81 protein-coding genes, 9 tRNA genes, 1 rRNA gene, 1 other RNA gene, 1 pseudogene and 1 riboswitch are annotated in these 96359 nt (G+C 47.1%); of the genes and pseudogenes, 82 read left to right on the forward strand and 11 right to left on the reverse strand.

Going from position 1 to position 96359, the window contains the following annotated elements; all coding sequences use genetic code 11:
* The 42 genes from C558_RS0125095 to C558_RS0125300 form a co-directional block, all read left to right on the forward strand.
* A 23S ribosomal RNA gene (locus C558_RS0125095) occupies window positions 1-287 on the forward strand; the annotation flags it as partial.
* A 93-nt stretch (window positions 288-380) separates the two neighbouring features.
* Window positions 381-472: transfer RNA gene (locus C558_RS0125100), tRNA-Ser, on the forward strand.
* A 41-nt stretch (window positions 473-513) separates the two neighbouring features.
* Window positions 514-590: transfer RNA gene (locus C558_RS0125105), tRNA-Met, on the forward strand.
* A 9-nt stretch (window positions 591-599) separates the two neighbouring features.
* Window positions 600-675 (forward strand) — tRNA-Val (locus C558_RS0125110).
* Window positions 676-684: 9 nt separating this feature from the next.
* Window positions 685-760 (forward strand) — tRNA-Thr (locus C558_RS0125115).
* Window positions 761-777: 17 nt separating this feature from the next.
* A tRNA-Asp gene (locus C558_RS0125120) sits at window positions 778-854 on the forward strand.
* A 68-nt stretch (window positions 855-922) separates the two neighbouring features.
* A tRNA-Phe gene (locus C558_RS0125125) sits at window positions 923-998 on the forward strand.
* A 52-nt stretch (window positions 999-1050) separates the two neighbouring features.
* Window positions 1051-1135: transfer RNA gene (locus C558_RS0125130), tRNA-Tyr, on the forward strand.
* A gap of 18 nt (window positions 1136-1153) precedes the next feature.
* Window positions 1154-1229: transfer RNA gene (locus C558_RS0125135), tRNA-Lys, on the forward strand.
* Window positions 1230-1291: 62 nt separating this feature from the next.
* A complete protein-coding gene (locus C558_RS0125140; RefSeq protein WP_018759060.1) occupies window positions 1292-2302 on the forward strand; it encodes a hypothetical protein in 1011 nt (336 codons plus the stop codon).
* A gap of 36 nt (window positions 2303-2338) precedes the next feature.
* Entirely contained in the window at window positions 2339-3226 is an 888-nt protein-coding gene (locus C558_RS32850; protein ID WP_018759061.1) for a C40 family peptidase, read from the forward strand.
* Window positions 3227-3293: 67 nt separating this feature from the next.
* Window positions 3294-4415: a PucR family transcriptional regulator gene (locus C558_RS0125150; protein WP_018759062.1), complete on the forward strand. Its 1122-nt coding sequence runs from the start codon at window positions 3294-3296 to the stop codon at window positions 4413-4415.
* A gap of 89 nt (window positions 4416-4504) precedes the next feature.
* Complete coding sequence (locus tag C558_RS0125155) at window positions 4505-5632, forward strand: ABC transporter ATP-binding protein (RefSeq protein WP_018759063.1); 1128 nt, start codon at window positions 4505-4507, stop codon at window positions 5630-5632.
* A gap of 132 nt (window positions 5633-5764) precedes the next feature.
* A complete protein-coding gene (gene hprK / locus C558_RS0125160) occupies window positions 5765-6703 on the forward strand; it encodes an HPr(Ser) kinase/phosphatase (RefSeq protein WP_018759064.1) in 939 nt (312 codons plus the stop codon).
* A gap of 35 nt (window positions 6704-6738) precedes the next feature.
* A complete protein-coding gene (gene lgt / locus C558_RS0125165; RefSeq protein WP_018759065.1) occupies window positions 6739-7791 on the forward strand; it encodes a prolipoprotein diacylglyceryl transferase in 1053 nt (350 codons plus the stop codon).
* Window positions 7788-8441: a pyrophosphatase PpaX gene (gene ppaX / locus C558_RS0125170; protein WP_018759066.1), complete on the forward strand. Its 654-nt coding sequence runs from the start codon at window positions 7788-7790 to the stop codon at window positions 8439-8441. The genes lgt and ppaX overlap by 4 nt, the downstream gene beginning before the upstream one ends.
* The gene (locus tag C558_RS0125175) at window positions 8438-8920 is read left to right on the forward strand and encodes an acyltransferase (protein ID WP_018759067.1); all 483 of its coding nucleotides are present in this window, start codon (window positions 8438-8440) and stop codon (window positions 8918-8920) included. The genes ppaX and C558_RS0125175 overlap by 4 nt, the downstream gene beginning before the upstream one ends.
* Window positions 8921-9071: 151 nt before the next feature.
* Window positions 9072-9995, forward strand: a complete 924-nt coding sequence (locus C558_RS31860) for a polysaccharide deacetylase family protein (protein ID WP_018759068.1) — start codon at window positions 9072-9074, stop codon at window positions 9993-9995.
* A gap of 308 nt (window positions 9996-10303) precedes the next feature.
* Complete coding sequence (locus C558_RS31865; RefSeq protein WP_018759069.1) at window positions 10304-11419, forward strand: ATP phosphoribosyltransferase regulatory subunit; 1116 nt, start codon at window positions 10304-10306, stop codon at window positions 11417-11419.
* On the forward strand, window positions 11419-12054 hold the full coding sequence (gene hisG, locus C558_RS0125190) for an ATP phosphoribosyltransferase (protein WP_018759070.1): 636 nt from the start codon (window positions 11419-11421) through the stop codon (window positions 12052-12054). Before C558_RS31865 ends, hisG begins: the two co-directional genes overlap by 1 nt.
* A gap of 64 nt (window positions 12055-12118) precedes the next feature.
* Complete coding sequence (gene hisD, locus C558_RS0125195) at window positions 12119-13411, forward strand: histidinol dehydrogenase (protein WP_018759071.1); 1293 nt, start codon at window positions 12119-12121, stop codon at window positions 13409-13411.
* On the forward strand, window positions 13408-14022 hold the full coding sequence (gene hisB / locus C558_RS0125200; protein WP_018759072.1) for an imidazoleglycerol-phosphate dehydratase HisB: 615 nt from the start codon (window positions 13408-13410) through the stop codon (window positions 14020-14022). Before hisD ends, hisB begins: the two co-directional genes overlap by 4 nt.
* A 2-nt stretch (window positions 14023-14024) precedes the next feature.
* Entirely contained in the window at window positions 14025-14660 is a 636-nt protein-coding gene (hisH, locus tag C558_RS0125205) for an imidazole glycerol phosphate synthase subunit HisH (RefSeq protein WP_018759073.1), read from the forward strand.
* Between the two features lie 357 nt (window positions 14661-15017).
* Complete coding sequence (gene hisA / locus C558_RS0125210) at window positions 15018-15767, forward strand: 1-(5-phosphoribosyl)-5-[(5-phosphoribosylamino)methylideneamino]imidazole-4-carboxamide isomerase (RefSeq protein WP_018759074.1); 750 nt, start codon at window positions 15018-15020, stop codon at window positions 15765-15767.
* Window positions 15768-15780: 13 nt separating this feature from the next.
* On the forward strand, window positions 15781-16539 hold the full coding sequence (gene hisF, locus C558_RS0125215) for an imidazole glycerol phosphate synthase subunit HisF (protein WP_018759075.1): 759 nt from the start codon (window positions 15781-15783) through the stop codon (window positions 16537-16539).
* Entirely contained in the window at window positions 16536-17255 is a 720-nt protein-coding gene (gene hisIE / locus C558_RS0125220) for a bifunctional phosphoribosyl-AMP cyclohydrolase/phosphoribosyl-ATP diphosphatase HisIE (RefSeq protein WP_018759076.1), read from the forward strand. The genes hisF and hisIE overlap by 4 nt, the downstream gene beginning before the upstream one ends.
* Before the next feature lie 17 nt (window positions 17256-17272).
* Window positions 17273-18097, forward strand: a complete 825-nt coding sequence (gene hisJ, locus C558_RS0125225; protein WP_018759077.1) for a histidinol-phosphatase HisJ — start codon at window positions 17273-17275, stop codon at window positions 18095-18097.
* 112 nt (window positions 18098-18209) lie between these two features.
* The gene (locus tag C558_RS0125230) at window positions 18210-19160 is read left to right on the forward strand and encodes a ribose-phosphate diphosphokinase (RefSeq protein ID WP_018759078.1); all 951 of its coding nucleotides are present in this window, start codon (window positions 18210-18212) and stop codon (window positions 19158-19160) included.
* 113 nt (window positions 19161-19273) lie between these two features.
* Complete coding sequence (locus C558_RS0125235; protein ID WP_018759079.1) at window positions 19274-21031, forward strand: tetratricopeptide repeat protein; 1758 nt, start codon at window positions 19274-19276, stop codon at window positions 21029-21031.
* Between the two features lie 50 nt (window positions 21032-21081).
* Window positions 21082-22008 carry a thioredoxin-disulfide reductase gene (gene trxB, locus C558_RS0125240; RefSeq protein WP_018759080.1) on the forward strand — a complete coding sequence of 309 codons (927 nt, stop codon included), beginning with the start codon at window positions 21082-21084 and terminating at the stop codon, window positions 22006-22008.
* Window positions 22009-22258: 250 nt separating this feature from the next.
* Window positions 22259-22633 (forward strand): cupredoxin domain-containing protein, encoded by a 375-nt coding sequence (locus C558_RS0125245; RefSeq protein ID WP_245583873.1) that lies wholly within the window; start codon window positions 22259-22261, stop codon window positions 22631-22633.
* Between the two features lie 186 nt (window positions 22634-22819).
* Complete coding sequence (locus C558_RS0125250; protein ID WP_018759082.1) at window positions 22820-23770, forward strand: ROK family glucokinase; 951 nt, start codon at window positions 22820-22822, stop codon at window positions 23768-23770.
* A 34-nt stretch (window positions 23771-23804) separates the two neighbouring features.
* Window positions 23805-24695, forward strand: coding sequence for an RNase adapter RapZ (rapZ, locus tag C558_RS0125255; RefSeq protein WP_018759083.1), 891 nt, complete (start codon window positions 23805-23807; stop codon window positions 24693-24695).
* A gap of 33 nt (window positions 24696-24728) precedes the next feature.
* Complete coding sequence (locus tag C558_RS0125260) at window positions 24729-25715, forward strand: gluconeogenesis factor YvcK family protein (protein ID WP_018759084.1); 987 nt, start codon at window positions 24729-24731, stop codon at window positions 25713-25715.
* Window positions 25716-25720: 5 nt separating this feature from the next.
* Window positions 25721-26650, forward strand: coding sequence for a DNA-binding protein WhiA (gene whiA / locus C558_RS0125265; RefSeq protein WP_018759085.1), 930 nt, complete (start codon window positions 25721-25723; stop codon window positions 26648-26650).
* A gap of 109 nt (window positions 26651-26759) precedes the next feature.
* Window positions 26760-27029, forward strand: a complete 270-nt coding sequence (locus C558_RS0125270; RefSeq protein WP_018759086.1) for an HPr family phosphocarrier protein — start codon at window positions 26760-26762, stop codon at window positions 27027-27029.
* A 173-nt stretch (window positions 27030-27202) separates the two neighbouring features.
* On the forward strand, window positions 27203-27976 hold the full coding sequence (locus C558_RS0125275) for an SIMPL domain-containing protein (protein WP_018759087.1): 774 nt from the start codon (window positions 27203-27205) through the stop codon (window positions 27974-27976).
* 238 nt (window positions 27977-28214) lie between these two features.
* The gene (locus C558_RS0125280) at window positions 28215-29192 is read left to right on the forward strand and encodes an ABC transporter ATP-binding protein (RefSeq protein ID WP_018759088.1); all 978 of its coding nucleotides are present in this window, start codon (window positions 28215-28217) and stop codon (window positions 29190-29192) included.
* Window positions 29189-30040, forward strand: a complete 852-nt coding sequence (locus C558_RS0125285) for an ABC transporter permease (RefSeq protein WP_018759089.1) — start codon at window positions 29189-29191, stop codon at window positions 30038-30040. The genes C558_RS0125280 and C558_RS0125285 overlap by 4 nt, the downstream gene beginning before the upstream one ends.
* Entirely contained in the window at window positions 30037-30840 is an 804-nt protein-coding gene (locus C558_RS0125290; RefSeq protein ID WP_018759090.1) for an ABC transporter permease, read from the forward strand. The genes C558_RS0125285 and C558_RS0125290 overlap by 4 nt, the downstream gene beginning before the upstream one ends.
* A gap of 36 nt (window positions 30841-30876) precedes the next feature.
* Entirely contained in the window at window positions 30877-31929 is a 1053-nt protein-coding gene (locus C558_RS0125295; RefSeq protein ID WP_018759091.1) for an ABC transporter substrate-binding protein, read from the forward strand.
* Between the two features lie 32 nt (window positions 31930-31961).
* A complete protein-coding gene (locus C558_RS0125300; protein ID WP_018759092.1) occupies window positions 31962-33032 on the forward strand; it encodes a PdaC/SigV domain-containing protein in 1071 nt (356 codons plus the stop codon).
* A 76-nt stretch (window positions 33033-33108) separates the two neighbouring features.
* Here C558_RS0125300 and clpP read toward each other — a convergent pair whose 3' ends face one another.
* Complete coding sequence (gene clpP, locus C558_RS0125305) at window positions 33109-33690, reverse strand: ATP-dependent Clp endopeptidase proteolytic subunit ClpP (protein ID WP_018759093.1); 582 nt, start codon at window positions 33688-33690, stop codon at window positions 33109-33111.
* Window positions 33691-33818: 128 nt separating this feature from the next.
* Window positions 33819-33893, reverse strand: a tRNA-Arg gene (locus C558_RS0125310).
* 270 nt (window positions 33894-34163) lie between these two features.
* Here C558_RS0125310 and C558_RS0125315 point away from each other — a divergent pair.
* The 8 genes from C558_RS0125315 (at window position 34164) to rnr (ending at window position 44561) form a co-directional block, all read left to right on the forward strand.
* A complete protein-coding gene (locus C558_RS0125315) occupies window positions 34164-35210 on the forward strand; it encodes a sugar-binding transcriptional regulator (protein ID WP_018759094.1) in 1047 nt (348 codons plus the stop codon).
* A gap of 72 nt (window positions 35211-35282) precedes the next feature.
* Window positions 35283-36293 carry a type I glyceraldehyde-3-phosphate dehydrogenase gene (gene gap, locus C558_RS0125320; RefSeq protein WP_018759095.1) on the forward strand — a complete coding sequence of 337 codons (1011 nt, stop codon included), beginning with the start codon at window positions 35283-35285 and terminating at the stop codon, window positions 36291-36293.
* 85 nt (window positions 36294-36378) lie between these two features.
* On the forward strand, window positions 36379-37560 hold the full coding sequence (locus C558_RS0125325) for a phosphoglycerate kinase (RefSeq protein WP_018759096.1): 1182 nt from the start codon (window positions 36379-36381) through the stop codon (window positions 37558-37560).
* 44 nt (window positions 37561-37604) lie between these two features.
* On the forward strand, window positions 37605-38360 hold the full coding sequence (tpiA, locus tag C558_RS0125330) for a triose-phosphate isomerase (protein ID WP_018759097.1): 756 nt from the start codon (window positions 37605-37607) through the stop codon (window positions 38358-38360).
* Entirely contained in the window at window positions 38361-39899 is a 1539-nt protein-coding gene (gene gpmI / locus C558_RS0125335; RefSeq protein ID WP_018759098.1) for a 2,3-bisphosphoglycerate-independent phosphoglycerate mutase, read from the forward strand.
* 41 nt (window positions 39900-39940) lie between these two features.
* Window positions 39941-41227 (forward strand): phosphopyruvate hydratase, encoded by a 1287-nt coding sequence (eno, locus tag C558_RS0125340; RefSeq protein WP_018759099.1) that lies wholly within the window; start codon window positions 39941-39943, stop codon window positions 41225-41227.
* A 218-nt stretch (window positions 41228-41445) separates the two neighbouring features.
* Window positions 41446-41685 carry a preprotein translocase subunit SecG gene (secG, locus tag C558_RS0125345; RefSeq protein ID WP_018759100.1) on the forward strand — a complete coding sequence of 80 codons (240 nt, stop codon included), beginning with the start codon at window positions 41446-41448 and terminating at the stop codon, window positions 41683-41685.
* 161 nt (window positions 41686-41846) lie between these two features.
* Window positions 41847-44561 (forward strand): ribonuclease R, encoded by a 2715-nt coding sequence (gene rnr / locus C558_RS0125350; RefSeq protein WP_018759101.1) that lies wholly within the window; start codon window positions 41847-41849, stop codon window positions 44559-44561.
* Window positions 44562-44639: 78 nt separating this feature from the next.
* On the opposite strand, the gene C558_RS0125355 is transcribed toward rnr, so the two are convergent.
* Window positions 44640-45740, reverse strand: coding sequence for a class I SAM-dependent methyltransferase (locus C558_RS0125355; RefSeq protein ID WP_018759102.1), 1101 nt, complete (start codon window positions 45738-45740; stop codon window positions 44640-44642).
* 224 nt (window positions 45741-45964) lie between these two features.
* Here C558_RS0125355 and smpB point away from each other — a divergent pair, with 224 nt between their 5' ends.
* The 3 genes from smpB to C558_RS32855 all read left to right on the forward strand — a co-directional run bounded on the left by smpB (window position 45965) and on the right by C558_RS32855 (window position 50358).
* A complete protein-coding gene (gene smpB, locus C558_RS0125360) occupies window positions 45965-46444 on the forward strand; it encodes an SsrA-binding protein SmpB (RefSeq protein WP_018759103.1) in 480 nt (159 codons plus the stop codon).
* A 255-nt stretch (window positions 46445-46699) separates the two neighbouring features.
* Window positions 46700-47063, forward strand: a transfer-messenger RNA (tmRNA) gene (gene ssrA, locus C558_RS33365).
* Window positions 47064-47577: 514 nt separating this feature from the next.
* Entirely contained in the window at window positions 47578-50358 is a 2781-nt protein-coding gene (locus tag C558_RS32855) for an S-layer homology domain-containing protein (protein ID WP_018759104.1), read from the forward strand.
* 109 nt (window positions 50359-50467) lie between these two features.
* On the opposite strand, the pseudogene C558_RS33370 reads toward C558_RS32855, so the two are convergent.
* A pseudogene (locus C558_RS33370) lies at window positions 50468-50689 on the reverse strand (VOC family protein); the annotation flags it as partial.
* Window positions 50690-51163: 474 nt separating this feature from the next.
* Between C558_RS33370 and C558_RS0125375 the strand changes: the two are divergent.
* Entirely contained in the window at window positions 51164-51955 is a 792-nt protein-coding gene (locus C558_RS0125375; protein WP_018759106.1) for a sensor domain-containing protein, read from the forward strand.
* A 122-nt stretch (window positions 51956-52077) separates the two neighbouring features.
* Here the strand turns inward: C558_RS0125375 and C558_RS0125380 are convergent, their stop codons facing one another.
* Window positions 52078-52473: a VOC family protein gene (locus tag C558_RS0125380; RefSeq protein ID WP_018759107.1), complete on the reverse strand. Its 396-nt coding sequence runs from the start codon at window positions 52471-52473 to the stop codon at window positions 52078-52080.
* A gap of 115 nt (window positions 52474-52588) precedes the next feature.
* Here C558_RS0125380 and C558_RS31875 point away from each other — a divergent pair, with 115 nt between their 5' ends.
* The 4 genes from C558_RS31875 to C558_RS34000 all read left to right on the forward strand — a co-directional run bounded on the left by C558_RS31875 (window position 52589) and on the right by C558_RS34000 (window position 54860).
* On the forward strand, window positions 52589-53149 hold the full coding sequence (locus tag C558_RS31875) for a MarR family winged helix-turn-helix transcriptional regulator (RefSeq protein ID WP_018759108.1): 561 nt from the start codon (window positions 52589-52591) through the stop codon (window positions 53147-53149).
* Between the two features lie 269 nt (window positions 53150-53418).
* On the forward strand, window positions 53419-54171 hold the full coding sequence (locus C558_RS0125390) for an SDR family NAD(P)-dependent oxidoreductase (RefSeq protein WP_018759109.1): 753 nt from the start codon (window positions 53419-53421) through the stop codon (window positions 54169-54171).
* Window positions 54149-54625, forward strand: a complete 477-nt coding sequence (locus C558_RS0125395) for a steroid Delta-isomerase (RefSeq protein WP_245583874.1) — start codon at window positions 54149-54151, stop codon at window positions 54623-54625. The genes C558_RS0125390 and C558_RS0125395 overlap by 23 nt, the downstream gene beginning before the upstream one ends.
* Before the next feature lie 76 nt (window positions 54626-54701).
* On the forward strand, window positions 54702-54860 hold the full coding sequence (locus C558_RS34000; RefSeq protein ID WP_156826258.1) for a hypothetical protein: 159 nt from the start codon (window positions 54702-54704) through the stop codon (window positions 54858-54860).
* A 76-nt stretch (window positions 54861-54936) separates the two neighbouring features.
* Here the strand turns inward: C558_RS34000 and C558_RS0125400 are convergent, their stop codons facing one another.
* Complete coding sequence (locus tag C558_RS0125400; RefSeq protein WP_018759111.1) at window positions 54937-55581, reverse strand: SGNH/GDSL hydrolase family protein; 645 nt, start codon at window positions 55579-55581, stop codon at window positions 54937-54939.
* A gap of 431 nt (window positions 55582-56012) precedes the next feature.
* Between C558_RS0125400 and C558_RS0125405 the strand changes: the two genes are divergently transcribed.
* A complete protein-coding gene (locus C558_RS0125405) occupies window positions 56013-56915 on the forward strand; it encodes an AraC family transcriptional regulator (RefSeq protein WP_018759112.1) in 903 nt (300 codons plus the stop codon).
* 299 nt (window positions 56916-57214) lie between these two features.
* Here C558_RS0125405 and C558_RS0125410 read toward each other — a convergent pair whose 3' ends face one another.
* On the reverse strand, window positions 57215-57844 hold the full coding sequence (locus C558_RS0125410) for an HD domain-containing protein (RefSeq protein ID WP_018759114.1): 630 nt from the start codon (window positions 57842-57844) through the stop codon (window positions 57215-57217).
* A 189-nt stretch (window positions 57845-58033) separates the two neighbouring features.
* Between C558_RS0125410 and C558_RS0125415 the strand changes: the two genes are divergently transcribed.
* Together C558_RS0125415 and C558_RS0125420 are read left to right on the forward strand one after the other, a co-directional pair.
* Window positions 58034-59083, forward strand: coding sequence for a hypothetical protein (locus C558_RS0125415; protein WP_018759115.1), 1050 nt, complete (start codon window positions 58034-58036; stop codon window positions 59081-59083).
* Window positions 59084-59516: 433 nt separating this feature from the next.
* Window positions 59517-62297 carry a glycoside hydrolase family 3 C-terminal domain-containing protein gene (locus C558_RS0125420; protein ID WP_018759116.1) on the forward strand — a complete coding sequence of 927 codons (2781 nt, stop codon included), beginning with the start codon at window positions 59517-59519 and terminating at the stop codon, window positions 62295-62297.
* Between the two features lie 75 nt (window positions 62298-62372).
* Here C558_RS0125420 and C558_RS0125425 read toward each other — a convergent pair whose 3' ends face one another.
* On the reverse strand, window positions 62373-62510 hold the full coding sequence (locus C558_RS0125425; protein ID WP_156826259.1) for a hypothetical protein: 138 nt from the start codon (window positions 62508-62510) through the stop codon (window positions 62373-62375).
* Between the two features lie 441 nt (window positions 62511-62951).
* On the opposite strand from C558_RS0125425, the gene C558_RS34830 reads away from it, so the two are divergent.
* From C558_RS34830 to C558_RS0125485, 12 genes are all read left to right on the forward strand, one after another.
* On the forward strand, window positions 62952-69692 hold the full coding sequence (locus C558_RS34830; RefSeq protein WP_245583875.1) for a DUF4855 domain-containing protein: 6741 nt from the start codon (window positions 62952-62954) through the stop codon (window positions 69690-69692).
* Between the two features lie 377 nt (window positions 69693-70069).
* Window positions 70070-71101, forward strand: coding sequence for a LacI family DNA-binding transcriptional regulator (locus C558_RS0125435; protein ID WP_018759119.1), 1032 nt, complete (start codon window positions 70070-70072; stop codon window positions 71099-71101).
* 80 nt (window positions 71102-71181) lie between these two features.
* On the forward strand, window positions 71182-72417 hold the full coding sequence (locus C558_RS31890) for an MDR family MFS transporter (protein WP_018759120.1): 1236 nt from the start codon (window positions 71182-71184) through the stop codon (window positions 72415-72417).
* 256 nt (window positions 72418-72673) lie between these two features.
* Complete coding sequence (locus tag C558_RS0125445; protein WP_018759121.1) at window positions 72674-74350, forward strand: type 2 periplasmic-binding domain-containing protein; 1677 nt, start codon at window positions 72674-72676, stop codon at window positions 74348-74350.
* 68 nt (window positions 74351-74418) lie between these two features.
* The gene (locus tag C558_RS0125450; protein WP_018759122.1) at window positions 74419-75372 is read left to right on the forward strand and encodes an ABC transporter permease; all 954 of its coding nucleotides are present in this window, start codon (window positions 74419-74421) and stop codon (window positions 75370-75372) included.
* 13 nt (window positions 75373-75385) lie between these two features.
* Window positions 75386-76288 carry a carbohydrate ABC transporter permease gene (locus C558_RS0125455; protein ID WP_018759123.1) on the forward strand — a complete coding sequence of 301 codons (903 nt, stop codon included), beginning with the start codon at window positions 75386-75388 and terminating at the stop codon, window positions 76286-76288.
* A 46-nt stretch (window positions 76289-76334) separates the two neighbouring features.
* Complete coding sequence (locus C558_RS31895; protein ID WP_018759124.1) at window positions 76335-78137, forward strand: glycoside hydrolase family 36 protein; 1803 nt, start codon at window positions 76335-76337, stop codon at window positions 78135-78137.
* Window positions 78138-79493: a hypothetical protein gene (locus tag C558_RS32865; RefSeq protein WP_018759125.1), complete on the forward strand. Its 1356-nt coding sequence runs from the start codon at window positions 78138-78140 to the stop codon at window positions 79491-79493.
* Window positions 79494-79517: 24 nt separating this feature from the next.
* Window positions 79518-80537 carry a LacI family DNA-binding transcriptional regulator gene (locus C558_RS0125470; RefSeq protein WP_018759126.1) on the forward strand — a complete coding sequence of 340 codons (1020 nt, stop codon included), beginning with the start codon at window positions 79518-79520 and terminating at the stop codon, window positions 80535-80537.
* Window positions 80538-80710: 173 nt separating this feature from the next.
* Entirely contained in the window at window positions 80711-81091 is a 381-nt protein-coding gene (locus C558_RS0125475) for a GntR family transcriptional regulator (protein WP_018759127.1), read from the forward strand.
* A gap of 36 nt (window positions 81092-81127) precedes the next feature.
* Window positions 81128-82510, forward strand: a complete 1383-nt coding sequence (locus tag C558_RS0125480) for a DUF5808 domain-containing protein (protein ID WP_018759128.1) — start codon at window positions 81128-81130, stop codon at window positions 82508-82510.
* A gap of 34 nt (window positions 82511-82544) precedes the next feature.
* Window positions 82545-82970, forward strand: a complete 426-nt coding sequence (locus tag C558_RS0125485; protein WP_018759129.1) for a DUF3995 domain-containing protein — start codon at window positions 82545-82547, stop codon at window positions 82968-82970.
* A gap of 50 nt (window positions 82971-83020) precedes the next feature.
* On the opposite strand, the gene C558_RS0125490 is transcribed toward C558_RS0125485, so the two are convergent.
* Complete coding sequence (locus C558_RS0125490; protein WP_026264137.1) at window positions 83021-83731, reverse strand: ArsR/SmtB family transcription factor; 711 nt, start codon at window positions 83729-83731, stop codon at window positions 83021-83023.
* Window positions 83732-83799: 68 nt separating this feature from the next.
* On the opposite strand from C558_RS0125490, the gene C558_RS0125495 reads away from it, so the two are divergent.
* The 7 genes from C558_RS0125495 to C558_RS0125525 all read left to right on the forward strand — a co-directional run bounded on the left by C558_RS0125495 (window position 83800) and on the right by C558_RS0125525 (window position 90692).
* On the forward strand, window positions 83800-84273 hold the full coding sequence (locus C558_RS0125495) for a DinB family protein (protein ID WP_018759131.1): 474 nt from the start codon (window positions 83800-83802) through the stop codon (window positions 84271-84273).
* Window positions 84274-84463: 190 nt separating this feature from the next.
* Entirely contained in the window at window positions 84464-85417 is a 954-nt protein-coding gene (locus C558_RS0125500; protein WP_018759132.1) for a cation diffusion facilitator family transporter, read from the forward strand.
* A gap of 134 nt (window positions 85418-85551) precedes the next feature.
* Complete coding sequence (locus tag C558_RS0125505) at window positions 85552-86643, forward strand: threonine aldolase family protein (RefSeq protein WP_018759133.1); 1092 nt, start codon at window positions 85552-85554, stop codon at window positions 86641-86643.
* Window positions 86644-86791: 148 nt separating this feature from the next.
* Window positions 86792-88048 carry a sensor histidine kinase gene (locus C558_RS0125510; RefSeq protein WP_018759134.1) on the forward strand — a complete coding sequence of 419 codons (1257 nt, stop codon included), beginning with the start codon at window positions 86792-86794 and terminating at the stop codon, window positions 88046-88048.
* Window positions 88049-88176: 128 nt separating this feature from the next.
* Window positions 88177-88650 (forward strand): CcdC protein domain-containing protein, encoded by a 474-nt coding sequence (locus tag C558_RS0125515; protein ID WP_018759135.1) that lies wholly within the window; start codon window positions 88177-88179, stop codon window positions 88648-88650.
* A gap of 164 nt (window positions 88651-88814) precedes the next feature.
* Window positions 88815-89681 (forward strand): hypothetical protein, encoded by an 867-nt coding sequence (locus tag C558_RS31905; RefSeq protein WP_018759136.1) that lies wholly within the window; start codon window positions 88815-88817, stop codon window positions 89679-89681.
* Window positions 89682-89774: 93 nt separating this feature from the next.
* Entirely contained in the window at window positions 89775-90692 is a 918-nt protein-coding gene (locus tag C558_RS0125525) for a DMT family transporter (RefSeq protein ID WP_040675871.1), read from the forward strand.
* An 11-nt stretch (window positions 90693-90703) separates the two neighbouring features.
* Here the strand turns inward: C558_RS0125525 and C558_RS0125530 are convergent, their stop codons facing one another.
* Window positions 90704-91510 (reverse strand): helix-turn-helix domain-containing protein, encoded by an 807-nt coding sequence (locus C558_RS0125530; RefSeq protein ID WP_018759138.1) that lies wholly within the window; start codon window positions 91508-91510, stop codon window positions 90704-90706.
* A 132-nt stretch (window positions 91511-91642) separates the two neighbouring features.
* Between C558_RS0125530 and C558_RS0125535 the strand changes: the two genes are divergently transcribed.
* Window positions 91643-92101 (forward strand): SRPBCC family protein, encoded by a 459-nt coding sequence (locus C558_RS0125535; RefSeq protein ID WP_018759139.1) that lies wholly within the window; start codon window positions 91643-91645, stop codon window positions 92099-92101.
* A gap of 100 nt (window positions 92102-92201) precedes the next feature.
* Here the strand turns inward: C558_RS0125535 and C558_RS0125540 are convergent, their stop codons facing one another.
* On the reverse strand, window positions 92202-93752 hold the full coding sequence (locus C558_RS0125540) for an ABC-F family ATP-binding cassette domain-containing protein (protein ID WP_018759140.1): 1551 nt from the start codon (window positions 93750-93752) through the stop codon (window positions 92202-92204).
* A 528-nt stretch (window positions 93753-94280) separates the two neighbouring features.
* Window positions 94281-94367, forward strand: a riboswitch (cyclic di-GMP riboswitch).
* A gap of 70 nt (window positions 94368-94437) precedes the next feature.
* Here C558_RS0125540 and C558_RS0125545 point away from each other — a divergent pair.
* The coding region (locus tag C558_RS0125545; protein ID WP_018759141.1) for a vWA domain-containing protein at window positions 94438-96359 on the forward strand (1922 nt) is incomplete at its 3' end.

Below are 96359 nucleotides of genomic sequence, written 5' to 3' on the forward strand. Positions count from 1 at the left end.
TCGGTCCCTATCTGTCGTGGGCGTAGGAAATTTGAGAGGAGCTGTCCTTAGTACGAGAGGACCGGGATGGACGTACCGCTGGTGTACCAGTTGTTCCGCCAGGAGCACCGCTGGGTAGCCAAGTACGGACGGGATAAGCGCTGAAAGCATCTAAGCGTGAAGCCCCCCTCAAGATGAGATTTCCCAATTAGTAAGACCCCTTGAAGACGACGAGGTTGATAGGTTGGAGGTGGAAGCACAGCAATGTGTGGAGCTGACCAATACTAATCGGTCGAGGGCTTATCCTAAACATTAAAACGCAAATTTATTTCGCATCCGGTTTTCAGGGAGCAAAAGGCTTAAGTGCTGGATATTCCTGATATCCTTACGATATCTCAGTTGGAGAGATACCCAAGTGGCTATAAGGGGACCCTCTGCTAAGGGGTTAGACTGCGTAAGTGGTGCGAGGGTTCGAATCCCTCTCTCTCCGCCATTGTACAAGCAACTCAAATGAGATATAATAAGTAATAATGTGGCGGTGTAGCTCAGCTGGCTAGAGCGTACGGTTCATACCCGTGAGGTCGGGGGTTCGATTCCCTTCGCCGCTACCAATTTTATACGGAGGCTTAGCTCAGCTGGGAGAGCATCTGCCTTACAAGCAGAGGGTCAGCGGTTCGATCCCGTTAGCCTCCACCATCTTAATACGCCGTTGTAGCTCAACTGGTAGAGCAACTGACTTGTAATCAGTAGGTTGGGGGTTCAAGTCCTCTCGACGGCACCATCAATATAATCGCATATGGAGCTGTGGTGTAGAGGCCTAACATGCCTGCCTGTCACGCAGGAGACCGCGGGTTCGAATCCCGTCAGCTCCGCCATTATATTACCTAAAAGTGGAGAGACTAACATCTCCTACACTTTATTTTTTTGCTCAAAATCTCATTATGGCTCGGTAGCTCAGTCGGTAGAGCAGAGGACTGAAAATCCTCGTGTCGGCGGTTCGATTCCGTCCCGAGCCACCATTTGATTCCTAGCATAAGGTTAACACTTATGGGAATCATAATTGAATAGTATGGAGGCTTAGTGAAGTGGCTAAACACGGCAGACTGTAAATCTGCTCTCTCCGAGTTCGGTGGTTCGAATCCATCAGCCTCCACCATTTCTTATTTTTTAATAAGAGCCATTAGCTCAGTTGGTAGAGCACCTGACTTTTAATCAGGGTGTCGAAGGTTCGAGTCCTTCATGGCTCACCAGTTTTTTATCTAAATCATGTACATTCAACGCTTCAGGTCATTTGACTTGAAGTGTTTTTTGCATGCTTTCGAAGGAATCGGGGGAGACTACCAGCACAAAGCACTGTCTTATCCTGGGGGGATCACCAATCCGATATATTCTTGCACTTGTCATTAGTTTTGGTATCGTTGCTGCTGTTGTGCCAATCGTACGTCTTATGGCGATCCGCATGAAATTTGTTGACCGACCTACGACGCGTAAAATTCATGATAATCCGATTCCACTGATGGGTGGAATCGCTATCTATATAGGATTTATGGTGACGATTCTCCTCATGCGAGGATTTGATGCGCTATCCTTATCGATTACAATCGGCGGGACATTATTAGTTATCATTGGTCTAGTCGATGATGGATTTAAGGCACTTGGGCGGGAATTCCCTGTGTGGCCGAGATTGATCATCTATTTGCTGACGGCCACCATTCCGCTATGGTTCCATATCCAGATTACCGGCATTCGTGATTTCCATGAAGGGATGCTGATGTTTCCTAGCTGGTTCGTCTATGTATCGACAGTGGTATGGGTATTTTCCATGACGAATATGATGAATTTCATCGATGGCGTAGATGGGTTAGCTGCGGGCGTAGCCTCGATTTCCTCATTGACGTTATGCGTCGTTGCACTTATCAAAGGCGATGCTGAGACTGCGATCGTCACGATTGCGCTGTGCGGCGTATGTTTAGGTTTTCTACTATATAATTTCTATCCGGCTAAAATTTTTATGGGTGATGCGGGAGCGACGTTCCTTGGGTATACACTGGCCGTCATTGCTGTGAACGGTTCATTTAAAAGTACAGCCTTCGTTACCATTCTCATTCCGATGCTTGCCTTAGGCTTTCCGATCTTGGACACCATTATCGTGTTCTCCAGACGTCTTAAGGAAGGTAAAGGACTACATCGTGCGGATAAATTACATACACATCATGCATTAATGCGCTGGGGGTTAACACAGCCGCAGGTTGTATCATTCATATACCTGGTTACAGTATTATTTGGCCTGCTGTCGATTGTCGTTATGCTCTCCATGCCTTAATGCAGCAGGCAAAATTGATAGGAGGAACAAGGTAACATGCATCGCATATTCCGGCTGTTATGGCTGGGTGTATTGCTTATATTAACGGTACCTTTAGGACTGGGGACCTCTCTTGCTCATGCAGAAGAGGGAGAAGTACACGGAAAGGATACAGATTCCTTCCCTTTCTCACAAATTGCATGGGCACAAAAAAACAATGCAGACCTATCTCTTTCACCAATACAACCATCGAGTCTTACTACTGCTGCGATGATGACGGATATTTTTCACAAGCTTGATGTTCAAATGCCCAGAGAAGTTGAAGGGCAATATCAAGTTGGAGTACCTGTAGCGCGAATTGCAGCAGCGTGGCTGCCTGGTGATTTATTGTACTATGGCGATTCGCATCCGAATAATCGTCAGCAGATGTGGGTCTCGGTGGTCGTTGACCAAGAGCACATTGCCTATGCTGGCCCTGAACAGTCAATTGTCTACCGCTCGATGAAGGAAGTGAATCGTCGGTACCCTCTGCTTGGCGTCCGACGCGTCTTATCCCAAACGGATCGCATGCGGTTCTCTCTCGTATTGCGTGCGGGGAACTATATTGGCGTACCCTATGTGCTTGGTGCTCGTTACGGGCAGACGAATACGTTCGACTGTTCATCTTTTATCAAAACCATCTACGCGAAGGAAGGCATTTCGCTGCCACGTGTATCCAGACAACAAGCGAAGGTGGGGGAGCGCATTTCCCAGCAGGAGCTTCGCGTTGGAGACTTGTTATTTTTCACCGGCAAACAGTCCCGTCGGCAAATTGCACACGTGGCCATGTATGCGGGTAGTGGCTTGATGATCCATACCTATGGAAAAGGCGGCGTTCAATATACAGCAATAAATCATCCGATCTGGAGGCAGCGATTCGTCATGGCTCGTCGCGTCGTGAAATAATTCTATTGGTTATGTTACAATAGTAGCGAACAAGCAGTGAATGATTCGGATAGAGGCGGTTGGGCTAATGACGGATATGGCAACAAAGAGCAGATTAGAGAAGCTGTTGGGCGTAACATGTTCTGTAGTAGCATGCTCAGAAACCGAATGGCGATCAATGCAAGAGTCAGCTGATGTGATGAATGAACAGGCGCTTAGCATTGAGCTGGGCGGTAAGGTTTATTTTCGCTGGCATCAGAAGGTCGGTTCGGACGTTGAACTGTTGACTGTCGAATCGGATAGGTTGACCGGGGCGGAACGTGCACTAATTGAGTGGATTCTACAATCTTCACAGTTATCGAATAAGGAAGGAAGTCATAAATCGGGAAGCAGTGAAGAACAACGAGCGAACCAGCTGGGTCAGTGGATCCATGGGAAACTTGGCGGGCAATACACAGGCGTGCAAGATGAGGAGCTTCCGGAGAGTATCGGATTAAAAAGCCGATTGCTGCCTTCGATGATTCCTTTCCTACTCGTCTCGGAGCATCCGCAATTGACGCACACGACTTATACGGAGCTCTATAAGCTGCTTAAGTCGTATTTTGGTGGTGAAGTGTACTTGATTCCGCTCGAAGAGAAAGAATGGCTCATTTTATGTGCGGAGGAACTCTTGGCATCAGCCGAAGATCGGGAAGAGGACGGTTCAGAGAAGCCGGAAGAAGCGTTGGCTTTATTCTGCGAAGGGCTGTACGAACTTTTGTCGAATGAATGGCTTGGAGAATGTCATCTAGCCATATCTAATCCGATGGTGCCTGCTCATACACTCCTATCGACGGTAGGATTATTACGAGAGACCATGTATCTCGGACGAGCTTTTCATGTCACATCGAACATTCATCTGCCGTGGATGCTGCATATGGAGCGGTTAATCAACAGTATCCCAGATGGGGTACGCAGACAATTTATCGATCGGGTGCTCTCTCGCAGCGATGTGTTCCTAGATCCAGAGACGCTGACAACGCTTGAAGCCTTCTTCTTACTGGATTGCAATGTGAGTGATACGGCCAAGAAATTATACATTCATCGGAATACGCTTTTATATCGACTGGATAAGATTAAACAAGAGACAGGGCTTGACGTAAGAACGTTTGGCGATGCGGTTCTTGTGAAGTTGATTCTCTTATTGTATAAAGTGACGAAAAGGAAGTAGTATTTTTGTGAAGTATGTGTATAGTCATCCGTTGGGACATGAGATAAGATAAATGTATAAAATAAATCTCTGTGTAGGGGGAATATTCAATGGCAGGCGTTAAATTAGAGCACATCTACAAAAAATATGCAGGTTCCGACAAAGCGACAGTAATCGATGTTAACTTAGACATTCAAGATAAAGAATTCTTAGTATTGGTTGGTCCATCCGGTTGCGGTAAATCAACAACACTTCGTATGATCGCAGGTTTGGAGGAAATCTCCGAAGGTAAATTGTATATTGGAGATCGTGTCGTAAATGATGTAGCGCCGAAAGATCGCGATATCGCGATGGTATTCCAATCCTATGCATTGTATCCACATATGAACGTATATCAAAACATGGCGTTTGGTTTGAAGCTTCGTAAGTTCAAAAAAGACGACATCGACAAACGTGTTCGTGAAGCAGCGAAAATCCTTGATATCGAGCACTTGCTAGATCGTAAACCAAAAGCACTTTCTGGTGGTCAACGTCAGCGTGTTGCCTTGGGCCGTGCAATCGTTCGTGAACCGCAAGTATTCTTGATGGATGAGCCGCTCTCCAACTTGGACGCGAAACTTCGTGGACAAATGCGTGCGGAAATCTCCAAATTGGCTAAGCGTCTAGAGACAACTGTTATCTACGTAACGCATGACCAAATCGAGGCAATGACGATGGGTGATCGTATCGTTGTTATGAAAGACGGTATCATCCAACAAGCAGCTTCCCCTGACATTCTGTACAACCACCCTACGAACATCTTCGTAGCTGGATTTATCGGCGCTCCTACAATGAACTTCATCGAAGGCGACTTGTCTGAGCAAGGCGGAGCAGTTCGTTTCAGAGCAACTGGACTTGATGTTGAAGTGCCAGCTGGTAAAGCACAAGCACTTAAAGATAAAGGCTACATTGGCAAAAAAGTTATTCTTGGTGTTCGTCCTGAGGATATGCATGAAGAGCCAGTATTCTTGGAAGCATCGCCTAACAGCATCTTCAGCGCACATGTTGAAGTATCCGAGAACTTGGGTCATGAAATGTTGCTATACTTGAACGGTGTAGGTAAAGACAGCGTAATCGCTCGTGTAGACGGACGTTCGAATACTAAAGAAGGTCAAAACATTAAGCTAGCAATCGACATGAACAAAATTCATGTATTCGATAAAGACAGCGAACTAAACGTATTCCAATACGAAGTGTAAGCACGTCATAACGTGTTATAATCAAAAACCGTCCTCTTGCAGGGCGGTTTTTGTGCTCATATGGAGCATAGAATTTGATTTCAATGGCAAGATCAGCTACGATAATGACATCGGTGATAAGGAGAGGAAGATATGTCTAAGAAGGTAAAAGTCTCAGAATTGGTCGAACAATTCAACTTAGAGGTTCTTGCAGGGGAAGCAGGATTAAAACACGTCATTAAGGTCGATGATCTATACCGTCCAGGTCTTGAAATGGCGGGTTACTTCGAATATCATCCCGTCGACCGCGTGCAAATTCTAGGGAAGACGGAACTGGCTTTCTTCCAGATGCTATCGCCTGAAGAGCGGAAGAGTCGGATTGAGCAATTTGGTTCAGAAGAGACACCATGTATCGTCGTCACAAGAAATTTGGATGTTCCGCAAGAGTTTGTTGATTTGGCGAATGAGAAGAATATTGCATTATTACGCAGCCCAGTTGCAACGACAACTCTTTCAAGCCGGATTACAGGATTCCTGGAGAGACGTCTCGCTCCTACGACAACGATTCACGGGGTACTCGTCGATGTATATGGTGTAGGGATGCTCATCACAGGAAGCAGCGGAATTGGTAAAAGTGAGACAGCACTAGAACTCGTGAAGCGCGGACATCGCCTTGTGGCGGATGATGCGGTGGAAATTCGCCAAACTTCCGATTTTCAGCTGCATGCAACAGCACCCGAATTGATTCGTCACTTGCTCGAAATCCGTGGGATCGGGATCATCAATGTGATGACATTGTTCGGTGCCGGTGCAGTACGGAACAATAAGCGTATTAGTGTTGTCATCAAGCTGGAGGCTTGGCAGCAGGACAAGCAATATGATCGTCTTGGGCTTGATGAAGAGAAAACACGGATTATTGATACGGATATTCCACTCGTTACGATCCCTGTTCGTCCGGGCCGAAACTTAGCCGTTATTATTGAGGTGGCTGCGATGAACTATCGCTTGAAACGGATGGGTTATAACGCTGCTTTGCAGTTTACGAATAAGCTGACAGAGACGATCTCCGAGGATACGGACGATTTGGATTAAGATTTACGAATTGGACAGAAGTAGGAGTGTGAGTTATGCAATATTTGTTGTTGAACCCTATCGCATTTTCCATCGGACCGATTGCTGTTCATTGGTATGGCATCATCCTCGGAACTGCGGCATTAGTGGGTTTATTAATTGCGATTCGCGAAGGTAATCGATTCGGCATTCCGCAAGATTTCTTCATGGATTTGTTATTGTTCGGTGTACCTTCAGCAATCATTGGTGCGCGGATTTATTATGTTGCGTTTAAATGGGATGAATATAAGGACAATCTCTTGGATGTGTTCAAAATATGGAACGGTGGGATCGCGATCTATGGCGCGCTCATCGGTGCGATTATCTGTGCAATCATCTTGGTCCGCAAGAAGGGATATTCATTCTGGCGAATTGCGGATATTTGTGCACCTGCCTTATTGGCAGGGCAGATGATTGGCCGTTGGGGGAACTTCGTAAACCAAGAGGCATACGGCGGTCCTGTGTCAGAGTCCTTCCTTCGCAATACGCTTCATTTACCGGATTTTATCGTCAATCAGATGTATGTGCAAGAAGCTGCAGGCATGGTCTATCATCATCCGACATTTTTGTATGAATCGGTATGGAATCTCATCGGGATGCTTATACTCTTCGTGCTGCGTCGTCAATCCTTCTTGCGCGCAGGGGAATTATTCATGTCTTATTTCATTTGGTATTCAGTAGGACGTTTCTTCGTGGAAGGTCTGCGGACGGATAGCCTTGCATTCCTCGGCCCCGATTGGCTCGCTTCCTTCGTCGGATTCTTCTGGGCGCCAATGGAAGTCGTGTTCGAACCAGGTCATTTGGATCCAGCTTACGGCAATGTACGTATCTCGCAATTGCTCGCGATTCTGATTGTTGTCGCAGCGATTATTATAATTATCGTGCGCCGCGTCAAAGGCTATGCTAACACACGTTACTTAGATCCAATTATCAATACGAAAACCTCTGCGGTACAAGAGATCGCTGCAGCAAGCCAGGCAACAAGCGTCGCAGAATCAGTTAACCGCACTCCGCAACATGAGGATGGCTCAGCCGGTGAGTCGTCAGACAAGAAGGAGCCTACATCGTGATTGAAACAGTTTTATTTGATTTAGATGGTACGATTATTGATACGAATGAATTAATTATTGAGACATTCCTCCATGTACTCAAAGAACATACACCGCCGACGTTCACACGCGAACAGATCATCCCGAGCATGGGGCAGACGTTAGAGAGTCAGATGCGTCTTTTTACGGGTCAAGAGGATGTTACGCCATTCGTAGATGCTTATCGGACATATAATCGTGAACGGCATGATGAATTGGTACGTGAGTTTCCCTATGTACTTGAAGTCATTGAGAATTTACATCGTCACGGGATTAAGCTCGGAGTGGTTACAACCAAGGTTCGTGAGACGACAGAACGCGCCTTGCAGATGTTCGGCTTATTCCCTTATCTGGGAACGGTTGTTACGATTCTAGATGTGGAGCATCCAAAGCCGCACCCGGAACCGGTATTAATGGCCATGAATCAGCTAGGCGCGAATCCTGCGACGACATTGATGGTGGGTGACAGCCCGGCAGATATTCAAGCTGCGAATGCGGCTGGTGCCATTTCCGTTGCTGTCGGTTGGTCATTGAAAGGTGAGGCTGCGTTAAGGCCATACGAGCCGAAGCATGTCATTCATGATATGCGGGATTTATACACCTTAGTCGGATTGGAGCAGGATGGCGTGTGAGAAATGTTGAGCGATATCCCGTAGAAGGATCGAATGCGCTCTGGCAAATTTACCGCACAGTCAGTCCATGGAAGGGCGTCAAAAACTTTATTTGCATCCAAATGGCAAGATATTGTCCTCATTTACCATTAAAGAATTGGATCTATCGCCATATGCTTGGCATGAAGATTGGCAAAGACACGGCGTTTGGCCTGATGGTCATGGTGGATGTATTCTTTCCTGAACGCATTATCATTGGCGATAACTCAATTATTGGCTACAATACGACGATTCTGGCCCATGAATATTTAATCAAGGAATATCGCCTAGGGGATGTGAAGATTGGTTCCAACGTCATGATCGGTGCGAACTCCACGATTTTACCTGGGGTGACGATTGGCGATCATGCGGTTGTGGCGGCAGGTTCCGTCGTACACAAAGATGTGGCAGCAGGACAATTCGTCGGTGGCAATCCGATGCAGATCATCTCCCCCAAATAACCTAACATAGAAGCAGAATACCTACGGCCTATGCTGTAGGTATTTTTTTTGTGAAAATAGAATGACGTATTCCAGAAAACATGGTAATTTAATGTAGCGAGTATATCATGGATTTTTGTTCCATGGGTTGTCTGGGGAGGCATTGAGGGGAATGAAGTGGAAAATAGGGCTGCTAGGGGCAGTCATGTTGATGATGATCGAATTGCTTGGTGGTGGCGGACAGAGAGCGGTGGCGGAACCTAATTCTGTTCCAAACGGAGTTTATTATAAAGATAAAGTCTTGGTCCTTATGTATCATGAGATTTCGGATAACCCGAAGATCAAATCGATCATTTCGCCGAAGCTATTCAATGATCAGCTGGAAGCCATCGTCAATCGTGGTTTTCGGGTGATCTCGATGGACGATTATGTTGCGTTTATGTTAGATCATAAACCCGTACCTAATAATGCTGTATTGCTCACTTTTGACGATGGATATGAGAGCTTCTACACAGAAGTCTATCCGATTCTGAAAAAGCGGCGGCTGACGGCGACCAACTTCGTCATCGTCTCATCGATTGATAACCCAAAGCATGTAGGACGTCCAAAGTTATCATGGGATCAAATGAAGGAAATGAAAGCAGGCGGGATGAGCTTCTTCAATCACACGTTTGATTCCCATCAATATGGTCCTTATAATGCGAAGGGTGATATGAAGCCTGTGCTGTCCAAACGTCTTTATTTGAAAGACTATAAGCGTATTGAGACAAAAGAGGAGTTCACGCTTCGCGTTACGAAGGATCTGACTTTATCGGAGCGGGTGTTGCGTCAAAAGCTTGGAAATACGTATGGTGTGTTGGCTTTCCCTTATGGTGCATATCGTCCTGAAGTCATACAAGTTGCTAAGAAGACGGATATCCCGCTCATGTTCACCGTAAATGCGGGTATCAATACACGTGCGGATCGTATCGGGTATCGGTTGAATGCAGGGAATCAGAAGATGAATCCGGATAAGCTGATTCAGTTGATGGAGCATCAGGGAAGACGGCAGGATATTCACCCACTGACACCTTATTCCATGCTGCCAACCGTATAGCATTTGCTCTACAGCATATAAAGCCCAGCGGCTTTCATGGTTGAACATGAAGGTCGCTGGGCTTTGTTGTGTTTCTCATGAAGAGTGATGAGATTCACGTTGTCACTATCCTTCCGTAAATAGCTGAAATTGTGACATGAATGGGACGAGTTCGGTTAATTCTGGTAAAATAAATAGGAAGTCGAATTAGGATGTTGGTGATTGACGTGGGGTATGGATCATGTTAACATGATCAATAATCTTTAATTTGGTAGCATGCTACCATGGTAGCACATTACTTTACTAAAGTATCATTCGAGGTGGATGGAATGTCAAAGCCTAAAGTATTCGAAAAACCTGTAGGTGTCAAAGATTATTTGCCGCATGCGGTATCCAAGCTGCGCACGATTGAGCGAAATGTACTAGATTGTATGGGACGCTGGGGATATCGGCAAATTTTGACGCCAACGATTGAATATTACGATACAGTCGGTGTTGCAAGTGCTACATCGGATCATAAGCTGTTCAAGCTGTTAAATAATCGGGGTACTGCACTCGTATTGCGTTCGGATATGACGGCCCCGATCGCGCGTGTTGTCTCATCTTTATTAAAGGATGAAGCTTTTCCGATTCGGTTGTCGTATCACTCCAATGTGTTCCGGACGATTGAAGAGGAAGCGGGACGAGAAGCGGAATTTTTCCAGACGGGTGTGGAGCTCGTCGGTGATGCATCTGCTGAGGCGGATGCGGAAGTCGTGGCGCTTGCTATCGCCTCACTACAGGCTGCAGGGGTCGCGCAGTTTAAATTTGCTATGGGACATGTCGGTTTCTTAAATGGCCTATTCGATGAAGTGCTGCATGGCCGCAGCGAGGATCAAGAAACATTGAAGTTCTGCTTGTTGAGCCGAGACTATGTCGGATATCGGGAACGTATTCGCGAGTGGGGGCTTGATGCAGCGGAACAACAGAAGCTGGAAGGGATTCTAAGACTCCGTGGAGGCAAAGAGATATGCGAACAGGCTCTGCAATTAACTGGAGACGAGCAGACACGGGCTTCGATTGAACATTTGTTGGAGGTTTGGGAAGCGCTGGAAGCTTATGGTGTAAGTCAACATGTCCTTTTGGATCTGACGATGATTGGGGATTTCTCTTATTATACGGGGATGACATTTGAAGGTTATGCACTGGAGTTAGGTTCACCTGTCTGCAGCGGCGGGCGCTACGACAATCTGTTGCAACAGTTCGGACGTCCTGCTCCGGCCACAGGGTTCGCATTAAAGACGACACGGATTCTTGATGTCGTGGGCGATGAGGATCAAGAGCAGATAGCAGTTATGACGCTAAATTATACCTCGCAGAATCGTGCGCAAATATTCCAAGAGGCACGTGCACTGCGGGAGGCGGGAAATTGTGTTGTTACGAGATACGTAGAGGAGGATGTCTGATGCGGGATACGTTAAAAGTAGCGATGCCCAAAGGGCGTATCTATAAGCAGGCTTCTGCCCTATTCCGTGAAGCGGGGTTGCCAATCTCGACGGATTTCGATGATACGCGCAAGCTGATTATTGAGCTGCCGGAAGCGAATATGGAGTTCATTATGGCCAAACCAGTCGATGTGCCGACCTACGTTGAATACGGGGTCGCGGATATCGGTATCGTTGGCAAAGACGTCCTCATGGAGGAGAACAAAGATGTCTACGAACTGCTTGATCTCGGGATTGCACCTTGCCGGATGTCTGTGATTGGACTACCTGATTGGAAACCGGTGATTCACCCGCGTGTCGCGACGAAGTATCCGAATGTTGCTTCGCAATATTTCCGTGAACTCGGGCAGCAGGTGGATGTGATTAAGCTGAACGGATCCATTGAGCTTGCGCCGCTGATCGGGCTTGCCGATCGCATTGTGGATATGGTCGAGACGGGGCAGACGCTTCGGGATAACGGACTGGTGGAGATGGAGCAAATCTTCAGTATTACAAGCCGATTGATTGCGAACCGAGTAAGTTATCGGATGAAGAATGATGCGATTCAGGGACTCTGTGATCAATTGCAGAAAGTGATTCCGGACGTATCGAAATGAAATCGTATCAGATGAATGGACAAATAGTTGAATCAGGTTAGAAATGTGGGGAGGGTTGATGTTCATGCGTATTGTACCTGCAAGTGAATTCTCGCTGCAGCGAGAAGTAGAGTATGGGTCGCCGGAACAGAATCAGAGTGTAAAGTCGATTGTGGAACGTGTGAAACGGGAAGGAGACGCAGCATTGCTGCGTTATACGGCGGAACATGACCGTGTGCAATTGCAATCATCGCAGCTTCGTGTGACAGAAGATGAGATTCAAGCTGCATATAGCCGAGTGGAAGCATCGTTTGTTACGGTGATTCGTAAAGCGGCTGATAATATTCGAGTCTATCACGAGAAACAAAAACGGACATCTTGGTTCGATCTGCAGCCAGATGGTACGATGCTCGGACAGATTATCAGACCGCTTCGTCGAGTCGGGGTGTACGTGCCGGGCGGGAAAGCGGCTTATCCTTCCTCCGTACTCATGAACGTCATCCCAGCGCAGGTCGCGGGTGTACCAGAGATTGTGATGGTAACACCGCCAGCTACAGGTGGCAAGGAAGGGATTGATCCATATATTCTGGTCGCAGCGGCTGAAGCGGGCGTGAAGGAGCTCTATCGGGTTGGCGGTGCACAGGCAATTGCTGCCCTGGCATATGGAACGGAGACGATTGCGCCGGTCGATAAAATTTGCGGGCCGGGAAATATTTACGTCGCACTCGCGAAACGTGAAGTGTATGGGGCTGTCGATATTGACAGTATGGCAGGACCCAGTGAAATCGCCGTGCTCGCAGATGAGTCGGCAGATGCGGCTTATGTCGCAGCTGATTTGCTATCCCAAGCGGAGCATGATGAGATGGCATCTGCCATTCTCGTGACGACCTCAATGGCGATGGCGGAAGCGGTGTCGCGTGAAGTAGCGCGGCAAGTGGCAGAGCTCCCGCGGCGCTCGATCGCACAGGCTTCCATCGATCAATATGGAGCCATAATCGTTGTGGGTTCCATTGAAGAGGGGATCCACGTGATCAACCGAATTGCACCGGAGCATTTGGAAGTGATGGTTGAAGAACCAATGCGATATCTGGGGCTGATCGAGAATGCCGGGGCTATCTTCCTCGGACCTTACAGCTCGGAACCTGTCGGCGATTATTTGGCGGGACCGAACCACATCATTCCGACGAATGGCACGGCTAGATACTCTTCTCCGGTTGATGTCGATGACTTTATCAAGAAATCGAGTCTCATTCATTATAGCAAGGAAGCGCTGCTCGCCAATGGTGCGACCATTATGGAGCTGGCGCGACATGAAGGTTTAGAAGGGCATGCGAGAGCGATACAAATTCGGCTAGAAAAGGAAGGGTATTCACAATGAAAGATGTAGTGAACGAACAACGTGAAGGGCGTGCATCTAGCGTCGCGCGCAAGACGAATGAGACGGACATTCAATTGGCCTTTAATGTAGACGGTACGGGGATTTCTGAAATTGAGACAGATGTGCCGTTCTTGAACCATATGCTTGATCTATTCACGAAGCATGGACAATTCGATCTGAACGTCGTTGCTCGCGGCGACGTGGATATCGATGATCACCATACGGTTGAGGATATCGGCATCTGTCTGGGACAGACCATTCAGGAAGCGCTCGGCGATAAGAAAGGGATCAAGCGTTACGCATCGGTCTTCGTTCCGATGGACGAAGCGCTCGCGCAAGTCGTAATTGATCTGAGCAACCGTCCGCATTTCGAATATCGTGCACAGTATCCATCGCAGCAAGTCGGCAGCTTCTCGACGGAGCTCGTACATGAGTTTTTGTGGAAGCTCGCGCTTGAAGCGCGCATGACGCTGCACGTTATCGTTCACTACGGTCAGAACACGCATCACATGATTGAAGCGATCTTCAAAGCGCTGGGACGTGCCCTTGATGAAGCGACAAGCATTGATCCGCGAGTGCAGGGGGTTCCTTCGACGAAAGGAGTGCTGTAAGCATGACGACGATCGCGATTGTAGACTATGGCATGGGCAACCTGCACAGCGTTGCCAAGGCCGTGGAGCGCCTCGGTGCTGAGGCGCTCATCACGAGCGACGCGGCCGCCATCCTCGCGGCGGACGCGGTGATCCTGCCCGGCGTCGGCGCGTTCGGCGACGCCATGGCTTGTCTGCGCGACACCGGCCTCGGCGCGGTGGTCGCGCAAGCAGCGGCGGCAAATGCCAAGCCATTGCTCGGCATTTGCCTGGGCATGCAGCTGCTCTTCGCGCGCAGCGAAGAGCACGGCGACCACGAGGGCCTCGGGCTGCTGCCCGGCCGCGTGGTGCGGTTCCAGGGCGGCACATACAAGGTGCCGCATATGGGGTGGAACCAGCTGCAGGTGCAGCAGCCGGACAGCCCGCTGTTCACAGGCCTCGAAGAAGGCCATGTGTACTTCGTGCACTCATATCACGTGCAGCCGGAGCGGGCGACGGACTTGCTTGCAACAACCTCGTACGGCGGCGGCCCTGTGACGGCGATTGTTGGCCGAGACAATGTGTACGGCATGCAGTTCCACCCCGAGAAGAGCGGAGAATTCGGTATGCAGCTGCTCAGTAACTTCTTGAAGCTTGCGGCAGGTACGGTACACGTATAGGACATTTTCCAATTCCATCCTTTTTGGGATGGTTGGAATAGGGTGCGCACGTTAGCGGAGTGCCTAGGTTGGAATCCATACATTATATAGCTCGAATTAGCTTATTTCTGTCGTCTATGTTGGATTCCATGCAGGATAGACGGCAGGAATCGCTCGATTTGAGCCATTACGCTCCAAAGTTAATGGATATATCCAGTATAGCGAGCTTCTTACGGCATTCGGGACAGAAGTTAATGCAAAAATCCATGATGGGTAATGCGTGGCGATAGCTGGTGCTATGACCATCGTTGGATGCAAAGGTTCGAGTGGATCTTACTGGGGTTTGGCATTCATCTCAATATGGAGGAGAACGAATTTATGTCATCGTTTATCATATATCCCGCGATTGATATCCGCGGCGGCAAGTGTGTACGCCTGGTACAGGGCGATTACAATCAAGAGACGATCTACAATGAAAATCCGGTTGAAGTCGCGCAGGAATGGGAAGCAGGCGGTGCCAGCTGGATTCACCTTGTCGATCTCGACGGGGCTAAGGCAGGTCACCCAGTCAATGACGAGCTCGTTGGCAATATTGCTCGCAGCGTCAATGTACCCGTACAAATCGGCGGCGGGATTCGTACCCTCGCAGATGTAGAACGCTACATGGAGCTTGGTGTGTCACGGGTTATTCTCGGCACGGCGGCTATTGAAGATCGTGCGTTCGTGGAAGATGTACTCGCGAAGTACGGCGATAAGGTCGCCATCGGCATCGATGCGCGTGACGGTCTGGTTGCGACCCGCGGATGGCTTGAGACGTCGGAAGTTCGTGCTGAGGATCTAGCGGTAGAGCTGGCAGCCAAAGGTGCGAAGACCTTCATCTTCACGGACATTTCCCGTGATGGCATGATGGGCGGACCGAATACGGAAGCGATCGCGAACCTCGCTCGCATCTCCGGTCAGACGGTGATTGCGTCTGGTGGCGTCAGCCAAATGAGCGATTTGACCCGTCTAGCGGGACATGTGAATGAAGGGGTCGGCGGAGCCATCGTAGGCAAAGCACTCTATATCGGCAATATCGACTTGGCGCAAGCGATTGAAGAAATTCGCAATGTAACCGCGCCGAACTAAGGAGGAGAGATCGATGCTAGCCAAACGAATTATTCCTTGCTTAGATGTGAAGGATGGACGCGTGGTCAAAGGCGTGAACTTCGTCAATCTGCGCGATGCAGGCGATCCCGTGGAACTCGCAGCACTGTATGATCGTGAAGGTGCGGATGAGGTCGTATTTCTGGACATCTCGGCATCTGTCGAAGGACGTGCGACGATGATCGAAGTCGTTCGTCAGACGGCTGGCGAAATCGCCATTCCATTCACCGTTGGTGGTGGGATTTCTGAAGTCGACGATATGAAACGGATCCTGCGCGCGGGTGCGGACAAGATTGGCATTAACACAGCGGCAGTGCGTAATCCGCAGTTAATCTCGGATGGGGCTCGCAAATTCGGCTCCCAATGCATCGTCGTCGCAGTGGATGCGAAGTTCAATGACGCATGGGGCGAGTGGGAAGTGTATACCCATGGCGGACGGACGCCAAGCGGCCTGAAGGCACTTGATTGGGTGCGTGAAGCGGAGCGGCTTGGTGCAGGCGAAATTCTGCTAACGAGTATGGATGCCGATGGTACGAAGGATGGGTTCGATATCCGCTTAACCCGAGCGGTATCCGAATCAATCGGAATCCCGGTGATCGCTTCTGGCGGTGCAGGGCGTAAGGAACATTTCTATGATGTATTTACCGAAGGGAAGGCGGATGCAGGACTTGCCGCAACCATTTTTCACTATAAAGAAATGACGATTCAGGAAGTAAAGGACGATTTGAAGGGGAAAGGGGTGGAGATTCGATGACACAATCACAGGCGCAAGCCGATAACCTACTTAATTTAGAAGAATTATCCGCCAAGCTCAAATGGGATGCATCCGGTTTGATCCCTGCAGTCGTACAGGATTACAGTAGCAAAGAAGTATTGATGCTGGCCTACATGAACCGCGAATCCCTGCAATTGTCGGCTGAGTCCGGCGAGACGTGGTTCTGGAGCCGATCCCGCCAGGAGCTGTGGCATAAAGGCGCAACCTCCGGTCATACGCAGCGTATCAAGTCGATGCACTATGATTGTGACGGCGATACATTGCTTGTACGTGTTGAACAACAGGGACCGGCTTGTCATACTGGGAAGTACAGCTGCTTCTTCAACGAAATCCCTACGGCAACGGTGCAGGATGATAGCCAAGTGCTAGAAGTCTCTGGGGCAGATCGATTCGCGGTCTTGTCGAAGCTCGATCAGACGATTGCAGAACGGTATGCGGAACGACCAGAGGGTGCCTATACGACGTATTTATTCGACAAGGGTCTGGATAAGATCCTGAAGAAGATCGGCGAAGAGTCTGCCGAAGTGCTCATTGCCGCGAAGAACAACGACAGGGAAGAGCTAAGCGCGGAAGCGGGCGATCTCATCTATCATCTCATGGTACTCCTCCGGGCGCAGAACATGCCGATCGATGATGTGCTGCACGTATTGGAGCAACGCCATTATTCATCCGACATCAAAAATAAAACCAAATAAAGAGAGGCCGATACCTTATGCGGATCGATTACCATACCCACCATGCCCGTTGCGGGCATGCTGTTGGCGAACTCGAAGATTACATTCTTCGCGGAATAGAAATCGGGATGCAGCAGATCGGCCTTTCCGATCATATGCCGCTCCTTCACGTGGACCCTGCCACGTATTATCCCGAAATGGCAATGCCGATGGAAGAGCTGCCTCGCTATGTTGAGGAATGCTTCCTATTAAGAGAGAAATATAAATCCCTGATCGATGTCCGGATCGGGATGGAAGCCGATTATATTGAAGGTTATGAGGAACAGATCGAGAAGATTATTCAGACGTACCCTTGGGATTATGTCATCGGCTCTGTTCATTTCCTTGGGGAATGGGATATCTCAGACCACCGTCAGACACACGGCTGGGAAGGCCGCGATCGTCTTGCCGTGTATGCTCAGTATTATGATGCGATTGAGAAAGCAATTCGTACAGGATTCTATGATTACATCGGACACATCGATGTCATTAAGCGGTTCGGCTTCGCCCCTCCTGCGGAGCAAGCCGCTGAAGTGAGAGCGATGGAAATGTCTGCGCTGAATACGGTTCAAGCCCATAATCTAGCGATCGAGCTGAATGCTTCCGGGCTGCGCATGCCATGTGCAGAGATGTTCCCTAGCCGACATATGCTCGAAATTTGCTATGACAAAGGCATTCCGCTCACGATCGGTTCGGATTGCCATCAGCCGGAACGGCTTGGCCAATATTTGGATCAGGCACGTGCTATGCTCTTTGATATCGGATATAGGGAACTCGCGACTTTTAAGGAACGAAGACGCAACCTAATCCCTTTTCAAACGTAAATCAATCCATGTATAATAATAGAACTAGCAATAAGTTACGTCGTTCGACAATGTTCTTGTGATGGTGTCGAGCTCGATTGATGCGTTTTTATTCATATTTCAGGAGGGTACCATGTCAAGCAATAAGTTACGTGTGTTTTCCGGATCTTCCAATCCGCAACTGGCAGCGAAGATCTGTGCAGATCTAGGCGTAGAGCTCGGAAATGTCAAGCTATCTCGATTTAAGAGCGGAGAAATCTATGTTCACTATGAAGAGACGATTCGGAATTGCGATGTGTTTATCGTTCAATCGCTCTCTCATCCGATTAACGATCATTTCGTAGAGTTACTCGTGATGATCGATGCTGCGAAGCGTGCTTCCGCACGGACGGTCAACATTGTGATGCCTTATTACGGTTATGCAAGACAAGAACGCAAGGCAGCTCCGCGTGAACCGATCTCTGCGAAGATGGTTGCAGACGTGCTAACGACCGTAGGAGCGAATCGTGTCATTACGATTGATCTGCATGCACCGGCGATTCAAGGATTCTTCAATATTCCAGTCGACCATTTGACGGCATTAGATCTGATCAGTGAATATCTCCGCAAAGAGAATATCGAGAACCCAATTATTGTATCCCCGGATGCAGGACGCGCATCGACAGCTGAGAAGCTTGCCAACCAACTGGACTCCCCTTTTGCCATCATGATTAAGAAACGCCCTAGCCATAATGAATCCGTCATTACACATGTCATTGGTGATGTGAAAGGCCGCACACCGATTATTATTGAAGATTTGATTGATACCGGAACGACCATCGTTAACGTTGTGGAAGGCTTGAAGGAGCGCGGTGCGCATGATGTGTACGTCTGTGCGACACACCCTGTTTTCTCGGGACCTGCCTTACAGCGCCTTGACCATCCGAATATCCGTGAAGTGGTCGTCACCGACTCCATTATGATCCCGGACAGCCACCCGGCAAGATTCAAAGTGATATCGGTCGCGCCAATGCTCGCTGAAGCGATGCGAATTATTACGAATGGCGGGTCCATTAGCACATTGTTCAGAGATGCAGGGATTTGATTTTTTACCAGATATAAGTAATTTTTGGAAAACGATTTAGGTAATCTCTTCGATCTATGGTATACTTAGTTGCGAATAAAGCATGGTTAGGAACCATAGGAGGTGCCTTGTTGATGAAAGAAAAAAAGATGCTACCTGAAAGCCATCGAAAGAAAATCATACCGATCCAAATGGATGCTACTTTTTTCTTTGAGCGGGCCGTTCGTTCCTTGGATCGCTATCATTATGACAAGGCATTAAAGTATTTCCGCAAAGCGGTGGAATATGAGCCGGAAAATCCTGTCAACCATTGTAATATGGCCGGGATTCTGTCGGAGATGGGCAAGTATGAGGATTCTAATGAGATTCTGCAGATGGTGCTCGATACCATAGAACCGAGTCTGTCAGAGTGTTATTTCTATATGGCTAACAATTACGCGAATATGGATCAGTTCGAAGAAGCTGAGGAAGCGTTGATTCGATATCTTGAGGAAGATGCGAGCGGACAATACTTGGGCGAAGCCGAGGAAATGATGGATTTGCTGCAATATGAATTGAACCGCCCAACGCGTCTGACCACCATTAAATCCCGTGAGGGTATGGTGGAGCATGATGAGGCTCGTTCGATGCTCGAAGAGGGTCGGTTCGGCGAGGCAGTTAAGGTGCTCGAACAGATTGTTGAAGGTCAGCCTGACTTTTTAGCGGCACGGAACAACTTAGGCCTAGCCTATTACTATATGGGATTGTTTGAGAAAGCAATGGATACCATAAATGATGTGCTGGAACGTGACCCAGGCAATTTGCATGCGCTCTGTAATCTGGCGATTTTCTACCAGCATGAAGGCAATGTTAAGGATCTGGCTCAGTTAATTGTGGCACTCAAGAAGACGGTACCTTTTCACCAAGAACATGTATTTAAGCTTGCGACGACCATGGGAATCATGGGGCAGCATGAGACAGCATATCGGCATTTCCGAAGATTGCTGAAAGATGAAGAGGTCAATTTCGATCCTTGTCTCTATCATTATACTGCGGTGGCAGCGTGTCATATCGGACGAATGGAAGAAGCATATCGGCTCTGGAATCATGCGCAGAAGCTTGACCCGGGATCTGAAATTCCGAAGTTCTATCTGGCGCAGCTGAAGGAGTATCGCCAGGTGGAAGAGAGCGGCGAAGGCATGGAAAAGCCTATGTGGAGTTATCATTATCATCTACCATTCGAAGAACAGTTCCGACTCTGGGAGAAGACGTCTGGCGGATTGCCGGATCATTTGAAGCGGGATCCGCTCGTGCGGTCGTCGTTCTTCTGGGCCCTTCGACACGGAGATCAGCAGACCAAGCTTCAGGTTATTCAAGCGTTAGGCATGATAGCGGACTATGAAGTGCAAGAGGCACTGCTCGGGTTCTTGCTCGAACCGAATGAAGAAGACTATTTGAAGCAGGTTGCGGTCTTCGTGCTGCGTTCCATGGGCTATGATGCGAAAGTGGAAGCAATTATGGATGGGAAGCGCACGATCATTGAAGGTAACGATCTATCCGCAAGACTCCCGGCTTGGGATGAACAGTGGCAGACGGTACTTACGCTTGCGCTTCGTACAATGAATAAGCGTTACGATATGCTGCAGCAATATGATCTGCAGACACTATGGGTCGAGTTCCTAACCCGCGTCTATCCCGACATGCCGAAGATTCATAAGGCCGAGGGCTGGGCAGCGGCGCTGGAATATCTTACAGCCAAGATGCATCGCCGAGCGATCTCATATCATGAAGTAGCGCAGCGATATAGCACATCCATCACAACGGTGAGTAAATATGTGAAATGGATGGACGAAGTATGTGGTATTAAGAAAAAGATGGATGCGATATTTCCATCCTACACCCAAGAATTCTAGAGGAATGCGCGATTCGCGCGTTCCTTCCATACATAAGGAGGATATGATCGATGTATAAATCAATCGTAATCGGAACAGGGCCTGCTGGATTAACAGCTGCCATTTACTTAGCACGTGCGAATCTGAGCCCACTGGTCATTGAAGGACCTGAACCAGGCGGCCAACTAACAACAACGACGGATGTTGAGAACTTCCCTGGATTTCCGGAAGGGATTATGGGTCCGGAGCTCATGGATAACATGCGTAAGCAAGCAGAACGGTTTGGCGCAGAGTTCAAGACGGGCTGGGTGAACAGTGTGGATTTCTCCAAGCGTCCATTTACACTTCAAGTCGAAGGCATTGGGGAATTGCAGGCTGCAACAGTGATTATCTCGACGGGTGCTTCCGCAAGATACCTTGGTATTCCTGGGGAAAGAGATAACTTAGGACGCGGTGTGAGTGCATGTGCGACGTGCGACGGTTTCTTCTTCCGTAACAAGAAGATCATCGTCGTCGGTGGCGGCGACTCTGCGATGGAAGAAGCGAACTTCTTGACGCGCTTCGGCGATGTGACGCTCGTTCACCGTCGCGATGAACTGCGCGCTTCGAAGATCATGCAAGACCGTGCACGTGAGAATGGCAAGATTAAATGGGCGCTTAACCGCTCCCCAATTGAAGTGCTTGCTGGCGACAACGGTGTCACAGGTCTTAAAGTGACGAATAATGAGACTGGTGAAGAAGAAGTGATCGAGACAGACGGTTTGTTCGTTGCAATCGGTCATACACCGAATACGAAATTCCTCGGCGGTCAAGTGGATACGGACGAGCAAGGTTATATCGTTGTGAAGCCGGGCTCCATGGAGACGAACATTCCTGGCGTATTCGCTTGCGGTGACGTTCAGGATACGAAGTATCGCCAAGCGATCTCCGCAGCAGGAACAGGTTGTATGGCTGCGCTAGACGCAGAGAAGTTCTTGGAAGCGAACGAAATTCATTAATATATCGATGGTTACAGAAGCTGACGGGTAGTCCCGTCGGCTTTTTGATTTTTTCTTCAATTATGAACATTCTGGTAACTTCACCGGAAACCCATCTAATTTCAGTCATCCTTACTTGTACGGCGGATGAATATTCCAGATCATGGTGATACAATGAGTCTCGAAGAGGTCGATGTGATTTATGTCGCAACACGTTTGGTCCCAAAATGCAGTCCATCGATCCATCCTTATTATTTAAAGCGGAGGTATAATGATGAAAAAATCATTATTCGTACTAGGTCTAGCCTTATGTCTTATGTTTGTTCTATCGGCCTGTGGAGGGGACAGCAAATCAAGTGAACCGGCTGTTGCACCAACGGGCGTAACGGAAGAAGTAACGATCACTGCGAAGAATTTTGAGTTCTCGCCAGCAGAGATCAAAGTGAAAAAAGGCGATACGATCAAGCTTACATTCAATTCGGAAGAAGGCGTCCATGGTCTGATGATCAAGGATTTTGACATTAATATGGATGAATCCGGCACCAAAGAATTCGTAGCCGATAAAGTGGGTACGTTTGATTTTAACTGTTCGATTATGTGCGGCGGCGGTCATGGGCAAATGGTTGGTAAAATTACTGTAGAATAACGCTAAGATGAATGACTGCGAAAAGCTGGTTTTCGTTGAGAATACTCACGAGAAGCAGCTTTTTCACTTGTATACCCTAGAGGTCTATACCTCATGAGGGAGTGTCCTATTATCTTGACCGATAATACAGGCATAGCTTATAGTGGGTACTGAAACACAATTAACTTAGATAAAGGTGGATTTAACATGTCTGAAACAATCTATGTTGGTGTGGACCTGGGCGGAACAGCAATCAAAGTTGGAGTCTGCAATGAACAGGGACAACTGCTGCATATGTATGAGGGCCCTACAGAGACGGAAAAGGGAGCAGAGACGATCATTGATAACATCGTGAAATATGTTCATCTAGTTGTCGAGCAGTCCCCTTTTTCGTGGGATCAAGTGGGCGGCGTAGGCGCAGGTCTCGCAGGCTTCATGAATTTGAAAGAGGGAATTATTCTACATTCTCCTAACCTACCATTTCGTGATGTACCAATCCGTCAGATTCTCTCTGATCGACTGGCTAAACCGGTTCGAGTGGATAATGATGCGAATGTGGCGGCGCTTGGTGAAGCATGGAGCGGCGCGGGTGCAGGGATCGACAATTGTGTATGTTACACGCTTGGAACAGGTGTAGGCGGCGGTATTATTATTAGCGGCAGCATCTATCAAGGATTTGCTGGCGTAGCTGGCGAGCTCGGACATATGGCGGTTATTCCTGATTTGGAAGCAATCCAGTGTGGATGCGGCAAAATGGGATGCTTAGAGACCGTATCTTCGGCGACAGGCATTATCCGTATGGCGAAAGATGCTGTTGAACGCGGCGATCGCACATCGCTATCCACGCTCGAGCATATGATGGCGAAAGATGTGTTCGATGCAGCCAAGGCAGGGGATGAAGTCGCGACACGTATCGTTAATCGTGCAGCATTCTATCTGGGCAAAGCAATGGCAGCAGTGGCAGTCGTCCTGAATCCGGAGCGGTTCATTATTGGCGGCGGCGTGTCCAAAGCAGGCGATATTCTATTCGATGAGATTCGTGAAGTGTTCTACAAGCTGACACCGGATTCATTACAAAAGGGTATTGTGATTGTGCCAGCAACACTCGGCAATGATGCGGGAGTGATCGGGGCAGCAGGATTGTGTAGTCGTTCTTAAGAGGAAGTTCTAAATACAAGGGGGAAGGGCCGTGATGGACACTTCATCGATGGCAAAAGCAAAACTGGTAATTATTACAGGCATGTCTGGAGCCGGGAAGACGATTGCTGTTCAGAGTTTGGAGGATCTTGGGTTTTTCTGCGTGGATAATCTGCCTCCGGTTCTTATTCCGAAGTTCGCAGAACTCATCGAACAATCGAACGGCAAAATCGGCAAAGTAGCACTTGTAATTGACCTTCGTGGCCGCGAATTCTTCACGGCATTATCCGAGTCATTAAATTATATTAAAGACCACTATACGCTGAATTGCGAGATCGTCTTCCTAGACGCAACGGACGGCGTACTTGTTCAGCGTTATAAGGAGAGTCGGAGACGGCATCCGCTGGCGCCGACAGGCATGCCGCTTGAAGGGATTCAGTTGGAGCGGAAGCTGCTCGAAGACTTGAAGGGATGGGCTTCCCAAGTCATCGATACGAGCAATATGAAGCCGGCGACGCTCAAGGAACGGATCGTATCTCGTTTTAATAATCTAGAGGGTAATACCTTATCCGTGCATATTACGTCATTTGGATTCAAATATGGAATACCGATTGATGCGGATTTAATCTATGATGTACGCTTCCTTCCGAACCCGCATTATGTAGACGCCTTGCGTCCGCATACTGGGCAGGATCCGGAAGTCTATGATTACGTGATGAAATGGCCAGAGACGCAGATGTTCTTGACGAAGTTGGTCGATATGCTGCAATTCCTCATTCCTCAATATCGCAAAGAAGGAAAAAGCCAGGTTGTGATCGGGATCGGGTGTACCGGAGGGAAACATCGTTCGGTTGCCATTGCAGAATATTTGGGTCGTATCATTGGGGCCAGTGAGACTGAAATGGTTCGTGTAGCCCACCGAGATGCAGAGAAGGACCGTCATTAACTAAAGGCAAGACAATATGTACGAGGTGATGAGATGAGCCTAGAGTTTGAAGCAGTACAGCGTCCACGGATTGTCGTCATGGGCGGAGGAACCGGATTGTCTGTCATGCTGCGCGGGCTGAAGGAAAAGCCTTTGGATATTACGGCCATCGTGACGGTTGCGGATGACGGCGGCAGTTCAGGGATTCTACGGAATGAGCTGCATATGCCGCCTCCGGGCGATATTCGCAACGTGCTTGGTGCACTTGCGGATGTTGAACCGCTCTTGTCGGAGATGCTGCAATACCGATTCAGTTCGGGGGCAGGTTTAGCCGGGCATAGTTTGGGCAATTTGATATTAGCAGCCATGACAGATATCTCTGGGGATTTCGTTACTGGGATTCGTGAGCTAAGCCGAGTTCTGGCTGTGCGGGGACGTGTGCTTCCTGCTGCGAACCAGGCAGTTATTCTGCATGCAGAGATGGAAGACGGTACGGTTGTAACAGGTGAATCGACCATCCCGACGGCAGGCAAACGAATCAAGCGCGTCTTCTTGGAGCCTTCGAATGTTAAGCCGCTCGCAGAAGCTGTAGAGGCGCTGCGTCAAGCGGATGCAATTCTGATCGGCCCCGGAAGTCTCTATACGAGTATCATTCCGAATCTATTGGTACCTGAACTGGCTCAAGCGGTTGTCGATTCGTGTGCGGTCAAAATCTTTGTCTGCAACGTCATGACGCAGCCGGGCGAGACGGATAACTATACAGTGAGCGATCACTTGGATGCGGTGTATGACCACATCGGGCATCATATCTTTGATTATGTAATCGTGAACGACGGCGAGATTCCGCCGCAGGTTCAAGACAAATACGCAGAAAAAGGTGCAAAGGCTGTACATTTAGATTTAGAGGCTGTGACGAATCGAGGCTATAAAGTCATCGCGGACCGTCTTGTTCTATTCCGAACGTATCTGCGCCATGATGCGGATAAACTTAGTCATCATATCTATCAACTCGTCAAAAATTGGATGTTACGAAAGAGGTGAGTCGCTTGTCTTTTGCGGCACAGACCAAAAAAGAATTAACCCAAGTTGAGGCGGATACGTGCTGCGAGCGAGCGGAGTTATCAGCTCTACTCCGAATGAATGGTTCCGTGCAGTTGACGAATCGCAAGGTTATTCTGGATATCTCGACAGAGAATGCAGCGATCGCGAGACGTATATATTCGTTAATTAAGAAGTACTATGACGTACACACGGAGCTGCTCGTTCGGAAAAAAATGCGATTGAAGAAAAATAATGTCTATATCGTGCGAATTCCAACGCAGGTGCAGGAAATATTGAAAGATTTGCATATCGTTTCAGAAGGTTTCAATTTTACGGACGGTATTGATCAGGAGATTATTGCAAATAACTGTTGTAAGCGGGCTTACTTACGCGGTGCCTTCATGGCTGGAGGTTCAGTGAACAATCCCGAGGGTTCATCATATCACCTTGAGATTGCTTCGATGTACGAGGAGCATTGTCAGGCGCTAGTCGACCTTGCGAACGAATATGGGCTGAATGCTCGTTGTATCGAGCGGAAGAAAGGGTTTATTTTCTACATCAAAGAAGGCGAGAAGATTATCGATTTGCTCAGCATGATTGGCGCGCATCAAGCACTCTTCAAGTTCGAGGACGTGCGAATTATGCGCGATATGCGTAACTCGGTGAATCGGATCGTGAACTGTGAGACGGCGAATTTGAACAAAACCATCGGAGCCGCGGTGCGTCAGATTGATAACATCAAATTGCTGCAGAAGGAAGTGGGTCTGGAGAGTCTACCGGACAAACTTCGGGAAGTGGCAGAGGTGCGTCTGGCTCATCCGGATGTTAACTTGAAAGAAGTCGGCGAACTGCTCAAGGGGTCGGTGAGCAAGTCTGGGGTCAACCACAGACTGCGTAAGATCGACGAATTGGCGGAAAAAATTAGGAATGGGTAAAACTTTTTTTCCTAGTGCTGTTCATGTTATAATGGTATAATGTTGTAAAAGACTAATAATTTATTTGGATAATCGCCAGATCGAATAAGTAATAGGGGGTAATTTTTCCATGACAAAGCACCCGGTAGTTGTGCGGTTAAAAACGGGTCTCCATGCTAGACCGGCAGCGTTGTTCGTTCAAGAAGCGAATAAATATTCGTCAGAGATTTTCGTGGAGAAAGACGAGAAGAAAGTTAATGCGAAAAGTATCATGGGAATAATGAGCTTGGCGATCAGCTCGGGAACTGAAATATATATAAGTGCGGAAGGTTCGGACGCTGAGCAAGCTATTTCTGCATTGGTTCAATTGGTTAGTAAGGAAGAACTTGAAAATCAATAATGAATGATGTACATACAAAGGCCCCTGGGATCAGGGGCTTTTTGTTGTATGAGGGCCTCGAAAAAATTGATTAAGCTTGCCTGAATAATTTATTTTTCAATGTAACATTTGGTAAATCAGAGCGTCTATGTAGGTAGAACCAAGTGAAGAATAATAAAAGGGAGGCTTTTCACATGAAACAGGATGTAAAAAGAATCAATAGATCAAAAAGATTAGGATTACTCGCAGCAACCGCACTGCTCGTCACATTTGCATGGGCTGCTCCAACATCGAAGACTTATGCGGCCGAAGCGCCAGTGGCTCAGAGTCAAAGTGTCGTTCACACGATCAATGTAACGGGTAAAGGAGAAATTACAGTAACGCCGGATGTTGCGTACGTGACGCTCGGAATCGAGACCAAAGCGACAACAGCGAAGGAAGCGCAGAAAGCTAATGCAGCGAAGTTCGCCAAATTAAAACAAGCGCTTACGAATTTCAAGGTCAAAGCAGAGGATGTGCAGACGGTTAGTTTCTATGTGAATCCAGAGTACACCTATAATGAGAAGTCAGGGCCGAAATTATCAGGTTACTCCGCGACGCATATGGTGCAAGTAACGTATCGCGACTTGGATACCATCGGCAATCTGATCGATGCTGCTTCGGAAGCAGGCGTGAATCAGGTGCAAGGTGTTCGTTTTGATACGGAACATCCAGAAATGTATGAGACACAAGTGTTAGAGAAAGCAATGAAGAATGCCGAAGTGAAAGCGAGAGCCATTGCCTCTGCAGCGAAGCAGCAGATTGTCTCGGTGATCACGGTGTCGGAATCAAGTGCAGATGTCTATCCGATCTTCTCGAACCAAGTCTATGCAACAGCAAAAACGGAGTCGGCCGCAGCAGATACTTCGATCCAAACGGGTCAAGTTTCCATTAAATCCAACGTGACTGTCGTCTATGAAATAAAATAAGAAAGTTTCATGTATTTATTAGCGAATTAACGAGAAAATAGTTGTATCATCGGACAAAACACGGTATAGTGAAGATGCTTTGTAAACGAGGAAATGTCGATGAAAGCCATACCAATGGATATGGCTTTCTTTTTCTTGAAAGTTTAGAGTATTCGGGGTCCCCGCAAAGTACCCGGGACGCTTCGAAGCAATAACATCACTTTGTGGGGTTATTTTGAAATATAAGAGTAAGGGGTTGATGCCGATGATACAACTCATGAATATAGAAAAGCATTTTGCCGGTCAGACCGTCGTACACCCTCTATCCCTCACCATTCGCGAAGGCGAATTTTTGACATTGCTCGGGCCGAGCGGTTGCGGAAAGACGACGATTTTACGGATGATTGCTGGGTTTGAGCAACCTACAGTAGGTGAAATTTTTCTCGATGGTAAGGATGTTACAGAACTGCCGGCCAACAAGCGGGATTTGAACCTTGTATTTCAGCACTATGCTCTGTTCCCGCATATGACGGTGGAGCAGAATATCCAATTTGGTCTCAAAATGAAGAAGATTGATGCTGCCGAACAGAAGGAACGAATTGGTGAAGCAATCCGATTAACACAGCTGACGCCTCTTGCGAAGCGTTATCCGCATCAATTATCTGGTGGTCAACAACAGCGGGTTGCGATTGCGCGTGCGATTGCGAACAAACCTCGCGTTCTTCTGTTGGATGAGCCGCTTGGCGCATTGGATCTACAGCTGCGTAAGAACCTGCAAGCCGAGCTGAAGCAATTACAGCGCAGCCTCGGCATCACATTCGTCTATGTAACGCATGATCAAGAAGAAGCGATGATGATGAGTGACCGCATTGTCATTATGAATAACGGGAAAATTGAGCAGATTGGCACGCCGAAGGAAATTTACAATCGACCGCAGACGTTGTTCGCAGCGACCTTTATTGGTGAGAACAATGTGTTCCATGAAGCGGAGCGGATGTTCGCGATTCGTCCTGAGAAGCTCAAGGCAGTTCGGGACAGGGAACAGAAGGCGAAGCGCAAAGGTATTATTCAAGATATTGTATACTTAGGTAACGTACACAAATTGATGGTTCATCTGAATGATGAACAGACGACCGTATCGATCTGTCTCGATTTCACAGACGAGGATGAATGGCAAATTGGCCAGCATATCGGTGTGGATTGGTTTGATGCGGATGAGGTGAATATCGGGTTATGAAAAAAACGAAATGGTTGATCTCCCCGGTAGTCCTCTGGCTAAGTTTGTTTCTGATTTTGCCGATGGCGATTGTGGTCGTCATTTCTTTTCTCGGACGCGATGAATTTGGGAATCTAGTGATCCAATTCAGTTTGGATAATTATGCACGGTTTTTCGACTCCCTCTATTTGGGGATCTACTGGGATACCATCGCGTTATCTGTTCTTACGACATTGATCTGCGTCTTGATCAGCTATCCGCTTGCGTATTACATTGCAAATGCAGGACCGACAAGGCAAAAAATATGGCTTCTGTTCATTACGGTGCCATTTTGGATAAATTTCCTAATCCGGACCTATGCTTGGGTCCTATTGCTGCGTTCTCAGGGTGTTGTCAATTCGTTCTTAATGGATATCGGAATCATTGATGAACCCTTGAAGATGTTGTATACAAAAGGCGCTGTGCTGCTGGGGATGGTCTATACATTCATTCCGTACATGGTGCTGCCGATTTATGTATCGCTTGAACAAATGGATCGCAAGCTGCTCGAAGCGGCGAGTGATCTGGGTGCTTCGCGTTGGCGCGCATTCTGGCATATTACATTACCTCAGACCAAATCCGGCATGATGACCGGATCGGTGCTCGTATTCGTATCCACGGCAGGAATGTATGTGGTGACGGATATTCTCGGTGGTTCCAAATCGACGATGCTGAGTAATATTATTCAGACCCAGTTCCTCGGGGCGAGGGATTGGCCGTTCGGCGCGGCGTTATCGGTTATATTCGCGATCACATCGCTGGTGTTGATCTACTTATTCAATATGGCACTCCGCTCACGCCATGAACGATCGAAGGAGGGACGAGCATGAAGCAGAAGACCAATCCATTACTATCGATTCACGCTTACCTGGTGATGGCGTTTATCTACTTGCCTGTGCTCATGATCCTTATCTTCTCGTTCAATAATTCGCGGATTAACAGTACGTGGGAAGGCTTTACGTTCAAATGGTATGGCTCGTTATTTCAGAACCGTAACGTGATGGATGCATTAATGAACAGCTTGACGATCGCTTTTACTTCGACGGTAATTGCGACGGTACTCGGTACGGTAGCGGCTCTAGCCCTTCGTAATGCAGTTCGTAAGAGTAAGACGGTGCTCGGCATGCTCTATCTCCCCATCGTTGTACCGGATATTATTATGGGTTTATCGCTGCTCTTGCTCTTCAGTCAATTCCATTTCCCGCTGGGCAAATGGACGATTATTATTGCTCACGTCACGTTCAGCATCTCATATGTGTATGTGATCGTTGCATCGAGAATTTCAGGAATGGGCAAACAATTAGAAGAGGCCGCGCAAGATTTGGGTGCCTCACCATGGCAGACGTTTCGTTACATTACATTACCTGCGATCTGGCCAGGGGTATTGGCTGGTGCGATTATGGCATTTACGTTGTCGATCGATGACTTCATGATTAGCTTCTTCGTGGCGGGGCCGGACTCGACGACATTGCCGATCTATATCTATGGGCTTGTCAAACGCGGAATTTCCCCGGAAATTAACGCATTATGTACGATTATGATTATTGTTAGTGTTGGATTGATTTTAATTGCGCAATGGTTGCAGAATAAAGGGAATCGGGGCAAGAAGGCTTCGACGCTTCCTTTTTAATATTATGATTCTTTAAAGCAGAAAGGGGTAATACGATTGAAAAAAATGAAATGGTTCGCGAGCACAGTCCTCGCTGGCGCAATGATCGCGACACTCGTCGTGACAGCAGGATGTTCTCAGAAGGAGACACTCAACTTATATAGCTGGGCTGATAATTTCGATCCGGATGTCATTAAAGATTTCGAGAAGAAATATGACGTAACGGTCAATTATGCAGTGTTTGCGAATAATGAAGATTTGCTCGCCAAATTGAAGGCTGGCGGATCGAAGTATGATGTGATTCAGCCATCGGATTATATGGTTGCGACGATGATCCAGCAGGATCTGCTCGAGCCGCTCAATAAAGATAATATTCCGAATTGGAACAATATATCGAGCCATTTCAAGAACCTTCCTTACGACAAAGATAATAAATACTCCATCGTCTATACATCCGGTGTCACGGGAATCGCATACAACAAGAAGTATGTGAAAGGCGAGATTACAAGCTGGTCCGACCTATGGAAACCAGAATTTAAAGATAAGGTCCTGTTGCTTGATGATATGCGTGAAGTGATTGGCATGGGCCTGAAGAAGAACGGATTCTCGAATAGCTCGACGAACGAGAATGAGATTAAAAAGTCTGTAGATGATATTAAACAACTGCTTCCGAGTGTATTGGCGTTTGACACCGATAATATTAAACAGAAGCTGATTGCGGAAGAAGGTTGGATCGGAACCGTATGGTCCGGCGATGCTGCTTATATTGCTGCTCAGAACCCGGATATTGCTTATGTGATTCCGAAAGAAGGCAGTACAATTTTCTCCGATAACTATGCGATTCCTAAAGGTGCGAAGAACAAAGATTTAGCGGAGAAATTCATTAACTTCATGCTGGATCCAGAAGTTAGTGCGAAGAACTATGAGTCCATCGGATACAGTGATCCCAATGAAAAAGCAAAACCGTTCCATAGCCCTGAGTATCAAGCGAATAAGATGATTAACCTAAGTAATGATGAGTTTGCACGTACCGAATGGTTGATGGATGTAGGTAAAACATTGCAAGTCTACGACCGCTACTGGACTGAAATCAAGAGCGGACGCGAATAAGGCGTTAACGATCAAAGAGGAGGCGTTCACCCATGAAAAACGTATTGCGAACGATTACGCTTGTTGCTCTATGCCTCGTATTTTTAATTCCAACTTCACATGCATCGGCGGCTACAGCGCCTTGGCAATCCGTGGCGACGCCAAATATTCAGATTACGCTGGATGGAGTTCCGCTGCTCAGCAAAGGGATTGTACAGGACGGTAGTACATATATTCCGCTTAACATCCTTGCGAAAGATCTGAAACTCGATACGGCTTATGATGCGAAGAAGAAAGTCATGCATGTAAAAGCAAAGGGTAAAGATGTTGTTATTCAAGTTAACCAGTATGCCGTCAATTCGATTGTGAATGGTCACGAATTATGGGATGCTTACGGACGCGTCCTCTTGAATGGCAGTAACTATGTGGCATTGAGTCTTCTGACGGATAACTTCGGCTACCATTCGACGTGGGATCCAAAGACGAAGTCCGTTCATTTGAAGACGATCCAAGAAAACGACATCATCTGGTCATCGAAGAAAATCAATGAGAATACCAAAGATGCGATTGTTAATGTACAATATCCGCAGGTAAGCGGGCTCACAAATGCGGAGGTTCAAGAGAAAATCAACACATTGTTCGCTTCGGAAGCGAAGAAGTATGTCGACACGGCCAAAGAGAGCTCGAAGGGGGCCTACGAAGAACTTGGGTTCAAATATGAATACACGTCGAATTATGATATCAAATATAATTCGAACCAAGTGATCAGCCTCTTATTCTCGAGTAATGAATATACAGGCGGCGCGCATGGCATGCCAGAGCAATGGTCTTATACCATCAATATTGATACTGGCGTCGTCTATACGCTGAATGATCTGTTCAAGCTTGTTCCGGATTACAAGCAAGTCATCAATGAAAAGATCAAAAAAGAGATTGCACCGATGTTGATGTACGATGCCAAATTCCAGAGCATTAACGAAGATACAACTTTCTATGTGAAAGACGAGGGTGTTGTGGTTTATTTCGGGGTGTATGAATATACGCCTTACGCAGCGGGATTCCCTGAATTCTATATTCCATTCCGTTCCGTATCACCGAGCTTTGAAGGCAAGCTGCCTTTCTAGAAGTTTTCGTGTGGTAGCTCATACAATAAAACCCCCATGCATTGGATGCATGGGGGTTTGTCGTCTTGCGGTTAACTTACAGCTTCTCAAGAACCTTGTCGACTAATCCGTATTCCGCAGCTTCATAAGCGCTCATGAAGTAGTCGCGGTCGGTATCCTTCTCGATACGATCTAGCGGCTGACCACTGCGATCCGCAAGAATTTTGTTCAGATGATCACGCATCTTGATAATGCGTTTCGCGCGAATTTCAATATCGCTGGCTTGACCTTCTGCTCCACCTAATGGTTGATGGATCATGACTTCACTGTTCGGCAGTGCGAAGCGTTTGCCCTTCACCCCTGCTGTAAGCAAGAAGGCACCCATGGAAGCTGCCATACCGACGCAAATCGTCGATACATCCGGTTTAATGAATTGCATTGTATCGTAAATCGCCATACCTGCCGTAATCGATCCGCCCGGGCTATTGATATACAGCGAGATGTCCTTCTCTGGATCTTCTGCTGCAAGGAATAGCATTTGCGCAATGATCGAATTAGCTACCACGTCATTAACGGGTGAGCCTAAGAAAATAATACGATCTTTCAACAGCCTTGAATAAATGTCATATGAACGTTCGCCGCGGTTCGTCTGTTCCACGACCATAGGAATGTAACTCACAGAAAATCCTCCTCTACTCACATCGACTAGCTTTCCACCAAATCATACTCCAAATCAGAACAAAAGTCAAAGATAGTCAAACTGGTGATACAAAAAAAATCAGCCGAAGCTGATTCTGTGTGTATGTATGGCGCGCCCGCTAGGAATCGAACCTAGATCTCAGGCTCCGGAGGCCTACGTCATATCCATTGGACCACGGGCGCAAAAAGGATAGCAAGGAGAATTATATGCTATAAATCATAGAATTGCAAGTCCTAATCTGAATATCATGAGAAAGCTTCTACCGAAATACACCCGAAGATAAGCTACCGAGTTAAAAAGGGATATTCCATGATGTATAAGTTTCTGTAAACATGTGAATTCTACATGCGGTACACTTGCAAACTGCACTCGAAAGGGTTAAACTAGGGGTGGGACTAAAAAGGTTTCCGTGGGACGTTTTCGGGCCAACTAAGTTGCAGGAGTGGAAAGAAATGCGGAAAATATTAGAGATAGAAAAGCAACTTCTGCCTGATCTCATGGAAATACTAAAAAAGAGATATGAAATCCTTCATCAAATCAAGCTGTCTGAGTTAGTCGGGCGCAGGACGCTGGCGACTTCCTTAGAGATGACCGAGCGGGTACTGCGTGCAGAGACAGATTTATTAAAGACACAAGGACTCATTGAAATTGAGAGTGCAGGGATGCGCCTAAGTTCAGCCGGAGAGAAGCTGCTAGAGGACTTAGAATCCATTGTGAAAGAACTGTTCGGTCTAACAAATATGGAGGAGCGAATTCGCAAGTCTTTCGGTCTTCAGCAAGTGCTGATTGTACCGGGTGATTCGGATCGTTCGCCGCTTACGAAGCGAGACCTTGGTCTTGCAGCATGTAAAGTGCTTCGTAAAGTGATGGGTAAAGATGATGTCGTTGCTCTCACTGGCGGTTCCACACTGGCTCAGATGGCAGAACAGATGACTTCAACGACGCCGATGAAATCCAATTGGTTCGTGCCAGCTCGTGGTGGTTTAGGCGAGAGTCTTGATTATCAAGCCAACACCATCGCATCGAAGATGGCAAAACGTGTAGGTGCGCAATATCGATTACTGCATGTCCCGGATCTTCTCAGCGAAGAGGCATATCAGTCCTTGATGCAAGAACCGAATATTCTAGAGATTGTGGAGTTCATTCGGAAAGCTCGCATTGTCGTTCATGGGATTGGAGACGCCTTTGTGATGGCCAAACGAAGACGGGTCGATCAACAGATGGTGGATGCCCTAAGGCAGGAGGGTGCTCTAGCGGAAGCTTACGGGTACTATTTTGACCGACAAGGCAATGTGGTTCACAAGATGGTGTCCTTAGGACTTCGACTCGAAGAGATTCAAGAAATGGAACTCGTGATTGCCATTGCTGGCGGTGCTAGCAAAGGAGCAGCGATTCATTCCGTCTTGAAATTCGGGCGAGAGAATGTGCTCATTATTGATGAAGGTGCAGCGCTTGAAATCATTCGATTGATGGATGCAGAAGAACAAGAAGTAAGTTAACAATGTTGTGGTCTTGACGAGCCCTCAGGTTTGTCTTGAGTATATATAAATTAATTTTAGGAGGAATCATCAATGGTTAAAGTTGGTATTAATGGTTTTGGACGTATTGGACGCCTTGCTTTCCGCCGTATTCAAGCAGTAGAAGGTATCGAAGTGGTAGCAATCAATGACTTGACAGACGCTAAAATGTTAGCTCATTTGTTGAAATATGATACAACTCAAGGTCAATTCCAAGGAAACGTTGAAGTACATGAAGGATTCTTCAAAGTAAACGGTAAAGACGTTAAAGTTCTTGCGAACCGTAACCCTGAAGAATTACCATGGGGCGAGCTTGGCGTAGACATCGTTCTTGAATGTACTGGATTCTTCACAACCAAAGAAGCTGCTGAGAAACACATCAAAGCAGGCGCTAAAAAGGTTGTTATCTCCGCTCCAGCAACTGGCGATATGAAAACAATCGTATACAACGTAAACCATGAAATTCTTGATGGTACAGAGACAGTTATCTCTGGCGCATCTTGCACAACAAACTGCCTAGCTCCAATGGCAAAAGTATTGCAAGACAAATTCGGTATCATTGAAGGCTTGATGACAACAATCCACGCTTATACAGGCGACCAAAATACACTTGATGCTCCGCATGCGAAAGGTGACTTCCGTCGCGCTCGTGCAGCAGCTGAGAATATCATCCCTAACACAACAGGCGCAGCAAAAGCAATCGGTCTTGTTATCCCTGAACTTCAAGGTAAACTTGACGGTGCAGCACAACGTGTTCCTGTAGCAACAGGTTCCTTGACTGAGCTTGTAACTGTTCTTGATGCAAAAGTAACAGCTGACGAGATCAACGCTGCAATGAAAGCTGCTTCTGACCCAGCAACTTATGGCTACACAGAAGACGAAATCGTATCTTCCGATATCAAAGGTATGACTTTCGGTTCCTTGTTCGACGCAACACAAACAAAAGTATTGACAGTTGGCGACAAGCAATTGGTTAAAACAGTAGCTTGGTACGACAATGAAATGTCCTACACAGCGCAATTGATCCGTACGTTGGAATATTTCGCTAAACTAGCTACGAAGTAATAGCGGTTGTAGCATGATTGTAGAGCGGAAACAGTTCATAATTGTTTCCGCTCTTTAACTAATATGTGTTTGGAGGAACCGACGAATGAACAAGAAGAGTGTACGTGATGTAGAAGTAACTGGTAAACGCGTATTTGTCCGTGTCGATTTTAACGTGCCATTAGAAGACGGTAAAATTACGGACGACACACGCATTCGTGAAACCCTGCCTACGATCAAATATTTGATCGAGAACGGTGCAAAAGTTATTCTAGCAAGTCACATGGGCCGTCCAAAAGGTCAGTTCGTGGATTCAATGCGTCTAACACCAGCTGCGGTTCGTCTTAGCGAATTGCTAGGCAAACCAGTAGTTAAAGCAGACGAAGCGATTGGCGATGCGGTTAAAGCACAAATCGCTGAGCTCAAAGACGGCGATGTATTGCTTCTTGAGAACGTTCGTTTCTACGCAGGTGAAGAGAAGAATGATCCGGAACTCGCGAAAGAATTTGCATCCCTTGCAGATTTGTTCGTGAATGACGCATTCGGCGCTGCTCACCGTGCGCATGCTTCGACAGCAGGTATTGCTGCATACTTACCAGCCGTTTCCGGACTTCTGATGGAGAAAGAGTTGAACGTACTAGGTAAAGCATTGCTGAACCCTGAGCGTCCATTCACAGCGATTGTCGGCGGATCGAAAGTGAAAGATAAAATCGATGTTATCAACAAAATGCTCGAAATTGCTGACAACGTATTGATCGGTGGCGGACTTGCTTACACATTCCTCAAAGCACAAGGTCACGAAATCGGCAAATCGCTCTGCGATAACGAGAAATTAGAAACAGCGCTTGGATTTATCGAGAAAGCCAAACAACTTGGCAAAAACTTCATGATTCCAGTGGATTACGTTGTAACGGACGATTTCAGTGCAGATGCCAATACGAAGATCGTTGATGTTGACGGCATTCCAGCAGACTGGGAAGGTATCGATATCGGACCGAAAACGCGTGAGCTTTATGCAGACGTGATCAAGAATTCGAAGCTCATTGTATGGAACGGACCTATGGGCGTATTCGAAATCGAGCCATTCTCCCACGGTACGCGTGCGGTTGCACAAGCTTGTGCAGAAACAGCGGGCTACACGGTCATTGGCGGCGGTGATTCTGCAGCAGCAGCAGAGAAATTCCATTTGGCAGACAAAATGGACCATATCTCAACTGGCGGCGGCGCATCTCTTGAGTTCATGGAAGGCAAGAAACTTCCAGGCGTTGAAGCGCTTAACGATAAATAAGATCAGTACTCCTTAGGTGGGGAAAATAGAAGGACGTGAAAACCATGAGTAGAACTCCAATCATTGCAGGGAACTGGAAAATGTTCAAAACTGTAAGTGAATCAACAGCTTTCGTTCAAGATGTGAAGGGGAAAGCAGAAGTTGCAGGCGTGGAGAGCGTGATTTGCGCACCATTCACGAACTTGCCAGCACTTGGTGAGGCTGTAAAAGGCACTTCCATCAAAATCGGTGCACAAAACATGCACTTCGAAGATAATGGCGCATTCACTGGTGAAATCAGCGGCATCATGCTGAAAGATCTTGGTGTGGAATACGTGATCTTGGGTCATTCCGAGCGTCGTGCATACTTCGCTGAGACAGACGAAATCGTGAACAAAAAAATGCATGCAGCATTCAAACACGGCTTAACGCCAATCGTATGTGTGGGCGAAAAGCTTGAAGAGCGTGAAGCAGGTCAGACGAAAGATGTCTGCAAAGTGCAGACCGAAGCTGCTTTCCAAGGATTAAGCGCAGAGCAAGCAGCGAAAGCTGTTATTGCTTATGAGCCGATCTGGGCGATTGGAACGGGTAAATCTTCAACTGCAGCAGATGCGAATGAAGTGATCAGCTACATTCGTGAACTTGTGAAAGGTTTGTATGGAGAGCAAGTAGCGAATGCGGTTCGCATTCAATACGGCGGCAGCGTGAAACCGGAAAATGTACAAGAGTACATGGGACAAAGCGATATCGATGGCGCTTTGGTCGGTGGCGCAAGCTTGCAACCAGCTTCCTACATTGCATTGGTTGAGGGGGCGAAGTAAATGACAGCACCTAAACCGGTAGCACTGATTATCCTCGATGGTTTTGGGCTTAGTGACAACTTGGTGGGTAACGCCGTTGCACAAGCGAATAAGCCGAATTTTGACCGGTACTGGTCGACTTACCCTCACACAACGCTTACGGCTTGTGGTGAAGCGGTAGGGCTTCCTGAAGGTCAAATGGGGAACTCGGAAGTAGGTCACTTGAACATCGGCGCAGGCCGGATCGTGTATCAAGATTTGACTCGTATTTCCAAATCGATTCGTGATGGCGAATTTTTCGATAACGAGACGCTGATTAAAGCCGTTCGTCATGCGAAAAATAACGATAAAAAATTGCATATCTATGGATTGTTGTCCGATGGCGGCGTGCACAGTCACATCAGCCACTTGTTCGCTATGCTAGAGTTGTGCAAAAAAGAAGAATTCAACAACGTATTTATCCACGCTTTCTTAGATGGACGCGATGTATCGCCAGATAGCGCGAAAGGCTATATGGAACAATTGATCGCGAAAATTCAGGAGCTTGGCGTTGGTACAATCGCAACGGTTCAAGGCCGTTACTATGCGATGGACCGCGATAAGCGTTGGGAGCGTACGGAGAAATCCTACCGCGCGATGGTATATGGCGAAGGCCCGAAATACCAAGACCCGCTCAAAGCGATCGTTGAGTCTTATGAAAAATCGGTATTCGACGAGTTCGTCATGCCAACGGTTATCGTGGATGAGAACGAACAGCCTGTAGGTTTGATGGAGTCGGAAGATTCCGTTATCTTCTTGAACTTCCGTCCAGACCGTGCGATTCAATTGTCCCAAGTATTCACGAACGCGGACTTCCGCGGATTTGATCGTGGGGATAAAGCACCGAAGAACTTACACTATGTATGTCTAACGATGTTCAGCGAGAGTGTAGACGGATTCGTCGCATACTCACCGAAGAACCTTGATAATACACTTGGCGAAGTGCTCGTTCAGAACAACAAGAAACAACTTCGTATCGCTGAGACCGAGAAATATCCGCACGTTACGTTCTTTTTCAGTGGCGGACGTGACAAGGAATTGGAAGGCGAGACACGTATCCTGATCCCTTCACCGAAAGTTGCAACGTATGACTTGCAGCCTGAGATGAGTGCAGCAGAAGTTGCAGCAGCAGCGGTGGCTGAGATCGAAGCGGAGCGTCAAGATTGCATTATCTTGAACTTTGCGAACCCGGATATGGTGGGTCACTCCGGTATGCTCGAGCCGACGATCAAAGCAGTTGAAGCAACGGATGAGTGCCTTGGTAAAGTGGTTGATGCTGTCATCGCAAAAGGCGGTGTAGCCATCATTATCGCGGACCATGGTAATGCCGAAGTTGAGATCGACGCGAATGGCCGTCCACATACCGCGCATACGACGAACCCGGTTCCTTGTATCGTGACTACGAAAGATGTTACGCTAAGAGAAGGCGGGATTTTGGCGGACGTGGCTCCGACCATTCTTGACCTGATGCAATTGAACAAGCCGGAAGAAATGACGGGCACAACAATTGTAAATAAGTAATTTAAATTAAAATGAATCATCTAAAAGGAGTGTAATTTAACATGACAATTATTTCTGACGTATACGCACGCGAAGTCTTGGACTCCCGTGGTAACCCAACGGTTGAAGTAGAAGTTTACCTTGAATCCGGCGCTAAAGGCCGCGCAATCGTACCTTCAGGTGCTTCCACAGGTGCTCATGAAGCGGTAGAGCTTCGCGATGGCGACAAATCCCGTTACATGGGTAAAGGCGTTCTTAAAGCTGTTGAGAACGTAAACGAAACAATCGCTCCAGAAATCATCGGTATGGACGCACTTGACCAAGTAGGTATCGACAAAGCGATGATCCAATTGGATGGAACGCCGAACAAAGGTAAATTGGGTGCGAACGCAATCCTAGCGGTATCCATGGCAGTAGCTCGCGCAGCAGCAGAAGCTTTGGACATTCCTCTTTATGTATACCTTGGTGGATTCAATGCCAAAACGCTTCCAGTACCAATGATGAACATCATCAATGGTGGTGAGCATGCGGACAACAACATCGATGTACAAGAGTTCATGGTTCTTCCTGTAGGCGCTCCAAGCTTCAAAGAAGCTCTTCGCACAGGTGCAGAAATCTTCCACAACTTGAAAGCTGTATTGCAAGCGAAAGGCCTTAACACAGCTGTAGGTGACGAGGGTGGTTTCGCACCGAACTTGTCTTCCAACGAAGAAGCAATCACTACAATCATCGAAGCGATCGAAAAAGCTGGTTACAAACCAGGCGTAGACGTATTCCTTGGTATGGACGTAGCTTCCACTGAGTTCTACAAAGATGGTAAATACACACTTGCAGGTGAAGGCAAATCCTACACATCCGCTGAGTATGTTGACCTTCTAGCTTCATGGGTTGAGAAGTACCCAATCATCACCATCGAAGACGGTATGTCCGAGGACGATTGGGAAGGTTGGAAATTGCTTACTGAGAAATTGGGCAACAAAGTTCAATTGGTTGGTGACGACTTGTTCGTTACGAACACAGAGCGTCTTGCTACGGGTATCGAAAAAGGTATCGGTAATTCCATCTTGGTAAAAGTGAACCAAATCGGAACACTTACTGAAACTTTCGATGCAATCGAAATGGCTAAACGCGCTGGTTACACAGCAGTTATCTCCCACCGTTCCGGTGAATCCGAAGATAGCACAATCGCAGACATCGCTGTTGCGACAAACGCTGGTCAAATCAAAACAGGTGCTCCTTCCCGTACAGACCGTGTTGCAAAATACAACCAATTGCTTCGCATCGAAGACGAATTGGCTGATTTGGCTCAATACGGCGGTTTGAAAGCATTCTACAACTTGAAGAAATAATTGATTTTCTATTAAAGGGGTTAGCCAGGTGACTGGTTAGCCCTTTTTGTATGCAGAACCGGCTTGAAATGGCTTCATACAGGCAATGATTGGGATTGACCTTGTAATTCGAATGTGTTAATGATACAATAAGAATACTGTTCTTTAATGATGTAACCTAACGTTTTACACATAACTTATCATTTTGATGTGAAGCTATTCTTACAGGAGGTGGAACTATGGAAACTTTGTTCACAATTTTACTCGTCATTTTTTCGTTAGGCTTGATTGCTGTCGTTCTTCTACAGAAAGGGAAGAGCGCGGGGCTATCGGGTGCCATCTCCGGTGGAGCGGAACATCTTTTTGGTAAACAAAAGGCGCGCGGCTTGGATTTGTTCTTGCAGCGTTTGACGGTCGGACTTGCAGTCGGATTTTTCGTTCTTGCAATGGTCGTTGCTTATTTGGTTAAAGCGTCTTAATTGAAGATGAGAACAAGCGGGAGATGATTTCTCCTGCTTTTTTTATTTTATACAGGCATAAGGATCTTTTTTAGGATTACGGATGTCTAAGCGACATTTCGTGTATACTGAGTATATATACATAGCAACACGAATCGATGGGATTGATTTGAGGTGATTTCTTGTTAACTGAACAAGATGTATTAGATTTTATGCAAGAGACGGCATATAAGCCGATGACGTATCAGGAGATGGAGCAGCATTTTGGAATTGAGGATGCGCAGGAATTCAAGGCATTTCTGAAGCTGCTGATCCAGATGGAGCAGGAAGGGAAGATCATTCGCACGCGTTCCGAACGGTACGGTATTCCGGAGCGAATGAATCTCCTACGCGGCCGGTTACAGGCCCATGCGAAGGGATTCGCATTCCTTATTCCAGATGATAGAGAACATCCGGATGTGTACATTCACGCGAACGATTTGAAGAGTGCGATGAATGGAGATATCGTCCTTGTACGTGTAACAACGAAGGGTGCGGCCGGTGGGAAATTAGAAGGTGAAGTCGCGCGTATCGTCAGTCGTGCGGTAACGCAAGTCGTGGGTACATTCCAGAATCATGAGACGTATGGGTTTGTCATCCCGGATGACAAGCGGATTAATCGTGATATTTTCATACCGAAAGATGCATTCCAAGGTGCAGTGACGGGTCAGAAGGTTGTTGCGAAGATTGTTAATTACCCAGAAGGCCGCGCGGCAGCGGAGGGGGAAGTTGTGGAGGTTCTGGGTCATAAAGATGATCCAGGTGTCGATATTCTCTCGATTATTCGCAAGCATCAGTTGCCTGAAGCGTTCCCTGAAGAAGTCATGGAAGAGGCAGCTTCAGCACCAGATTCGATTACAGACGAAGAAATTGCTCAGCAAGGTCGACGGGATCTTCGGGATATGCGCATTGTGACGATTGACGGAGAAGATGCGAAGGATTTGGACGATGCGGTGAACGTGGAACGTCTTCCTAACGGGAATTACAAGCTTGGTGTTCATATCGCGGACGTGGGTTACTATGTCCCAGAACGATCGAAGCTGGATCAAGAAGCTTATGCGCGTGGATGCAGCGTATATTTGGTGGATCGGGTTATTCCGATGCTGCCGCATCGTCTGTCGAACGGGATCTGCAGCTTGAATCCGCAGGTGGACCGCTTAACGCTCTCCTGTGAGATGGAATTCGATGAGCACATGAAAGTTGTGAACCATGATATATTCACGAGTGTGATCAAGACGAAAGAACGGATGACGTATACGAATGTACGTAAAATTCTAACGGAACCCGAAGAACATCCGGAGCTCATGGAGCGCTATCAGGACTTGGTGCCGGACTTCCAGCTGATGCGTGAGTTAGCAGAGCGGCTGCGGAAGCACCGGATGCGTCGCGGCGCGATTGATTTTGATTTCCAAGAATCAAAGGTCATTGTCGATGAGAATGGCAAACCGACTGATATTATCAAAAGAGAGCGATCGATCGCCGAGATGATCATTGAAGAGTTCATGCTCGCGGCCAATGAGACGGTGGCTGAACATTTCCACTGGTTGCGTGTTCCATTCCTTTACCGAATCCATGAAGACCCAGATTCAGAGAAGCTGATGACATTCATGCAATTCGCGGCGAATTTCGGTTTTGCGGTTCGGGGGAAAGGCAATTCCGTGCACCCTCGGGCGCTTCAGACATTACTCGAACAGATTCAAGGAACGAAGGAGCAGACCGTCATCAGCACGATGATGCTGCGTTCGATGAAGCAGGCGAAATACGATTCGGAAAGCTTAGGTCATTTTGGCTTGGCTGCTGAATTCTACTCGCATTTCACTTCACCGATTCGCCGTTATCCAGATTTGGTAATCCATCGTATTATTCGCGAGGTTGCAGAGAATGGCGGAGCACTCACGGAACAGCGTCATGAATACCTCGCTTCTCGGATGAAGGAAATTGCACAGCAATCCTCGGAGCGTGAACGCGTGGCTGTGGATGCTGAACGTGATACAGAGCAGCTCAAGAAAGCGGAGTTCATGCTTGATAAGGTCGGCGAAGAATTCGAAGGTATGGTCAGCAGCGTGACGAGCTTCGGGATTTTCGTGGAGCTTGATAACACGGTGGAAGGTTTGATTCGTCTAAGTGATATGACGGATGACTACTACCATTTCCATGAGCAGCATATGGCACTGATCGGTGAACGTACATCGAAGGTGTACCGGATTGGCGATGAAGTGAAGATTCGCGTTGCGCGTGTGAATATGGACGATCATACGATTGATTTCGAGATGATTGATACGAAGTCCCGAGGAGGTCAGCTGAATCTGATTGGCGGAGGCTTTGGCGAACGCGGTGGACGCGGCGGCAAGGGCAAGAGCAAAGGGTTCGGTCAAGGCGGCTTTGGAGCACGCGGTAAAGGTGATCGTGGCGGTAAACCCGGCAGCGGCAAATCAGAGCGATCCGGAGCAGGGAAACCGAGTTCGGATGCATCTCGCAGCAGCGCGGCTGGAACCAGCAGAGGTGGGAAATCTAGCCCGTTCAAACCAGATAGTCCGGGGAAAAAGGGTGGAAAGTTCGGCAAGTTCGAGTCGCGGGATCGTACACGTGGAGACCGTGGTGAATCGAAGAACCCATCATCGGAGCAAGGCAAAAAATTTGGCTTTGGTTCAGGTAAAGGCGGCTATGGTGCGCCGACACCATCGGAGCCCGGGTCAGAACCAAGCAGTGCCGGATTTGGTCTTGGTGAAGGTCGGAGTAAACCGCGCAAGAATACGTCAGAGAGCGGTATTTTTGTAGGTGAAGGCCAGAGCGCATCGAAGCGACGCGGAAAGCCGAAGAACGGTACGGCTTCGTTCGTTCGGAAGAAGCGGAAATAAGGGGTAACATGAACAAGGAGTCTGCGGATCGCGCAGGCTCCTTTTGAATTTCGGATCGTAATATCGCGGGCGAAGGGGCTAGCGCGCTTTGGCGACGATGCCGTTATGCACTTTGATGGTGCCGTGTCTTAGGATGTCGAAGCCGTTCTCGTACACATAGAGACCCATCTGGCGGATGTCCATGAGTTCGCGGTACGTATGGTTCATAATATCCTCCATGACGGTGTAGAAGAGACGCGTCTTGAGATGTTTCTTCGGTGTCGTCAGAATGGCGTATCCACCAGGTTTCAGGAACTTGCGATGCCAATTCATAACTTCAGGCTTATGCTCATCTGGGAAATGCTCGAGCAGTCCGACACTAATGACGATATCGAATTCCGGACCGAAGGTGAGGTTGCGTATATCATCAACGATGTAGTGAAGATTCATCTGATCTTTGTACCATACCTTGGGATGTCTCGTGGAAGGGTGAGATCCTAGGAAGGGATAGGATTTCGGGAATTGCCCGAATCGATCGGTTCGGCAGAATTCGTCATAGTCAACGAGGACGACTTCTCCGCCAGGATACATGGAATACAGCTGCATGGCTTCGTATCCTTCCGCAGCTCCTAGAAAAAGAATACGTGGCCGTGTGACATCGAGTCCGTGGAATAGCGCTCTTTTGCCGCGAGGGTCCCACACGCCGTCGGTGACACGATGTGCGATATTCCAGACGCTAAGCTGTGCGAGATCACTGAGCGCTGTTCGGACTTCGCTAGGATGAAAGCGGCTGAGTGATTTCCATAAGGATGCCCTCGTAGCTTGCAGCTCCTTCGGGACATCTTTTTCGAATAGGGTATGAAAAGACTGGTTGAAGAGCTGCCAGGAGGTACGAATCGGCATCGTCTGTTCATGCTGCTGTTCCCAATCTCGACGGGCTTCCGACATGTTCTTCACCTGGAAAGGGCGGCCGATGTCCTTCCAACGGAGTTGGGACCAGTCGTAGACGGCCTTGGCATTGATAAATCGATCGAGGTGGACATTGTCGGGGTTACGAAGATCTATCCGGAAATTGGCGAGCTTGTGCGTCGTATTGAAGTCTGCTTCGCTGTAAGGGTAGTGCGGCATTTGTGCTTCATGAAGTGAGTCGCTAGGAGCAGGAGATTGCACAGTGATCTGGGGTTCATGCTTCTCTTGCATGCGTTGTTCCTCCTTCGTTCATGGCTATTACCGTATCATATGAATCGTAGCTTCTAACCAACCATCTGACAAGGCGGTTCGATGTAAATATTTTTCAGAAGAGAGTAAGTTCAATTGCATTAGCGGTTCTGAGCGTGCCTTTCTCCTTGATTTGACGCTGCGGGGTTTGCTACAATAGAGGTCTATAGCATCGGGCGGATGGACGCTCGAAAGGAGTGATTATCATGGGTAAAAAGAGTGATGGCAAATTGCTCGCCCAGAATAAGAAGGCATCCCATGATTATTTTATTGAAGATACGTATGAAGCGGGTCTGGTGCTGACCGGAACGGAGATTAAATCCTTGCGTACAGGAAGAGCGAACATCGGTGATGCGTTTGCGACAATTCGTAACGGGGAAATCTTCATCCACAATATGCATATTAGTCCGTTCGAACAAGGGAATCGCTTTAATCCGACAGATCCAACGCGTACGCGTAAGCTGCTCTTGCACCGTGTTCAGATTCATAAGCTGTTGGGGCAGACGAAGACCGAAGGATATACGATTGTTCCTCTGAAAATCTACGTTCGCAATGGCTATGCCAAATTGCTGATAGGTTTAGGTCGAGGGAAGAAACAATACGATAAACGTGAATCTGCGGCGAAGCGGGATGCACAACGCGATATTCAGCGTATTCTTCGTGAGAAGCAGAAAGTGGCTAGATAATCTTGCCTTGGATAAACCTAGTGAGATGATGAACATTTTGGTGTTCCTTTACTTTTGAGGGTCCAAGGCCGTATAATGAGAATGTAATCGTGAGTGACCGACATGGATATTCACGATGACTATCTACCATGCTCGATTGAAGTCGGTGGACTTCAGAATTATCACTGGTCCAGATCGAATTTAGTTGGTTCGATCGGCGCATTCCCTTTATAGAAACAGTGGTCCTTACGAGGACGCAGACGTTTCTACATTCATGGGGGCGTTCTTGGATTCGACGGGGGTAGTTCGGGCATGAGTAGCGGGTAGTGGGGACGCGACCGCTTCATCAACGCTAAAGCCTATTAAACGGCAAACAACAAAACAACTTCGCATTAGCAGCTTAATAACCTGTTAGCGAGCTTCGCCTCTGCATCGCCCATGTGCCGAGACCGGGGCCCAACTTTAGTGGGATACGCTGTCACATCTCCGCCTGGGGTGTGCTGAAGAAGACAATCAGGCTGACCCAAAGTATAGCCGGTTACGGGGCGATACTCGGGTGACATCAAAACTGTAACTACACCCGTAGAAGCTTATGTTGCGTTATCTTCGGACAGGGGTTCGATTCCCCTCGCCTCCACCAACATGAAAAAGGACACCTCAGAGGTGTCCTTTTTGCATTGTGTGGAGACGAGACAGGGGATCGCCCCTGTCAGGGGTTCAGCCCGCGCGCAGGGAGCGAAAACAAGGGGTCCCCGCAAAGTAATCGGAAATCGCTGTAAGACTAAGCTTCACTTTGTGGGGTTGAGCATGGGAGCACGGCGTTTATATCCAACCTCTAATATCGCCGGCGGAGGATAGGCATCGTGAGCAAGTAAGATGGAGATATGAACATTCCCCTCGCCTCCATCATGAAAAGCCCGACCTCACGCGGTCGGGCTTTTGATTTGCTCGGAATTGTAGACGGATTGTAGACATCAGATGAAATAGAAGTCTATTTTTTGATTATCCTGTAGACGAAAAGTCTACAAGTTATAGAAGGGTGTGCTCCCAAGCGATATTTTTACAAATTACTGCAACTCTTTAACATGTAAATTTACAGTTCATCTTTATACTTAAATCGATATCATAATGTATTCGAAGGGGATTATAACTACATGAACAGCAAGCTGAAGTCTTTAATTTGTACCTCATTCGCCTTTTTCATGCTCGCACAGAGTATGGCGACGGTGTCTGCAACAGGGAACACACCTTCCACCAATTCAACAGGAAGATGGATGTCTGGTGAGTACCATACCCACACCATACAATCGGCAGATGCATCCGAATCTTTTATGAAATTGGAAAATGTACTCGACGCTGCGTTTCGAGAGGATCTTGACAATAAGCCTGTAGAAACAGTCACATCACTGACGTACGGCAATCCCTTTGATTTCATCGTGCTATCTGATCATCTGCGCGATTCACCGCGAGATCCAGATGGTAACAGTAAGCCTACTGCACGTTGGGAAGCGATTAAAGAACAGCAGGACAAGCTTGCAGCGCTCCAATCTACTGGAAAATACGTAGGTAAATTCATTTATTCTGGCTTCGAATGGGACATGATGGGTTTGGATCATGGTTCTGTTGGTATTATTGATTCCAAAAGTAATGAAGTACCCATCGACGCTATTCATCAATTCGAATGGTTGTACAGCTACGATACAACTCCAGGTATGTTTCATTCAAATGAGGATGCTCTTTGGGGACCGAGACTTGATAAGAATACGTTGAAACTCGATAAAAATAAAACATTTGAAGCCATTGAATGGCTGAAAACGAATTACCCGGAGAGTTATGTATTGCTTAACCATCCGTCTAGACATAACGGCAGCAGTACGGGTGTTGTCACTATCGAAGACATTCGTAAGATGAATGATATTGCTCCTGAAATTGTGTTTGGCATGGAAGGGTTGCCGGGTAACCAAATGGCAGCCGGTGGGAATAGATCGGAATTAGCTGACGTATACGGCGGAGCTGATGTCATGGTCGCAAAGGTCGGCGGAATGTGGGATGCCATGCTTGGTGAAGGTCGCCACTTCTGGAACTTCACAAATTCCGACTTTCATTTTAAGGTGAGCAGCAATCGGAGTTATTCAAGCGGTTACTGGCCTAGCGAGTACTCGCGAAACAATACTTGGGTCGAGGGTAATACCTTCAAAGATATTGTTGAGGGTATGCGTTCAGGTAAATCTTATGCGGTTTATGGCGATCTCATCAATGCGCTTGACTTCAAAGCTACTGGAAATGGCGCTCAAGCTGAAATGGGCGAGAACCTACAGGTAACCGAAGGGGATCTTACAACAATCAGCATTCGCTTTAAGAGCCCAGAGCACAACAATTACGCACCAATCAGCCCGCATAATACCTCAGTCACTAATGATACCAAAGTAGATCATGTCGATCTAATCTCTGGAGAAGTGACTGGTAAGCTCGATGAAAGTCAATATGCCAGCAATACAACCAATGCCACGACGAAAGTCATTAAACGCTTTACCCAAGACGATTGGGGACAACCCGATGCCGAAGGCTATTATACTGTCTCTTATAAGGTGCCTGCGGATACAAACCGTTATTATCGTTTGCGCGGTACGAATCTGGGTACAGACGTAGCAGGCTTTACAGCTAGCGGAGAGCCTTTACAAGATCAATCATTTGATAGGGGTAGTGACACGCCGGAGCAGAACGAGGAACGCTTCAATAATATTAATGACCGTAACTATACAGGATTGTGGTTTTATTCCAACCCGATCTTTGTTGATGTCACCGCACTCAGTGATGAGCAGGCAGTTAACGATACGATTACTAGTGTAACTTCAACACTTGGTGATACAAGTGCGATTACCACTAACATTCCCCTTCCTTCTGAAGGATTGCATGGTACACAGATTGAATGGAAGAGCAGTAATACGAATGTCATTCGCATCGACAACAACACCGCGGTTGTTACACGTCCATCCTCTGACATGGGGGATATGAGTATCACACTAACTGCAACGATCTCTCGCGGGGATCACAGCGTAAATAAACCGTACACCTTTATCGTTAGAGCCAACCCTTCTAACAATTCGTCAGGCAATAGCTCGTCATCAGGCAATACTTCGCCAGGCAACAACTCTAGCAAGCCGAATGCGTCTGTCTCAGGTGGTGGAGGGACAGTTACTGCTGATTCGAATGGCAATATTACAATAACACCTGATAAAGGTTACCAGGTTAAAGATGTTACGATCAATGGGATATCTAAGGGAGCACTCACTCAATTGACAGGTATGAAATCTTCTGATCAAGTTGTTGTGACTTTCGAGAAGCTTCCGGAGCAACCTCAGAAGCCAACTGAGCCTGCTAAACCTGTTGTTACTTTTAGTGATGTTTCGAATCACTGGGCGGTTTCATCCATTAACTATGTTGTGGAGCATGGATTGTTCACGGGTACCGCGCCAAATACGTTTAGCCCGAACCAAACTATGACTCGTGGTATGCTGGTCACGGTTATGCACCGCTTAGCTGGTAAACCAGAAGTAGGGTCAAGTCACTTCAAAGATGTTAATACGAATGCCTATTACAGTGATGCGGTAGCTTGGGCAAGTCAGAATAACATTGTCCATGGGGTTGATAGTAGTCACTTTGCTCCAGATCGACCGATTACTCGTGAACAACTTGTACAGATGCTCTTCAATTATGCAAAAGCAAACCAATTGAATGTTAACGCTAGCCAGTCATTAGTCGCTTTCACAGATGCGAAGAAAATCTCAGCTTGGGCAGTTGATGCCATGAAGTGGTCCGTAAGCAACCAGTTACTTTCTGGTAAGGGTAATGGCATGCTGGATCCGACGGGTGCTGTATCACGTGCTGAAGTCGCAGCAATTATTAATCGTTTTATGACTACCTTTAACATGTAACAATAAATACCATTTTCAAATGGACAAAAGTGCACCTTCCCTCGCCTCCATACTGAAAACCCAGTCCCCACAAGGGCTGGGTTTTCTATGTGTAAAGAAGAGAAAAATCCTATTTTGCATGCTTATCTGGCTGATGAATACCAAATACATTTCCTTCTGTGTCAATGTAATACCCTTGCCATGCCATTCCAGGCAGTGCATACTTTGGTAATGCGAGCTTGCCTCCGAGATTAAGAATTTTAGTTTCAGTAGAATCATAGTCTTCTACTCCCATAGTACATGCATAACCATTCATAGCCTGTCCAGGTTGGGGGGAAGCACCTTGACGTTCCTGTCAGGGTTCAGTCCGCGCGCAGGGAGCGAATGAGATGCTTCGGAGGGGTAGCTTCGCGAACGAGCACGGCGTTTATATCCCACCTCTAATATCGTCTGCGGAGGATGGGCATCGTGAGCAAGTAAGATGGAGATATGAACATTCCCCTCGCCTCCACCATGTAAATCCACAACCGCATGAGGTTGTGGGTTTTTGCCATCGTTCAATAACCATCTATGGATTTATACACTTTCTGGATAGCCTGCACTAAGTTAGTCAGAAAAAATAAGGGCTAGTAAAATGAAGGCAACAGAGAGAAAGGATCGCGGAAAATTAGCGCCTTTGCTTCGATAAGTTCATCTGAATAGGACCAGTCCTAGTCTAAAGTCTAGGTTCAGTCACCCCCTAAGACGGTTATGTCAGGCAAATAAGGCGGATATAATGGATTTATAACTCAGAACGTGACTTATGAAGCTAAAGGAGTGTTTGAAAATGAAGGGAATAGACGCGACAGCAATGGCGCAGTCAGGGAAGGTGCGTTGGGTGCTTTTTAATCCAAAAACCTATGCAACGATTCTCTATTTATTGTTATCCCTCCCATTAGGGATTATCTATTTTTCAGTAGCGATAACGGGACTTGCACTATCCATCAGTTTAACCCCAATATTTATCGGAATACCGCTGTTTTTTGGAGTAGCTAAGCTGTTGAATGGGATTGTGAATTTTGAACAAAACATAATTAGACAAATTTTAGGTTTACCTACGCCACCTGTTTCATTAACCTACAACCGACAGTCTGAAGCTGGGCAGAACTGGTTGATGCGAATGATGAGAGGTTTTGACGGGGCGCTATTTATTCGAAACCTGCTACTCGTATTACTTAGATTTATAACAGGCATTGTATTCTTTACTATTATGGTAACGGTGATTTCGCTAGGACTAGGATTGATTGCTCTTCCAGTCGTGCATATCATTTTGATGAATGAAATGCAGCTTGATATTTTAGAGAATAGCTTGTTTAGTTATTTTCATATAGATTGGACCTATAATCAGCAATATCTGTTGTACGTAGGAGTTGGCCTTGTACTTTTTTGGATCGCGCTTCGCGTCGTGAACGGGCTCATGCAAGTTCAGCGCAGAATCATGTATGTGGATGAGCCATATCAGCAGCCGTCAGTACCAGTGGAAGCACAAATACATGCGACGGTTCAGCCGCAATATTATGAGTACCAAGAGGATCAGCCTACTCAAGGGAAGATGCAGCCAGCCTATAGAGAGCTTTAAAAGCTCTCTTTTTGTGTGGCGTGATCTTCTGACAGGGGTTGCCCCTGTCAGGGGTTCAGTCCGCCTTCAGTTAAAAAGCCCGACCTCACACGATCGGGCTTTTGCCTATGCAATGAAAAATATTATTTTGCGTTCTTATCTGGCTGATGGATGCCAAATACATTTCCCTCAGTGTCAATGTAATACCCTTGCCAAGCCATTCCGGGGAGTGCGTACTTTGGTAATGCGACCTTGCCTCCAAGACTAACAATTTTTTCTTCAGTAGAATCGTAGTCCCCCACTCCAATTGTACATGCATAACCATTCATAGCCTGACCTGGTTCTGGAGAGGCCCCTTGACGTTGCATCAAAGCCCCGTTGATTCCAAGTTCATTTTCAGTGCCCGTAACAGCTCCAAAATAGGGCATTCCAGCATAAGTGCTCCAATCCTCAAATGTCCATCCAAATACCTCTCCATAAAACTTCTTGGCACGCTCCATGTCATCTACATGAATCTCGAAATGAACTATTCTGCCCATGATTATTACCTCCTACGTAATGGTTTTCTTTAATCTTTTATTATGCATTCTTTTTGATTCTCCTTCTTCATTATTGTAATTAATTTAGGAATTATTCAGGGGTTCCTGCGACAATTTGAAGAAAATCATTTGGTCATATATAATAAGGTTACAAACAAATAAGATGGTGGACAATATCGATATAAATAGAGAGAATAATATTATTTTTAACCAAGAAAAAATGTCGAAACAACATACTCAATTAGATACCCAATCGTTAACGACTCTTATTTTCCTCATGGAGAGTTCGCATGAAATATTTAAAGAAATAACTGTTCATCTTTCCAAATTTGGACTTTCAGTGGCGAAAGTAAAAGTACTACAGACACTTTTCAGTGAAGAAAAGCCAATGATGCCATCTGAATTAGCGAAAAATTCCGGTGTTTCGAGATCAACGATGACCGGATTACTGGATGGTCTTGAACGTGACGGCTTGATCTATAAAGGAGAAGGGGATGATCGCAGAATTACCCTTATTTCTATATCAGAAGCGGGAGTAAATCTCATGAATACGCTGCAGCCTTACTATGCAGCCCTTGCTGACAAAATTACCAGTGACGTAACAAAAGAGGAACAGGATTTATTGGCTCAACTATTAGTGAAGTTGAAGCGCAGTTTAGAAGGACAGAAAGGTTAATTTTTTTTCGTAAATAGTTCGGTCCCGCATTATCAGGTTACGAACTATATTTCTCTGTCCTACACTTTTCTTCTTTTTGCTTAAGAACAAACATAGAAGTCGTATCTTTTGCTCATATAATACGGTCCCGTACTATCAGGTTACCAACTAAAATGAAGGGAGGTGGTAGGAAAATAAATCATCGTAGTTGTAGAGTGGCATATGATTTTTGAATTTACTCGATGCTGTGTTTAAGTGGAAAAAAATGTGACAAAAAAGGAGTGACAAGAATGGGACGTCTAGAAAATAAAGTTGCAATTATTACGGGTTCTGCCGGAGGGCAAGGAAAAGCGGAGGCAATTCTTTTCGCAAAAGAAGGAGCCAAAGTAGTCGTAACAGATGTGCAGGAAGACAAAGTTAATCAAGTCGTAGCTATCATCAAGGAAAATGGCGGGGATGCAATTGGCTTTTACCATAACGTGGCATCCGAAGATAACTGGATTCAAGTGGTTAAAGATACGGTTAAAGCCTTTGGTAAAGTGGACGTCCTCGTGAACAATGCGGGTATTACCAGTAATATACCGCTTATTGATACCCCACTTGAACAATGGAACAAAGTGATCGACATCAACTTAACAGGCACTTTTCTTGGCATGAAACATGTGATTCCAGTAATGCTGGAAAATGGGGGTGGTTCCATTGTTAACATTTCATCCATTGCTGGATTAACTGGCGGCAGTGGAGCCGGTGCCTATACAGCTTCAAAAGGAGCAATTCGACTTTTCACAAAGGCGGCAGCTATTGATTATGCTAAGCAAAATATCCGAGTGAACTCCGTTCATCCGGGCTATATTGAAACACCGATGACAGAGGCATTCTTTTCGAATGAGCAGATGCTGAACTGGTTTAAGGCAGCTACGCCTCTTCCATACCTCGGGAAACCGGAAGACATCGCTGAAGGTGTCCTATATCTTGCTTCAGATGAATCTAAATTTGTAACAGGCATTGAACTCCCGATTGATGGGGGATATTCAGCACAGTAGGGAATTGGTGCTCAACATCCAATTAAAGGGAACAGACAGTTTTACCCAAATTAAAATTGAGAAGGGAACGAATAATATGTCAACACAATCCGAAATGAAAGCCGTAATGCAAAAATACCTCGACGCATTTAATGCCCAAGATGCAGATGCAGTCCTTGCGCTCTATGCCGAAAATGCGACGGTCGAGGACCCAGTCGGTTCCCCACCGTTACAAGGCAAGGAGGCCATTGGCGCATTCTATCAGAAGGTTATACCTATGGGTAGCAAACTTAAATTGGCTGCCCCAATCCGCGGATCCCATAGCAACTCGGCAGCGATGGCATTTGTGGTAGAAAGTGCCATGGACGGTCATACGGTCAATATCAATGTCATCGATGTCATGACGTTTGATGAATCCGGCAAAATTACCAGCATGCGAGCATATTGGGGTAAGGAAGACTGCAATATCCTGTAATTCCAATGATAACGTGCTGATATTATTGCACATTGATTATCCTAGAATTCCAGAAAAACTCCAAAAGGGGACAGGCGTGTATTCATGGCCATGTCCCCCTGTTGTTGAGAAACATATGCCGCACCGATGGCAACTGTGGACGGCGTACTATTATGTTATCGTGACCAAGCCGAATGGTGGATTTTCCAAGCCATGGTTCGCCTCCACCAAAAAGCTGAACACCCAGACCGCATGAGGTCTGGGTGTCCTTTTTGCATTGGAGGAGTCTCGGGGGGGCGAACCCTGGGTTCAGGCCGCGCGGCGGATAGTGATTACTTTCCGTGGATAAGATACGGGCTCAATCCCGTTGCAATCAGGCGATGCCCCCGATCATTGGGGTGAATGGGCAGAGATCCGCTTAACGCATCTTCAATTTTTCCGTTGCGATATCCATAGATAAGATTGGCCTGTCTTCCTTCAAACCACATATGAGCAGGGGCTACTGTGGCATCATAACGACGAGCTGTGTCTTGTATGATACGATTAAATTGGCTGATCGACTCGACTGCAAGAGAGCTGTTCGGAAATGGATTGTACTGCGTGCAGCAAATGATTCGGGCACGGCTTCTTTTTTTGATCAGAGTGAGAAGTGAGCATAAATTTCGGCTGTAGTTAGTTGCAAGTTGTTTGGCAGGTAAGGGGGATTGGCTTCTAAGGGAAGAAATCGCGGCATTCGCTAAATCTACTCCTCCGATCCATATAGAAACCACATCCGATTGATGAATCATTGAGGCGCCTCGCCATAACACTGCATCTAATAAATTTTTGCTGGTCCAACCAGACCGAGCCAGAACATGCCCAGTAACCTTACGGGAGCGTGTGTTTAATGCAGATACTATCAATTGGGGATAAGCATTTACTTTGGAGGAGGCATCTTTCCCAAATGTAATGGAATCCCCAAGAGCTGTATAGATCATAGGCATATCACCAACCTAATGTTCAAATTTGTGCTTGTTTGTGTAGTGCATCATATAGATATAATAGTGTAATCATGTACAAGTTGTGTGGACATTAACAACGAATCCATCAATATGAGCGTTTGCTAGTAATTCTCGGAATAAAGGCAAAGTAAGAGGTGACATCAAAACTGTGATTGCACAAGTAGAAGCCTATGTGTCTTGGACAAAAGAAAAATATCACCATTCTTTGTAAAAGGAGATGCATACGATGATTCGAACCTTTCCATTTTAGTAGTATGAAGAGCCATCGGCCATTTAGCTTTGGTAGGTGGTTTTTTAATTATGATCAGTTTAGATACAAGATAATTAGCCTGCAGGAATACCTGCAACTCAAGTCAAATATGTCTTTATCCTGCTTGGTATGATGGAGTCGAAAGGAGGGAAGCTACATGTACGAATGGAACGAAATGGTTCAGCTCATGATCAGTTGGATCGATAATAACCTCACCTCGACTCCTACATTGTTGAAAATGTCCGAGCAACTGGGGTATTCACCTTATTACTGCACTAAGAAGTTTCATTCTCTAACAGGAATGACATTGAGAGATTATATATGGATGAGGCGAATTAGTTGTGCAGCCCTTGACCTGAGGGATACGGATGCCCGTATTCTTGATATTGCTATTAAGTATGGATTTTCCTCACAAGAGGCTTTTACCCGGGCATTCGTGAAAGCTTTTCATGTTACTCCGGCTGTATATCGAAGAGTACCGCGGCCTATTCCGTTGGCTATTCGTGTTGAAGTGTTCTCTCCTTATCATTTCAATGTGAAGGAGAGGGGCAAGATGGTTGAGGTTAATTTGCAAGAAGTAGAAATTAAAATTGAGCGTATACCTGCACACAAATTTATCGGGATATGGGATATTTCTTCCCAGAATTACGGAGATTTCTGGAACAACGAACATAATTACGATGAGATAAGCGGAACGCTGGATAGCATGTCCCATCTCTGTCTTCCCGGACAGTTGGGACAGACTGCAGGCTGGTTCTATCAGGATGGGCAGAAGGGATATCTCTATGGCATACCAGTGGCCTCCGAATATGACGGAGAGATTCCGGAAGGGATGGAATGTCGTGACATTCCGGAGTCCGATTACTTGGCGTTTTTCTATCCACCCTTTGATTACTTAAGAGCTAATGGAGAAGTCATGAGCATTGTTGAGCAAAAGACATGGAATTTTGATCCAACTGAGATGGGATTTGTCTGGGATGAAGGAACAAAGTATGATTACCAAAGACATTTCCCGGAGGGGTATGGTTATGCCGTGCTGCGTCCTGTGAAGGAAATATAGCGTTTCAAAAGTTTAATACAGCCATTCCCTCGAGGGTGGCTGTCCTTTGTTTTTGGCATATTCCTCCTTATAGTCGATAACATGGATACTGTGTAAAAATAGAACAATTTAGCAATGAAAAAAAACAGCCCCCATCCATGGGAACTGTCCCCCCGTTTGAATAAGTTGTAGGAGCAGCATCATTTGGATTGCATGATGTGGATATATGAATAAGCCAGCCTTATGAGGCTGGCTTATTTGCATTGAATTCTCTTCGGTAGGCCATAAAACGTGGGGACGAAAGAGGGGCTGGTAGTCAGCTAAGAGGATAACGCCTCATTCGTAATGCCTTCGATATCAATCAGAGACCGTGTTCCTTCACGAACCAAATCGGGTAGAATATGCTGCAGGAAATAATCGACGCAATGAAGCTGGATTCCTTTGATTTTGATTAGCGCAGTACGGTACATCACGATAAATTCTTTCTCAGTATTTCCTCGCTGAAGCTCTGCAAAAGCTTCATAGACCTGATCCATTTTATCGGCGACCTCTAGGATGAGCCCTTCCAAGGAATCGTCTTTACCTTCGCGCAGCTGCCTGCGGAAGATGGGTTTGAATTCATCCGGAATATGCTCCTCAATGAAATGCGCGACCATGCCTTCTTCGACTTGCTGCAGCATCGCTCGAAGCTCCAGGGAATGGTGCTTCACGGGAGTCTTGATATCGCCAATGAAAATTTCCCCGTAATCATGACTGCTCGTGATTTCATATAGCTTCTTCCAATCGACAGTGGCGCCGTTGCTTTCTTCAATATCTGCCAAGGTTTTGGCATATTGAACGACCTTCCAAGAATGCTCGGATACGCTATGCGCCTGAAATTTGAACTTACCCGGGCATCGAATAATTCGCTCTAAATCCGTTAGTGATTGGAAATACGTATGAATCCCCATATGGTGAGTTCCTTTCTTTGATGAATGAAGTGGATGTTGCTTTATGAATAGTATATCTTCCATTTGTTAATGGATGATTAAGTTGAGCAGGGAATTTTTACAAGTCAAACTTTTTGAACCCGCTGTAACGTCAGTACTGTATCAAGAAGAGAACATCTCATCATCCTAAAAAAGAAAGCAGGAATCAACATGAACTTCAAAAAAATCCTTACAAGTACTATGGTTGCATCGCTCGTACTCAGCGGAACCGCTATGGCCGCAAGCAATAATAGCTTTAAGCTGCCAACCAACATGCACAAGCTGGTGCAAAAACAAGTCGACGTGACTGGTGACAAAAAAGCGGACATCATCACACTTTATGGCCAGAAGGAGAAGGCAAGCGATATATATAATGAGGAATTGCTGCTTGTCATTAATGATGGTAAGTCAAAGAAAACGACCTCTATTTCGCTCCATGACGGCGGGTATTCTCCTCAGCTCCTCGTTCCGGATCTTACCAATGATAAAGTGGCTGATATTATGGTTACTGCCGATACAGGCGGAAGCGGCGGTTATAAAACCAGCCATATTTACACTTTGAAGAACAACAAGCCTGCAGAACTTCCACAGCCAGGGCTTGCCAAAGGTAAGGTCGGCGTGCAGGGAAATGCTTTCATTGACTTGAAACCAATCGTTCTGAACAAAAAAGGCGCCTACACGTTGCAAGGGGTTGAGAGAGTTGGAACTACCGTTTCGGATACAATCGCTTACGTTACCTCCGATTGGAAGTGGAACCAGGGCAAATGGGAGCTGTTTAACGTCAAAATAGAGCAGCCTAAGAAAGAATCGAATTCGTCTCAGGATCAGGTGAAAAGCTCGATTTACAAAAATACCGAAGCAAACTTCAGTGTAGAAATACCTTCCTCTTGGAATGGTAACTATAAGGTGCGCGCTGAAAAGTCCGACAGCATGTTCCCTTCGGCCAAGCATGTCGTTTACTTTGACTACACAACGAAGGATAAAAAAGATTCCCAATCGCTAATTACCATCTCTGTCTTCGCACAGAACGATTGGAACAAGCTTTCCGATGATGACAAGAGCCAAATCGGAGGTACCCTTGCTGAGGCAAACGGTATGGTATATGTGTTAACAACACCTCAATCCAACCCGTTTGATCCTCAATCAGCTGACGGCAAGAAGTTTGATCAAATGTTCAAAGATTTGAACCTGAAAAAAGGATTTTCTGTTCTTAAAAAATAGTCTGACGAACGGGCTACACGAAGAGGGCTGTCCAGTCATCGAAGATAACAGAGGACAGCCCTTTATGCGCTTGGCAGCGAAGACTGTACATACATAATGTGAATTGTCTCGCGATGCGAACTGAGTTTTAGGTATATTTTCTTGTTGGAAATGATGTGTTGCGGCTGAACATGCCGTTCTTGTCCTTATTTGTTCCCAATGTCTCTAATCGAATCGTATCGATTATGTATTGCAAAAATTGAAGTGAACGGAATGATAGGAACCTGGCCATGAGGTCAGGTTTTCATTTTGGGAACGAATATTTCCGCAATATTATTGATTTACAGCGAGATTTGCCTTCCATATTTGTCTATAGATTTGTTACTATGATACTAAGACGAATGGAAGTAATCTATAAGTGTTATAAATTAATTAATATCGTGGAGGGAATGTATTGAAAAACCAAAAATTTGGAGTTCCATTAGAAGGCTTTGCTGAATTTAGCAGAAAAGTAGCCGCAGAAGGTGCTGTGTTGCTAAAGAATGATGGGAATTTTTTTCCCGTTAGGAGAAACGTTTCGATTTTTGGCAGAACCCAAGTGAACTATTATCGCAGCGGTACAGGTTCGGGCGGCAGTGTCCATGTTACCCATACAACCAATCTGTTAGACGGTCTTCGGAGTAAAGAGAATATCACCGTCAATGAAGAGTTAGCAGCGGTATATGAGAAATGGATTGAGCAGAATCCATTCGATAATGGCGGAGGCGGTTGGGCGGCTGAGCCGTGGCACCAGAAGGAGATGCCTCTAACCGATGAGCTGGTGAAGGAAGCAAGAAACAAATCCGACAAGGCGATCATTGTGATCGGACGTACGGCAGGAGAAGATCAGGATAACGCTGATGCGCCGGGAAGTTACCAGTTGACGGCAGAAGAAAAAGCAATGCTGCAGCGGGTGACCACACATTTTGAACAAACGGCTGTTGTACTCAACGTATCGAATATTATTGATATGAGCTGGATGAACGATGCCAGCTACGTGCACCCGATTTCATGCGTGATCTACGCGTGGCATGGCGGCATGGAAGGCGGCAATGCTATTGCAGACGTGCTGGCTGGTGACGTGACACCGAGCGGTAAATTAACGGATACGATTGCGTATTCGATCGACGATTATCCTTCAACTCGCAACTACGGCCATGAGCTAAGAAGCGTGTATGAAGAAGATATCTACGTCGGTTACCGTTTTTTCGAAACGTTTCAACCCAATAAGGTCCAGTTTGAATTTGGTTATGGCTTATCTTACACCGTATTTAGCATAATGCCTGAGGAAGCCAAGCTGGCCGTCAAAGAGGGGAAACAATACATTGAAATCGGCGTAACTGTACAAAATACGGGAGCCGAATTTGCAGGTAAAGAGGTCGTTCAAGTTTATTATGAAGCGCCGCAAGGGAAGCTGGGCCAACCGGCAAGAGTCTTGGCAGCATTCGAAAAGACGAAGGAGCTTCAGCCGGGCGAATCGCAGCGTCTTACCGTGAGTTTCCCTATTCATGCGATGGCTTCTTATGATGACGTCGGAGTGACAGGGCATCCTTCCGCCTATGTGTTGGAAGCCGGAACCTATCACCTGTACGTGGGGAATAGTGTCAAGAATGTCGTTGAAATCGACGTTGAAGGACAAAAAGGATACATCGTGGAGACCCTTCAAGTTATAGAACAGCTGCAAGAGGCGATGGCGCCAACGGAAAGCTTTACGCGAATGAAACCGGGCACTCGGAATGAAGACGGTACCTATGAACTTACCTATGCAGAGGTGTCGACACGCAAGGTTTCGATGGCGGAACGGATCGAGCAGAATCTTCCTAAGACGCTGGAGCAGACGGGGAACCAAGGGTATAGGTTAAGGGACGTTTATGACCAGAGAGTGAGCATGGAAGCTTTTATCGCTCAGCTTAGCGATGAGGATCTTGCCGCCATCGTTAGAGGAGAAGGTATGAGCAGTCCGCTCGTCACACCGGGTACAGCTTCAGCCTTCGGGGGTGTAAGTGATCCATTATTGAGTTACGGCATTCCGGTTGCCTGTACGGCGGACGGTCCGTCTGGGATTCGGATGGATAGCGGTCAGAAGGCGACGCAAGTGGCCATTGGAACCTTACTTGCTGCAACATGGAACACCGAATTGGTCGAAGAGCTTTACGTCATGGAAGGCCAAGAATTATTAAGCAATAACATCGACGCTTTGCTTGGACCGGGATTAAATATTCGGCGCAGTCCGCTGAATGGGCGTAATTTTGAGTATTTCTCGGAAGATCCGCTCATTTCCGGGATGTTCGCTGCAGCGTGCACGCGCGGTATTATGAAAGGCGGCTCGAATGGCACGTTGAAGCATTTCGCCTGCAATAACCAGGAGAAGCACCGCAGCAAGGTAAATGCCATCGTATCTGAGCGCGCCCTCCGGGAGATTTATCTGAGAGGATTTGAAATCGCGGTCAAACAGGGCGGTGCAAATTCGATCATGACCTCCTACAATCCTATTAACGGGCATTGGGCTGCGTCGAATTATGATTTGAACACCACAATTCTGCGTGGGGAATGGGGCTTCAAAGGCATCGTGATGACGGATTGGTGGGCGATCATGAATGATGTTGTTCATGGAGGGCCTGCGGATCGGAAACTTACGAATATGATGGTCCGTGCACAAAACGATCTGTATATGGTTGTGGGTAACTACGGCGCGGAGACGAATATTTGGGGAGACAATACGATTGAATCCTTGGCAAACGGCTCCTTAACCCGCGGTGAGCTGCAGCGCTGTGCTACGAATATTTGTGAGTTCTTGATGCAAGCACCGGTGTTCTCCAGAGAGCAAGTGATTGAAGAAACAATCCTAGCTTTCAAAGCGAATCCAACGCTTTCGTCGGAACAAGCGCAAGCATTATCCCACAATGCACAGGTTACAGTTTCTGCGACAGGGTCCACCTTGATGAAGGTTGAACAGGCTGGGGTATATCGGATCTTTGCTCATGTCATGTCACCGGATAACGAGTTGGCTCAAAGCGCGTGTAACGTAACCTTGAACGATCAGACGGTGACGACGATTCAAACCAACGGTACAGAAGGCAGTTGGATCCAGTTGAAGCTGCTGAAAATCGAACTGGAAACAGGCGTATATGAACTGAAGTTTGATTTTGTCAAACCAGGCATGCAGATTGATTGGATCGAGTTTAAGCAAGTGTAATTGGAAAAATGGCACAAAACCCGACCGGATTGAGGTCGGGTTTTCATCTTAATTGTATGGGAAAGTGCTACCTGTTTATTTGATGAATTTCGTTACAGTCATATGCTTGACCTCGGACATATTCCCCATATCGTCTTTCAGCGTAATACCGATGATGGATATCATCTCATGGAATATCCAATCGTAGCAGCACTGGTGTTTGAGTCTGCTCACCGAGACTACTCCCATAGCAGCACTAGTGTCATGATCTGCACTCACCATGTAAATCCACAACCTCTTACGGCTGTGGGTTTAATATGAGATGTCACGATTACGCGAAACTCTCGGTCTATCATGCCGGGAGTTTTTTGTTGTACAGTTAAGAGAGAAAAGGTAGGACCTAAGGAGGTAAACGCTATCTTTATACCTATAAAAACGCGACATGAGGGCCTTCATGTCAACAAGTGTATACCCAATGTCATAAATTATCTATTTGAAAGGAAGGCCACATTTCATAATGTTACTGTAAGGACATTTACATATGTTATAAGCTTCTATGACGTGTCGGAATCTCGGAAGGGAGGAAAGAGCATCGAGGTAAGCTGAAATGGAAGCGCATACCATTTGGGAGTTTGATGTTTCTTGACTCAAGAATCAGAAGGGAGTTAGCACGATATGAGAAGGAGTAGAAAATGGGTTGCGCTAATCATGGCTGCGATCATGATCGTAACGATGATGCCGATCGCGCAAGCGGAAGAGGCGCTGCCTACACAGAAAAAAGAACAGACGTCAACCGACCTGCCTGGCGGAGTCGATCCGGTTGATCCATTGGTTCAACCGATTGCTAACGCAGAGGGCGTCACTGCATCGGTATACAACGACGTCTATCGCAACCTGGCTGCAGGACTGTCTTATGAGTGGTCAGAAGAGCCGGAAGCATCTTATCCGGACGTCGACAACAAATTGACGGATGGCAAATATGGAGCGAACGATAGATCCGACAAAGCATGGGTTGGACATCATTTGAAGAAGACACGCGAAGTCGTGTTCGATCTCGGAGATAAGAAGTCCATCACGGCTATTAAAGCGCATTTCTTAGAAGATTGGCCATCGAATAACGTGCTCTTGCCGTTAACGGTCTCGATGTACGTCTCCGATGACAAGGTGAACTGGGGATTGCTCAAAGATAATGCCACACAGAAACTGTGGAATAACGGCAAATACGATGAGACGTACCAGTGGGATGGAAGCAAGGACGGCATTAAACCGATCGGACCAGATGCGAAAATCGCATATGCACGGTACGTGAAAGTGATGTTCTCCATGCATCCTTCGGCGATGACACTCGTGGATGAGATTGAAATTATCGGTCAAGACGGGCAAGCAGCGGGAGCGGTAACCGTGCCGTCACATGAGTCGAAGCTCTTGGCGCCTGGTGAAGCGACGGCGGGGATTGAGGATCTAGGGCTGCTCTATAATGGACATTATGCTGGCGGTAAAGGCGATTGGTCGAAGGATCGCATTATTCCGAATATCAGTTACGTGGATAAAGTTACGAAGCAGCCGACAGAATGGCTCTTCGACGGCGTCCTTTATCTCGGGACGAACTCTCCGGAAGGTCGCAGCTTCGGGGCGGGGTCGGGTGATCCGTCCATTCTTGCAGACTGGAAATGGTATTTGAATAAAACTTTCGCGGCAGATGGCGATATGAAGCACCTGAATGATGCGACGGTGGAAGTCAGTGTGAAGCTCGGCGAACCGAATCATAAGACCAAGGTTGTGCTCATGATTCCGTATCCGGATGAGGGAGTGTCCAATTTCGGAGATCTTGGTGACGGGAATCTTAACTTTACTGGTCATGAACCGCAAGCGCTTTCAAATCGTGCGAAGGCGACGCAGTGGTATATTAACGAAGTGAAGAATCGTTGGGCTGCTGGGAAATATTCCAATCTTGATCTCGTTGGTATGTACTGGCTAGAAGAGCAGATCGGCATCGATGCAGCTGGTCCGGAATTGATAAAGGCTGTAAGCGGGCAAGTACATGCGGACAATATGAAATTTTTCTGGATTCCGCATTTCTTGGCGTATAAGGCTTATATGTGGAAAGATGTTGGCTTCGATGCGGTAGCGTTCCAACCGAACTATTTCTTCGAGCCGACAGGTTATGATCGTTTTGAAGATGCTTCAAACATCGCGAAGCGTTATGGGATGACGAACGAGTTCGAATTCGATGATCGGATGCTGACGGACGGCGTGTTCCGGGAGCGGTATATCGATTATTTGAACAGCGGTGTGGAGACTGGGTTGATGGCAAATGGCTTCAACGCTTACTACCAAGGCAATAATGCTGTTTATGATAGTGCGGTGAGCACAGATCCAGCCAATCGTGTACTCTATGATTGGTTGAGAGACTATGTCAAAGGAACCTATTCAGTCAACAATGCCGCTCCACCGGAAGTGGAAGTGCAGATGAACGGCAAGTCGTTTGAGGCAGGTCAAGTTCTAGCGGATTCCGAGAAAGTGGCATTTACATGGAACCTTAAAGATGCTGCCGATCCAAGTGTGATCAAAGTTTCTGCGATGTATGATGGCAAGCCTTACACGGCAGGGACGGAAATCACGTTGAAGAATATGTTTGGCAAGCATATGTTGGATGTGACCGTCACTTCGGGGAAATCCAAGAAAACGTCGTTCACGTTCGAAGTGAAGACGGATGCTGCGACGATGATAGCTCTCGTGGACAGTTACGTCATTGACGGGAAAATGAAGAACAACGATGCAGCGGCGCTTAAGGTCGACCTAGAAGCTATGAAACAGGCGGAAGGCGGCGTAAACCCAGCCGAATTCACGAAGTCTCTGAAGAGCTTCAATACGAAGCTGGATCAACTGAAGAAGAACATTGCGGGCGATGCTTATGCGACGCTGAAGGAAAGCGTCTATTACCTGGCAGGCAGTCTGGCTCAAGGTAAATCTGTTGAAGTATCGTCGGTTGAATATGATAATCCGAATTATATCCCTTCCCACGCGGTGGACGGATTCCAAGCGACTCGTTGGGCGAGCAGTTATAATGATGCGAACTGGTTCCTGGTCGACCTCGGTCAGCCGACGGCGATGGATACGGTCCGCATCAGTTGGGAAGGTGCCCGCGCCGACACGTATAAGCTGCTCGTATCGGACGATAAGGAGAAATGGACCAATGTGATGCCGAATGACGGCATTATTAAAGCGCAGGATGGCAAGGAAACGGTTCAATTCAAGCCGGTGACGGCGAGATACATCAAATTCGAAGGCGTCAAGCGGGCTACAGGCTACGGGTATTCCTTCTATGAGTTTGGCGTATATTCACTGTCCGATCAGCCGGCATCTCTGGAACGCAATCTTGCGCTCGGGCTTCCTTATACCTGGTCGCAAGCACCTGAGGCATCCCGTCCAGATGATCAGAAGAAGCTGACCGATGGCAAATATGCCAAGATGGTCAACGGCAAACCGGATTTCAATGATTCGGCGTGGGTCGGACATCTGCGGAAGAAAACGCGTGAAGTCGTATTCGATCTTGGTGATAAGAAATCGATCTCGAAGATCAAAGCGCATTTCCTAGAAAGCTGGCCAACGAACAATGTGCTCGTGCCGCTGACGGTCTCGATGTATGTCTCCGATGACAAAGTGAATTGGGGATTGCTCAAGGACAGCGCGACACAGGAACTCTGGAGAGACGGAACCTATGACGAGACATACCAGTGGGATGGCAGCAAAGACGGCATCAAAGCTAGCGGTCCCGATCAGAAAATCGCCTATGCTCGCTATGTGAAAGTGACATTTACAATGCATACGCGTGCGATGACCTTCGTGGACGAGATTGAAATTCTCGGCGAAGACGGGAAAGCTGCTGGAGCCGTAACCGTTCCGACGCAGACGCCGAAATTCTTGGCGGCAGGCGAAGCGACAGCGGGTATCGAGCATCTTGGATTACTGTACAACGGGCAATATGCGAATGATCTAGGCACCTGGACGAAAGAACGGATCATTCCGAACATTAGTTATGTCGATAAGGACGGCAAGATAAAGGATCGACTCTTCGACGGTGTCCTGTACCTTGGCATTAACTCGCCAAATCCGGGTCGTGATTTCGGCGGGCGTGCTTACCTCGAAGATTGGAAATGGTATTTGGATAAAACCTTTGCGGTAGGCGGCGATATGGATGCGTTAAACGCAGCGGCCAAGGAAGTATCCGATGCGCTGAACGAGGCTGGAGTGAAGGAAAAGGTTGTCCTCATGATTCCGGATCCAGGTGAATCGATCACCAATTTCGGAGCAATTGAACAAGGCGGAGAATCGCTGAACTTCAATGATTCCGTTGGCAAGGAGAAAGCCCTTGCGAACCGTGAAAAAGCGGTTCAATGGTGGCTGCAGCAAGTCAAATCGAGATGGGAAGCAAAAGGTTACGCTAACCTTGAGCTGGTCGGGATGTACTGGTTCGAAGAGCAAATCAGCACAAGCCAGTCCGGACCGGATCTTATCCGCAAGGTGAGCGACAGCCTGCATGGCATGAAGATTAGCGACCAAGACCTGAAGTTCTTCTGGATTCCGCACTTCTTCGCTTATAAGGCGTTTATGTGGAAGGATGTCGGCTTCGATGCCGTGACGATCCAGCCGAACTATTTCTTCGAGCCGACGGATAAAGAGCGCTTGGAGGATTCCGCGAACCTGGCGAAGCAGTACGGCATGTCCAATGAACTCGAGTTCGACGATCGGATGCTGACGGACGGCGTGTTCCGCGAGCGGTATATCGATTACTTGAACAACGGTGCGAAGACAGGTTTGATGACAGAGGGCTTCAAATCGTATTATCAAGGCAACAACGCAGTATATAACACTGCAGTCAGTAAAGATCCAGCGACACGCGTTCTGTACGACTGGCTGTACCAATTCGTGAAGGGAACTTATAAGGAAAATTACGATGAGCCGTCTGAAGTGAACGTGCAAATGAACGGCAAGAAGTTCCAGAGCGGCGTGAAGCTACCGGATTCGGAATCCGTATCCTTTACATGGAAACTCCAAGAGGATGACGGTCTGACGAAAGTGACGGCGACGTATGACGGCAAGCCTTATACAGCGGGTACCGTTATTCCGCTCGCAGGCAAACTCGGCAAACATGAGCTCGTCATCACCGTTACAGCGGGAAAAATGGTGAAAACATCCTATGTAATTGAAGCAACGACGAATGCATCTGGTATCCAGACGCTAGTGGATCGTTTCCAAAAAGCGGAGCAATTCACGAATCCGACCGTAGCGCCAACGCTGAACAACTATCTTGAAATGATGAAGCGTAATGAGGGTGTAGATGCAGCGCAGGTCACGAAATATCTCAAAGGCTTCAACACGAAGCTGGATGAATTCAAGAAAGCAGGCACGATCAAAGATGAGGCTTACAATACGCTGAAGGAAAGTGTCTATTACCTGACAGGCAATTTGGCGCAAGGTAAAACGGTAGAGGCCTCGTCGACGGAAGGCAACAATGCGAACTATGCACCAGCCAAAGCGGTGGATGGATTCCCAGCTTCCCGATGGTCGAGTGAGATTGTAGATAATACATGGTTCCAAGTCGATCTCGGTAAAGCGGTTCTGATGGATACCGTTCGCATCGATTGGGAGTACGCTCGCGCGAAGACTTACAAGCTGCTCGTATCGAACGATAAGCTGACTTGGAAGAATGTCATGCCGAACGATGGAGTCATTACGGCGCATGACGGCAAAGAGACGGTTCAGTTCAGCCCGATCTCAGCGAGATATATCAAATTCCAAGGGGTAGAGAGAAATACCGATTACGGCTATTCCTTCTATGAATTTGGCGTCTATAACCTCTCGGGTGCGGTAGACATGAAGGCGATTGATGGCGTGCAAGCAACAATTGATAATGCAACGAGAAAAGTAACAATTAACGGACTTGTGATGAACGCTGATCAATCCTTGGTCAACCTAAAAGTGTTTGATCCACATGGAAAAATCAATTACGAAGAACAGAAGGCAAGCACGGCGAATGGCAAAATTGAGTTCGCGTTCACGATTAAAGCCGCAGTACAGGGTAATTATGATGCATTCCTGTCGATCGATGGCAAGAGTGAGTCGGTCAAAGTTAGCTTCGTATACAATAAGAAGTCCGACCCTAATCCCCCTGGTAACCCTAATAATGGACCAGACGGAAACTCTACGACGCCAACACCTGCACCGGTCAACATCCAGCCGCAAGCAGATGGTTCTGTAAAAGCAACCGTTAGCACGAAGTTGGATGGTACAACCGCTGTGGGTACGATTAGCGAGCAGGATCTGAAGGCGGCGATCACAGGTACGAAAGCCGATGCATCCGGCAAGCAGACGGTCATCGTTGAACTGAAGAAAAATGGCAATGCTGCAGGTTATGCGCTTGATCTTCCAGCTTCATTCTTGGCTGAGAATCCGAATCTGGTGATTGAAGTAAGCACGCCGAATGCATCGGCCGTATTGAACGGCCAGATGTTCGCGAAGTCAGAGCTCGGCAAGCAAGTGCGGGTGATCGTAAGCGCAGGGGATCGCAAATCCTTGAATGCTGCGGCACAGGCGCAAGTGGGTAACCGACCGATTGTACAATTGTCCGTACAAATGGATGGCAAGTCGGTAGCTTGGAAGAACGATAAGGCTTCCGTACTGGTTAAAGTGCCTTACGTACTAACAGGCAAAGAGTCGGCTTCCAGCATCGGAGTTCTATGGATTAATGATCAAGGTGTTGCAACCGTAGTTAAGGGAGCGGTATACTCCGCTGCTGACAAGCAGCTTCGTTTCCAAGCGAACCAAGCTGGTGTCTACGCGGTATCCTATATGGGGCTGGCTGCGTCCTTCACAGACCTCGGTAAGCATGCATGGGCACAGGAAGCAGTTGAGCAATTGGCATCCTTAGGCATCGTGCAAGGAACGTCTGCTGCCGAATTCAGTCCGGCTGAACAAGTAAGCCGTGCAGACTTCGTCCTGATGCTGGTCAGAGCGCTGAATCTGAAGGCGGAAGCAGGAGCGGCATTTACGGATGTCGATGCACAAGCTTACTATCATGAAGCTGTAGCGATTGCGAAGCAGCTTGGCATCGTGACAGGCACGAACGGAGATCAATTCGCTCCGAAGGCGAAGATATCTCGTCAGGATATGATGGTCATGGCTGCGCGGGCGCTAGCTGTAGCGCAAGCGAAAGAGCTCAAAGGCGACCTCACTGCGCTGGATTCCTTCAAGGATGCTGGCAAGGTGGCAGACTATGCAGCGGACAGTATTGCAGGCATGATCGAGCAAGGGCTGATCCAAGGCAATAATGGTCTGATCAATCCAAGCGGCAATACGACACGTGCAGAGACAGCTGTGTTCTTGAGCAGATTGTTGAAAGTGCTAGCGGAGTAATGAAGTTGCGATTTGCAGCAGCATAGCGTCATCGTACAGGAAAAGGGCACCCCTCGGGGTGTCCTTTTTTAGGTATCGATTGCACTTATGTCAGCGTAGCACCTGTCTCGAGCAAAGTCTTCAATCCCGCGGGAATAATCGGCACACCGTTCTGAAAAACGCCAACAGCCTGTTCGATTTCATCATGTATGATGGTAACGAGAGTTGAGTGTCATGTTATGGGTGGGGAAATTACCGAACATCGATTGGATTGCAAGAGACAGCCTCGTCATGAGGTCATTTTTGTGTGTTACGGCAATGTTCTCTAACGTGTTGCGCACCCTTGTAACTACTGGTATGGTATTTAGTAAAAGGTAACGTGTGAAGGAGGGGAACGGATGGCGACGATTAAAGATATAGCAGATCGAGCTGGCGTCTCAAGCGCAGCCGTGTCTCGGGTGTTGAATCAGGACTATAGTCTTCAAGTATCCGAAGAGACGAGACAGCGGATCCTGGATGCTGCGAAGGCACTTGAATATAAGAAGGGCGGCAATCGTGCACGCAAGAAGAACGGCGACACAGCTGTGGAGATGCTGAACATGGGGCTGGTCATTTGGTGCTCAGAGCAGCTGGAGTTCTCTGATCCTTATTATTTGTCGATCCGTGAAGGGATCGAGCGAGAATGCGCGAAGCAAGGCATGAATGTGACAAAGGTATTTCGGTTAATGGACAATAATCAAGAGGTTGATTCCGAACAATTGGACGGGCTCCTTGTGATCGGTAAGGTGGACTTGGATGTAGTGCAGAAGTCGATAAATGATGCGAAGCCGATCGTATTTATCGATTATATGCTGAATGATAGCTGTGATTCGGTGATGTTCGATCTCCGGAAAGCTGCAAGAAACGCGATGGAGCATTTGTTCGAACTGGGGCATCGCAAAATCGGATATATTGGCGGGGTGAGCTATATTCGCAAAGCAGAAGGAAGAGTACATAATGTAGATCATCGTCAGTTAGAGTATGAAGCTATGATGAAAGAGCGTGGGCTGTTCGATCCGAACCTCGTATTCGTGGGAGATTGGCGAACCGAAGAAGGGTATCGATTGATGCAGCAGATGCTGCAATTGAAGGAACGGCCAACAGCGCTCTTAATTGGCAGTGACCCGATGGCGATTGCGGCGATTAAGGCAGCGAATGAAGCAGAACTGAGAATACCAGAGGATATTGCAATGGTCAGCATTGACGATATTCAAATGGCCTCGTTCGTGACGCCTCCGTTAACGACAGTCAAAGTGTACGCAGAGGAAATGGGGGTAACGGCTGTGAAGCTGATGGCAGATCGGTTGAAAGGCCGTGAGGTGTCGCTGCATGTCACTGTTCCAACGAAGTTGATCATTCGGAAGAGCTGCGGTGCGGAGATGAAAGGATAAGGGAAGAAAATTCTATTGAATATTTTAGTAAATTTAATTACACTATTTTAGTAAAAACAAATAGAGGGGATGCACATCATGTGGATACGTTAAATAGTACACATTTGCTCCGGCGGTTATCGTTATGTGCGATTGTTCTATCGACTGGCCTGACGCTCGTATGGCCCATCAATACGCTCTATATGCATGAGCAGTTCGGCGGGACGCTAAGTATGGCGGGTTTAGTGCTGCTGCTGAATAGCGGAGCTGCATTTGTTGGCAATTTGATTGGGGGGATCCTATTTGATCGCTGGGGCGGCAAGCTTCCCGTTCTCTGCGCGATAGCAGGCTCAGCTTGTGCGGTAGCAGCAATGGGGTTGGCGAATGATCTATACACTTATGCGGTGCTCTTAACTTTGCTGGGTCTTTTCAGCGGCTTCGTCTATCCGATCTTAAATGCCATGGCAGTAACAGGCTGTCCAGGGGAAGAGCAGCGCGCGGTTAATATTCTATTCGTGTCGCAAAATGTCGGGATGGCGCTGGGTGCGGCGCTTGGCGGCTTTGTGGCGAATTTGTCGTTCCAGCTTGTGTTTTTCGGCAATGCGTTATTGTATGTCGTGTTCTTCGTATTGTTCGCCGGTCTAATACGTCAGCCGCATCAGGGGCATCGAGACGCAATGAGTCCATCGCGAAGTCAACGGAACGGCCGATTATGGAACAGCGGTTCGGGGCGTGCGGTTATTGCAGCTTGTATCGGTTTTGCCGTCTCATGGCTCTGTTACTCGCAGTGGTCTGCGGTTGTTCCTCTTCACGCCAAGGTGCAGGGAATTTCTTTCGCTTTATACAGTCTGCTATGGACGGTCAATGGCGGGCTTATTCTGCTGTCGCATCCGCTCAAAACATGGCTTATACGTCGGTTCCAGATCGCGCTGCAGACACAAATTCGGTGGGGGACCTTCTTCTTCGCCGCCGGTCTCTTGCTCGTCGGTTTTGCATCATCGTACTGGCAATTCGTGCTCGCGATGATCATCATGACTTGCGGGGAAGTGCTGGTCTTCCCGGCTGTGCCAGCATGGATGGTAGAATCTGCGGACGGCAGCTCGAAAGGAAAGGTGCTCGGAGCTTGTGCCGCGTCCTCTACAGTTGGACGGATGTTAGGCCCTTGGTTAGGAGGCCTCGTGTATGAAGGATGGCCAGGTCATTGGGTCTTCACCATTGCAGCCGCTATTTGCTTGGTAACGATATGGCATTATCGGCAGGCGGGGCGACAATTGGCTAGAACTGATGCTGATGTAAAGGCTCCCAGTAAAGGGAAATACATTTCTACCACGCCTTAAGAAATGTAGTAAGAATGGCCCAAGAGCAGCGGATAAGCTGCTCTATTTTTTTCACCCTTTTTTGTGCAACAAGTCTCTTGATTATTTCAAAGTTGGATGATAAAATGACATCATAATTTACTAAATAAATACAATGTAAGCGATATATATTTAGTAAATTTATAATCGGGTAAAAGGGTGGTATGCGGCCAACAGTGCATTGAGGTTGTATGGAGAGGTTGAAAATGTAAGCGAATACATTTGAGGGGGTCCATGCATGAAAAGAAATTGGTCATTATTGATTGCTATTGTACTTGTATTAACAACGCTTGCAGGCTGTGGCACGGAGAAAGATGCAGCTACCGACAAAGGAACTGATAAAACCGAGGGTCAAACCACTACACCGGTGGAGAAGAAACTCAATGAATTCAATTGGGAAATGCCTGACAAGACAATTGAGATCAATTTCTACTCCGGACAGGACAATCCAGATAAAGTTAAAGAGCACGAAGCAGAACTGCAAAAGTACATTCTCGAGAAGTTTAACGTGAAGTTGCACAATATCGTCTACGATGTAGACCAAAAAGAAAAATTGAACCTTATGCTCGCGAGCAACGACTATCCAGAAGTGATCACGGGTCTGAGTGAGTCCCAGGCACAGCAATGGGTCGACCAGGGCAAGGCGATCGAAATCGGCGAATATGTCGACAAACTAGGACCGAACATTAAGAGCCAATTAGAGACATGGTTCAAATCTTACAATAGCGAAGACGGCAAGTTATACATGCTGCCGAAGTACTGGGGATTGCTGCCGATTCCAGACAATAGCGCGCATATCCGCAATGACTGGTATGTAGCGATGGGATCGCCGAAATTTGAGACGCCAGAGCAATATTATGACATCTTGAAGCAGATGCAAGCTGCACATCCGAAGAATGCGAAAGGCGAGAAAACGTATGCGCTTTCAGGTGTTGCGCCAGTTACGAATACAATGGTTCCGACGCTTGCCGGTATGTGGGGACTGCAGGCGGGTTACAAAGTCTCTCCAGAAGGCGATATGACTCATTGGGTTAACACGCAAGAAGGGTTGGAGCTCACGAAATTTATGAATCAAATTTATCGTGACGGCTTGCTTGATCCAGACACATTCGTCAACAAATTCGATGAATGGAAGGCAAAATTCTCGTCTGAACGTATTATGGGCCACATTGGTCCATGGTGGCAGTCGTGGAATGCGGGCCATGAAGTATGGCAGAAGACAAATAAAAATTGGACAGAAGATCAACGTTATGTGCAAGTGAAGCTAAAAGCGGCTAGCGCGGAAAAAGCTTACTTGTCTCCGAAAAACGCACGTGGCGGATCATTCACGATTATTACCGATAAAGCGAAAAATCCAGAGGATATCATCAAATGGATGAATTTCTCGATTACGGATATGGGTACGCGTCTAGTTGGTTGGGGCGCTCCGAATCAGCAGGATTCAGTATGGAAGTTCGAAAATGGAAAATGGAGTTGGGTGGAAAGCGCCAAAAAAGCGATCATTGATGCAACGTGGAATTATGATACTTCCGATAAGCTTGGTCAAGGTTACCTGATGCTTGTTGAAGGCCAGGGCACGATGAAAGATGACGGCAAAAGTACGCTTTGGTTTGACCAGAACTTCAACGATGAAGCGAAATGGAAGAAGATCATGAACGACAATCTGAAGGATACGATCTACGATAATTCATTGGGCTCCATTACGATCCCAGCGAACGATCCGTTGACGATGACAAAACAGCAAATTGACGATCAGATTGAGACGTTATGGTCGAAGGCTGTTATGAGTAAGACAGAGGATGAGCTTACGAAGAACTACAATGACATGAAGGATAAATTGAACAGCTCGGGACTGCATGACATTGAGAAATTCAGATCCGATACGTATAAAAAACGGATGACTACTTGGAAGTAAAGGAAGTGAACGAGAGGAAGGATTCCTTCCTCTCGTTCGAAATTTCTATCAAGAAAGCAGGTGGGTAGATGAACTCAGAAGTTGTGAATATTCAGGCACAACCCAAATCAAGATTTAACCACATTAAGCGGACAGTGTACAAAGAACGTCAGCTGTGGCTGCTTAGTATCCCGATGATCATATGGGTGTTCATCTTTAGTTATCTTCCAATGTATGGAATTATTATCGCATTTATGAAATACATTCCCGGCAGAAATATGTTCAAAAGTCAATGGGTAGGGTTTCAGCATTTCCAAACCTTTTTCCATTCACCAGATTTTTGGCATATTCTTCGCAATACGTTAGCGATCAGTGGACTCGGTATTGTATTTGGCTTTACGGCGCCGATTATATTGGCCCTGTTGCTCAACGAGCTGCGCCTGAAAGTGTTCAAGCGCGTTGTACAGACGATTTCATATTTGCCGCATTTTATTTCCTGGGTTGTTGTTGCTAGTATTTTGTTTGCCATTCTAGGTAATGAAGGATTTATGAATGACATGCTGATGCGGCTGGGCATCATCGACAAACCAATTGCATTTCTAGGGGAAGGAAAATACTTCTGGGGATTGCTCACAGCGACGAATGTGTGGAAGGATGTCGGTTGGTCTACGATTATTTATTTGTCTGCAATAGCTGGCGTTGATTCTGAGCTTTATGATGCGGGTAAAGTAGACGGTTTGGGTCGGTTCGGAATGGTATGGCATATTATCCTGCCAAGTATTCGTCCGACGATCGCAGTGCTGTTTATTCTGGGGATCGGCGGTATTCTAAATGCGGGATTCGAGCAGCAATTGTTGATCGGTAACTCACAGACGAGAGAATACCACGAAGTTATCGATACGTATGCGTATAAATACGGTATTCAGTTGGGCAACTATTCTTATGCTACGGCGATCGGATTACTGAAGAGTGTGATCTCGCTTGTGCTCGTTCTAGGTGCCAACCGTATTAGTAAAAAGGCGCTAGATACTTCGATTTTATAGGGGGTGAACGGGCATGAGTTCGAGTTCAATAGGAATAAAACCTACTTTGGGTAGTCGTATATTTGATGTATGCAATGTTGTATTTATGCTGGCGTTCATGGTTGTTATGCTGTATCCTTTTGTGAATTTGCTGGCGATTTCCTTGAATGACGGGGTGGATGCAGCAAGGGGGGGGATCTACCTTTTCCCACGTGAGTTCTCGCTAGAATCCTATGCATTCTTGATGAAGAATCCGAAGTTGTTCGATGGATTCGTGATTTCTATCTTACGCGTTGTCGTCGGGACGGTCACATGTGTGTTCATGACGGGACTTCTCGCCTATATCGTTACGATCCGTAACTTCTCAGGTAGAAAATTTATGCGTGTTTTGTTCCTGATCACGATGTATTTTGGCGGCGGTTTGATTCCAACGTATTTGCTAATGGTGCAGCTTGGATTGACCAATACCTTTAACGTGTATTGGATTCCGGGTCTTATACAGGCATATTACATGATGCTTATGGCCTCGTACATGCAAGGTTTACCGGAGGCATTGTTCGAATCTGCACGGATTGACGGTGCTTCTGAGTTAAAGATTTATATCAGGGTCGTCATTCCAATCTCGATGCCGGTATTCGCTGCGATTGCCGTGTTCAGTTCAGTAGGACATTGGAATTCATGGTTTGACGTTATTTTATACAACTCGAGCGGTACATGGGACACGTTGCAGACCTATCTTCGCAAGCTCTTGCTTGAGGTTGAAGCGCTCCAGCAAATTCAGGATGCACAGGCAGCTTATTCGAAATATCGTAATATTTCTAGTTCTACGCTTCGTGCAGCTGTGACGATGGTCGTTACATTACCTATCGTGGTGGTCTATCCGTTCATGCAGAAATATTTTGTTGGTGGTATGACTCTTGGTGCGGTGAAAGGTTAATCTTATCGAATCAACAAGATAAGGACAGGAAATGGAGGAACTACTGATGAATGCAATCAATATAGAGAAGAACAGCTTAAAAACAGAGAAATACCATTTTACGGTCAAGGGTGACGAAAATAAGTTTCGTACCACATTGACATCCCAAGTTGTTAGCGACGGTGTCGAACTGCTGCATATTCGAATGGAGGCGGACGCCCCTGTACAGCCGACGCCGGTAGAAATCGTATGGCACGTTCCAGCGATTGATATTCAAGGCTATTGGCACCCTTCCGCATATCGTAACAGACGTCTTCATGTAGATTGGGAAAGAGGTCTGGTCTCGAAAGCGACTTATTCTGCTCCAGTGGGCTGTCTATTTAATACACTGGGCTGCAATCGGTTAACTTTCGCCTACTCTGATGCACTAAATGCCGTTGAGATGGCAGCTGGTGTCCATGAGGAATCGTCGGTGTTCCGGTGTGCGGTGAAGCTGTTCACGGAACCAATGGCTCCAATACAGACCTATGAAGCTGTTATTCGTCTGGATGCGAGAGATGTGCCTTACTTCGAAAGTCTTGATGAAGTACAGCAATGGTGGGCATCACTCCCAGGGTATGAACCGGCTACTGTACCGGAAGCAGCAAAGCTGCCTGTGTACTCGACTTGGTATAGTTTCCATCAACAGCTAGATCCAGACCAAATCGAACACCAATGCCGACTGGCTAAAGACCTTGGGTGTGAGATGGTTATTGTGGACGATGGATGGCAGACTTCGGATAATGCCAGAGGATATGCATATTGTGGAGATTGGCTCGTCTGCGAGGATAAGATTCCAGATATGCGTGCGCATGTCGACCGCGTTCACGCGATTGGCATGAAATATATGTTGTGGTATTCAGTTCCTTTTGTTGGAAAGAAAAGCGATGCATGGCATCGATTCGAACATAAAATCTTGACTGTATTCGACAATCTTGGCTGCGGAGTACTCGATCCAAGATATCCAGAAGTACGGGAGTATATTATTGGTATATATGAGAAGGCGCTTGTGGAATGGGATTTGGACGGATTGAAACTTGATTTCGTAGATAGCTTCTATGCGACAGAAGAGACGAAGGATAAGCAAGATCCGGAGATGGATTTTGCGTCCGTGCCGGAAGCGGTCGATCGATTGATGAGCGACGTCATTGTAAGGCTGCGGGTGATCAAAGAGGACATCATGATCGAATTCCGTCAGAACTATATTGGACCGTTGATGAAAAAATACGGAAACATGCTTCGTGCGACCGACTGTCCAAATGATGCGACGGAGAATCGAATCCGTACGATCGATGTGAGGCTTCTAAGCGGCCAGACCGCTGTGCATTCCGACATGATCATGTGGAATCCGAACGAACCTGCAGAGAGTGCGGCGCTCCAATTCATCAACATTCTATTCTCTGTCCCGCAGATCTCCGTGAAGCTGGATCAAATCCCAGAGGAACACGTACAAATGACGTCCTTCTGGTTGTCCTTCTGGCGCGAGCATCGGGATGCTCTGATTGAAGGCAAGTTAATGCCTGGGCGGCCGGATTTCTTGTATCCAATGATCAGTGCGGAAACTGCGGAGAAACGTATCCTTTGCGTCTATGAAGATGTTGTTGTGAACGTAGGCGACGCGGTACCCGATACGCTGATTGTCGTCAATGGAACATTGAATACGCGTCTTGTACTTGAACTTGCGAACGGCCTTGGTCACGTTGAGCTTACGACGCGCAATTGTCTAGGGCAAGTCATTGATCGCCAGCAGGTGACCTTGCATGCAGGGCTTCAACGGCTTGATGTTCCTGCATCTGGTATAGTGACGATCAAGAAGGGCGGGGTGATTTGATTGCAGAAGAGCAGTCTTCTATTCGAATCATCGAGTGCCGCATTAAATGAGGCCTTTGCTTGGGCCAAAGAACAAGCGTTATCGTATGCGCATTTGGATGATCCAGTGGGACCATGGTATGAAGCGGCTTTGCCGGGGCGAGATGCTTTTTGTATGCGTGACGTCGCGCACCAGAGCACAGGCGCTCATCTCCTAGGCTTGCACATGCATAACAAGAACATGCTGCAGCAATTTGCGAGACATATTTCCGGCCTAAGAGATTGGTGCTCGTATTGGGAGATCACGAAGGACGGCCTACCGGCACCGGTTGATTATACGGATGATAGTGATTTCTGGTATAACTTGCCCGCGAACTTCGATCTCGTCGACTGCTGCTTGCGGCAGTATCAATGGACCGGGGACAAGGACTATATCGAAGCGCCAGATCTGGTGAACTTCTACCATCACACCGTGTCGGATTATGTTGACCGCTGGGATAAGGACCAGGATGGATTGCCTGAGCATTATACATTTTATGGTCGCCGCGGCATTGCTTCCTACATGGAGGATGGCATGCATCCACTTGTGGCCGGAGACCTCGTAGCGGCACTCTACGGCGGGTACCGTGCTTATTCTGAAATTCAGAAGCTTCGTGGATATGAGGGGTACCATCAGAAATATTCGGACAAGGCCGATGCTTTGCAGACCATGTACCAGGAGCAATGGTGGAATAAGGAGATGGGGCGTTTCTGTGGTGCGATCTTACAGGATCGTTCGTTCTATACCCCTTATTACGCATCTGCACAGTATCTTCCTTTATACTTCAGGCTGATCGATGATGCCGAGAAGCTGGACAAGGCATTGCTCGATGTTGTGAAGCATGGTGGGAACAATGTCGAGGAACGATCTTATTTGGCGGAAATTTATTATCAATATGGATTGAATGATTTCGCATATTCGTTATTGCTTGAGTTATCGCATCCGAAGATGCCGCGGCGGGAATACCCGGAAGTGTCTTATAGCGTAATTACTTCTCTGATTACGGGGATGATGGGGATTGCTCCGAGTGCAGTGGACCGTGTACTTGTAACGCAGCCGCGGCTTAGCCCTGTAGCATGGGCTGCGGCTAGACATATTCCGGTCTGGTCGAATGAAGTTCATGTATCGCACATGAGTCATCAAGAGACTGTGCTGGAGCATGTGTCCGGGCCGACGTTCGTGTGGGAACCCCAATTCTCGGGCGTATGGCGTATGATATCCGTCAATGGAACCCCGATCGAAGCGAAAGTGAAGCACGTGAAGGGAATCGGGCCGATCAGTTGGATTCAATGGAATACGGTGCCTGGCGAGCGATTTGTCGCAGAAGCTATAGCGTAGTTTACTAGAAAGTGTTGTGATGTGATGGCGACCATCAAAGAAATTGCACGAATTGCAGAAGTGTCCAGTTCGACGGTGTCCCGGGTACTTCGGCAGGACATGTCCTTCAGCATCCCGCACGAGACTCGGCGTAAGGTTATCGATGTGGCTAGAACGTTGAACTATCGTGCCAAGAAGAATCGCAAGAGTATGGGGACCGAGCGCGTTAACGACTGGCGTATCGGACTTGTCATCTGGTGCTCTGAGCAGTTCGAGTTCTCCGATCCGTTCTATATGACCATACGGCAAGGGATTGAGAAAGAATGTGAGAAGCACGGAGTATCGATCCACCGGATTTTCCGTTGGATTGAGGATGTGAGCCCGGCACTGGATTTTTCGGGACTGAACGGCGTTATTGTCGTTGGAAAAGTAGAAGCGGATATTTTGCTGCAATCATCGCATTCGGAAGTTCCGATCGTATATATTGATCATCATGGCTCCAGTCAGTACGATTCCGTCCAGTTCGATCTCGCTGGTGCCGCGAGGTGCGCCATGGAGCGCTTGTTGGAGCTAGGACATCAGCGCATTGGATATATGGGAGGAACGAGCTATATTCGGCAGCATGATAGCATTCAGTATATTGAGGACGAGCGGCAGACCGTCTATATGTCGATGATGAGAGAGCGAGGATTGTTCCGTGATAACAGCATGTTCATCGGCAGCTGGGGAGCAGATGAAGGCTATCGATTGATGAAGCAGGCCATTCAGCAAGGGGATGTACCCGAAGCGTTCTTCGTTGCTAGCGACCCGATGGCCATTGGCGCATTGCGGGCGCTCGATGAATCGGGGATCAAGGTGCCGGATCAAGTCGCCATCGTAAGTATCGATGATATTGATCTGTCGCAATATGTCACCCCGCCGCTAACGACCGTCAAAGTCTACACCGAAGAAATGGGTGTGACGGCTGTCAAACTGCTGGTTGACCGGTTTCTTGGCAGGGAACTACCGCTTAAGGTTACGGTGCCAACAGAGCTAATCATCCGCAATAGCTGCGGGTCAACCTGAAGGCGACACGTTCTTTCGCGGAATTTGGTGCAAAGCAAGACATCTCAATAGCTTGTAAGCGGACACTGGCCATACAATGGTCAGTGTTTTTTCGTTTATGAGCAGCATATAGATCTTAAGTATTATTTGTATTATAATAAGTAATACTTAATGATCGATGAGAGGTGATACCTATGGTGATTTCATTGGAGTTAGACAGCGAAACCCCGCTCTACGAGCAGCTGCGCAATCAGATCGTAATCGGCATTGCGACAGGACAACTCGAGACGGATGAGAAGCTGCCGACCGTTCGCCAGCTAGCTGAAGATCTCGGGATTAATACAATGACAGTGAATAAAGCATACGCACTGCTGAAGCAAGAAGGCTATATTGTGATTGATCGTAGACATGGTGCGAAGGTGGGCACTCGTACGGCGGAAGATCCTAAGCACGCGGCCCATTTGGAAGAGCAGCTTCAATTAATGATTGCGGAGGCGACGATCAAAGGTGTCGATCAACCGTGTTTCCAGGCGCTTTGTTCGCAGATTTTCGCCCGAATGACCTATCAGCACTAGAAGAACTAGAATTCATTGTGAAGAGAGTTGATTACAATGTTGTTGGTGATTTATCTCGTTACCATTCTGATTTGTTACATAGCTATGTTAACGACCTATATGCCGCAAGCGAAATATCACAACGGGATGCTGTTCGCGGTGATGCTGCCTTCGCAGGCGATGGACCATCCAGCGATCCGTGAGGTTCAGGCACAATTCAAGAAGCAATTTAGACAGGTGATTGTTGGATCTCTTGTTGCGCTTATTCCCCTAGTACTGCTGTACGCGCAGCTTGCTTATCAGACGATTTATTTTCTCGTATGGTTGACGGTCTTTGCTGTCGTGATCGTGATTCCATTTCGTCGAGCCTTTCGAGCGACGCTTGCGTTAAAACGTGAGCACGACTGGTTCGTAGGGATGAAGCGGGTCATCCATAGCGATCTACGGGTTGCTCAGCTGAAGAATAAGCGCTCGGCGCCATTGTGGCTGTTCATCATTCCCTTTGCGATGTCGCTTAGTCTTATTGGATGGGCTGCGAGTGACCCGACGCGGGATTTAGGGCTTCCGATCACCAGTCTTATTATGTCCGTGATCTTCTTCTTGACCTCGCTCAGTATGCGCAAGGTTAAGGGGAAAGTGTATAGTGCGAACAGTGAAGTGAATCTCAGCTTGAATCAAGCCAAACGACGTTTGTGGTCTTACTGCTGGCTATTCATGGCGATCCTGGAGAATGTCCACTTCCTGCTGATCGATCAGCTTATGATGAATGAGAACCAAGAATGGAAGGGCGTATGGCTCGTTGTTACGCTGTTGTTCACAGCCATTCCGCTGGGCATTATTTTAACGGTGAATCATCGCGTGAAAATGTCGGAGCAAGACATATTAGCGAATGATGGGAAGATCATCTACTCCGACGATGACGAATATTGGGGAAATGGCTTCACATACCATAACCCGAACGACAGCAGTGTGTTTGTTACCAAAAGAGTAGGGATTGGATTTACGATCAATTCAGCGACGCCGGTAGGAAAGGTGTTCGTCTGGGGTTCTGCGATCGTGTTCGCTGCTATTATTGTAGGCGTATCGTTCCTGTTGATCCGTTCGGAACTGACGTCGCCGGTCTTAACGATCACGGCTGAGCATATCGTACATATTGATTACCCGATGTACTCGTATGATTTTAAGATGGATGATATTGAACAATTATCCCTTGTTGACAGCATTCCGAAGGGGACGAAGACGAATGGGGAAGCGACAGATCAATATGCACGAGGGAACTTCCGATTGAAGGAGTTAGGCAGGTCCAAGCTATATGTCGTCAAAAATAACCCGCCGTACATTCAGATCAAGCTCAAGGATCTTTATGTGTTCTATAATGAGAAGGACCCAACGCAGACGAAGAAATGGTATGAGCAGCTTCAAATACAGGTACAGAAGTAGTTCGGATGAGCATGACATAGCTTAGGAGGTACATATGGTTGAGATGATTGCTTGGGTGGTTAGCGGTATTTTATTGGTCGTAAGCGGGTTGCATTTTTACTGGGCATTTGGCGGGAAGCGAGGCAATAGCGCGGTTATCCCCACGAATGGATCGGAGAAGCTCTTCCAGCCATTGCCGATCGGTACAAGTATGGTTGGACTTCTGCTCGCTCTAGCAGCTTGGATTGCACTCGAGTGGAGCAGCGTGATTAAACCGCTATTATTCTCTGATCTTCTCCTCCAAGTTGGGGGCTGGGTCGTAGCAGCTGTGTTCATCATTCGTGGCATCGGAGATTTCAAATGGGTGGGGCTATTCAAGCGCAAGAAGGGTACGGTATTCGCTAAATGGGACAGTAGGCTGTATTCCCCGCTTTGCCTCTTACTCGGCATCTCTTATATTCTGATAGGCACAATGAGATAGGATTCGTAAATGATAAAACTCGGCCGCTGGGGTCGAGTTTTATTTGTGCCTCACACCAAGTCTTCCATCGCGATGGAGTACAAAGCTTGAAGCTTCGTCCGGCCTTCCTCCGTCAATCGAACTGCTCTAGATCCTCCTTCCATTCGTACAATCCACTTCATCTCAAAGAAATGCTTCGCGATAACGGCCCCCAAGAATCCGCCGATATGATGGATCCTCTCGCTCCAGTCGAGGCATCGCTTGGCAAAAATCCGTCGGTTCACTTTCATGGTCGTGAGATCGAGACCGAGACCGAGCGAACGGAAATGCTCGATACCTTGCTCCGTAACATCAAATTCAGTCTCGGAACGATGGGCAACATAACCCTTTGTGATGAGTGCTTGGGTCAGGGCTACCCCTAATTTGCCAGCCAGATGGTCATAACAGGTACGTGCATGACGGACCTTCTCCATCTCCTGTGACTGGCGTAAGGAGCGTATCTGTACGGGTGGGGACATCGTCGAGATCAGCTCCATCAACTCAGCTACTTCCTGACTTGCTAGCCTGTAATAACGATGCCTTCCATGTTGTTCGACGGCTATTAAATTTCCTTTCACGAGTTTAGAGAGATGGGAGCTTGCCGTTTGCGGCGTGACGCCAGGGATATAGGCAAGCTCGCCTGCGGGCAGCGCATGACCTCCCATCAGCGCATCGAGCATCGCGGCGCGGGTAGGATCACCGATGAGGGACGTGATCATGGTTATTTTCGGATATGCATTCATATTTCGATGATAATTTAAATATGCGAGGTTTACAATACTCCTAAAAGCATGCTAGGAGGACATCAGAAATGAATGCAAAAGAACTTATACTTCTTGATTTGAAAGAAACAAGGCGGCGATTTTTGAAAACAGCATATGGGATCCCCGATGCGTATTTGAATTGGCAGCCGGATGCAACTGCGCTAAGCATAGGACATATGATTCGGCACGTCCTGCTCCATGATTATTCGTGGTACTTGATATTGACGGAACATCGTCTACCTGCCGACGAGGAAAGAGCCCCATTATGGGAGCTCCCGTTCACCTCCGTGCAAGATGAGGTGGATCGGTCGATTGCCTATCATGAGCAATTCATCGCTTATGTTGAATCCTTGGATGTAGAAGATTTTGAGAGCAAGCTGATCCAGTGGCCGCATCGCCCGATTGCGCGCTATCTTGGGGATACGTTAGAACGCAAATCGTATCATGATGCCGTGCACACCGGTCAGCTGCTGCAATATATGCGAATGCTTCAACTGGATCGGCCCGATATTTGGGACTAATCATTTAGGATACATACAGAGCTCGGCCGTATGTGGTCGGGTTTTTATTTTGCCCGAATCAGATTCCAAGGGTTGACAAAAAGGGGTGATTCGAACATAATAATATATGATCATATGCTCATATATACACTAAATAAAAATATTAAACAGAGGATTCATATTCTGATTCGATGAAGGGGGATAATAACCTATGCATAGCCATTCACATTCACATGGACACAGTCATAGTCACAGTCATCATCATCACGGCCACGGGCATAGCTACGATCACGGTAGAGAAGGTAATAAGAAAGGTTTAATCATTGCGCTCTCGATTACAGCGGGGATTATGCTGCTAGAGTTCTTCGGCGGATTAATCACGAATAGTTTGGCGCTCTTGTCGGATTCCGGGCACATGCTGAGCGATACGAACTCGCTGATCCTAACCTTGGTCGCGATCTGGTTTGCGACACGGCCAGCCTCGCCGAACAAGACGTATGGCTATTACCGTTTCGAGATTCTGGCTGCATTATTCAACGGGGTCACGTTATTTGCGATCGCAGGCTTTATTACATGGGAAGCGATCCAGCGGTTCAACAACCCACCTGAGGTAGCTAGCGGCTCGATGATGCTCATTGCTTCGGTCGGTCTTCTTGCCAATCTTATCAGCGCATGGGCGTTAATGCGGAAAGGCGACGTGAAGAATAACGTCAATCTTCGCAGTGCCTATCTCCACATCATTGGTGATGCGCTCGGTTCTGTCGGTGCGATTCTAGCTGGGATCGTGATGTGGATTTTCGGTTGGTACATTGCCGATCCGATTATTTCCGTCGTCGTCGCCCTCTTAATCTTGCGCAGCGCGTGGGGCGTCATTAAGCATACGGTGCATATCCTGATGGAAGGCACCCCGATTACCGTGAATCAATATGAAGTGAAGGAAGCGTTGGAACGGATTGAAGGGGTCATTGATGTTCATGACCTTCATATTTGGACGATTACATCGAATTTGGATTCCTTGACCTGCCATATGCTTATCGAGGACGATCAGGATGGTCAGCGCATTCTGCAAGATGCGATCCATCTGATTGAAGAGAAGTTCAAAATCCAACATACAACGATCCAGATCGAGACCTCGAAAGTCCATCATGGGGAGATGCAAGTATAATCGTTCATTCAAGTCACATCGGATATCCATCTGATGTGGCTTCTTTGCATGAAAATCTATCGTGATCTGGCTGTGGCATCTGCGTTATACTTGAGCTATATTGCTAGATTATGAGTTAAGAGGAGTTGTGAAAATTGAGCAAACAATCCGCTCTAGCTGAAGCATTTCGTCAGTCGGCCTACAAGGTTCCAGGTCATGGGGACTTGATCGTGCAGAATTTACGTACCGTGTTGGATCAGATCGATGGAGAACTGGAGAGTGATCGATACGGCTCGGGTAAGATCATTGAAGATTTTCAAGATAAGATGGCTGCTTACTTAGGGAAGGAGAAGGCCGTATTCTTCCCGAGTGGTACGATGGCACAGCAGATTGCCTTGCGGATATGGTGCGATCAGCGTGGCGTTGCCAAGGTTGCCTATCATCCGTTAGCTCATCTGGAGATCCATGAGAATGACGCGCTCCGGGAACTGCACCGGATCGAGCCGATCCTTCTCGCAGACAAAGACCGGTTGATTCGTCTGGAAGATGTCATGAACATGCCGGAAGAGATCTCCTGCCTGCTTCTCGAACTTCCACAGCGCGAGATTGGCGGTCAATTACCGGCTTACGAAGAGCTTGAGGCGATTTCGAAGTATTGCCGGGAGCGGGGCATTAAGCTGCATATGGATGGAGCTCGCTTATTCGAGATTATGCCGTATTATGGTCGCTCGGCAGCAGAGATTAGTTCACTCTTTGATAGTGTCTATATTTCTTTTTACAAAGGGATTGGGGGTATTGCAGGTGCGATTCTTGCGGGGGATTCCGACTTTATCGACACCTCGAGAGTGTGGAAGCGAAGACATGGCGGCGACCTGATCAGTCTATACCCGTACATCCTCAGTGCCGATTATTATTTCCAGCAGCGTATCGGTAAGATGCAGCAGTATCATGAAGATGCCAAGGCACTGGCAGGGCTCTATAATGCTTGCCATGGTATTGCCACAAGGCCAGTGGAACCGGTGTCGAACATGTTTCATGTGCACATCGATATGCCCAAGCATCAGCTTGAACCGTTATTAATTCAGTGTTACGAAGAGACGGGCGTCGGACTTACGAGTTATCTCGTGGAGGCAGGAGATACGTCTTGCGCTTACGAGGTGAGTGTTGGAGACCGATACGCGAGTTTGCCGAAGGAACGGTTGAAGGAAGCCTTGCAGTGGCTGGATAAGAAGATGATGGAATTTTAAGTCATATCGTTAAGGAGAAGGACACCGAGCAGGTGTCTTTTTTCTCATCCCCAAAAAATACATTATTCGACAATTTTATCTTCTCACCGTAGGTCATTCATGATATTCTTCTACTAATACCATACTAAATATGTGTTGGAGGCGTTCTATGCTTGATTACTTCAAGGACTTTATCCTGAACATCTTCATCATATTTACTCCACTCGTCATGTACCCCTATATTTATAAAATAAAAGAACGGAACCTGCTATACAGCTTCCTGATCTATATACTCTTTGCTATCGCCATGGTCTTGACGATGTCTTTTCCAGTAACGTTAAATGGCATTACATATGATTTTTGGTCGATTCCGCTAGCCGTAGGCTCGTTGTATGGCGGATTGTCTGTTTCGGGCTTGTTATATCTAACGATCGTGGGTTATCGGTTCTTGAACGAAAGTCCGCATGATTGGGCGTATATCTTTTCGCTAATGCTTACTTTCGTGTTGGTGATGCTGTCGCTTCGCATCTTTGACGGAATGAAAACGATTTGCAAAATCGGGGTCGCTGTCTGCTTAAGTCTCCTGATTAAATTTCTCACGTTAACCGTGTACTTCACATGGATTGGGCAGTTCGAGATTCTGTTCATCAAGCCTTGGACGATTCTGCAGACCTACATCTTACAAGCTGTCATCGTCGCCTTCTACGTGTATTTGATTGAGTCCCTGAACAAGTATTTCTACATGCAGGAAGAGGTCATTAAGAGCGAGAAGATGAAGATCGTCGGTGATATGGCGGCGTCTGTCGCGCATGAGATCAGGAATCCGCTGACTGCAGTGAGGGGCTTCATTCATTTATTCGGCTCCGATCACCTGGACCACGAGAAGAAGACGATGTATCAGCAGATTTGTTTTGAGGAGCTTGATCGTACGGAGCATATCATTACGGATTACCTCGCCTTGGCGCAGCCCGATCCTGGGATTACGGAAGAATTGCATATTCAAGATGAGCTCTTGTATCTATCGAATGTGCTGACAACGTACGGGAATTACAATCAGATCAAGATTCATGTCATACCCGCCCAGGAGAGACCTTTTTATATTACAGGGGATCGTTATAAATTCCGGCAGGCCCTGCTTAACATTGGCAAGCATGCGATTGAAGCGATGCAAGAAGGCGGCATGCTGACGCTGCAAGTGTGTCCGTGGAATGATTACGCGAAGATTAGCATGCGTGATACAGGGGGCGGGATGACCGCAGAGCAGATTCGGAGACTCGGCACCCCGTATTACTGTACGAAGGAGAAAGGAACGGGTCTGGAGATGACCGTTGCCTTTAGTATGATTAAGAAGATGAACGGCAAGATCGATGTTCGCAGCAAAATGGGCAAAGGGACAGAATACGTCCTGCTGTTCCCGATCACTTAAGATTCGTTCGTCACATGCATGAGGTGACTTTTGTAACCTCGATCAAATTACATATTTCACTGGTTGAGATGCCTCAAATTCGAGATACTAAGACTATCAAATCGAATCCTTGAGGGAGTGGTTTTTAAATGAGTCCAATCAATTCTATGTTTATTTCGATGATCATATTTTTCTTTATTTTGCGCGGTCTGCAGCGTGGGATGAACTCGCCAATTGCCAAGTCAGGGCTTCCGTTAGTCCTGCCGATCCTCTATATTAGCACATCGATGCTTCAACTGCTCGATCCGAATCTTCACATTCAGAGCGAACAGCTGCTTATTGCAGCCCTTGCAGGGATGGTCTTATCCATACCGCTCATTCTAACAACGAACTTCGAAGTGCGTGAAGCGGGTAACACCTTTATCAAATGTAATAAGCTCATGTTCCTGCTGCTCATTACGATATTCGCGCTGCGTTTCATTGCGATTGCAACCGTGAAGGGCATGGACCCAGGTACGCTAAGCTTCCTGCTCAACTTTATGACATTCAGTTACATTGTCTGCTGGAGAGTGGCATGTTTCGTTAAATTCCATAACGTGAGATCGAAATCGATTGCTGCATAATTCCAAGAAGGGTGCCCAAGGGCACTCTTTTTCTACGTCTGAAGACAGTTTTAAGATCCATCTCCGGTCGGGGGTGAATTCTAGACTACAGGATATTTTTGGAAAAACATTCATGCGATACACTAATCCCATCAAGAAAAACGGTGCGAGGAGTGTAGAATGGAATGCAAAAAGTGAAATTTTTTGAAGGTGAGAAATGGTTGGTATTTGCAGGTTTACTTGGGTTTTTACTTGCGGGAATATGCGGGGGATGGACGTTATTGTTTGGAGGAGAGGTGGCACCACACGGGGATGTCTCGAAAGCCTTCTCCTTTAATGCAGCGATAGGTATATTCATAATCTCCACAGCAGCGTTGATTCCATTCTCAGGGATGTCTAAGGGAGGAAGGTTGATCTTCCGATGGTCTTATATTCTGCTGGCGCTCTACTCCTATGGTGCAGAGACGATACAAAACTTCCGCGGTGTAAATCCACGATTCGTGTTAGACGGTTCAGCCTTTGATCGGATGGTTGGCAATGGGTTCGCTATTGTTGCGCTGCTGCTCGTGTTGTTCTATCTGTTCTTAGCAGCTTTCTACTTCCGGTCCAAAATCTACAAGCAGCGCCCCGAGCTTGTGCTAGGCATTCGATATGCAATGATCGCGGTCCTCATTTCATTCGCTGCGGGTATTTGGATTTCCGTAAATAACGGTCGATTCATTGGTGGTAGCGGGAATATTATCTGGCTTCATGGGTTAGGATTCCATGCGCTTCAAGCGTTACCTTTTGTTGCGTGGCTCACAGAACAAACGCGGTGGAAATCTTCGGCGCGAAGCGGTTTGATCCATATCACGGGAATCGCCTATATTCTCGGATTGGTTGCGATGGGCTGGCAGACCTTCCAAGGGCAGCCTATTCTAGAATGGTCGCTGTATCCGTTGCTCGCTGGTTCATGTTTCCTCGTCTCGTTAGCAGCTGGCGTTCTTGTGTTTTGTGAAGCGGTTAAGGGGACTAGTGTGAATAAGAAGAGAGCTTTACATTCATTGAAATGAGAAATAGATTGAAATTTCTCCCATTGTCCCTCACACTGCATAGTAGATGGATGATATTAGTCGATGAACGGCGATGGGGGAGAGCTATTTTATATGGATAGGAAATGGGTGCATTACGTTGGATTGGCGCTGGTCGCGGCCATTTGGGGAGCGAATTTTGGGGTATCCAGGCAGGCGATGGAGACGTTCGATCCGATACTTTTCACGTTTCTTCGATTCGGGCTTGCTGTGCCGTTCTTCTTCTTGCTGTTGAAGGTGACCGAAGGAAGTATCGGCATTCCGGTAAAAGTGGCACTACAGCTTGCTGTTATTGGACTTCTAGGGGTGACGGGGCTCGAGATCGCCGTTATGTACTCGATCAAATATACGACGCTGGCCAACGCATCACTATTGAACGTAGCACCTTGGCCGATCTGTGCAGCGTTGTTCGGGCCTTTGTTCATGAAAGAGCGGATTTCCTCTCGTCTCGTGACAGGCGGCGTTGCGGCGATCATCGGCGTATGCTTCATTATTCTTGGGGGAAGCGAAGGACTCGATTTGTCCTCCAACCATATGATTGGGAATGGTCTAGCGCTGGGTGTGAGTATATTCGGTGCAATCTATAACCTTGCTTGCATGCCAATTATGAAACGGTATTCTGCTCTGCGGGTGAGTACATGGATGATCTTATTCGGAGCAATCGGCATGCTTCCGTTCACGTTTGGTTCTTGGGGCAAAGTGGACTGGAGCGCATTGACAGCGACGCACTATAGCGCGATTGGTTATAACGTGCTGATCTGCACGGTCATTTCCTTCGTTGTATGGAATGCGAGCATGTTCAAGGTCGGCGCGGCACGCGCGAATTTCTTCCGCTATGTGGTACCGGCTTCTGCGGTTACGGCGGGCTATCTCTTCTTCGGCGAATCATTCTCAGGCTGGCAGCTAGCCGGCGCCGTATGTATGGCCGCGGGATTGGTCTGGATTAGTCTGGAGCGTAAAGATACCGCGGCATCACCCAACCTTACTTCTTGAAGTAAGGTTTTTTATTTTAACTGCTCCCTTACGTACTCGTCTGGTGTCTTGCCGATAATGGTACGAAAATCCTTGATGAAATGCGACTGATCATAATAACCTAGCTCCGTGGAGAGCTCGGACCAGTCGATGCGCGGCTGATGCTCGATCGTATCAGCGGCATTTTGCAATCGGTAGAGCTGGATCACCCATTTCGGGCTGACGCCGACATATTGGTCGAAGAGACGCTGCAGCGTTCTTTTATTCAGGTGGAAAAGATCGCAAATCTCGTCCACCTTCGTAATCTCGCGGTCCACCTTTACGCGGTCGATGATCTGATTGATGAACTCGATCTGGTCGTCCCATGGCGGGAGCTTTGGGCGAATGAATTGTTCGGCTAGACGGACCATGTCGGACTCACTCTCTTGCGTGAGCAGCTCCTGCTCTAAATTTCCGATCTCCACGTCGAATACATCTTGAATGCGCATCGGTTGATTCGTGAGCTCGGAGATCGGTTGCTTAATGAACGGATAGAACCCGCCAGGCTTGAATTTGGCGCCGAATACGACCCCTTTGCCCTCTAAGTGGTACGTATATTTCTGCTTCGCAGCACCGAAAATTGCACTTCGATTCGATTCAATGACGAGATTTACACAAGGGTTCGGTACAACCTCCTGCAAGTAGGGAGCTTGTTCAGTTAAATCCCAGCTGACGATCCAGAAATGCTTCACAAACTGGCCGATATCTTCGGAAGGCTCATGCCTTGTCAGTTGAAATTTATGTGTCCCACGGGATAAATTCAATACGCCCATACTAGGCTTGATCATTTCAGGATTCATGGTTAGTGGCTCCTTTTCCTGCATGCATTTTGTCGCGTTTTTACAATACTTGGGCATAATTGCGTTTTATAATCATATTAGCATAGTTATGCGCTTGATATGTATTGCATAAATCGAAGGAGGAACGAAGGAATGCGTGAAATTCCATTGAAGTATGAATTGTATATTAAAGCAACCCCAGAGCAGGTGTGGGATGCCATGTTCGTCCCAGAGAATACGCGCAAGCTTTTCTTCGGATGCGTATTAGAGTCTACATTTGAAATCGGTAGCCGTTATGCTTATATCGGACCGGGTGCGGATGGGGATGAGACCGTTCATGTGTACGGCGAAGTCCTCGCCTACGAGCCTTATAAGACGTATAGCAGTACGGAGCACGCAGGCCCGTCTTATCGTGAGAACCATGCAGAGTTCCAGTCCAGAATTACGTTCAATCTTGAGACCGTGGGCAACTGTACGAAGTTCACGTTGATCAATGATGAATGGACAGAGGGTCATCCGTCCTACGATAATACGCAGAGCTCGTGGTCGATGATTTTGAGTAACTTGAAGACGTATTGCGAGACGGGAGAGACGATCGATTTCGGTTGGTAAAAGGACGTTGTAGCGGCCTACATAAAAAAGAACCTGTGCGGATTCCTTCTTATACGAAGGATTCGCACAGGTTCTTCTTGTTTTCGTTCTCTATTATCAATTACGTTTTTATTGCACCACGGCACCAATCTTCCACACGCCATACTTGGGTAACCCAGTCTCGATAGAATTCCGATTCATGGGATACGAGCAGGATCGTGCCCGGATAGGCTTTAAGCGCCTCGCGAAAGGCATCCTTCGTTCGCACATCCAGATGGTTCGTCGGTTCGTCGAGTACCAATACGTTGCTGTCCGTGAGCATTAACTCGCAGAGCCTCACCTTGGCTTGTTCTCCACCGCTCAAGTGGCGTAGGGGCTGCCGGATATGCTTCTCGGTCAAACCGGGCATCGCAAGCATCTTGCGAATTTGCTGCTGCGTTAGATCGATCCGGAAGGCTAAGAGCCTCTCCAGGGGTGTCTGGTCAGAAGCGATGTTTTCCTGGGCAAAATAGGCTGCCTTCACGTTATCCCCTACCTGAAGAGTACCGTTAAGCAGAGGCATGAGGCCTAGCAGGGTACGCAGCATGGTCGATTTACCAATCCCGTTATGGCCAATGATCGCAATTTTCTCCCCGCGTTTCACTTCCAAATTAACAGGGGCAATCAACGGCGTCGAATAGCCAATTTGAATACCTTTTGCCGTGATGACATGGCTCACGGGATTCTGACGCACCTCGAAGCTGAAGCGCGGCTGTGGTCCGTTTGTAGGTTTATCGATGAGCTCGATCCGACCGAGCATTTTCTCCCGGCTCTTCGCTTGCTTTGCTTTACGAATACGGTTCTTATCGATGAATTTCTCAAGTCGTGTAATTTCATGCTGCTGCTTCTCATAAGCTTGCTGCAATTGCAGACGGCTTAATTCATGACTCTTCAGAAAATTGTTGTAATTCCCCGGGTATCGCCTCAAGGTTTGATGCTCTAGATGGTAGATGACCGTCGTGATCTCGTTGAGGAAATGCTCATCATGGGATACGACGATAAAGGCATGCTCATAGCTTTTTAAATACCCGGTCAGCCAAGCAATATGCACATCATCGAGATAGTTGGTCGGCTCATCCAACAGCAATACGTGAGGTTCTTCAAGAAGCAGCTTGCCTAACAACAGCTTCGTTCGTTGGCCGCCGCTCAGCTTGCTAACATCACGCTCCATGCCGAGATCCAGAATACCAAGTCCCGCAGCGACCTCTTCAATGCGAGCGTGGATTTGATAAAAATCCGAGTCTTCGAGCTGACTTTGCAGCTCGCCGTATTGCCGTAATAGCGAGTCTAGATCGTTGTCTGCCTCGGCCATGTTCTCGGCCATGTCCAGCATGCGCCGTTCGATATCATACAAATGAGCAAATGCACTTTGCAGATAGGCTGCAATCGTCGTCCCGGGCTGTAAATGGATATGCTGCTGCAGATAGCCTACTTTGATCTGCGGCATCCAATCGATACGCCCGGCATCTGGCAAAATCTCGCCTGCGAGCAGACGGAGGAGGGTGGATTTCCCTGCACCATTGCCGCCGACCAGGCCGACATGCTCTCCGCGCAGCAGGCGGAAGCTGATCTCGCGAAAATTCAATTTATCTCCGTACATATGGGTAACTTCTTCAATGCTTAATAAACTCATTTGTGTTCTCTCCTTTTCAATTTAGCTTGTGCTACGGCTGAATCGAGAGAACAGCAGAATTCGCAATCTTTTGTTTCGTAAGAAACACTTCATGGTTGTATGAACGACGAAATCGTTGTTTTTCTATGGTGGTATATACAAAAAAGACGAGGTGAATACACCTCGCCCACGATCATATAGGTTTCGTAAGAAAGGGATTGGCTTTTATCTACTGTTCTCGGATTCACTTTAACGGTAAAAATGGGCAGACTTCTCCCGTGTTAAGGTAATTCTCTTCTAAGAACAGTCGACAAAATTTCCATATCCTTTCCACCTCATGCGTTAGATTTTATTTGTTACTTCTATAGTATATGCAACTTCTTTGCGATGAGTCAACCAGCCCCATAGCCAGTAGTTTAAAATAACTTTAGGTTCAAGAATCCCGAAATCAATTGACTTTGCTTCTATAAGTAGCATATATTAGTCAATGTAAATAGTTCCTTTATCCTACTTTAGACCTACATAGTGTCCATCTGCAACGACTAGAATTATATATTTCGGCACACTAATCGAAAGGTTAGGTCGCAAAGCCTCGGAGTCTAATGGTCTTTGACCTATGATCGTCCGGCTGCAATTACATCGTTATTGCAGCCGGACTTTTTTGCGTTTCCAAGGAGCTGAAATTATATATTAATAGGAGGTAGACATGAGACGAGGTTTTAGACTTGTAGTGACATGGATGTTCATCTTGTCCGTCTTTACAGGATTCATCCCTGGCACGTTGCCAGTGAGTTCTGCGGCGGCTTCGAACGATCTGGTCTGGCCGAATCCAGGCGCGGTCAATCTGACGAAGAAGGCCGAACCAATTCCAGGAACCCCAGGGGAATGGAAAGTGACCCTGACGGTGGAAGGCAAGAATATTAAGAGTAGTTCAGACGTGGTTTTGGTCATTGACCGGTCCGGTAGTATGAAAGGGATACGGATGACCAAGGCGATTGAATCTGCGAAGAGTTTCGTCGACCGGTTGCTGATCAAAGATTCAGCGACAAGGATTGCAGCAGTTTCTTTTGCGGGGGATGTCTCGGATGTTTCCGAGTTCAAAGATTACTCTGAAAAAGAATTGTTAAAGACTGCGATCGGTAGTATTAATCCTAATGGCGGTACCAATATTCAAGCGGGAATTCACCGTGCAAGTGAGCTATTGAAGACAAGTAAGGCGGACAACAAAGTCATTGTTCTTTTAAGTGATGGAGAACCGACATACAGCTACAAGGCTTCTAAAGTAGTAGATTATCCATGGCCTATGGGCAATTCCTTTACTAAAGCACTTCAAGAGTTCAATTATGGGAAAATCATCGGTTATGGAAATGATTATTACTTAAATGATTACGAATATTCGATAGGTTCGGGAAAAAATAAATATACGGTTGATAATAACGGTATAGGTACTGTATCAGAGGCTAAATTAGCACGAGATCAAAAAATTGATATCTATTCCATTGGACTTGAAGTAGGAAATAATTCTAACGCAACAAACGTTTTGAAATATAGCCAGAATCGCGGCTACTACGCATCGAGCAGCACTGAATTAGAAAAAGTTTTTGCGGAATTATCCAGTAAAATTTCTTATGCAGCACAGAATGCGGTCGTAACGGATCCAATGGGTGAGATGTTCGATAAAACCAAAGGACCTGATGTTTCGCAAGGTACAACAAAGTGGGACGAAACAAGCGAGAAAATAACATGGGAAATCGGCAATATCATCGAAGGTACGTCTGCAACGATGACGTATACGGTGAAGTTGGATGCCAACAAGAATCCAGATCCAAATACATTGTATCCAACCAATGGACAGACAACGATGAATTATGATGATGTCTATGGTAAACCGACATCTAAAGATTTCGAAGTACCGAAAGTAAGCTTCGGTAAAGGTTCCATATTGGTTAAAGGTTACCTTGTGAACACGGACGGCGCTCCGATTAACGAAGACGGCGTGGTGGTTGAACGGCCTGACCTCGCAAAGCAATTATATAGCGAACCATTAAAACAAAATGGCAGTGAAGCGCTTGATATTAATAAGAAGTATTCCGTTTCGGCTAAGGATATGGGTGATTATATTCTGAAAAAGGGCAATAGCCCTCAGGATGTATCGCTGACCTATAGCGAGCCTAACCCGATCGTTTGGTTCGGGTATGCGAAAGCTCCATATAACTTTAAAGTGGAATATAAAGCCGGAAATGTTGAACTCGACAAAGCATTGGAAGAGAAAAAACTGCAAGGCGAGTCTGTTGACGTACAAGGCAAAGCATTTGATGGCTATAAGCTGAAGAACGTAACGCTCAGCGCGGACAGTGGCATGACGGTAACAGGCGATCACGTGACTGGATCGATGCCGAAGAAAGACGTCACTGTGACGTTTAATTATGAGGCAATCGCACAGACCGTCAAAGTGAAGTATTTATTAGAAGGAACCGATAAGGAAGTTTCTCCTCCAACTGAAGTTCCAGGCGTTACGAATGGCACAGCAAAATTGACGGCTAAAGAACTTCCAGGTTATACGGTTGTCGGTGAAAAAACGAAAGAATACAAATTCACGGCGGCAAAAGATCAAGAGGTTATCTTCTA

Origin of the sequence: Paenibacillus terrigena DSM 21567 (genome assembly GCF_000374845.1) — a bacterium.
Taxonomy (GTDB): domain Bacteria; phylum Bacillota; class Bacilli; order Paenibacillales; family Paenibacillaceae; genus Paenibacillus_K; species Paenibacillus_K terrigena.

Excerpts from the sequence above, each read along its gene's own strand:
- C558_RS0125510 (WP_018759134.1), top strand. The coding sequence starts at position 86,792 with ATGCTTGATTACTTCAAGGACTTTATCCTGAACATCTTCATCATATTT.
- C558_RS0125275 (WP_018759087.1), top strand. The coding sequence starts at position 27,203 with ATGAAACAGGATGTAAAAAGAATCAATAGATCAAAAAGATTAGGATTA.
- C558_RS0125285 (WP_018759089.1), top strand. The coding sequence starts at position 29,189 with ATGAAAAAAACGAAATGGTTGATCTCCCCGGTAGTCCTCTGGCTAAGT.
- C558_RS0125375 (WP_018759106.1), top strand. The coding sequence starts at position 51,164 with ATGAAGGGAATAGACGCGACAGCAATGGCGCAGTCAGGGAAGGTGCGT.
- C558_RS0125390 (WP_018759109.1), top strand. The coding sequence starts at position 53,419 with ATGGGACGTCTAGAAAATAAAGTTGCAATTATTACGGGTTCTGCCGGA.
- C558_RS0125325 (WP_018759096.1), top strand. The coding sequence starts at position 36,379 with ATGAACAAGAAGAGTGTACGTGATGTAGAAGTAACTGGTAAACGCGTA.
- C558_RS0125415 (WP_018759115.1), top strand. The coding sequence starts at position 58,034 with ATGAACTTCAAAAAAATCCTTACAAGTACTATGGTTGCATCGCTCGTA.
- gap (WP_018759095.1), top strand. The coding sequence starts at position 35,283 with ATGGTTAAAGTTGGTATTAATGGTTTTGGACGTATTGGACGCCTTGCT.
- C558_RS0125380 (WP_018759107.1), bottom strand. The coding sequence starts at position 52,473 with ATGGGCAGAATAGTTCATTTCGAGATTCATGTAGATGACATGGAGCGT.
- C558_RS0125530 (WP_018759138.1), bottom strand. The coding sequence starts at position 91,510 with ATGAATCCTGAAATGATCAAGCCTAGTATGGGCGTATTGAATTTATCC.
- C558_RS31865 (WP_018759069.1), top strand. The coding sequence starts at position 10,304 with ATGTCAAAGCCTAAAGTATTCGAAAAACCTGTAGGTGTCAAAGATTAT.
- hisJ (WP_018759077.1), top strand. The coding sequence starts at position 17,273 with ATGCGGATCGATTACCATACCCACCATGCCCGTTGCGGGCATGCTGTT.
- C558_RS32850 (WP_018759061.1), top strand. The coding sequence starts at position 2,339 with ATGCATCGCATATTCCGGCTGTTATGGCTGGGTGTATTGCTTATATTA.
- C558_RS0125355 (WP_018759102.1), bottom strand. The coding sequence starts at position 45,740 with ATGCAAGAGAAGCATGAACCCCAGATCACTGTGCAATCTCCTGCTCCT.
- C558_RS0125485 (WP_018759129.1), top strand. The coding sequence starts at position 82,545 with ATGGTTGAGATGATTGCTTGGGTGGTTAGCGGTATTTTATTGGTCGTA.
- hisA (WP_018759074.1), top strand. The coding sequence starts at position 15,018 with ATGTCATCGTTTATCATATATCCCGCGATTGATATCCGCGGCGGCAAG.
- C558_RS0125280 (WP_018759088.1), top strand. The coding sequence starts at position 28,215 with ATGCCGATGATACAACTCATGAATATAGAAAAGCATTTTGCCGGTCAG.
- C558_RS31895 (WP_018759124.1), top strand. The coding sequence starts at position 76,335 with ATGAATGCAATCAATATAGAGAAGAACAGCTTAAAAACAGAGAAATAC.
- hisIE (WP_018759076.1), top strand. The coding sequence starts at position 16,536 with ATGACACAATCACAGGCGCAAGCCGATAACCTACTTAATTTAGAAGAA.
- C558_RS0125260 (WP_018759084.1), top strand. The coding sequence starts at position 24,729 with ATGAGCCTAGAGTTTGAAGCAGTACAGCGTCCACGGATTGTCGTCATG.
- hisB (WP_018759072.1), top strand. The coding sequence starts at position 13,408 with ATGAAAGATGTAGTGAACGAACAACGTGAAGGGCGTGCATCTAGCGTC.
- C558_RS0125410 (WP_018759114.1), bottom strand. The coding sequence starts at position 57,844 with ATGGGGATTCATACGTATTTCCAATCACTAACGGATTTAGAGCGAATT.
- C558_RS31905 (WP_018759136.1), top strand. The coding sequence starts at position 88,815 with ATGCAAAAAGTGAAATTTTTTGAAGGTGAGAAATGGTTGGTATTTGCA.
- C558_RS34830 (WP_245583875.1), top strand. The coding sequence starts at position 62,952 with ATGAGAAGGAGTAGAAAATGGGTTGCGCTAATCATGGCTGCGATCATG.
- C558_RS0125495 (WP_018759131.1), top strand. The coding sequence starts at position 83,800 with ATGAATGCAAAAGAACTTATACTTCTTGATTTGAAAGAAACAAGGCGG.
- C558_RS0125515 (WP_018759135.1), top strand. The coding sequence starts at position 88,177 with ATGAGTCCAATCAATTCTATGTTTATTTCGATGATCATATTTTTCTTT.
- eno (WP_018759099.1), top strand. The coding sequence starts at position 39,941 with ATGACAATTATTTCTGACGTATACGCACGCGAAGTCTTGGACTCCCGT.
- C558_RS0125140 (WP_018759060.1), top strand. The coding sequence starts at position 1,292 with ATGCTTTCGAAGGAATCGGGGGAGACTACCAGCACAAAGCACTGTCTT.
- C558_RS0125270 (WP_018759086.1), top strand. The coding sequence starts at position 26,760 with ATGACAAAGCACCCGGTAGTTGTGCGGTTAAAAACGGGTCTCCATGCT.
- C558_RS0125435 (WP_018759119.1), top strand. The coding sequence starts at position 70,070 with ATGGCGACGATTAAAGATATAGCAGATCGAGCTGGCGTCTCAAGCGCA.
- C558_RS0125450 (WP_018759122.1), top strand. The coding sequence starts at position 74,419 with ATGAACTCAGAAGTTGTGAATATTCAGGCACAACCCAAATCAAGATTT.
- C558_RS0125150 (WP_018759062.1), top strand. The coding sequence starts at position 3,294 with ATGACGGATATGGCAACAAAGAGCAGATTAGAGAAGCTGTTGGGCGTA.
- C558_RS0125500 (WP_018759132.1), top strand. The coding sequence starts at position 84,464 with ATGCATAGCCATTCACATTCACATGGACACAGTCATAGTCACAGTCAT.
- C558_RS0125455 (WP_018759123.1), top strand. The coding sequence starts at position 75,386 with ATGAGTTCGAGTTCAATAGGAATAAAACCTACTTTGGGTAGTCGTATA.
- trxB (WP_018759080.1), top strand. The coding sequence starts at position 21,082 with ATGTATAAATCAATCGTAATCGGAACAGGGCCTGCTGGATTAACAGCT.
- C558_RS0125315 (WP_018759094.1), top strand. The coding sequence starts at position 34,164 with ATGCGGAAAATATTAGAGATAGAAAAGCAACTTCTGCCTGATCTCATG.
- C558_RS0125470 (WP_018759126.1), top strand. The coding sequence starts at position 79,518 with ATGGCGACCATCAAAGAAATTGCACGAATTGCAGAAGTGTCCAGTTCG.
- C558_RS0125535 (WP_018759139.1), top strand. The coding sequence starts at position 91,643 with ATGCGTGAAATTCCATTGAAGTATGAATTGTATATTAAAGCAACCCCA.
- C558_RS0125475 (WP_018759127.1), top strand. The coding sequence starts at position 80,711 with ATGGTGATTTCATTGGAGTTAGACAGCGAAACCCCGCTCTACGAGCAG.
- gpmI (WP_018759098.1), top strand. The coding sequence starts at position 38,361 with ATGACAGCACCTAAACCGGTAGCACTGATTATCCTCGATGGTTTTGGG.
- rapZ (WP_018759083.1), top strand. The coding sequence starts at position 23,805 with ATGGACACTTCATCGATGGCAAAAGCAAAACTGGTAATTATTACAGGC.
- C558_RS0125155 (WP_018759063.1), top strand. The coding sequence starts at position 4,505 with ATGGCAGGCGTTAAATTAGAGCACATCTACAAAAAATATGCAGGTTCC.
- C558_RS0125400 (WP_018759111.1), bottom strand. The coding sequence starts at position 55,581 with ATGATCTATACAGCTCTTGGGGATTCCATTACATTTGGGAAAGATGCC.
- C558_RS0125540 (WP_018759140.1), bottom strand. The coding sequence starts at position 93,752 with ATGAGTTTATTAAGCATTGAAGAAGTTACCCATATGTACGGAGATAAA.
- secG (WP_018759100.1), top strand. The coding sequence starts at position 41,446 with ATGGAAACTTTGTTCACAATTTTACTCGTCATTTTTTCGTTAGGCTTG.
- C558_RS0125290 (WP_018759090.1), top strand. The coding sequence starts at position 30,037 with ATGAAGCAGAAGACCAATCCATTACTATCGATTCACGCTTACCTGGTG.
- C558_RS0125250 (WP_018759082.1), top strand. The coding sequence starts at position 22,820 with ATGTCTGAAACAATCTATGTTGGTGTGGACCTGGGCGGAACAGCAATC.
- lgt (WP_018759065.1), top strand. The coding sequence starts at position 6,739 with ATGCAATATTTGTTGTTGAACCCTATCGCATTTTCCATCGGACCGATT.
- C558_RS0125230 (WP_018759078.1), top strand. The coding sequence starts at position 18,210 with ATGTCAAGCAATAAGTTACGTGTGTTTTCCGGATCTTCCAATCCGCAA.
- C558_RS31860 (WP_018759068.1), top strand. The coding sequence starts at position 9,072 with ATGAAGTGGAAAATAGGGCTGCTAGGGGCAGTCATGTTGATGATGATC.
- hisH (WP_018759073.1), top strand. The coding sequence starts at position 14,025 with ATGACGACGATCGCGATTGTAGACTATGGCATGGGCAACCTGCACAGC.
- C558_RS0125245 (WP_245583873.1), top strand. The coding sequence starts at position 22,259 with ATGATGAAAAAATCATTATTCGTACTAGGTCTAGCCTTATGTCTTATG.
- smpB (WP_018759103.1), top strand. The coding sequence starts at position 45,965 with ATGGGTAAAAAGAGTGATGGCAAATTGCTCGCCCAGAATAAGAAGGCA.
- C558_RS0125480 (WP_018759128.1), top strand. The coding sequence starts at position 81,128 with ATGTTGTTGGTGATTTATCTCGTTACCATTCTGATTTGTTACATAGCT.
- tpiA (WP_018759097.1), top strand. The coding sequence starts at position 37,605 with ATGAGTAGAACTCCAATCATTGCAGGGAACTGGAAAATGTTCAAAACT.
- C558_RS0125525 (WP_040675871.1), top strand. The coding sequence starts at position 89,775 with ATGGATAGGAAATGGGTGCATTACGTTGGATTGGCGCTGGTCGCGGCC.
- hprK (WP_018759064.1), top strand. The coding sequence starts at position 5,765 with ATGTCTAAGAAGGTAAAAGTCTCAGAATTGGTCGAACAATTCAACTTA.
- C558_RS0125395 (WP_245583874.1), top strand. The coding sequence starts at position 54,149 with ATGGGGGATATTCAGCACAGTAGGGAATTGGTGCTCAACATCCAATTA.
- C558_RS0125445 (WP_018759121.1), top strand. The coding sequence starts at position 72,674 with ATGAAAAGAAATTGGTCATTATTGATTGCTATTGTACTTGTATTAACA.
- hisF (WP_018759075.1), top strand. The coding sequence starts at position 15,781 with ATGCTAGCCAAACGAATTATTCCTTGCTTAGATGTGAAGGATGGACGC.
- hisG (WP_018759070.1), top strand. The coding sequence starts at position 11,419 with ATGCGGGATACGTTAAAAGTAGCGATGCCCAAAGGGCGTATCTATAAG.
- C558_RS32855 (WP_018759104.1), top strand. The coding sequence starts at position 47,578 with ATGAACAGCAAGCTGAAGTCTTTAATTTGTACCTCATTCGCCTTTTTC.
- C558_RS0125235 (WP_018759079.1), top strand. The coding sequence starts at position 19,274 with ATGAAAGAAAAAAAGATGCTACCTGAAAGCCATCGAAAGAAAATCATA.
- hisD (WP_018759071.1), top strand. The coding sequence starts at position 12,119 with ATGCGTATTGTACCTGCAAGTGAATTCTCGCTGCAGCGAGAAGTAGAG.
- C558_RS0125405 (WP_018759112.1), top strand. The coding sequence starts at position 56,013 with ATGTACGAATGGAACGAAATGGTTCAGCTCATGATCAGTTGGATCGAT.
- C558_RS0125300 (WP_018759092.1), top strand. The coding sequence starts at position 31,962 with ATGAAAAACGTATTGCGAACGATTACGCTTGTTGCTCTATGCCTCGTA.
- C558_RS0125490 (WP_026264137.1), bottom strand. The coding sequence starts at position 83,731 with ATGAATGCATATCCGAAAATAACCATGATCACGTCCCTCATCGGTGAT.